The sequence below is a fragment of the Flavobacteriaceae bacterium genome (genome assembly GCA_014075215.1).
Lineage (GTDB): Bacteria > Bacteroidota > Bacteroidia > Flavobacteriales > Flavobacteriaceae > Polaribacter.
In genome coordinates, this window is sequence record CP046177.1 from 57,672 (window position 1) to 173,014 (window position 115,343).

General features: G+C 33.6%; 113 protein-coding genes, 1 tRNA gene, 1 other RNA gene and 6 pseudogenes (2 of these 121 cut by a window edge). 69 read left to right on the top strand and 52 right to left on the bottom strand.

What is annotated here, in order from left to right; translation table 11 throughout:
* From GKR88_00335 to GKR88_00345, 3 genes are all read left to right on the top strand, one after another.
* Positions 1 to 330, top strand: partial view of a sigma-70 family RNA polymerase sigma factor gene (locus GKR88_00335; protein ID QMU62867.1) — the 3' portion only. The gene continues 183 nt to the left of window position 1, outside the view; only the last 330 of its 513 coding nucleotides appear in the window; its start codon lies beyond the left edge, outside the window; its stop codon occupies positions 328 to 330.
* A gap of 129 nt (positions 331 to 459) precedes the next feature.
* The gene (locus GKR88_00340) at positions 460 to 1,368 is read left to right on the top strand and encodes a hypothetical protein (protein ID QMU62868.1); all 909 of its coding nucleotides are present in this window, start codon (positions 460 to 462) and stop codon (positions 1,366 to 1,368) included.
* 14 nt (positions 1,369 to 1,382) lie between these two features.
* A complete protein-coding gene (locus tag GKR88_00345) occupies positions 1,383 to 3,635 on the top strand; it encodes a TonB-dependent receptor (protein ID QMU62869.1) in 2,253 nt (750 codons plus the stop codon).
* Between the two features lie 27 nt (positions 3,636 to 3,662).
* Here the strand turns inward: GKR88_00345 and GKR88_00350 are convergent, their stop codons facing one another.
* Entirely contained in the window at positions 3,663 to 3,809 is a 147-nt protein-coding gene (locus GKR88_00350; GenBank protein QMU62870.1) for a hypothetical protein, read from the bottom strand.
* Between the two features lie 18 nt (positions 3,810 to 3,827).
* The gene (locus tag GKR88_00355; GenBank protein QMU62871.1) at positions 3,828 to 4,385 is read right to left on the bottom strand and encodes a hypothetical protein; all 558 of its coding nucleotides are present in this window, start codon (positions 4,383 to 4,385) and stop codon (positions 3,828 to 3,830) included.
* 106 nt (positions 4,386 to 4,491) lie between these two features.
* Here GKR88_00355 and GKR88_00360 point away from each other — a divergent pair, with 106 nt between their 5' ends.
* Together GKR88_00360 and GKR88_00365 are read left to right on the top strand one after the other, a co-directional pair.
* On the top strand, positions 4,492 to 4,704 hold the full coding sequence (locus GKR88_00360; protein ID QMU62872.1) for a hypothetical protein: 213 nt from the start codon (positions 4,492 to 4,494) through the stop codon (positions 4,702 to 4,704).
* Positions 4,705 to 4,756: 52 nt separating this feature from the next.
* The gene (locus tag GKR88_00365) at positions 4,757 to 5,698 is read left to right on the top strand and encodes a hypothetical protein (GenBank protein ID QMU62873.1); all 942 of its coding nucleotides are present in this window, start codon (positions 4,757 to 4,759) and stop codon (positions 5,696 to 5,698) included.
* On the opposite strand, the gene GKR88_00370 is transcribed toward GKR88_00365, so the two are convergent.
* The 10 genes and pseudogenes from GKR88_00370 to GKR88_00415 all read right to left on the bottom strand — a co-directional run bounded on the left by GKR88_00370 (position 5,661) and on the right by GKR88_00415 (position 17,359).
* Entirely contained in the window at positions 5,661 to 6,113 is a 453-nt protein-coding gene (locus tag GKR88_00370) for a hypothetical protein (GenBank protein QMU62874.1), read from the bottom strand. The genes GKR88_00365 and GKR88_00370 overlap by 38 nt on opposite strands.
* A 244-nt stretch (positions 6,114 to 6,357) precedes the next feature.
* Positions 6,358 to 7,770, bottom strand: a pseudogene (locus GKR88_00375) (IS1182 family transposase).
* 294 nt (positions 7,771 to 8,064) lie between these two features.
* On the bottom strand, positions 8,065 to 11,706 hold the full coding sequence (locus GKR88_00380) for a type II restriction endonuclease (protein QMU62875.1): 3,642 nt from the start codon (positions 11,704 to 11,706) through the stop codon (positions 8,065 to 8,067).
* 257 nt (positions 11,707 to 11,963) lie between these two features.
* A complete protein-coding gene (locus tag GKR88_00385; GenBank protein ID QMU62876.1) occupies positions 11,964 to 12,374 on the bottom strand; it encodes a hypothetical protein in 411 nt (136 codons plus the stop codon).
* A complete protein-coding gene (locus GKR88_00390; protein ID QMU62877.1) occupies positions 12,364 to 13,575 on the bottom strand; it encodes an AAA family ATPase in 1,212 nt (403 codons plus the stop codon). The genes GKR88_00385 and GKR88_00390 overlap by 11 nt, the downstream gene beginning before the upstream one ends.
* Positions 13,576 to 13,928: 353 nt before the next feature.
* Positions 13,929 to 14,288, bottom strand: coding sequence for a hypothetical protein (locus tag GKR88_00395; GenBank protein QMU62878.1), 360 nt, complete (start codon positions 14,286 to 14,288; stop codon positions 13,929 to 13,931).
* Between the two features lie 201 nt (positions 14,289 to 14,489).
* Positions 14,490 to 15,095, bottom strand: a complete 606-nt coding sequence (locus GKR88_00400; GenBank protein QMU62879.1) for a hypothetical protein — start codon at positions 15,093 to 15,095, stop codon at positions 14,490 to 14,492.
* A 106-nt stretch (positions 15,096 to 15,201) separates the two neighbouring features.
* Positions 15,202 to 16,014, bottom strand: a complete 813-nt coding sequence (locus tag GKR88_00405; GenBank protein QMU62880.1) for a site-specific DNA-methyltransferase — start codon at positions 16,012 to 16,014, stop codon at positions 15,202 to 15,204.
* Positions 16,007 to 17,065 (bottom strand): DNA methylase, encoded by a 1,059-nt coding sequence (locus GKR88_00410; protein QMU62881.1) that lies wholly within the window; start codon positions 17,063 to 17,065, stop codon positions 16,007 to 16,009. Before GKR88_00410 ends, GKR88_00405 begins: the two co-directional genes overlap by 8 nt.
* A 3-nt stretch (positions 17,066 to 17,068) precedes the next feature.
* Positions 17,069 to 17,359: a helix-turn-helix domain-containing protein gene (locus GKR88_00415; protein QMU62882.1), complete on the bottom strand. Its 291-nt coding sequence runs from the start codon at positions 17,357 to 17,359 to the stop codon at positions 17,069 to 17,071.
* Positions 17,360 to 17,886: 527 nt separating this feature from the next.
* Here GKR88_00415 and GKR88_00420 point away from each other — a divergent pair.
* Positions 17,887 to 19,230 carry a hypothetical protein gene (locus tag GKR88_00420; GenBank protein QMU62883.1) on the top strand — a complete coding sequence of 448 codons (1,344 nt, stop codon included), beginning with the start codon at positions 17,887 to 17,889 and terminating at the stop codon, positions 19,228 to 19,230.
* On the opposite strand, the gene GKR88_00425 is transcribed toward GKR88_00420, so the two are convergent.
* The gene (locus tag GKR88_00425) at positions 19,227 to 19,655 is read right to left on the bottom strand and encodes a DUF1573 domain-containing protein (GenBank protein QMU62884.1); all 429 of its coding nucleotides are present in this window, start codon (positions 19,653 to 19,655) and stop codon (positions 19,227 to 19,229) included. The two genes, GKR88_00420 and GKR88_00425, sit on opposite strands and share 4 nt — an antisense overlap.
* A 118-nt stretch (positions 19,656 to 19,773) precedes the next feature.
* Here GKR88_00425 and GKR88_00430 point away from each other — a divergent pair, with 118 nt between their 5' ends.
* A complete protein-coding gene (locus tag GKR88_00430) occupies positions 19,774 to 22,410 on the top strand; it encodes a valine--tRNA ligase (protein QMU62885.1) in 2,637 nt (878 codons plus the stop codon).
* A gap of 25 nt (positions 22,411 to 22,435) precedes the next feature.
* Here GKR88_00430 and GKR88_00435 read toward each other — a convergent pair whose 3' ends face one another.
* The gene (locus GKR88_00435; GenBank protein ID QMU62886.1) at positions 22,436 to 23,824 is read right to left on the bottom strand and encodes a dipeptidase; all 1,389 of its coding nucleotides are present in this window, start codon (positions 23,822 to 23,824) and stop codon (positions 22,436 to 22,438) included.
* Between the two features lie 204 nt (positions 23,825 to 24,028).
* Here GKR88_00435 and GKR88_00440 point away from each other — a divergent pair.
* The 6 genes from GKR88_00440 (at position 24,029) to GKR88_00465 (ending at position 27,711) form a co-directional block, all read left to right on the top strand.
* Positions 24,029 to 24,110: transfer RNA gene (locus GKR88_00440), tRNA-Leu, on the top strand.
* Between the two features lie 301 nt (positions 24,111 to 24,411).
* The gene (locus GKR88_00445) at positions 24,412 to 24,711 is read left to right on the top strand and encodes an RNA-directed DNA polymerase (GenBank protein ID QMU62887.1); all 300 of its coding nucleotides are present in this window, start codon (positions 24,412 to 24,414) and stop codon (positions 24,709 to 24,711) included.
* A 539-nt stretch (positions 24,712 to 25,250) separates the two neighbouring features.
* The gene (locus tag GKR88_00450) at positions 25,251 to 25,454 is read left to right on the top strand and encodes a hypothetical protein (GenBank protein ID QMU62888.1); all 204 of its coding nucleotides are present in this window, start codon (positions 25,251 to 25,253) and stop codon (positions 25,452 to 25,454) included.
* A 95-nt stretch (positions 25,455 to 25,549) separates the two neighbouring features.
* Positions 25,550 to 26,248, top strand: a complete 699-nt coding sequence (locus tag GKR88_00455; GenBank protein QMU62889.1) for a response regulator — start codon at positions 25,550 to 25,552, stop codon at positions 26,246 to 26,248.
* 12 nt (positions 26,249 to 26,260) lie between these two features.
* A complete protein-coding gene (locus GKR88_00460; protein QMU62890.1) occupies positions 26,261 to 27,301 on the top strand; it encodes a sensor histidine kinase in 1,041 nt (346 codons plus the stop codon).
* 80 nt (positions 27,302 to 27,381) lie between these two features.
* Complete coding sequence (locus GKR88_00465; protein QMU62891.1) at positions 27,382 to 27,711, top strand: methylated-DNA--[protein]-cysteine S-methyltransferase; 330 nt, start codon at positions 27,382 to 27,384, stop codon at positions 27,709 to 27,711.
* Here GKR88_00465 and GKR88_00470 read toward each other — a convergent pair.
* The gene (locus GKR88_00470; protein ID QMU62892.1) at positions 27,706 to 27,852 is read right to left on the bottom strand and encodes a hypothetical protein; all 147 of its coding nucleotides are present in this window, start codon (positions 27,850 to 27,852) and stop codon (positions 27,706 to 27,708) included. The genes GKR88_00465 and GKR88_00470 overlap by 6 nt on opposite strands.
* Positions 27,853 to 27,992: 140 nt before the next feature.
* Positions 27,993 to 29,158, bottom strand: a protein-coding gene (locus GKR88_00475; GenBank protein ID QMU62893.1) for an IS3 family transposase whose coding sequence is annotated in 2 segments (ribosomal slippage) — positions 27,993 to 28,909 and positions 28,909 to 29,158 — 1,167 coding nt in all. Because the reading frame shifts where the segments join, the coding sequence is not laid out codon by codon here.
* Between the two features lie 70 nt (positions 29,159 to 29,228).
* Between GKR88_00475 and GKR88_00480 the strand changes: the two genes are divergently transcribed.
* Complete coding sequence (locus tag GKR88_00480; GenBank protein ID QMU66600.1) at positions 29,229 to 29,324, top strand: helix-turn-helix domain-containing protein; 96 nt, start codon at positions 29,229 to 29,231, stop codon at positions 29,322 to 29,324.
* 19 nt (positions 29,325 to 29,343) lie between these two features.
* Here the strand turns inward: GKR88_00480 and GKR88_00485 are convergent, their stop codons facing one another.
* Both GKR88_00485 and GKR88_00490 read right to left on the bottom strand, forming a co-directional pair.
* Positions 29,344 to 30,957 carry a DUF2806 domain-containing protein gene (locus GKR88_00485; GenBank protein ID QMU62894.1) on the bottom strand — a complete coding sequence of 538 codons (1,614 nt, stop codon included), beginning with the start codon at positions 30,955 to 30,957 and terminating at the stop codon, positions 29,344 to 29,346.
* Positions 30,958 to 31,155 (bottom strand): annotated as a pseudogene (locus GKR88_00490) (helix-turn-helix domain-containing protein).
* Between the two features lie 540 nt (positions 31,156 to 31,695).
* Here GKR88_00490 and purH point away from each other — a divergent pair.
* The 6 genes from purH (at position 31,696) to GKR88_00520 (ending at position 38,798) form a co-directional block, all read left to right on the top strand.
* Positions 31,696 to 33,222, top strand: coding sequence for a bifunctional phosphoribosylaminoimidazolecarboxamide formyltransferase/IMP cyclohydrolase (purH, locus tag GKR88_00495; GenBank protein ID QMU62895.1), 1,527 nt, complete (start codon positions 31,696 to 31,698; stop codon positions 33,220 to 33,222).
* Positions 33,223 to 33,294: 72 nt separating this feature from the next.
* On the top strand, positions 33,295 to 34,323 hold the full coding sequence (locus tag GKR88_00500) for an MreB/Mrl family cell shape determining protein (GenBank protein ID QMU62896.1): 1,029 nt from the start codon (positions 33,295 to 33,297) through the stop codon (positions 34,321 to 34,323).
* Positions 34,324 to 34,342: 19 nt separating this feature from the next.
* Positions 34,343 to 35,170, top strand: a complete 828-nt coding sequence (gene mreC, locus GKR88_00505; GenBank protein ID QMU62897.1) for a rod shape-determining protein MreC — start codon at positions 34,343 to 34,345, stop codon at positions 35,168 to 35,170.
* Positions 35,163 to 35,666 (top strand): rod shape-determining protein MreD, encoded by a 504-nt coding sequence (gene mreD / locus GKR88_00510; protein QMU62898.1) that lies wholly within the window; start codon positions 35,163 to 35,165, stop codon positions 35,664 to 35,666. Before mreC ends, mreD begins: the two co-directional genes overlap by 8 nt.
* A complete protein-coding gene (gene mrdA, locus GKR88_00515) occupies positions 35,663 to 37,543 on the top strand; it encodes a penicillin-binding protein 2 (GenBank protein ID QMU62899.1) in 1,881 nt (626 codons plus the stop codon). Before mreD ends, mrdA begins: the two co-directional genes overlap by 4 nt.
* Positions 37,524 to 38,798 carry a rod shape-determining protein RodA gene (locus tag GKR88_00520; protein ID QMU62900.1) on the top strand — a complete coding sequence of 425 codons (1,275 nt, stop codon included), beginning with the start codon at positions 37,524 to 37,526 and terminating at the stop codon, positions 38,796 to 38,798. Before mrdA ends, GKR88_00520 begins: the two co-directional genes overlap by 20 nt.
* Positions 38,799 to 38,803: 5 nt before the next feature.
* On the opposite strand, the gene GKR88_00525 is transcribed toward GKR88_00520, so the two are convergent.
* On the bottom strand, positions 38,804 to 39,391 hold the full coding sequence (locus GKR88_00525; GenBank protein QMU62901.1) for a riboflavin synthase: 588 nt from the start codon (positions 39,389 to 39,391) through the stop codon (positions 38,804 to 38,806).
* A 58-nt stretch (positions 39,392 to 39,449) separates the two neighbouring features.
* Here GKR88_00525 and pdxA point away from each other — a divergent pair, with 58 nt between their 5' ends.
* The 13 genes from pdxA (at position 39,450) to GKR88_00590 (ending at position 49,723) form a co-directional block, all read left to right on the top strand.
* The gene (gene pdxA / locus GKR88_00530) at positions 39,450 to 40,484 is read left to right on the top strand and encodes a 4-hydroxythreonine-4-phosphate dehydrogenase PdxA (GenBank protein ID QMU62902.1); all 1,035 of its coding nucleotides are present in this window, start codon (positions 39,450 to 39,452) and stop codon (positions 40,482 to 40,484) included.
* A 72-nt stretch (positions 40,485 to 40,556) separates the two neighbouring features.
* On the top strand, positions 40,557 to 41,093 hold the full coding sequence (locus GKR88_00535; GenBank protein QMU62903.1) for a DUF177 domain-containing protein: 537 nt from the start codon (positions 40,557 to 40,559) through the stop codon (positions 41,091 to 41,093).
* A 1-nt stretch (position 41,094) separates the two neighbouring features.
* On the top strand, positions 41,095 to 41,289 hold the full coding sequence (gene rpmF / locus GKR88_00540) for a 50S ribosomal protein L32 (GenBank protein QMU62904.1): 195 nt from the start codon (positions 41,095 to 41,097) through the stop codon (positions 41,287 to 41,289).
* A 178-nt stretch (positions 41,290 to 41,467) separates the two neighbouring features.
* Positions 41,468 to 42,472, top strand: coding sequence for a beta-ketoacyl-ACP synthase III (gene fabH, locus GKR88_00545; protein ID QMU62905.1), 1,005 nt, complete (start codon positions 41,468 to 41,470; stop codon positions 42,470 to 42,472).
* 16 nt (positions 42,473 to 42,488) lie between these two features.
* Positions 42,489 to 42,974, top strand: coding sequence for an acetyl-CoA carboxylase biotin carboxyl carrier protein (gene accB / locus GKR88_00550; protein QMU62906.1), 486 nt, complete (start codon positions 42,489 to 42,491; stop codon positions 42,972 to 42,974).
* Positions 42,975 to 43,031: 57 nt separating this feature from the next.
* Positions 43,032 to 44,372 (top strand): acetyl-CoA carboxylase biotin carboxylase subunit, encoded by a 1,341-nt coding sequence (gene accC / locus GKR88_00555; GenBank protein QMU62907.1) that lies wholly within the window; start codon positions 43,032 to 43,034, stop codon positions 44,370 to 44,372.
* Positions 44,373 to 44,418: 46 nt separating this feature from the next.
* On the top strand, positions 44,419 to 44,868 hold the full coding sequence (locus tag GKR88_00560) for an AsnC family transcriptional regulator (GenBank protein QMU66601.1): 450 nt from the start codon (positions 44,419 to 44,421) through the stop codon (positions 44,866 to 44,868).
* 312 nt (positions 44,869 to 45,180) lie between these two features.
* Complete coding sequence (rplM, locus tag GKR88_00565; protein QMU62908.1) at positions 45,181 to 45,636, top strand: 50S ribosomal protein L13; 456 nt, start codon at positions 45,181 to 45,183, stop codon at positions 45,634 to 45,636.
* Positions 45,636 to 46,022 carry a 30S ribosomal protein S9 gene (gene rpsI, locus GKR88_00570; protein ID QMU62909.1) on the top strand — a complete coding sequence of 129 codons (387 nt, stop codon included), beginning with the start codon at positions 45,636 to 45,638 and terminating at the stop codon, positions 46,020 to 46,022. The genes rplM and rpsI overlap by 1 nt, the downstream gene beginning before the upstream one ends.
* 130 nt (positions 46,023 to 46,152) lie before the next feature.
* A complete protein-coding gene (rpsB, locus tag GKR88_00575; GenBank protein ID QMU62910.1) occupies positions 46,153 to 46,974 on the top strand; it encodes a 30S ribosomal protein S2 in 822 nt (273 codons plus the stop codon).
* A 92-nt stretch (positions 46,975 to 47,066) separates the two neighbouring features.
* Positions 47,067 to 48,032, top strand: coding sequence for an elongation factor Ts (locus GKR88_00580; protein QMU62911.1), 966 nt, complete (start codon positions 47,067 to 47,069; stop codon positions 48,030 to 48,032).
* Between the two features lie 407 nt (positions 48,033 to 48,439).
* Positions 48,440 to 49,147, top strand: a complete 708-nt coding sequence (locus tag GKR88_00585; GenBank protein QMU62912.1) for a UMP kinase — start codon at positions 48,440 to 48,442, stop codon at positions 49,145 to 49,147.
* Between the two features lie 21 nt (positions 49,148 to 49,168).
* A complete protein-coding gene (locus GKR88_00590) occupies positions 49,169 to 49,723 on the top strand; it encodes a ribosome recycling factor (GenBank protein QMU62913.1) in 555 nt (184 codons plus the stop codon).
* 70 nt (positions 49,724 to 49,793) lie between these two features.
* On the opposite strand, the gene GKR88_00595 is transcribed toward GKR88_00590, so the two are convergent.
* Positions 49,794 to 50,372: an NAAT family transporter gene (locus tag GKR88_00595; GenBank protein QMU62914.1), complete on the bottom strand. Its 579-nt coding sequence runs from the start codon at positions 50,370 to 50,372 to the stop codon at positions 49,794 to 49,796.
* 81 nt (positions 50,373 to 50,453) lie between these two features.
* Between GKR88_00595 and GKR88_00600 the strand changes: the two genes are divergently transcribed.
* From GKR88_00600 to GKR88_00650, 11 genes are all read left to right on the top strand, one after another.
* On the top strand, positions 50,454 to 51,017 hold the full coding sequence (locus GKR88_00600; GenBank protein ID QMU62915.1) for a DUF3109 family protein: 564 nt from the start codon (positions 50,454 to 50,456) through the stop codon (positions 51,015 to 51,017).
* Positions 51,018 to 51,351: 334 nt separating this feature from the next.
* Positions 51,352 to 52,323 (top strand): ribonucleoside-diphosphate reductase, encoded by a 972-nt coding sequence (locus GKR88_00605; GenBank protein QMU62916.1) that lies wholly within the window; start codon positions 51,352 to 51,354, stop codon positions 52,321 to 52,323.
* Between the two features lie 56 nt (positions 52,324 to 52,379).
* Positions 52,380 to 54,773, top strand: a complete 2,394-nt coding sequence (locus tag GKR88_00610) for a ribonucleoside-diphosphate reductase subunit alpha (GenBank protein QMU62917.1) — start codon at positions 52,380 to 52,382, stop codon at positions 54,771 to 54,773.
* 151 nt (positions 54,774 to 54,924) lie between these two features.
* On the top strand, positions 54,925 to 55,443 hold the full coding sequence (gene rplU / locus GKR88_00615; protein ID QMU62918.1) for a 50S ribosomal protein L21: 519 nt from the start codon (positions 54,925 to 54,927) through the stop codon (positions 55,441 to 55,443).
* Between the two features lie 27 nt (positions 55,444 to 55,470).
* Positions 55,471 to 55,731: a 50S ribosomal protein L27 gene (rpmA, locus tag GKR88_00620; GenBank protein ID QMU62919.1), complete on the top strand. Its 261-nt coding sequence runs from the start codon at positions 55,471 to 55,473 to the stop codon at positions 55,729 to 55,731.
* A gap of 301 nt (positions 55,732 to 56,032) precedes the next feature.
* A complete protein-coding gene (locus GKR88_00625) occupies positions 56,033 to 58,117 on the top strand; it encodes a T9SS type A sorting domain-containing protein (protein ID QMU62920.1) in 2,085 nt (694 codons plus the stop codon).
* Positions 58,118 to 58,713: 596 nt separating this feature from the next.
* Entirely contained in the window at positions 58,714 to 60,384 is a 1,671-nt protein-coding gene (locus GKR88_00630) for a dipeptide ABC transporter ATP-binding protein (protein QMU62921.1), read from the top strand.
* 244 nt (positions 60,385 to 60,628) lie between these two features.
* Positions 60,629 to 61,645: a nucleotidyltransferase gene (locus GKR88_00635; protein QMU62922.1), complete on the top strand. Its 1,017-nt coding sequence runs from the start codon at positions 60,629 to 60,631 to the stop codon at positions 61,643 to 61,645.
* 6 nt (positions 61,646 to 61,651) lie between these two features.
* The gene (locus tag GKR88_00640; GenBank protein QMU62923.1) at positions 61,652 to 62,602 is read left to right on the top strand and encodes a hypothetical protein; all 951 of its coding nucleotides are present in this window, start codon (positions 61,652 to 61,654) and stop codon (positions 62,600 to 62,602) included.
* The gene (locus GKR88_00645; GenBank protein ID QMU62924.1) at positions 62,599 to 63,384 is read left to right on the top strand and encodes a DUF4292 domain-containing protein; all 786 of its coding nucleotides are present in this window, start codon (positions 62,599 to 62,601) and stop codon (positions 63,382 to 63,384) included. The genes GKR88_00640 and GKR88_00645 overlap by 4 nt, the downstream gene beginning before the upstream one ends.
* Positions 63,384 to 64,595 (top strand): peptidoglycan DD-metalloendopeptidase family protein, encoded by a 1,212-nt coding sequence (locus tag GKR88_00650; protein QMU62925.1) that lies wholly within the window; start codon positions 63,384 to 63,386, stop codon positions 64,593 to 64,595. The genes GKR88_00645 and GKR88_00650 overlap by 1 nt, the downstream gene beginning before the upstream one ends.
* Before the next feature lie 51 nt (positions 64,596 to 64,646).
* Here GKR88_00650 and GKR88_00655 read toward each other — a convergent pair whose 3' ends face one another.
* Complete coding sequence (locus GKR88_00655) at positions 64,647 to 66,668, bottom strand: M3 family peptidase (GenBank protein QMU62926.1); 2,022 nt, start codon at positions 66,666 to 66,668, stop codon at positions 64,647 to 64,649.
* A 57-nt stretch (positions 66,669 to 66,725) separates the two neighbouring features.
* Entirely contained in the window at positions 66,726 to 67,205 is a 480-nt protein-coding gene (gene purE, locus GKR88_00660; protein ID QMU62927.1) for a 5-(carboxyamino)imidazole ribonucleotide mutase, read from the bottom strand.
* 222 nt (positions 67,206 to 67,427) lie between these two features.
* Between purE and GKR88_00665 the strand changes: the two are divergent.
* Positions 67,428 to 67,757 (top strand): annotated as a pseudogene (locus GKR88_00665) (IS110 family transposase).
* A gap of 24 nt (positions 67,758 to 67,781) precedes the next feature.
* Here GKR88_00665 and GKR88_00670 read toward each other — a convergent pair.
* The 5 genes and pseudogenes from GKR88_00670 to GKR88_00690 all read right to left on the bottom strand — a co-directional run bounded on the left by GKR88_00670 (position 67,782) and on the right by GKR88_00690 (position 72,554).
* Positions 67,782 to 69,461 (bottom strand): annotated as a pseudogene (locus GKR88_00670) (AlwI family type II restriction endonuclease).
* Positions 69,448 to 70,368: a Dam family site-specific DNA-(adenine-N6)-methyltransferase gene (locus GKR88_00675; protein ID QMU62928.1), complete on the bottom strand. Its 921-nt coding sequence runs from the start codon at positions 70,366 to 70,368 to the stop codon at positions 69,448 to 69,450. Before GKR88_00675 ends, GKR88_00670 begins: the two are co-directional and overlap by 14 nt.
* The gene (locus GKR88_00680; protein QMU62929.1) at positions 70,365 to 70,676 is read right to left on the bottom strand and encodes a helix-turn-helix domain-containing protein; all 312 of its coding nucleotides are present in this window, start codon (positions 70,674 to 70,676) and stop codon (positions 70,365 to 70,367) included. Before GKR88_00680 ends, GKR88_00675 begins: the two co-directional genes overlap by 4 nt.
* 247 nt (positions 70,677 to 70,923) lie before the next feature.
* The gene (locus GKR88_00685) at positions 70,924 to 72,081 is read right to left on the bottom strand and encodes a 5-(carboxyamino)imidazole ribonucleotide synthase (protein QMU62930.1); all 1,158 of its coding nucleotides are present in this window, start codon (positions 72,079 to 72,081) and stop codon (positions 70,924 to 70,926) included.
* A gap of 53 nt (positions 72,082 to 72,134) precedes the next feature.
* The gene (locus GKR88_00690) at positions 72,135 to 72,554 is read right to left on the bottom strand and encodes a hypothetical protein (GenBank protein ID QMU62931.1); all 420 of its coding nucleotides are present in this window, start codon (positions 72,552 to 72,554) and stop codon (positions 72,135 to 72,137) included.
* Positions 72,555 to 72,715: 161 nt separating this feature from the next.
* Between GKR88_00690 and greA the strand changes: the two genes are divergently transcribed.
* Positions 72,716 to 73,189, top strand: coding sequence for a transcription elongation factor GreA (gene greA, locus GKR88_00695; GenBank protein QMU62932.1), 474 nt, complete (start codon positions 72,716 to 72,718; stop codon positions 73,187 to 73,189).
* Between the two features lie 44 nt (positions 73,190 to 73,233).
* The gene (locus GKR88_00700) at positions 73,234 to 73,623 is read left to right on the top strand and encodes an HIT domain-containing protein (GenBank protein QMU62933.1); all 390 of its coding nucleotides are present in this window, start codon (positions 73,234 to 73,236) and stop codon (positions 73,621 to 73,623) included.
* Here GKR88_00700 and GKR88_00705 read toward each other — a convergent pair.
* Complete coding sequence (locus GKR88_00705) at positions 73,606 to 74,772, bottom strand: sensor histidine kinase (protein QMU62934.1); 1,167 nt, start codon at positions 74,770 to 74,772, stop codon at positions 73,606 to 73,608. The genes GKR88_00700 and GKR88_00705 overlap by 18 nt on opposite strands.
* A 372-nt stretch (positions 74,773 to 75,144) precedes the next feature.
* Here GKR88_00705 and GKR88_00710 point away from each other — a divergent pair, with 372 nt between their 5' ends.
* Positions 75,145 to 76,005: a flavin reductase family protein gene (locus GKR88_00710; GenBank protein QMU62935.1), complete on the top strand. Its 861-nt coding sequence runs from the start codon at positions 75,145 to 75,147 to the stop codon at positions 76,003 to 76,005.
* 5 nt (positions 76,006 to 76,010) lie between these two features.
* The gene (locus tag GKR88_00715) at positions 76,011 to 76,379 is read left to right on the top strand and encodes a DUF3127 domain-containing protein (protein ID QMU62936.1); all 369 of its coding nucleotides are present in this window, start codon (positions 76,011 to 76,013) and stop codon (positions 76,377 to 76,379) included.
* Positions 76,380 to 76,423: 44 nt separating this feature from the next.
* Here GKR88_00715 and GKR88_00720 read toward each other — a convergent pair whose 3' ends face one another.
* The gene (locus tag GKR88_00720) at positions 76,424 to 76,663 is read right to left on the bottom strand and encodes a DUF1456 family protein (GenBank protein QMU62937.1); all 240 of its coding nucleotides are present in this window, start codon (positions 76,661 to 76,663) and stop codon (positions 76,424 to 76,426) included.
* 4 nt (positions 76,664 to 76,667) lie between these two features.
* Positions 76,668 to 77,282 carry a short-chain dehydrogenase gene (locus GKR88_00725; protein ID QMU62938.1) on the bottom strand — a complete coding sequence of 205 codons (615 nt, stop codon included), beginning with the start codon at positions 77,280 to 77,282 and terminating at the stop codon, positions 76,668 to 76,670.
* Between the two features lie 170 nt (positions 77,283 to 77,452).
* Here GKR88_00725 and GKR88_00730 point away from each other — a divergent pair, with 170 nt between their 5' ends.
* On the top strand, positions 77,453 to 78,034 hold the full coding sequence (locus GKR88_00730) for a hypothetical protein (protein QMU62939.1): 582 nt from the start codon (positions 77,453 to 77,455) through the stop codon (positions 78,032 to 78,034).
* Between the two features lie 109 nt (positions 78,035 to 78,143).
* On the opposite strand, the gene GKR88_00735 is transcribed toward GKR88_00730, so the two are convergent.
* Complete coding sequence (locus GKR88_00735) at positions 78,144 to 79,493, bottom strand: DUF3526 domain-containing protein (GenBank protein QMU62940.1); 1,350 nt, start codon at positions 79,491 to 79,493, stop codon at positions 78,144 to 78,146.
* 156 nt (positions 79,494 to 79,649) lie between these two features.
* Between GKR88_00735 and GKR88_00740 the strand changes: the two genes are divergently transcribed.
* Positions 79,650 to 80,815, top strand: a protein-coding gene (locus GKR88_00740; GenBank protein QMU62941.1) for an IS3 family transposase whose coding sequence is annotated in 2 segments (ribosomal slippage) — positions 79,650 to 79,914 and positions 79,914 to 80,815 — 1,167 coding nt in all. Because the reading frame shifts where the segments join, the coding sequence is not laid out codon by codon here.
* Here GKR88_00740 and GKR88_00745 read toward each other — a convergent pair.
* The 5 genes from GKR88_00745 to GKR88_00765 form a co-directional block, all read right to left on the bottom strand.
* Complete coding sequence (locus tag GKR88_00745) at positions 80,799 to 81,749, bottom strand: ABC transporter permease subunit (GenBank protein QMU62942.1); 951 nt, start codon at positions 81,747 to 81,749, stop codon at positions 80,799 to 80,801. The genes GKR88_00740 and GKR88_00745 overlap by 17 nt on opposite strands.
* 5 nt (positions 81,750 to 81,754) lie before the next feature.
* Complete coding sequence (locus tag GKR88_00750) at positions 81,755 to 84,202, bottom strand: TonB-dependent siderophore receptor (GenBank protein ID QMU62943.1); 2,448 nt, start codon at positions 84,200 to 84,202, stop codon at positions 81,755 to 81,757.
* 25 nt (positions 84,203 to 84,227) lie between these two features.
* Entirely contained in the window at positions 84,228 to 85,322 is a 1,095-nt protein-coding gene (locus GKR88_00755; protein QMU62944.1) for an IS4 family transposase, read from the bottom strand.
* Positions 85,323 to 85,485: 163 nt separating this feature from the next.
* Positions 85,486 to 86,178 (bottom strand): ATP-binding cassette domain-containing protein, encoded by a 693-nt coding sequence (locus GKR88_00760; protein ID QMU62945.1) that lies wholly within the window; start codon positions 86,176 to 86,178, stop codon positions 85,486 to 85,488.
* Positions 86,179 to 86,339: 161 nt separating this feature from the next.
* Positions 86,340 to 86,672: a hypothetical protein gene (locus GKR88_00765; GenBank protein ID QMU62946.1), complete on the bottom strand. Its 333-nt coding sequence runs from the start codon at positions 86,670 to 86,672 to the stop codon at positions 86,340 to 86,342.
* 531 nt (positions 86,673 to 87,203) lie between these two features.
* On the opposite strand from GKR88_00765, the gene GKR88_00770 reads away from it, so the two are divergent.
* Positions 87,204 to 87,641 (top strand): hypothetical protein, encoded by a 438-nt coding sequence (locus GKR88_00770; GenBank protein QMU62947.1) that lies wholly within the window; start codon positions 87,204 to 87,206, stop codon positions 87,639 to 87,641.
* A gap of 452 nt (positions 87,642 to 88,093) precedes the next feature.
* Here GKR88_00770 and ssrA read toward each other — a convergent pair.
* Positions 88,094 to 88,492: a transfer-messenger RNA gene (gene ssrA / locus GKR88_00775) on the bottom strand.
* Between the two features lie 129 nt (positions 88,493 to 88,621).
* Here ssrA and GKR88_00780 point away from each other — a divergent pair.
* Both GKR88_00780 and GKR88_00785 read left to right on the top strand, forming a co-directional pair.
* Positions 88,622 to 88,789, top strand: a complete 168-nt coding sequence (locus GKR88_00780; GenBank protein ID QMU62948.1) for a hypothetical protein — start codon at positions 88,622 to 88,624, stop codon at positions 88,787 to 88,789.
* Positions 88,786 to 89,991, top strand: a complete 1,206-nt coding sequence (locus GKR88_00785) for an alanine dehydrogenase (GenBank protein ID QMU62949.1) — start codon at positions 88,786 to 88,788, stop codon at positions 89,989 to 89,991. Before GKR88_00780 ends, GKR88_00785 begins: the two co-directional genes overlap by 4 nt.
* A 92-nt stretch (positions 89,992 to 90,083) precedes the next feature.
* Here GKR88_00785 and GKR88_00790 read toward each other — a convergent pair whose 3' ends face one another.
* Positions 90,084 to 90,527, bottom strand: coding sequence for a hypothetical protein (locus GKR88_00790; GenBank protein QMU62950.1), 444 nt, complete (start codon positions 90,525 to 90,527; stop codon positions 90,084 to 90,086).
* 145 nt (positions 90,528 to 90,672) lie between these two features.
* Here GKR88_00790 and GKR88_00795 point away from each other — a divergent pair, with 145 nt between their 5' ends.
* Complete coding sequence (locus tag GKR88_00795) at positions 90,673 to 91,329, top strand: hypothetical protein (protein QMU62951.1); 657 nt, start codon at positions 90,673 to 90,675, stop codon at positions 91,327 to 91,329.
* A 346-nt stretch (positions 91,330 to 91,675) separates the two neighbouring features.
* On the opposite strand, the gene GKR88_00800 is transcribed toward GKR88_00795, so the two are convergent.
* The 7 genes from GKR88_00800 to GKR88_00830 all read right to left on the bottom strand — a co-directional run bounded on the left by GKR88_00800 (position 91,676) and on the right by GKR88_00830 (position 96,841).
* Positions 91,676 to 92,341 (bottom strand): hypothetical protein, encoded by a 666-nt coding sequence (locus GKR88_00800; protein ID QMU62952.1) that lies wholly within the window; start codon positions 92,339 to 92,341, stop codon positions 91,676 to 91,678.
* Positions 92,342 to 92,414: 73 nt separating this feature from the next.
* Positions 92,415 to 93,017 carry a hypothetical protein gene (locus GKR88_00805; protein ID QMU62953.1) on the bottom strand — a complete coding sequence of 201 codons (603 nt, stop codon included), beginning with the start codon at positions 93,015 to 93,017 and terminating at the stop codon, positions 92,415 to 92,417.
* A 15-nt stretch (positions 93,018 to 93,032) separates the two neighbouring features.
* Positions 93,033 to 93,434 (bottom strand): hypothetical protein, encoded by a 402-nt coding sequence (locus tag GKR88_00810; GenBank protein ID QMU62954.1) that lies wholly within the window; start codon positions 93,432 to 93,434, stop codon positions 93,033 to 93,035.
* Positions 93,419 to 93,970 (bottom strand): hypothetical protein, encoded by a 552-nt coding sequence (locus GKR88_00815; protein QMU62955.1) that lies wholly within the window; start codon positions 93,968 to 93,970, stop codon positions 93,419 to 93,421. Before GKR88_00815 ends, GKR88_00810 begins: the two co-directional genes overlap by 16 nt.
* A gap of 19 nt (positions 93,971 to 93,989) precedes the next feature.
* Positions 93,990 to 94,658 (bottom strand): hypothetical protein, encoded by a 669-nt coding sequence (locus tag GKR88_00820; protein ID QMU62956.1) that lies wholly within the window; start codon positions 94,656 to 94,658, stop codon positions 93,990 to 93,992.
* On the bottom strand, positions 94,618 to 96,273 hold the full coding sequence (locus GKR88_00825) for a hypothetical protein (protein QMU62957.1): 1,656 nt from the start codon (positions 96,271 to 96,273) through the stop codon (positions 94,618 to 94,620). Before GKR88_00825 ends, GKR88_00820 begins: the two co-directional genes overlap by 41 nt.
* Before the next feature lie 316 nt (positions 96,274 to 96,589).
* A complete protein-coding gene (locus GKR88_00830; protein ID QMU62958.1) occupies positions 96,590 to 96,841 on the bottom strand; it encodes a type B 50S ribosomal protein L31 in 252 nt (83 codons plus the stop codon).
* A gap of 174 nt (positions 96,842 to 97,015) precedes the next feature.
* Here GKR88_00830 and GKR88_00835 point away from each other — a divergent pair, with 174 nt between their 5' ends.
* The 5 genes from GKR88_00835 (at position 97,016) to GKR88_00855 (ending at position 101,602) form a co-directional block, all read left to right on the top strand.
* The gene (locus GKR88_00835; GenBank protein QMU62959.1) at positions 97,016 to 98,056 is read left to right on the top strand and encodes a glutaminyl-peptide cyclotransferase; all 1,041 of its coding nucleotides are present in this window, start codon (positions 97,016 to 97,018) and stop codon (positions 98,054 to 98,056) included.
* 44 nt (positions 98,057 to 98,100) lie between these two features.
* A complete protein-coding gene (locus tag GKR88_00840) occupies positions 98,101 to 99,615 on the top strand; it encodes a hypothetical protein (GenBank protein QMU62960.1) in 1,515 nt (504 codons plus the stop codon).
* Between the two features lie 65 nt (positions 99,616 to 99,680).
* On the top strand, positions 99,681 to 99,914 hold the full coding sequence (locus tag GKR88_00845) for a hypothetical protein (GenBank protein ID QMU66602.1): 234 nt from the start codon (positions 99,681 to 99,683) through the stop codon (positions 99,912 to 99,914).
* A gap of 125 nt (positions 99,915 to 100,039) precedes the next feature.
* Positions 100,040 to 100,171: a hypothetical protein gene (locus tag GKR88_00850; GenBank protein QMU62961.1), complete on the top strand. Its 132-nt coding sequence runs from the start codon at positions 100,040 to 100,042 to the stop codon at positions 100,169 to 100,171.
* Positions 100,172 to 100,330: 159 nt separating this feature from the next.
* Positions 100,331 to 101,602 carry a hypothetical protein gene (locus GKR88_00855; protein ID QMU62962.1) on the top strand — a complete coding sequence of 424 codons (1,272 nt, stop codon included), beginning with the start codon at positions 100,331 to 100,333 and terminating at the stop codon, positions 101,600 to 101,602.
* Between the two features lie 424 nt (positions 101,603 to 102,026).
* On the opposite strand, the gene GKR88_00860 is transcribed toward GKR88_00855, so the two are convergent.
* Complete coding sequence (locus GKR88_00860; GenBank protein ID QMU62963.1) at positions 102,027 to 103,307, bottom strand: amidohydrolase family protein; 1,281 nt, start codon at positions 103,305 to 103,307, stop codon at positions 102,027 to 102,029.
* 70 nt (positions 103,308 to 103,377) lie between these two features.
* Here GKR88_00860 and GKR88_00865 point away from each other — a divergent pair, with 70 nt between their 5' ends.
* The 4 genes from GKR88_00865 (at position 103,378) to GKR88_00880 (ending at position 106,855) form a co-directional block, all read left to right on the top strand.
* Positions 103,378 to 104,058 (top strand): SDR family NAD(P)-dependent oxidoreductase, encoded by a 681-nt coding sequence (locus tag GKR88_00865; protein ID QMU62964.1) that lies wholly within the window; start codon positions 103,378 to 103,380, stop codon positions 104,056 to 104,058.
* Positions 104,059 to 104,067: 9 nt separating this feature from the next.
* Positions 104,068 to 104,658: a sprT domain-containing protein gene (locus GKR88_00870; GenBank protein QMU62965.1), complete on the top strand. Its 591-nt coding sequence runs from the start codon at positions 104,068 to 104,070 to the stop codon at positions 104,656 to 104,658.
* Complete coding sequence (locus GKR88_00875; protein QMU62966.1) at positions 104,651 to 105,721, top strand: mannose-1-phosphate guanylyltransferase; 1,071 nt, start codon at positions 104,651 to 104,653, stop codon at positions 105,719 to 105,721. The genes GKR88_00870 and GKR88_00875 overlap by 8 nt, the downstream gene beginning before the upstream one ends.
* Before the next feature lie 240 nt (positions 105,722 to 105,961).
* Positions 105,962 to 106,855, top strand: a complete 894-nt coding sequence (locus tag GKR88_00880; protein ID QMU62967.1) for a carboxypeptidase-like regulatory domain-containing protein — start codon at positions 105,962 to 105,964, stop codon at positions 106,853 to 106,855.
* A gap of 76 nt (positions 106,856 to 106,931) precedes the next feature.
* Here GKR88_00880 and GKR88_00885 read toward each other — a convergent pair whose 3' ends face one another.
* From GKR88_00885 to GKR88_00905, 5 genes and pseudogenes are all read right to left on the bottom strand, one after another.
* Positions 106,932 to 108,107 carry an NAD(P)-binding protein gene (locus GKR88_00885; protein QMU62968.1) on the bottom strand — a complete coding sequence of 392 codons (1,176 nt, stop codon included), beginning with the start codon at positions 108,105 to 108,107 and terminating at the stop codon, positions 106,932 to 106,934.
* Between the two features lie 22 nt (positions 108,108 to 108,129).
* Positions 108,130 to 108,294, bottom strand: a complete 165-nt coding sequence (locus tag GKR88_00890; GenBank protein QMU66603.1) for a hypothetical protein — start codon at positions 108,292 to 108,294, stop codon at positions 108,130 to 108,132.
* The gene (locus GKR88_00895; GenBank protein ID QMU62969.1) at positions 108,273 to 108,710 is read right to left on the bottom strand and encodes a hypothetical protein; all 438 of its coding nucleotides are present in this window, start codon (positions 108,708 to 108,710) and stop codon (positions 108,273 to 108,275) included. The genes GKR88_00890 and GKR88_00895 overlap by 22 nt, the downstream gene beginning before the upstream one ends.
* Positions 108,695 to 109,012, bottom strand: a complete 318-nt coding sequence (locus GKR88_00900) for a hypothetical protein (protein ID QMU62970.1) — start codon at positions 109,010 to 109,012, stop codon at positions 108,695 to 108,697. Before GKR88_00900 ends, GKR88_00895 begins: the two co-directional genes overlap by 16 nt.
* A 30-nt stretch (positions 109,013 to 109,042) precedes the next feature.
* A pseudogene (locus tag GKR88_00905) lies at positions 109,043 to 109,441 on the bottom strand (IS110 family transposase).
* 143 nt (positions 109,442 to 109,584) lie between these two features.
* Here GKR88_00905 and GKR88_00910 point away from each other — a divergent pair.
* The 5 genes and pseudogenes from GKR88_00910 to GKR88_00930 all read left to right on the top strand — a co-directional run bounded on the left by GKR88_00910 (position 109,585) and on the right by GKR88_00930 (position 114,511).
* A complete protein-coding gene (locus GKR88_00910) occupies positions 109,585 to 109,836 on the top strand; it encodes a hypothetical protein (GenBank protein QMU62971.1) in 252 nt (83 codons plus the stop codon).
* Between the two features lie 129 nt (positions 109,837 to 109,965).
* The gene (locus GKR88_00915; protein ID QMU62972.1) at positions 109,966 to 111,861 is read left to right on the top strand and encodes an ATP-binding cassette domain-containing protein; all 1,896 of its coding nucleotides are present in this window, start codon (positions 109,966 to 109,968) and stop codon (positions 111,859 to 111,861) included.
* Positions 111,862 to 111,878: 17 nt separating this feature from the next.
* A pseudogene (locus GKR88_00920) lies at positions 111,879 to 112,795 on the top strand (pyridoxal-phosphate dependent enzyme).
* Positions 112,792 to 113,643 carry a LysM peptidoglycan-binding domain-containing protein gene (locus GKR88_00925; protein QMU62973.1) on the top strand — a complete coding sequence of 284 codons (852 nt, stop codon included), beginning with the start codon at positions 112,792 to 112,794 and terminating at the stop codon, positions 113,641 to 113,643. The pseudogene GKR88_00920 and the gene GKR88_00925 overlap by 4 nt, the downstream one beginning before the upstream one ends.
* 484 nt (positions 113,644 to 114,127) lie before the next feature.
* Complete coding sequence (locus GKR88_00930) at positions 114,128 to 114,511, top strand: DUF1304 family protein (protein QMU62974.1); 384 nt, start codon at positions 114,128 to 114,130, stop codon at positions 114,509 to 114,511.
* A gap of 488 nt (positions 114,512 to 114,999) precedes the next feature.
* Here the strand turns inward: GKR88_00930 and tsaB are convergent, their stop codons facing one another.
* On the bottom strand, positions 115,000 to 115,343 hold the 3' portion of the coding sequence (tsaB, locus tag GKR88_00935) for a tRNA (adenosine(37)-N6)-threonylcarbamoyltransferase complex dimerization subunit type 1 TsaB (protein ID QMU66604.1). The gene runs 328 nt beyond the window's last position; the window shows 344 of its 672 coding nt (coding positions 329-672); its start codon lies beyond the right edge, outside the window — the gene reads right to left on this strand; it ends in the stop codon at positions 115,000 to 115,002.

Sequence of the window (115,343 nt, forward strand, 5' to 3'; positions counted from 1 at the left end):
GCTTACTTATATACCTCCGTAAGAAATATGATTTTAAACGATATGGCTCATAAAAAAGTGGTGTTAAAATACCAGCAGCAGTCTAAGCACATAGAAACTTCTTCCTATCATCCATCCTATTTTGAAGAAGACAATATGTATGTGAAACAATTGCAAAAAGCACTGGAAAGTTTATCTGAAGAGCAGAGGGTTACATTTCTCTTAAATAGAATAGAAGGTAAAAAATTCAAAGAAATTGCGGAAATTATGGGAATTTCACCTAAAGCGGTTGAAAAAAGAGTGTATACTGCTTTTAAAAAAATAAAAAAACAAATATCAAATGACAAGTAATGCCAAAAAGAATACTAAAATAGCCCAATTTTCCTTACACAATCTTATAGACTATTTTAGTATTCTTTTTGGTATAAGGTAGGAAATATAAAAACAAACTTGTCTTATTATTTATAATGAACATACATCATGGAAAAAGACAATCAGAATATGATATCAAAATGGCTCAATAATGAATTGTCATCGGAAGAGCTAAAATCTTTAACAGATGTTGAAGAATATAAAGAAATAAGTCGGCTTGATGACACTTTAAAAGGTTTTAAAGCCGATGATTACGATGTTGAAAAAAATCATCGTCTGTTGATGGAGTCCATTAAACAACCTGTAAAAACAAAGGTTATTTATCTACGTCGTATGTATAGGGTAGCTGCCATAATTATTGTGACACTGGGAATATTTTTTATTACTGATTCTCTGAATAAAACACAGCATATTGCTACGCAGATTGGCGAGAAAACCGAATTTACATTACCGGACAAATCACAGGTTTCTTTAAATGCCGGTAGCAGCATCCGGTATGCTGAAAAAGAATGGCCAAATACCAGAAATATTGATCTGGACGGGGAAGCGTTTTTTAAAGTAGCCAAAGGAGAAAAATTTAGCGTTCATACCCTATTGGGCGAAGTAGTGGTTCTGGGAACGGCATTTAATGTATTTGCCCGGGAAAACCTGTTTAGAGTAACTTGCTATGAAGGAAAAGTAAAGGTGGTTTTTAATAATGAAACGGTTTATTTGTCCGAAGAAGAACACTTACAATTTATAAAAACCGACAGCAGTTATACAAAAAAGAAAATAACCATTGATGCGCCCACGTGGTTAGATAATTATAGTACTTTTAGCAGTGTTCCTGTAAAATATGTATTTCAGGAGTTTGAAAATCAATACCACGTAACGGTCAAATCGGATACCATTGATGTATCTCAATTATTTTCAGGCACATTGATTCATGACGATATCGTAGTAGCAGCAAAATCTATTGCCATACCTTTAGGCCTAAAGTTTGAAATAAAGAAAGACGTCATTGTATTTTCAAAATAAAGTTTCAATTAAGAATGAAATATGCTTCTTTGTGTATTATGTATTGCTGTGTACAGCTATCTGTTAGTGCACAAAATACACCTCCTGTTTCGCTGTCAGATGCTTTAGAAAAAATAGAAAAAGAATTTTCTGTAAGCTTTTCGTACGCAGATGAAAATATAAAAAATATTCAATTTTCATTCCCGCAAAAAAAAGTATCTCTGGATGAACTACTTGTAATACTCGCATCTCAAACAAAACTTCTGTTTAAAAAACTAAGCCCTAAAATTATAGCAATAAGTGTAGACGGCCCTTTTTCAGGTGTAATTAACCTCGACATGGTCCTCATTAAAAATTACCTGACCAAAGGAATTCATCAAAAAGTGAACGGGTCAATAGAAATCAAACCCATGTCTGCCGGAATTTTACCCGGATTAACAGAGCCTGATATATTTCATACATTACAAGCACTGCCAGGCATATATAGTGTAGAAGAAAGAATATCCAATATCAATATCAGAGGAGGCACACACGGCCAAAATTTAATTCTTTGGAATAGAATTAAAGTGTACCAGGTCGGGCATTTTTTTGGACTAATCTCCGCATTTAACCCCTATGTAACAGATAAAATCTACGTTTATAAAAATGGAACGAATGCATATCACGGAGGAGGTGTTTCGGGAGTAATTGATATGCAATCTGATTTGAGTAAAGTAAAAAAAGCTTCTGTTAATTTGGGTTTGAATGCATTGCATACTGATATCACAACAACGTTTCCCGTAGCTAAAAAAACAAATTTACAACTATCTTTAAGACGTTCGTTTACCGATTTTTTTAAATCCCCTACCTATAAAGAATATTTACAATATATCATCGTAGATTCTGATCTGAAAAACGAAGTCACGATGAACAATGACAAGTTTGTATTTGTCGATAGTAACATAGGAATTCATCATACATTCTCTGAGAACTCCTCGCTAAAATTTAATGCATTTCACCTCTATAACAAACTCGATTATGAAACCATTTTTAATGGTGCTGCCACCCGGGGAAGCCAATTAAAACAGGAAAGTTTAGGAAGTGCTCTCCACTATAAAAAACGTATTGATAATACGACAATAAACGGTCAAATATATCTTTCTCAGTACCATTTAACGGCTAATGATAATCGTTTTATAACAGCAAACAGGTTACATCAAAACAACCAGGTTCTCGATATTGGTTTTCGCACCGGCAGTACTGTTAAATTAAATGAAAAACTGGAACTCACATCCGGTTATCAGTATAAAAAACTGGTGATTTCCGATCTGGAAATTGTAACGAACCCAACATTTGGAAGAAAAGTAACACAAGAATTGATAACACATGCTGTTTTTGGTACGATAGCCTATTACGAACCTAATAATCTTTATTTCAGATTTGGCATAAGGGCAATATATCACCGTAAATTCTCCAAATCCATCGCAGAGCCCAGGATGAGTGTTTCAAAGAAAATAGGCCCTTTCGTAAAACTCAACATGATGGGGGAATTTAAAAGCCAGACCATTTCTCAAATAACAGATTTGCAAAACGCCTTCTTTGGTATAGAAAAGAGAAGGTGGGTATTGAGCAATAATGCCGATATTCCTATTACTAAAAGCAAGCAATTATCATTTGGGGTACATTATAAGAAAAATGATCTTATGATCGGAGTAAATGCCTTTGTGAAAGAGGTTAACGGAATCAGCTCCCGAAGTCAGGGGTTTCAGAATCAATTACAATTTGTAAATGCGACAGGTAGTTATACAATAAACGGAATAGATTTTCTACTACATAAGAAAATAAATCATTTTGTTTCCTGGATAAACTATACTTACAGTAATAACGTAAATCATTTTAATATAAATACGCAGCAACAAAAGTTTCCGAGCAATTTTGACATTCGGCATAATATAAGTATCTCTAATACCTATACCTTCAACAAAATAAAATTGGCTGCCAAACTAAACTGGCATACCGGAAGGCCTTTTACAGGAATAAATGAGAACACTCCCATCCTCAATAATGAAATAAATTATGCAGCTATTAACAGTAACAACCTAAAGAATTATTTTAGAGTTGATTTTTCGGCAACAAAAGAATTTAAGACAAAGAGATTTCGTACTACTATGGGTATCTCTTTATGGAATCTTTTAAATACAAATAATACCATCAACACTTACTTCATAAAAATAAACGATACCACACTACGTTCGGATGTATCTTCTTTAGGCTTTACGGCAAATATCTTTTTTCGGGTAGTGCTCTGATTATACCAAAATGAATACTAAAGTGGTCTAATACCATTTACTATTTGAAAATACTGCAATAATTTTAGTTAAAAACTCAAAAGCTGTAATGCTTATTATTTTGTGTTCATTAGTAGATTTAATGAGTTGAACTATTTTATTTTCAAGCTGTTCTAAAGAATCATAAATTTTCATAGCCAATGTCGTAGCCAGTTATTTTTTCTTCCATAATTTTTCTCCAGTTTCTTTATCGATAGAAAACATAGTTTGCATAAAAACGTAATTCACTCCTGATATCCGTTTTATTTCAGATGCAGAAATTGGATTGTCTAGAATTTTAAATTTATTAAGCTTCATCGAGTATTCCTCATTAGCATATTTCGGGTTATTTCGATAACTACTTTTGTCAATTTTTCCAGTTGCAATTCCTTTTGCTACTATTCCAGTTCCTGAACGATAAAGAAAAACTTTGTCTCCTTTATTAAAGTGTTCAATTTTGAATTTCCAAGGTTCAAAATATGCAGCAACTTTTTTATTGTCTAACATATCAGTTTCATCCTCTGAACCGTGTTTGATATTTGTGTTTAAAATATAATATCCTTCGTCAATATATTCGTATGGATTTGGACTTTGGCGGTATGTCTCAAAATCAAGAAGAAATTGATTACTAACTTCATAAATTTTGTAAACCCAACTGGAAATATTTACTCCTTGTTCGTCCCAATATTCAATCGCTGCTCTTGTTTTAAAGTCTAGCCCATTTGTTATCAAAATAAACTTTTGTTTTTTGTTGATATCGGTTGGTTTTAGATGGGTGCATAACATTTTGTCGCGAAATAGTTATTTTTAAGGATTAACTTTTAAAAGCGACACCATTATGATTAGCGAAGAGGAATTTTTAGCCCAAGCCAAGAAGCGTTATCAAGCGATAGCAAAATTATCAAACATAAAGAGTTACTATGATTACGAAAAGACTTTTGATCAAATATGGACGGACTATGGTCGAGAGGTTTTAGAGAGAAGTATAAGCGAACCATCTAAAGACAGGCGTAAAAAAAAACTTATCACGTTACGGAAAGATAGAGATTAACAACACTCATCCCTTTAGTGAAAAAGTCAATGGATTTAAGATAAGTCCCTATATGCAAGACAAAATGATTTATATTGGTCAAAACGATTGTTATGGAGATGGTCATGAAGTTTTATCGAATCTTCTAGGTGTTTCAGTCAATGCGATGCAGCTTTACAGAGTCACAGACTTTTATGGTGGTTTATTAGAGCAAGAAAAAGTATTGGAGGTTGATGCCGTTGAACCTGATATTCTTAAGGTAGATAACCAAGAGTGCATATATGCTATGGTCGATGGGTCGATGCTTTTCACTCGGGAAGAGGCTTGGAAAGAAGTAAAATTAGGCAGAATTTTTAAACAGAGTAGCTGTATGGACATATCAAATAAACGTGGATGGATACGCCATTCGTTGTATGAAGCATATTTAGGCAAAGCTGATAAGTTTACAGATAGAATGGATAGATACTTAGGCTGTTACAGGAGTATTGATAAGCGACTGATTTTTGTTGGTGATGGTGCTAGATGGATATGGAAATGGGTAGATCAACATTACCCTTTTGCCACACAAATATTGGATTGGTATCATGCTTTAGAACATTTACACGATTTTGCTAAGGTTTGTCTCTCTAATCAAGAGTCATATAACAGTTGGGTTGGTCAACAGGAGCAACTACTAAAAAACAGTCAAGTAAATCAAGTCATTGAGAATATCAAAAACTTAGAATTGACAAAGCAAAATCAACGTAAACAACAAAGCCAACTTATCACATATTATACCGAAAATAGGTCGCGTATGGACTATCAGCAATATCAAAATACAGGAGCAGGTATTATAGGATCTGGAGCCATAGAAGCAGCTAACAGGGAGGTTGTTCAAAAAAGAATGAAACTCTCTGGACAACGTTGGTCTAAAATTGGAGCTCAAAATATGCTCACATTAAGAACAACTAAACTGAGTGATAAATGGAACAAAGTAGTTAACCTAATCTGTACTGAGAAAAATAAAGCTGCTTAAAACGACAAAATGTTATGCACCCTTTTAGATTTGAATTAAAGCGTGAGTTTAAGGCATTAATTAAACTGTTTTCATTTGGAAAGAATTTAAGAAACAATTCGTTTAAGTCGTCATATTGATATTGTCCATAAATCTGACCATATCGCATAACTTGTAACAAATTCACATCTAGTGATTCCCAAGATTTAAGTTCAAAAATATATAATTCTCCATTTTTATCAATTGCCATTAAATCTGGCTCTTCTTGCCACCTACGAGATTGCATTATTAGTAATAATTCATCTTCAGGAAGAAGTACTTCAAGATTTTCGTAAATCATTTTTTGAAAATCTTCTTCTTTCCAACCAATATCAAATAATTTTAGTCCTTTTCTGCGATTTATTTCATATTGTTTTCTGTTAAGATTAAATATCATTGATAGGTCATTTTAATTGGCTACAACGTCAGTTCGTCTCAAAAGTATATTAAATTATAGTTTAATTTTTCTGAAGCGCTAGAAATTTGCAAAAAGCACTTGCGTTATGATTTTTAATCAAATTCTCAAATCGTTTAGAAAATGACGTTATTGACTCAATACGATCTCTTATTTGCTTAAATATGGCTTTATATAAACTAAAACAGCTTGTTTTCAGGAGTTTCATCAATGCTTTTACACCAATAATATTGATGATCCTTTTTAAATTGTAAGCTGTAGCTATCAATCCAAAGTCAGCCGAAGCTCTATTGATTCCTTTTTTAGTGATAATATGGTCAACTCCCCATTGCCGTTTTATGGTGCCATAGGGATGCGCTACAATTGCCTGTCTTTGTTTATAAGCATTACCACTATTTTTAATACGTTTGGCATTGTTTTCAATGTTTTGTGCGTATTGACTACGTTGCACAATTTTACCATTCACTTTAGCGGTGGTGCATTGTTCACGCATAGGGCAAGATTTACAGGCTTTGGTTTTGTATTGTTTAAATGTATAATTTCTGGTTTTATACCAACTGCCATTACTGGTTAAGGTTTGATTTTCAGGACAGGTGTAGCTATCGTTTTCTTTTTTGTAAGTAAAGTGTTCTACGTTGTAATTAGGGTTAGGTGCTTGACTGCTTCTACCAATACCAGGAATAGCTACAAGAGTGTTAATACCTAAATGATCGGCGACATTAAATTCGCTAGCTGTATGATAGCCTTTGTCATATAGTGCAGTGAAGTTGGTGTGCCTAAGACTGGTCTTTGCACGTCTAAGCATAGTACCCATCGTTTTTTTATCATTGCTATTGGTAATTTTATAATCAATCAGTAATTTGTGTTTGTGATCTACTGTGGTTTGTGCGGTATAGCAAACTTCAGTGATGAGCCTGCGAACAATTTGGTGTCTGCTATCAGGATCAGTGGTTGATATTTGAGGGTTTTCACAAGAGTTGTCATTATCGAGTTGTTGCTTAATATGGTGGTACTTTGCTTTATGTGCCCTGTGGTTTTGGGGTTGCTTTTCGATGAGTTGTTTTTGATTGCTATGATCATCGTATGGTGCATCCCCGTCAGCGTTGGCTAAGGTTTGGTTGTGCTGATCTAACTTTTTATCAATATAAGCTAAATGACGTTCTATTTTCTTTTTATTGTAATTGTTTTTTTTAGAATTTTGAGCCCTTAGTTTGGTAGAATCCCCTGCAATAAGCAAGCCTCCAATTAGGTTAAAGTTTTTGGCTATTGCTACACTTTGTCTAAATACTGGCTTGATTGCTTTGGGATTGTTTTTTCTAAATCGGTTAATGGTGTTGTGGTCAGCTTTGAGATTGCCTAAGAGCCACATGAGTTCTACATTGCGATGACATTCTTTTTCTAAAGCACGTGAAGAACCTATACGGTTCATGTAGCCGTAGATGTATAGTTTGAGTAAATCACAGGGATTATAGGGTGGTTTACCAGTATGTGAGAGCATTTGAAAGCCTAATGCCTTTAGTTCTATAGAATCTACAAATACATCAATAAAGCGAACAGTATTTTCTGAGTCAATTAAATCATCTAAAGCAGTAGGAAAAAAACTGAGCTGATTGCGAGGGATTTTCTTAATATATTCCATAGCTTTAAAATACAACTTTTTAAGAAATCTAAAAAGAAAATTAAACAGAGTTTTGAGACAGTCTGACAGTCTTGTATATGAAAAGTAGCGGATTTTACTCACTAATTTTTGGGTTTTACAATGACCTTTATTTTATTATTTATCTTTTGTTTAAGCACTTAAACCGCTATTTTTTATATACGTTGTTGTGTTTTCGTACTTTATTTTCCATTCTGTTTGTAGCGTTGGCAAAGACAAACTCTTTTGCAATTTTTGGTGTAGTGTTGGCTTGAGCGAATTGCAAATGTGTATGGCTTATGCGGTAGCTTCTTCAATATTCTCTATTTCTTTATCTGTTAGTTTATATATTCTGTAAATTATATTATCAATCTCACTTTCAAATGAACCACTTTCAGCATTATTATTAGAATTTATTAACACATTCACTAGTTCTACTAATTCTTTAGATTCTAGTAATTCTTTTATAAGTGGTAATTTTAGTACATGAATTATTTTAGTTTCAACAAACGTGTTTCCTAATGACGGTGCTATTACTTTTCTAATATAATAATTAGCGAACTTGGAATTCAATAACCCAAGGACAGGAATTAAATTATCAAAACTATTAAAGTCATAATCCTTAAATTGAATTGAAAAAAAATTATTCGAAGCATAGTTTGCATTATCAATAAATGCTTTGAACGGATTACCTGTTCTTGTCAAATATATTTTTGGTTGGTTAAAAATACGTTCATCTCTTAATGAAGCATACTCCTTTTTACTTTTGTCAATAATCTCTTTGCGATAATCTACATACCAACCAAATCTTTTTGAAATATAATTTTCAATTTGGTCACCATTTCTTCCTCCAAGAAACATTGGTTTTTCTTCACCTGTGATTTGTTCTTTAATAAAAAGTTTCTCTCTTATATTACCTGAATGTATACCTTCATGACATTGCAGGTAATCATCTAAAATATCAAAACTTCTTAATTTGTTAAGAATTCCAATGTCTATTGAATTTAAAAGAATATTATATGTATTATCATATTCTTTAAGGATGAAATTATCCTTGTTTGCAAACCATCTTTTTTCGATTACTGAAGAATTTTGGTAGAATCTTGTTGAAATTTCTGTCTCTTCGGAAACTTCTAATTGATTTAAGAACAAAGTACAAACATCATGTTCTACATCTGCAAATGGTCTAATGTCGTCTGGAATTGCTGTGTTTTGATACCAAGATAAGTTGTAGAGGTAATTAGAACATAAAGCTCTAGTTTTTGAGAAGTCTTTTACAAGAATACTATCTGGAAGAATTTGGGTTATTAAATAATTACAAATATTTATAGATAGTCCCATGAAATAAGCGAAAGTGTTAGGTGTAGAACTATCAATATTTTGGTATCTAACTTTTAAGAAAGTTTTTTGCTCTTTTGTCAAAGTAGCACCCCAAGGTGGATTCCCAATTATTGTATCAAATCCAACAAAATCTCCATTATCATATAAAACTTCTGGAAACTCAAAACGCCATTCAAAAGCATCTTCATATATTTTGTTGTTCTTAATTTCTTCAATCATGGTTTCCAATTTTTTAGAATCCGCTGTGAGTTTTTTTAGTTTTTTATTCCAAGCAGTTTTTTCTCTTTTGGTTAACTCAAACATTTGAGTTTGATTGGTCATTCCAAAAATTTCTCCTTGTAATTTCTTTAGTTTCTTAACTTTTGGGTCGTTTAGTGATATTTCACTTCTAAAGTCGTTTTTAATATCGTCAATGAGTTTTTCCATTGCTCGCTTTTGCTCTTTGTTTTGAGCATTACGATACGTGTCAACTGCAATTCTATAACTGTCAATAGTCCATTTACTACTTTTTAGTGCTTTTTTAAGGTCAGAATCTAATTCGAAGCGACTAATAAGTGAGTTTCCACATTTTATATTAATATCAATGTTTGGAAGTGTTTCTAATTCGCTTTCATTTTTGTAATAAGCATTTTTAAGTAGTTCTATCCAAAGACGTAAGCGACAGATTTTTACAGAATTTGGGTTAATATCTACACCAAATAAACAGTTTTCAATGATGGTTTGCTTTTCGTGGAATAGAGCTTCTTGTATTCGTTGACTTTCTTTATTCGTTGGATTGTATTCAAATAATTCTCCATCTTCATCAGTCACAATTAATTCATCATTAACAACTTCAAATTGGTATTCTTTTAGCCTTTTTCCATCTCTGTCTTGTAAAATTTTCAAGTCGTTTTTAATGGAAATCATTTCATTAAGTGCAGAAACTAAAAAGTGTCCTGAACCAACTGCTGGGTCACAAATTTTAAGACTGTTTATAATATCGTTTGCTTCTTGTCTGTCTTCAATTTTATCGTAAAGAGAATCTATGTCTTTACAGTTCCAATCTTTGGTTTCGTTGAATTTTTGAATAACCGCTTTTCTAATGGTTTCACGACACATATACATTGTGATAAAACCTGGCGTAAAGAACGAGCCATCTTTGTAACCATTGATTTTCTCGAAAATTAGACCGAGAACAGAAGCGTTAATTAAGGTTTTATTGTCTTCTTGAATTTCCTCTTTTCCTTCACTACTAAAGTCGTAAGCATTTAAAAATTCAAATAGATACTCCAGAGTGCTTAAATTTCCTGTTCGTTTTTTTCCGCTTTCACTTTTTAAAACAGTTGAGAAATAAATTGGAATAGTTTTATCATCTCGCAAATTGCTAATAAATAAAGTTCCGTGTTCAATTCCTGTTGGTTCAAAAAGTGAACTGTTCAAGTAAGGAACTTTTGCAAAAAGCTCTGTTACATCTTCGTTCCTTTCTGATTGTTGTTTAGCTAAAACTTGAAAGAAAAGACTGTTTAAATCATCATAGTTTTGAATTTTATCGATACTTAAAAATTCATAGAATTTGTCTCCTTTATGATAGGTTTTTAGTTGAGCTTCTAAAAGTTTAAGAAACAAAACTCTGTTAATCCAAGTGATACTTAATTCAAGACCAACATTAAATAAACGTTCTTCTTGAGTTGTTCCAAAATGACTTGGATTGTCAAGTCTATTTATTTTGTCTAAACTGTCAAGTTGTATAATTGCGTTTTCGAGAAATGAACCTGTGTTCCTTTCGCCTTTTTTGTTTCGTTCTATTAATTTTTTACTTCCTTCTTTGGTTTCCGAAAGTCCAATAATATGCAGTAATTCTCCGTAGAATCTTTTATCAAGACTATTGCTGTCATTGGCAAACGGTAGTTTTAATAAATGCTCTGGTGAGAGTAATTTAAAAAGTGAAATAAGGTTGTTGTCGTCTTTTAGATTGTCATTACGAAGTGGTTTTTCGTATTCTCGAATATCGAAAAAGGTAAATTCAATATCGTTCTTTAATCCATTGACAAAAGGCTCTGCAATTTCCTTGTAGAAAAAATCAGTTGTTTTTCCTGCTAATCTTCCATTTTCAAAATCGTTGAATTGTTTAACCAATCCTTTGTTTTGAGCAAACTGTTTTTCAAATACGTTGGAATCAAAAATGAACCATTCGTTAATGTTTGTTGCAACTAAATATTTTATTTCAAGATTTTTGTGAGTAATTCGTTCTCTTAAATAATAGAGAACCAATTCTTGAAATGCTTTGACATTGATTTTTTCCTTTGTCAGCATTTCCGATTTGTTGGTCGGCTTTTTTGCCTCAATGATTACTCCAACTGTACTTATTGATTTATTTCCGTTGTGGATTACAAGGTCATTTCTTCCTTTTGTGTTTATGAAATGGTTGTTCTTGTAATAAGTATCTTTTAAAAAGTCAGAAACTAGGTTCTTGTGAAATTCTTCAGATTCAGTATCGTTTGTTCGGTCGAGTAGTTCAATCAAATTCGTCTTGAAATTTTCAATTTCCGTTCTGTTCGGTTTTATTTTTAAAAAGGCTTTATTTATTGCCTTTCGTGGTTTCAAGATTTTTAATTCCATTTAATGTATTCTATTTTTCAGTAGGTCAATTTAATTCTTTATTCTCAATATCATTCGAGTGTTGGCAAAAACAGCTCTTTTGGTTTTTCAGCGTTGGCTTTCGTGTCGGCAAAAACCAAATGTGCTGTTTGTGCGGCTGGTTTTTTTCAGTATGAAACACAACGGTTAATGTATGGTGTCGTAGCATCCTGCAAGGTGCTATGCACTATACATATTGTTGTGTTTTCGTGTTTTTAGGTGTTTTTCAGTTCTGTTGGTCAAAAGTCATGTTCTTTGTCCAAAAATATAATGTAAAAAATATCGTCCTCAATAAAACCTGCAACAACTTCTTTACTCTTGGTCGTAATATGCATTGTTGTCCATGTGTCCACTGTTATATGTTTTGGCTCTTTTAAGTTTGAATTTGGAGGAAATCCGACTTTTGTATATTGTTTTAAACAGCCATTATGGTACGCTTCTGTAACAGAAAATTGTCCAACAAATTTCATACGTGTATTTAATAGACCTAAAAGACCAAGTTCATCCCACTGTTCAATTGTTTGACCTTGAGTAGTAATATGTTTTGTTAAGCTAAAAGATAATTTTCTCTGCTTTTTTTCTTGAGCCTTTCTCTTACCTTGTTCTCTAAGGTATGCAGGATCTTTTCTGTTATTTCTTTTAGGACTCATAAAGCAAGTTTGTTAGGTTGTCAGAAATTTCAAGAGTTTCAGCTGCTCCAAAAATATTTTTTAAATACTTTTTGTCAAATGCAGAATCGTTTCTAACAGTTTTTGCGTCAAAGTCAGATAAAGAATATAATTCTGAAGCTCCAAATTGGTCTTTTTCTACAAACCATATTTGATCTCTTCTATAAATACTTTTATCTAAAAGATTAGTGTCATGCCCTGAAATTATTATTTGTGCATTTCTTTTATTGTGTTTATGAAATAAGTCAATAAGTTTTTTTGATAAGTTGGGATGGAGTTTAGAATCGAATTCATCAACAAATAGGATTCTACCATTTCTTAATGTATGATAAATAGGTCCTAAAATGTGTATTAATTTTTTAGTTCCTTCAGATTCATTAGTAGCTTTAAAAGGAATAGCATCAATCAATAAATTGTTACTATCAAATTTATTGTGATATGTTATTATCTCTCCGTCCTTTTCTCCTGCTTCTATGTTAGATATTTCTAAATATTTTAATACAGAAGCTGCCCATTTTTTAAAGGTTGAATCTTTCTCTAATAGTTTTGCTGTGAATTTATCATAATATCTTTCATGTAAACCACTAATAGTGTTAACATTTGAAAACCATTGAAATATTCTTTTCGATATTTTCTGATTATTTTGAGCTAAGTGACTTAAGAGTAAAACATTTGAATTGACTTCTGATTTGAATTTATTTCCTTCTTCAAAGGATTCACCATTTATATCATATTTGTCAATTTCCCTTTTGAATAAATAAACTTCTCTATCTTTTTTTCGAGATAACCATTCTTTTTTTATCTCATATCCATTGATTTCAAAACCGTATTTGTATATATAATCATCTAAAAGGAACGAAACCTCATACATAGTATTTTCGGTTTCACATTCTGAATTTAATTTGAATTGATAATCCTGTTCAGGCTTTTCATCATCTTTTTTTAGAGAATTACTGTATGAATTAAACAGCACCCTGCTCATAGTATTCATAACACTCATGAAGTTACTTTTACCACTACCGTTTGCTCCGTATATAGCCGCTGATTTTAAAAGGTCAAACTCTCTTTCAGTAGAAATTATGTTTTCTTCAAGGTGTTCTTTGAATGACATTACATTTGTCATTGAGAAAACTGTTTCATCTTTGAATGAAAGAAAGTTCTTAAATTTTAATTCGATTAACATAATTATCTTTTTATGGACTGCAAAGATATGGGGTTAAATTGGTTTATTACTATTTTTTGGTAATAAAATTAAATAACGCATTTTGAAATATGTAGATTTTACATGAAACACAACGGTCTAGTATAAGAATAGTAGCGGATTTTACGCACTAATTTTTCGGATAAGCACAGACCGTTTTTTATGTTACCTACTTTCGTTTTAGCGATTAAACCGCTATTATTTTTATACAATGTTAGCTGCTGGCTTTTTTCGCAAACTTGCTAGCGGTGGCAAAGACATACTCTTTTGCAATTTTTGGCTTGTGTGTTGGCTGAAGCGAATTGCAAATGTGTATGGCTTTAAGCGTTGGCATTTCACACGAAAGATAATGGTTCGAAACCAACATCTTCATTTGAGACAGAATCATATATTTTAAATACCCCTTCCTGTAACCAAACTACCTTAATGTTTTCTGCTGAACAAAATTCGATTAAACTGTCTTGAGGCTTTTGAGAGTAAACTAAAAATTCTTTTATATCCTCATATTCCATTTGTCTATTGACAATAGAGAATTTATAATATTTAAGTTGTCCAACACCTTTAATTGTCTGCTTTTCTTGGTCAGACATTGAGTTCAAAATAGTTTTGATTTCAAAAACTAAAGCAGTTTCTCCTAATGTCGATAAGCAATCAAATTTTCCTTCGTAAAGTTCAAATTCTCTTTCCTCACACAATAATCCAAGCTGTCTTACAATTTGTTGATGTTCAGCTAAACGTTCTTGGCGTATTCTTATTGATTCGGTATAATCAATACTAACAGATGAAATTGTATTAAAAATTGGGTCTACTGCAATTGTACCGGAAGTTACAGGTCTATATTGTGAATAGGGAACTCCTTCTAGATTCGTTCTGTCAGTCGGGATTTCAGTTGAAATTTAATCTTCGGTTACAATTATTTGTCCGATTGGATAAGTGTTATTTCCACGTCTTTCAATATCTCCAAGTTGTTCTGCTAAAGATGGAAGTATTTTAACTGCGTTTCTCGCTTTATGTATAGTTAGATTAAGTTCTTCTCGAATTCCTTCAAAAGTTGAATTAGATAGACTTAGGACTCTTTGGTATTCTTCAATCGAATCATTTTCTGCATCAAGAGCTAACATTAATTTTTTAGTCTCTAATCCTGGATTATCTTGAACTAGTTTCAGTAAAATTCTATACGGATGACTAATTTCTCCATCGTTTCCTTCAACACCCATTCGAAGCAAAGAGTCACGCCATAGGGTAAGTCGAATATTTTCGGAATCAGTTGATAAAAGTAAAATTGCAAAAGGACTTAAATATGCTGACTTGTCGTCAGCTACGGTCAATAATCCTAACAATTCGAAGAATCTCCTAGTTTCTCTACCTGCCGTATAGTAACCTCTATTTGCAGGTGTTTTTTCGCTCTGCTCCCCTAGATATTCTTCAATTGTTTGTTCTGGTGTGTTTGGGAAAATTACCTGATTGCGAAGCAGTCTTTCTCCAAGATTTTCATCTCTCAATGGGATTTCTTCTTCAATAATGGTCTTTGACCGTTACTAAAGCTCGGTAGAACTTATCTATTTGGACGAATTGATGTGGAATGTTCTTCATTAATATTCAAAGAAATTAAACTTCTGCTAAGATACCATTTGCGTTAATTTCTATCTCAATATGATTATCGATGGTTATTTCTTTTAGTCGATTATTGGCGATTTTGATATAATCTCTATTCTTTTCGAAACCAATAAAATTTCTATTATTTTTTTTGGCACTTACACACTCACTACCAGAGCCACCAAAAGGAACAAGTACTAAATCATTTACATTTGAAAAGTGATTTATTATTCTGTCGCAGATGGCTAATGGTTTTTGTGTTGGATGGTCAACTTTTTCGTCTGCAAAGCGTCTGCCTGCTAAAACAGGTATATTCCAAACATCTCCAGCGTGTTTACCATCTGGATGTGGTGTCCAGACCTTGCCGTTTTTTGTTATCTTATTTTTTAGTCTTTCCGTACTTTTATATGGTTCCCTTATTTGGTGATAAGTGTAGTTGTCTGTTTTTGAAAACCAAAGGATTGGTTCATAATTTGCCGAAGGCGAATTTTTGTAACCTGAAAAACTGTTTTCATAATGCCATATTATTTGCCTTCTATACTTCAAATCTTTTTGATAAAGATGAACGTGAAGATGGCATAAGTAGTGATGTATGCCATAAATAAAAATTGAGCCTGTGGGCTTTAATTTTGTAATAGCAATATCTAGCCATTTTTTAGACCATTTAAGCCAACCATCTACATCATTCCAATTGTTAGTTGATTTCCCAAAATCTTTGTTCAAATTGTATGGTGGGTCAGCTATTATTAAATCAATTGACTCATTATCTAACTTCTGCATTTGTTTAATACAGTCTCCATAATATATTTTGTTTATCTCAATCATCTTTCTTGATATTTTGGAAAATTAAAACGTTTTGATGATGCATATTAGGGACGAATGAAAAAGGATAACCATAAGGATAAATGCTTTTGTGTCTTTGGTATAAAATTTTAATTCCTTTTAACACAAAATTTCCTTTTTTCTCTAAAGCATTCGCTAAATCAGCGTGAAAAGTGTAGTATTTTTCTTTTTTTCTAAAGTCGCTTACTATCACACACATATACTTTCCAGACTTTAACGGTCTTGAGCAGTCGTTGAAAAATTTCGCAAGTGTTGAAAGAAATTTGTCATAATCTTCAATATTTGCCAAATCTTCATTATTCTCACTATACTTATAGTCTAAATCATTGTCAATTCTCTCTTTTCCTTTATGGTCAACAGTTTCTAAAATATTCCAATATGGTGGACTTGTTGCAATAAAGTCAATCTCATTTATTTTGAACTTTTTGATTTCTTTTTGACTATTTCCATTTATTAAATTTTGCTTGGTTTTTAATGGAAAATCGTCAGGAACTTCTTGCTCAATTCGTTGTAAACCCAAATCGTGGTATTTAGGATTTAACTCAATACCGAAACCAATTCTATTATTAAACGCACAAGCCTTTACGGTTGATGCAACTCCAGAAAATGGGTCAAGAACTTTGTCATTTTCTTTAGAAAAGAACTGAATCAGTCTACCAACATCTTGAAAAGAAAAAGGTGCAGGATGCTGTTTTTCTATTTGTGTGTCTTTATTTCCAGCTCCTAATCCTTTCTGACTGAATACTGTAATAGTTTCAGGCAACCATTCTTTTGCCGTCAAATCATTTAGTCCATTATTTAGCGTAAAAGCTGATTTTTCGTTTGGAAATAGAATTGCGTTGGCTTTTTCTACATCTCCTTTCGAGTGAAATAATGCAACTTTCTCCCAATCCTCAATAAATCTATTGGGAATCCTCAACTCAACTCTATTTTCAAAAATTTTGTTCAGTTTGCTTTTTGCAAGTTTATTCTGTTTAGTTTCTTCAACTGGAACAACCTCTTTTCTTTCTTTTTTATATAGTTGATATTTCATCAATTATTTCTTCTCGTATTTCATTTGCTCTTCTGCAACTTTTAAAGCATTCATTCCTTCTTTTTCATCTTTAACTATATCGTACACCTTTGAGCCAATCCACAAAGTTTCTAATTCCGTAAACGAATAGTTAAATGTTTTGCTTAGAGTTTTTAGATGCTCACGCTTTAGAGGTTTTTGGTCACTTTCCACTTTACTTAAAAACCCATCTCCAATTTCGAGTATTGAAGCAAGTTGCCTTTGAAACATTCCATTTGACTCTCTTAATTCCTTGATTTTTTGTCCAAGTGTCATTTTACCAAGTTTAAACTTGACTAATTATGGTCAAATGTAATGAAATTTATTTGAACTTCAATTCGAGCGATGGGAAGTTTTAGCTCTTTTGGTTTTTAAAGCGTTGGAATTGAGCGTTGGCAAAAACCGAAAGTGCTAAAATATGTGTTGGGTTTTAAGCTTGCAGCTAACTTGTTTATATACAGAACTTTCTTCCTCTTATTCTGTCATTATGGTGGTATATGCAGAAGTTTTGATTGTTTTTATGTTTTTTAGCTTTCGGCATAAAAACTAAGAAAATTCCAAAAATTTCCTTACAATTTAATGATATTTTACAAACTGTCAAAAGAATGCTTTATTTTTCTAACTCCAATAAAGAAAAAAATCATCATTTTCTTTTACAGTAATTTCAAATAATAACTGAACTCATTTAAACTTTATAACTTTCCAACTTTGAACTGTATAACAGATAAAAAGGTTAAAGTTTTGCTAAAAGCGAAGTTGTATATCTTATAATTATTATATTTAATAAAATTGAGATTCCTAAATTGAAGAAAGTTATAGTAGTCATAATATGTATGTTGGTCAGCTCTTATTTATTTGGGCAAAGCAAATTTAATTTTTTAGGAAAAAACAAGGATAAAGAAGAGATAAGATTCAGGCTAATCAATAATTTAATTATATTCCCTCTGGAGATAAATGGAAAACAACTGTCTTTTATTTTAGACACAGGAGTCAATAAAACCATCCTCTTTAGCTTAACAACTTCAGACAGCTTGGGAATCCACAATGTAGACAAAGCTGTCTTAAAGGGGTTAGGAGGGGGGAGCCCTGTAGAAGCATTGCTCTCAAGAAATAATACATTTAGAATTAAGAGTCTGGTCAGTGATAATGATCAAACATTATATGTGGTTTTAGAGGATAAATTTGATTTATCTTCCAGAATGGGGGTTACCATACACGGAATTACAGGTTACAATATATTTAAAGATTTTATTGTAAAGATCGATTATCGGAATAAGAAGCTGACATTTTACAATCCAAAAACCTATGTGAAAAAAAGATGTAAAAAGTGTGTGTCTTTTCCTTTGATTTTTCATAAAAATAAACCTTACATCCATGCCAAAATTGAGAACCTGGAAAAGGCAGGTACTCTGATTGACGTAAAACTGCTGGTAGACTCCGGAGGAAGTGATGCGTTGTGGCTTTTTGAAAATTCGAAAGAAGAAATAAAACCGCCAACCAAATTTTTTAACGATGTCTTAGGGGAGGGGTTAAGCGGAATCATATATGGAAAGAGAAGCAGAATTTCCAGATTTATTTTTGGCCCGTTTCATATTATTGAACCCACAGTATCTTATCTGGATTCGCTATCCGGTTTTAATACGGAAAGGCATGTAGGAAGAAATGGCAGCCTGGGAGGAAATATTCTGAAGAGATTTAAAGTTTGGATAGACTACCCCAATCAAAAAATAACACTAAAAAAAACAGGCTCTTTTACCACCGGATTTAACTATAATATGAGCGGAATTACCGTAACATATAGTGGAAAGATATTGGTAAGGGAGGCGGAAAATACGGAAATCTCTATTTACAGTACGGGAAATAGAATAGAAACAGCATCTAATAAACTCACTTTTGTTACCAGTTATAAATATTTTTTCAGACCGACATATAAAATTAACCATGTAGTAAAAGGATCTCCTGCCGATATTGCAGGTCTGCGAAAAGATGATCTCTTTTTAGCAATCAATAACAAAGATGCACACGAATATAATCTGGAGGATATTGTGAGCCTGTTCCAAGACAGGGATGGGAGACGCATTTTCCTTAAAATTAAAAGAGAAGGAAAAGAAATGAGATTTAAATTTCGTTTAAAAAAGGAGATTTAATTATCTTCGGAAAGCATACTTTTTGGTTTTTCCGGAGCAGTCATTTTTTCTACATATCCTTTTATTTTTATAACCTTACGGTTATTTTTAGCATTAGAATAAATAGTGATAAGCTTAGAAAAACCACCGAGTCTTTTCGTATCATAGGAAACTTCAATCGTACCTTTTTCGCCCGGCAGAATGGGCTGTTCGGGTTTTTTGGGAACGGTACAACCACAAGAAGCCTGTACTTTAGTAATTACTAAAGGGCTTTTGCCAATATTGGTAAACTCAAATACCCTGACACCATTAGATCCCTGAGTAATTTTCCCATAATTAATAGTTTCGGTTTTGAACTCAAATCCGGCCTTTATAGTAGTAGCATCTTGCCCAAGAGTCGATATGCTTATAAATAAAGCAGTAGCAAAAGTATATAGCGTTCTCATAATGGTTTATTTTCTGTAAAAATACAAATAATTCTTTTTTTAAAAAAATGACGACAAGTTTTCAAATCCTGGAGATAGTTGTACTTTTGTTAACTGCGTTCAAAAAGCATTCCAATTTATGAGTATTCCATCAAAATATGATGCAACTTTAGTAGAAGATAAGTGGTATGATTACTGGATGAAAAATAATTATTTTCATTCGGATCCAGATGAAAGAGAGCCATATACCATTGTGATTCCGCCGCCGAATGTTACAGGTGTTTTACACATGGGCCATATGTTGAATAACACGATTCAGGATGTGCTGATTCGCCGTGCCCGTTTGTTAGGGAAAAATGCATGCTGGGTTCCGGGAATGGATCATGCTTCCATTGCAACCGAAGCAAAAGTAGTTGCCAAACTAAAAGAGCAGGGAATTAACAAAGATGATTTGACTCGCGAAGAATTTCTGGAATACGCGTGGAATTGGAAAAATGAATACGGAGGGATCATTCTGGAACAATTAAAAAAACTGGGAGCCTCTTGTGATTGGGAACGTACCAAATTCACTATGGATCCGGACATGTCTGAAGCCGTTATTAAAGTTTTTGTTGATCTATACAACAAAGGATTGATTTATCGCGGGTACAGAATGGTAAATTGGGACCCCCAGGCAAGAACTACTCTGTCGGATGAAGAAGTAAACTATGAAGAAAAAATAAATAAACTGTATTACGTTAACTATCAAATCGAAGGAGAGGAAGCATTTCTAACCATTGCAACAACGCGTCCTGAAACGATACTGGGAGATACTGCCATATGTATTCGCCCGGATGATGAACGTTATAAACATCTAAAAGGAAAAAAAGCAATTGTGCCTATTTGCAACAGGGTCATTCCGATTATTGAAGACGACTATGTAGATATTGCATTTGGAACGGGGTGCCTGAAGGTAACGCCTGCACATGACTTCAATGATAAAGAAATAGGAGACAGACACCATCTTGAAGTGATTGATGTATTGAATGAAGACGGCTCTATGAATGGTTTTGGATTGCACCACCGGGGAAAAGATAGAGAAGTAGCCAGAAAAGATATTGCCGGAGAATTAGAAGAACAGAAGCTCCTGGTAAAAACAGAAAACATTACCCACAATGTAGGAACTTCCGAAAGAACCAAAGCAGTGGTAGAACCAAGATTATCCGATCAGTGGTTTTTAAAGATGGATGCACTGGCAAAACCGGCTTTAGAAGCTGTTCTGGAAACAGATGATATTAAGCTGTTTCCAAAGAAATTTGAAAATACCTATCGCCATTGGATGGAAAATATTCGCGATTGGAATATCTCACGTCAATTATGGTGGGGGCAACAGATTCCGGCGTATTATTACGGGCAAGGAAAGGAAGATTTTGTAGTTGCGGAAAGCAGAGAAGAAGCGTTAAAACTGGCGCGAGAAAAAACTCAAAACCCGGCATTGAAAGTGCAACAGTTACAACAAGACCCCGATGTGTTGGATACCTGGTTTTCTTCTTGGTTGTGGCCCATGTCTGTTTTTGATGGTATCCGCAACCCGGAGAATAAAGAAATCAACTATTATTACCCAACCAACGATCTGGTAACCGGGCCGGACATTTTATTTTTTTGGGTAGCAAGAATGATTATCGCAGGATATGAGTATAAAGGGAAAAAGCCCTTTCAAAACGTATACCTAACAGGATTAGTGCGTGATAAACAACGGCGTAAGATGTCCAAACAGTTAGGAAACTCGCCCGATGCATTACAGTTAATTAAAGATTACGGAGCTGACGGAGTCCGTGTCGGTTTATTGTTGAGTTCAGCAGCAGGAAACGATTTGATGTTTGATGAAGAACTATGTCAACAGGGAAAAGGATTTGCCAATAAAATCTGGAATGCATTCCGTTTGATAAAAAGTTGGAAAGTAAGCACCTCCGTAGCACAATCCGATGTTTCTAAAATAGGACTGAAATGGTATCAATCAAAGTTTCAAAATACATTGGCAGAAATAGAAGACCATTATCATAAATACAGATTGTCGGATGCACTAATGGGAATTTACAAACTCATTTACAATGATTTCTGCGGATGGCTATTAGAAATTGTAAAACCGGCATATCAACGGCCTGTCGATCAAAAAACATATGAAAGTGTCATTGCTGTTTTTGAAGATAATTTAAAAATCTTACACCCGTTTATGCCATTTCTAACAGAAGAAATCTGGCAGGTAATTAAAAAAAGAACCCCTGAAGAAGCTCTGATAATTGCAAAGTATCCCGGATTAAAGACGAGCAACACACAGTTAATTGCCGATTTCGAGTTTGCTTCCGAAGTAGTATCGGAGTTAAGAACCATTCGTAAAGAAAAAAATGTTCCTTTTAGGGAAGCTATAGAAGTTTTTGTATTAAATAATGAGAACATATCTGCTCATTTAGATGGAATCATTCAAAAATTAACCCATACATCCGTTATCCGGCCGGTATCGGAAAAGATGAAAAGAGCAGCTTCTTTTAGAATACGATCAAATGAATACTTTGTGCCCATTTCTAAAGAAGCGATTGATGTGGAAGCAGAGGTAAAAAAGCTCACAAAAGAGCTGCAAAGAGCAGAAGATTTTTTATCGGGAGTTCGGAAAAAATTGACGAATCAGCACTTTATAAGCAATGCACCGGAACAAGTAGTGGCTATAGAACGTAAAAAAGAAGCAGATGCAATAGCAAAGATTGAGACTATTAAAACCAGTTTGGCAAATTTACAGTAGTATCGGGAAAAATTAAATGAGTTCACTATTTAGACAACTCTGTAAAATAGTTGTAAAAATAAGGAATGGTTTCAATACCCTTTAAGTAGTTAAAAATACCAAAATGTTCATTAGGCGAATGAATCGCATCACTGTCCAAACCAAACCCCATTAAAATGGTTTTACTTTTTAACTCTTTTTCAAATAGCGAAACAATAGGGATACTTCCGCCACCCCTTTCTGGAATAGGAATCTTTCCAAAAGTTTTTTCGTAAGCTTTCTTTGCTGCCTGGTATCCGATAGTATCCATTGGAGTTACATATGCTTGCCCTCCATGATGCGGGGTTACTTTTACTTTTGTCGATTTTGGCGCAATATTTTTAAAATGATTCGTAAACAATTCGGTAATTCTATACCAATCCTGATTTGGCACCAGACGCATTGAGATTTTTGCAAATGCTTTGGAAGGAATCACCGTTTTTGCCCCTTCCCCGGTATAACCACCCCAAATTCCATTTACATCTAAAGTAGGTCGAATGGAGTTTCTTTCATTGGTAGTATAACCTTTTTCTCCGTACACATCTTCAATAGCCAAAGCCTTTTTATATTGTTCCAAAGAAAAAGGAGCTTCTGCCATTGCATCTCTTTCTGCTCTTGATAATTCTTCCACATTACCATAGAAACCGGGAATGGCAATCACATTATTTTCATCATGTAGCGATGCAATCATCTTCGCTAAAATATTGATCGGATTTGCCACTGCTCCACCATATAACCCCGAATGCAAATCTCTATTCGGTCCCGTTACTTCAACTTCAACATAACTCAATCCGCGTAAACCTGTAGTGATAGAGGGTTGTGTATTACTGATCATCCCGGTGTCAGAAATCACAATAATATCATTTGTTAATTTTTCTTGATTTCGTTTGACAAACCAACTCAAACTCTCCGATCCGATTTCTTCTTCACCCTCTATCATAAACTTTACATTACAGGGAAGGTTTTCTGTTGAAATCATATACTCTACTGCTTTTACGTGCATGTACATTTGTCCTTTATCATCACAAGAACCACGTGCAAAAACAGCTCCTTCCGGATGTATGTCCGTTTTCTTTATCACAGGTTCAAATGGAGGAGCATCCCATAGTTCCAAAGGATCAGCAGGCTGCACGTCATAGTGCCCGTATACCAAGACAGTAGGCAGTGAAGCATCAATAATTTTTTCACCGTAGACAATAGGATAGCCGGGTGTTTCACAGGTCTCTACAAAATCACATCCTGCTTTTTCCAAACTTTTTTTAACGATATCAGCTGCATTTAGTATATCTTGCCGGTAAGCTGAATCTGCACTGATAGAAGGAATTTTTAAAAGCGTAATAAGCTCATTGATAAAACGATCTTTATGCGTTTCTATATAGGTTTTTATATCTGACATGATTTGTATTTGCTAGAGACCAAAAGTACATGAATTTTTTCATTTGAAAATTCAAAAAGTCTAAACGAGTTCTTTAATTAAAAAATACAAAATTTAGTTTTTTACAGCAGAAAAGTAGTAAAAATTCCTACAAAAAGTACTTTGCGATTTGAGATGAATACTTATATTTGCAGTCCGAAAGCTGAACATAGATTCAGTTGAGATGCAGGCGTGGTGGAATTGGTAGACACGCTAGACTTAGGATCTAGTGCCGAAAGGTGTGAGAGTTCGAGTCTCTCCGCCTGTACAAAAATAGAAGAAATCCGAAGTCTTAGGACTTCGGGTTTTTATTGTGTGCCGTGCATGGTAATGCACTAGGTGGTGAAAGTCCGGATCAAGCAAAAAAGTTGTGGGGAAGACTTGAATAAAAATTTTATCATTTCAGATTTTTTTTAAATGAATATCCATTAAATAACTGTTTATTAAGTTTTTAAACTCTATTGAATGATGCTTTTGCGATTGACTCAACTTAAATGTTTTCAATAATATCTTTAAAATCCCACAAGTTTTCGGATTGATCCGAACTTACATCACGCAGTAATGGTTGGATGAATTACTTTAGGTTAGCAGATATGCAGAAGCTGTTAAAGAGCATAGACGAGTGGTATAGAAGACGGCTTAGAATGGTTATTTGGAAACAATGGAAACAGATAAAGACCAAACTAAGGCATCTCACCAAATTGGGATTAAACAAATCTAAAGCTTGGCAATGGGCAAACATAAGGAAGAGTTATTGGCATACAGCTAACAGCTTTATACTTGCCACTACCATTACCACAGATCGACTTAGACAAGCAGGCTACATATTTATGCTGGATTATTACCAAAAGGTCAGAGTTAAAACTTAAGGAATCGCCCAGTACGGAATCGTATGCTAGGTGGTGTGAGAGGACAGATAGGGAAATAATCCCTATCTTCCTACTCGATTAAAAAACAAATAAATATAAAGAATGAAGAAAATAGTGTTATGTAATTTAATTATGGAGTTTACAACATTTATACAGATATGGTAACACCTCATGCTTCAGTTATATTAAATTTGATAAAAACAACTAATTGTGTGATTTGATTCCTTGAACTCATTTAAACTTTTTGGATGTAAGCGAACATTAGAAGTTTTTAGTTCTGTTGAAGGCTTTTTTGAGTTGCATAGGCAGCGCTACGGAAGGAAAAAAAGACAAAAACAGAGCGGAAAACAGTAATTTTTTAGCAAATTGAAAAAGTTTAAATGAGCTCCTTTTCAAACCATCAAAACTTTTGATATATTTATTTTAAAATCCTGCTAACTTAATTATTACGGACGGGTTTTTTTGTGCAGAAAAATAATTTAAGTGAAAAATAATAAATGATGTAGCAGTAAGTATTGTTTTAGCAATTTGTAAGTATCGTGTCATTTTCACAAACAAGTATTGGTACCATAACACCTGATCCTTCTGCTATATTGGATATAGCAAGTACAACAAAAGGGTTTACTACCACGGGTGAAGTACAAATAAAAGGGATTGTTTCTTCGGTGGAAGGGTTGGTTATATATTGTACGGACTGTAGCCCGGAAGGATTAGCTTATTTTCGATATAATTATTCTTTTTGATATTAAAGCGTGTCAACCTAACGAACAATAACCAATTTAAGTTATCTCTTCTTTAGTAATTATTCTCTATTTTTGGGAAGCTTTAAAAAGTACGTATGAATAATAACGATATAAAAATTTTATTGGTAGATGATGAACCGGATATTTTAGAGATTGTAAATTATAATCTGAAAAATGAAGGGTATCAGGTACTCACTGCAAAAAATGGTTTGGAAGCTGTAAATACAGCTAAGAAATTAGTTCCGCATTTGATATTATTAGATATTATGATGCCTGAAATGGATGGTATTGAAGCTTGTGAAAAAATAAGAAAGATAAAAAGTTTAGAGGAAGTAATTATTGCTTTTCTAACCGCAAGAGGAGAAGATTACTCCTTGGTAGCCGGATTTGAAGCGGGTGCTGATGATTATATTACAAAACCTGTAAAACCTAAAGTGTTAGTGAGCAAAGTAAAATCTTTACTAAGGCGGTTAAAAACCGATAAATTAGTTGAGATTTCTTCTAATATTGGAGATATTATTATAGATAGAGATGAGTATGTTGTTTTTAAAAGTGATAAAAAAATTGTACTTCCCAGAAAAGAATTTGAACTATTATCGTTGCTAACTTCCAGGCCGGGAAAAGTATTTAAAAGAGAGGTTATTTTAGATACTGTTTGGGGTAATGAAGTCGTCGTTGGCGGAAGAACTATTGATGTCCATATCAGGAAACTGAGAGAAAAAATAGGGGACAATTATTTTAAAACTGTAAAAGGAGTAGGCTATAAGTTTGTACTGGAAAATAAAGATAAATAGTTTTATCTTCTTATGAAGTTTAAAAAAACGTATTCCTTTGCACTCTGGTCATCAGTGTATCTAACACTTATTTCTGTTATTTTAACACTTATATTTTATTTCTTTTTTTTCAAAAAAATAGATTTTTTAGTTATCCTTATTTTTCAAATTGCTTTTTTTTTCCTATCTTTTTTAATTATTCAATATAGGACAGAGCACTCTATATATGAACGTGTAAAAAAAATATACGATGAAGTTTCCATTCTAAATGCAGGAGACATAAGAAAGAAATCCATTACCACAGATATTGAGACACTATCTAAAACAGTACAAGAGTTTGTTGAGGGAAAACGTATTGAAATTCAAAACCTTACTGAGCGGGATTCTTTTAGAAGAGATTTTTTAGGCAATGTTGCACATGAACTTAAAACTCCTCTTTTTACTGTTCAGGGATATATTTTAACACTATTGGAAGGAGCTGCTGAAGATGGGTTAATCAGAGCCAAATATTTAAACAGAACCGGGAGAGGAGTAGAGCGTTTAGTTTCTATTGTAAAAGATATGGATATGATTGCCAAACTGGAAACTGAAGGCATGAAAATGAATTTTGAAATTTTCAATATTTTAGAACTTATTCAAAATGTCTTTGATTTACTGGAAATACGCGCCAAAAAAAGGAATATCACTTTGCAATTCGATAAGTTTTATGAGTTTTCTATTTTTGTAAAAGGAGATGTTAAAAGAATTGAGCAGGTACTCATTAATTTGGTGGTAAATTCTATTAAATATGGTAATACAAACGGCTTAACTACTGTTGGTGTAGAATCATATAATGAGCAAAAGTTTATCATCAAAGTAACAGATAATGGGGAAGGAATTAAGCAAGAGCATTTATCGCGTTTATTTGAACGTTTTTATAGAGTAGATCAAAGTAGATCAAGAGAGCAGGGGGGTTCGGGTTTAGGCTTATCTATTGTAAAGCATATCGTGGAAGCTCATAATGAAACTATTTTGTTAAATAGTATATATGGCAAAGGATCTGAATTTTCATTTACTTTAGAGAAAGCGAAATAAAAAGTAGTAGAGGTACCCTAAAGTAAATTCACGGTATAGCATCATTAACACGCCCTAGTACATTTTATATATTTCACTATATGGAAACATCGGATAACTTTTTTGAAAGAGTATACCAATTAGCCCGTCTTATTCCTTACGGCAGAGTAACCAGTTATGGGGCCATTGCCAACTATTTGGGAGCAGCACGCTCCGCCAGAATGGTGGGTTGGGCTATGAACAGTTCAGGGAAATATGAGGACGTTCCGGCACATAGAGTTGTTAATAAAAAAGGACTATTAACAGGCAAACACCATTTTGGCGGAACTAACTTGATGCAACAATTGTTAGAAAATGAAGGTATTGTTGTAGTTGATAATCAGATTCAAAATTTAGAAAAAGTCTTTTGGGATCCAATGAAAGAGCTATAGAAATGTGTTATCAAACTTATCTCCCTTCCAATAACTTGAACTCTTATGATTAATAGCAATCTTTTTTAAAAACCCTTTCTTTACAAGGGCTTCCATATCTGTTCTGGCTGTCTGATTGGTTACTCTATACACATTTTGAATTTCTTTTACCGTAAAAGTTCTATTTGATTTTTTTCTATTTTAAATAGAATGTCAGCTTGCCTGTCATTGATGTTTTTATATTGTAAAAATTTTGTAAGATTGTTCTCTTCTGGATATGCAACAAAAAATGGTACAAAAAGTTAAGCTACATTTTTGATTTGATATAATTTTTCAAATTCGATGATATTTTTGTAACCAAGAGCAGAATGTCTTCTGTATCTGTTGTACCAAGTTTCTATGTATTCAAAGACTTTAATTTGAAGACTTTTGTTGGATATAAACTTATTGTCTATCATTAGTTCTGTTTTGATTGTTTTAAAAAAAGATTCAGCTACTGCATTATCCCAACAGTTTCCTTTTCTACTCATACTGGGTGTTACATGATAACTTTTAAGGATATTAACAAACGCATGAGATGCGTATTGTACACCTCGATCAGAATGAAAAATCATACCTTCACAAGGCATTCTGTTGTTTACAGCCATTCTCCATGCAGCAATGATAGTTTGTCTTGCTTTGAGTCCATTGCTCAAAGACCAACCAATGACTTTACGATCAAACAGGTCAATAATTACCGTTAAGTACAGCCATCCTTGTGCAGTCTTTAAATAGGTAATATCAGAAACCCATTTCTGTGCAGCAGCGGTAGCTTTAAAATCTCTATCCAATACATTATCAGCTACTGGATATTGATGCTTAGAATCTGTCGTGACAACAAATTTCTTTTTACGAACTGCTTTAATCCCGTGTTTTTTCATCAATCGTGCTACCCTAGACCTAGATACTTTAAACCCTTTAGCTTTGAGTTCCTCTGTAATTCTAGGACTTCCATAAGTAGATTTACTTCGCTCACAGATACGGTGAATCTCAGAGAGTAGCATACGATTTTTTCCATCTCTATCTGATGGAACATAATTCTTACTCCTGTAATAACTGTTTCTACTAATTTTAAAAATTTTACACATCTTCCCAACCGGATATTCTCTACTGTAATCTTTGATAAATTTCAATACTTCCGATCGCTCTTGGAGAAGATGCTCACGGCCTTTTTTAAGATATCCCGCTCCATGGTAACATCCTTGAGCTGTTTACGTAATCGCTCTAACTCTTTCTGATCTTCTGTGAGTTGTTTGACGCCATTACCGCTAAAAGCTAAATCAGGACGCTGTTCTAATTCTCTACGCCATCTGTAAATAAGATCTGCACTGATTCCCAATTCCATGGCAATCTGCTTTGTGTTACCTCGTACATTGCTTAATTCTACTGCTTTAATTTTAAACTCTTTACTGTATTTTCTTCGTTTCATATGGTTAAGTTATTTTAGATAAAATTAGCTTAACTCTTTGTCACTCTAAATGTAGCAAGTCCATCGACGAATTGAAAGTGGCAGAACGAACCCTACAGTTAAAACATTACTTAGAATAGCCGAAGGTTTGGATATTGATTTTTTAGACTTGTTTAAAACTTTTTAATTGAGAAAAGAAGAAGTTTTTAATCTATCATCTTATTGGTTTTAAGATAATTCATAATATGTTCATAATATGTTAGATTCATTTCCTTTTGTACTATTGAGTAAATTTCTTCACCAACCTTAGTTAATCTTAAAATATCTAATTCAGTCCTCTTTTTGGAGCTTTTAACCGAGTGTTTAATGTTAAAAAAATCAAGTTGATATGAGTATTTTGAAGTATTTAATATGTAAATAGATTCTTCGATAAGGCCTAAATCTTCTAAAAGATAGATATCTCTTCTATCAAAGCCCCAATGCAAATCAGAATATTCACTATTCTCATCGGAATCGGTGATGAGCATTTTAGAATTTGATACTCCTTCACCATGTAGGTTCCACAAGCAGTTAGATAATAAAGAAAACAATTCTGCTTCGTCTGACGAGATTGATTTTAAAAGATTTAATGTTCTTTTTGAGAAGCTAGATGGATTCTTTACTTCACCAGCTAAAATTTTAGCCCATAAATATTGCATCTTTTCATGAGAACAATCTTGAGTAATATTGAAAAATTCAACGATCCAGTCTGGGTCAACTGGATTCTCTGATGCTTCTCTCTCTCTGGCAAATTCAATAGCTCTAGCAACAATGCTATCAATGTTTCTTTGTCGTCTTTCTTCTTTTAACAGAATTCTATTGTAGATTTTTTTAGTCGGGTATATGCCAAATTCTCTAGGGCAAAGTAATAAGACTTCCCGACCTTGCAATTGAAAGTATTTAATAACAGCTAAGGCACTCCATGTTTTTCCAAGACCAACGGCATCTGCAAGTATTGATCCGTTGCATTTTTGAAGCATTTTAATCAGGCTTAATACCCCTTTTTTTTGGAATTCGTAAAGCGCATTATAAATTACACTGTTTTCTAACCTACCTATTTGCCTGTTAAACTCAGGATTATTTTCTTCTTCCAGAAGTTGATTGCCAAATAATTCAAATAAGATTTTATAGTATATCTCTCTCGGAGTGTATTTAATAAAAATCTTTTCTATTTCACCTATTAGGTATTTTTTAAAGTCAATTTTTGTGTGTTTTCCATCTTTGTGAATTATTGTCTTATCGGTATGAGCTTGAGGTTTAACCCACAAAGATTCAAACCAATATACCAATTCCTTGTATTGGTTATTGTTGCCGGTTTCTGCAATATTTAGCTCAACATTATTTGTGTGCTTTAATCCGATTCCGGCTTCGGTAAGATTTGAGCTTCCCGAAACAAAATATTTATCTCTGTCGTCGTCTTTGGCCGGATGGAACAGATAATTTTTTGCATGGCAAAAATTTGGTTCTAATGTCTTTGCCAATACTTTATCTTGTTTTAAGAAATTCACTGCTTCTTGTGAAACACTGTTTAATTTCAACGCTGCTTCAATCGAGATATTTTCGTTTAATAAATCAAGTGGTCGATTTTCTTCTAAGTCAACATTAACAATGTCCCCAAGCACCAAACGGAAGTCACTAATTTTATCGTTTACTTGTCTTGACAACCACGCTAAAGCTCCAATTGTAAAGTATCCCGTTACTAAATCAAATTTTCCCTCTTCTGTATATTTGGAAATCCACTGGTGGACTTTTAATTCTTTGTTTTCATTATCGAGGATCATCTATTGCTCTTTTTCTGTTTGGATTAGGTCTTTTGGGTCAACATCAAGGATTTTTGCTATCTCAAATAACACTTCAAATCTTGGCTGTTGTCTGTTTTGCACATAGCTGTTAACCATGTTATAGCTCTTACCTAATTGCTCAGCCAACTATTTTTGTTTAATTCCTTTTTGTTCCGGAGCTTCTTTTATTCTGTTCATTCCGTTTAAATTTTGGTCAACTAAAATAGAAAAGTTTGAATAAATATCTTGTTTTTTGTGATATTATTTACCGAACTCGTTTGGACTTTTTGGGTTTAAGCGAACATTAGAAGTTTTTAGGGCTGTTGAAGGCTTTTTTGAGTTGCATGCACCGCTACGGAAGGAAAAAAAGCTAAAAACAGCCCTAAAAACACCCATTTTTTAGCAAATTGAAAAAGTTTAAATGAGTTCTTTTAGTAAATTTGTATACTCTATATAATAGAGTTAAAAGTTTTGAAAGCCCCGAGTTAAAAGTTTGCTCAACCTTTTTAAAACACTGAAAAAGAGCATCCTTTTTTTGAGAAAAAAGTTAAAAAAGAGATCTTTGCAGAATTGATTTAGCAAAAAGTTCGACGCCCGAAGAACATTTTCAACCGGAATAATCTGGTGGTTTTGAGGATTTAAAATTTTCGAGAAGGGAGAAATTTGAAGTCAAATCAATTCAAACACAGAATATATCACTATTTTGGCAATGGACTCAATAATATAACTAAGTAATAGATGAGTACTCTAAAAACGATTCAATCCGCATTAATTTCTGTTTTTCATAAAGAGGGTTTAGCGCCTGTTGTAAAAAAATTAAATGACTTCGGTGTAACTATTTATTCAACCGGAGGAACGGAGAGGTTTATCGCTGAGCTTGGCATATCGGTTATTCCTATAGAAGATGTAACTTCATATCCTTCCATTCTTGGAGGTAGAGTAAAAACATTGCATCCAAAAGTATTTGGAGGTATTTTAAACAGACAGGATCACAAAGGAGATATCGCCCAAATGAATGAATTTCAAATTCCCCAGTTAGATTTGGTCATTGTAGATTTATATCCTTTTGAAAAAACAATTGCTTCGGGTGCCGATGAGCAAGGCATCATAGAAAAAATTGATATCGGTGGAATTTCTTTAATAAGAGCTGCTGCAAAGAATTTTAAAGACACATTTATCATTTCATCGATGGATCAATATGAAGCATTTTTAGAACTAATCTCCGGTAATGATGGTAAAACATCCCTAGCATCAAGAAAGGAGTTTGCTGCTAAGGCATTTGATATTTCTTCTCATTACGATACCGCCATATTTAATTATTTTAATGAAAAAGAAGTCGTTTTTAAAGCAAGCGAGCGGACTTCCAAAACATTGCGATATGGTGAAAATCCACATCAAAGGGGAACTTTTTTTGGAGATTTAGAAGGTATGTTTGATCAACTTCACGGAAAAGAATTAAGTTATAACAACTTGTTAGATATTGATGCTGCGGTTCATTTAATGAGTGAATTTACCGAAGAGCCTCCTACTTTTGCTATTTTAAAACACAATAATGCATGTGGTTGTGCTCAAAGAGCCACCGTATATCAGGCTTATATTGATGCTTTGTCCGGAGATCCTGTTTCTGCTTTTGGCGGAATATTAATCACGAATACAAAAATTGACAAGGTGACCGCAACAGAAATACATTCCCTTTTTTGTGAAGTGATTATTGCACCGTCGTATGACGAGGATGCTTTAACCATTTTAAAAGGGAAAAAGAATCGAATTATTCTAATTCAAAAAGAAACTAAGTTGCCAAACCAAACGGTAAGAACCTGCTTAAGTGGGCTACTTGTCCAAGACAAAGACAACAAAACAGATCGTGTAGAGGACCTGTCGTATCCTACAAAAAATAAGCCGACTAAAAGAGCGTTAGAAGATCTCATTTTTGCTTCCAAAATATGTAAACACACAAAGTCTAATACCATTGTATTAGCCAAAAACAAGCAGCTTTTTGCCAGTGGTACCGGCCAAACCAGTAGAGTTGATGCATTAAAACAAGCCATTGAAAAAGCGACAAATTTTGGGTTTAATTTGCAAGAAGCTGTTATGGCCAGTGATGCTTTTTTTCCTTTTCCCGACTGTGTGGAAATTGCAGATACCGCCGGAATAAAAAGCATTATTCAACCGGGAGGTTCAATTAAAGATCAATTAAGTATAGATTACTGTGACTCAAATAGTTTGTCTATGGTATTTACGGGAACAAGACATTTTAAACATTAAATACATAATTGTATTCCGAACAAGTAATTTTTATTAGATTTGTAAGACTACTCAAAATCAAAAAAATATTTTATGGGGTTTTTCGATTTTATGACAGAAGATATTGCAATCGATTTAGGTACTGCAAACACTTTAATTATACATGATGACAAGGTGGTCATAGACAGTCCTTCCATAGTAGCGAGAAATCAACTAACGGGTAAGATTATCGCCACGGGAAAAGACGCCAGTTTAATGCAGGGGAAAACGCATGAAAATATCAAAACCATACGCCCGTTAAAAGATGGGGTAATAGCTGATTTTCAGGCTTCCGAAGAAATGATTAAGAATTTTATTAAAAAAATTCCTGCTATCAGAAGAAGGTTTTTTTCACCTTCATTGCGAATGCTTATTTGTATTCCTTCCGGTATTACCGAGGTGGAAAAACGCGCTGTAAAAGACTCCGCCACACATATGAATGCAAAAGAAGTCTATTTGATTTACGAACCTATGGCTGCCGCAATTGGTGTTGGTATAGATATTATGGAGGCCAAAGGGAATATGGTTATTGATATCGGCGGAGGAACTACGGAAATTGCTGTAATTGCACTATCCGGTATTGTTTACGATCAATCTGTAAAAGTTGCAGGAGATCTATTTACAAATGATATCATGTACTACATGCGAACCCAACATAATTTGTACATAGGGGTGGCAACTGCAGAAAATGTTAAAATAACCGTTGGTGCTGCCACCGAAGATTTGGATGATCCCCCGGAAGATATGTTGGTTAGGGGAAGAGATTTATTAAGCGGAAAACCTAAACAAGTTCAGACCTCTTATAGAGAAATGGCAAAAGCATTAGATAAATCTATTTTAAGGATTGAAGATGCTATTATGGAAACCTTGTCTAAAACGCCACCCGAATTATCTGCCGATATTTACAACACAGGTATCTATTTAGCAGGAGGAGGTTCTATGCTTAAGGGTCTGGATAAGCGATTATCCCGTAAAACCGATCTTCCTGTTTATGTTGTAGAAGATCCGCTGAGGGCTGTTGTAAGAGGTACCGGATTGGCTCTAAAAGAACTGGATAAATACAAAAGTGTTGTGATGAAATAATTTCAAATATTTTCATTGTATGCAGCAAATTATTTATTTTATCCGGAAATATAAATACTTTCTATTTTTTCTTCTTTTAGAATCCGTTGCTCTGTTTTTTATCCTCAATAATCACCGCTTTCACAAAAGTAAGTTTATTAGTTCTGCAAACTTTATCAGTGGGAACTTATATGAAAAAACTACACAATTTTCCGGATATTTTAATCTAAAAAAAGCCAACAAAATATTAATAGAAGAAAATACACTGCTTAAAAACAAACTGGAAAAATTAAAAAATGTGTTGGACACATCTTTAGTTATCAAGGTAAATAATTCGTTATATCATCAGAAATACACATATACTGCAGCTAAAATTATTAATAATAAGTTCAACTCTGACTTTAATTTCCTGACACTTAATAAGGGGAAAAAAGACGGAGTTACTACCGAAATGGCTGTTGTAAATAATAAGGGAATCATAGGGATTACCGATCAAACTTCCTATAGATATGCGAGAGCTCAATCTATTTTAAATAAAACTATTGGAATCAATGCACGTCTGAAGAACAGCCCTTATTTTGGCTCGTTGACCTGGAATGGAAAAGATATACGAATAGTACAATTAAATGATATCCCCAGACAAGCTGTTTTTAAAGTTGGAGATACGATCATCACAGGAGGAATGTCTTCTATCTTTCCTAAAGGTATTTTAATTGGAACCATACAGAAAATAACCCCTGGTAATTCTATAAAAAATACCATAGATGTGGCACTATTTAATGATTTAAGACATATTGAAAATGTATATATTATTTCAAATTTTGATAAAAGAGAAATTCGAACTATAGAAGATACTGCAAATGAATAGATTTTCATTAACTATAAGATTGGTTCTTATTATGCTTTTTCAAGTACTTATATTAAATAATATCCATTTTTTAGGATATATAAATCCATATTTGTACGTGCTTTTTGTATTTGTTTATCCGGTTCGTACGAATCGTTTTCCTTTTTTATTTTTTGCTTTTCTTTATGGCTTGGTTGCCGACCTGTTCTCAGATTCCGGAGGAATACATGCTTTTTCATTACTGTTTGTTGCTTATATAAGAATCTTTTTAATAAAAGCTATTTTCCAAAAATCCAATACTGATTTATTAACATTCAACTTTAAATCAGAGTCTTTAAAAAAAATGATCAACTATGTAATCATTTTAACAGTTATACATCATTTTATTTTATTCTCTCTGGCTCATTTTAGTTTTCAAAATTTTTATGATATTATGTTAAATACTTTTTTATCTGCTTTTTTTACGCTGATTTTGTATTTTTCAGGAACCTTTATTTTTAATAAAAAATATCCATGAAACGAAGTTTTCTACTATACTTTTTAACTACTTCCATTGGTTTGCTTTATATCGGCAGGCTTTTTCAATTGCAAATAGTAGACAGTGCACCTAATGTTATTGCTCAAAGTACTTCCGTAAAAGTAATTTTCGATTATCCGGAAAGAGGTTACATATATGACAGAAATGGTAAACTTTTAGTAGCCAATCAATTATCCTATGATGTAATGGTAATTCCAAATGAAGTAAAACCTCTGGATACTTTAGAGTTTTGTTCACTTCTTAAAATAGATACCGCATACTTTAAAAAGAGATACAGAAGAGCAAAAAGATACTCACCGTGGTTGCCTTCGGTTTTTCTCAGGCAATTGGCTAAAGAAGATTTCGCTTTTTTACAGGAAAAACTGCACAAATTTAAAGGTTTTTATGTCCAAAAAAGAATTATACGAGATTATCCCGTTAAATCTGCAGCCAATATTCTGGGTTATATCAGTGAAGTAAATGAGGAGATTACCAAAAAAAGTAATTATTATCAGCAAGGAGAGTTGATAGGGAAAACCGGAATTGAAAAGCAGTACGAATTGGTATTGAGAGGAAAAAAGGGAAGAAAATACCTCCAAAGAAATAGTCTTAATAAAATTATAGGGCCCTATAAAGACGGAATATATGATTCACTTTCCGTTGACGGACAGGATGTAACTTTGTCTATTGATAGTGAGCTACAACAATATGCAGAGTCTTTAATGAAAGGAAAACGGGGAGCTATTGTTGCTATTGAGCCTGCTACAGGAGAAATTCTATCATTAACCACTGCTCCCAGTTATGACCCAAATATGATGGTTGGCAGAAAACGTTCTAAAAATTCTGTTATACTTTTTAATGACATCATTAATAATCCCACTTACGATAGAGGTTTACAAGCAATTTATGCACCCGGATCTCCTTTTAAACTGGTAAATGCCTTGATAGGGCTACAAGAAGGTATTATTACAGAAAAAACTCATTTTTATTGTTATCACGGGTATCGATACGGCAATAGAAAAAATGAATTTATGGGATGTCATTGTAATATATACAATAAACCTATTCAATTGCATACCGCCATTTCCAAATCATGCAACAGCTATTTTGCAAATACGTACAAACGTATTATAGAGAAAAATAATGATCCGGAAAGCGGGCTTACAAACTGGAGTAGGCACTTGAAAAGTTTTGGATTGGGAAATTACTTAGGATACGACTTACCTACCGGCCAAAAAGGGTTAATTCCTGATGGTGAATATTATAACAGGCAATATAAATACAAGTGGAATGCATCTACTAATATTTCCAATGCTATTGGCCAGGGTGAAGTATTAACTACTCCCATTCAACTCGCAAATGTTACTGCTGCAATTGCCAACAGAGGTTATTTTTATATCCCGCATATATTAAAAAATATCAATGTGATTCCTATTAAGGATTCCACATATATCATCCCTAAAAAAACAACGATACAGGCAAAACATTTTGAACCTGTAATACATGCAATGGAAGAGGTTTTTAAAACAGGAACAGCCAGTTGGGTTAAGATTAAAGGAATTGATATTTGTGGCAAAACAGGAACTGCTGAAAATTTTACAAAAGTAAATGGGAAAAAAGAACAACTACCCGATCATTCTATTTTAATTGCATTTGCTCCAAAAGAGGACCCAAAAATTGCTCTTGCCGTTTTTATTGAAAACGGAGGGTTCGGTTCGGAAATAGCAGCTCCCATTGCAAGTCTTATGATTGAAAAATACATATTCAAAAAAGTAAAAAGAAAATGGATTGAAGATATCGTTATCAATAAAGACTTATACCCTGTTTATAATAGACATCTTGATAAAAAAATAACCGTTGAGAGCAGCACGCAATAATATTTTTTACAGTATAGATTGGACACTGGTTTTAATTTATATACTTCTGGTAGGTTTTGGTTGGGTAAACATTTATGCTGTGTCTCCGGAAAATACGGGCAGTATTTTTAATTTTTCAACCATACATGGCAAACAACTCCTTTGGATTATTTTAAGTATACCACTTATCATTGTTATACTCTTCTTTAACTTTAAATTTTATGAAAAATTTGCAGGTTTTTTTTATCTCGCTTCGGTAATCCTTTTAATTGGTTTATTTCTATTTGGCAAGAATGTAAACGGTGCCGTATCATGGTATGATGTTGGAATAGCAAGTATACAACCTTCTGAATTTTCCAAAGCCTTTACAGCATTGGCTTTGGCAAAACTGATGCATGACAGGAATTACAATCTTGGAATTATTGAAAATCAAATCAAAGCCTTCTTTATTATTTTTCTCCCTGCTTTTTTAATTTTCTTACAACCCGACGCGGGTTCTGCCCTTATTTACTTATCTTTCTTTTTTGTCCTGAATAGAGAGGGTTTGACATTAGCTTATTTGATTATAGGCATTTCTGCTATTGTTCTTTTTATATTCACTTTAATTATAACCCCATTTATATTAGCATCGGTTCTCTTCTCTTTAATTACACTTTTCATCCTATACGCAGTTTATAAAAATAAACGTTTCTTAAAATTTCATTGGATTAAAATTATGGGGTTCTATTCCATTATTGGGCTATTTATCTTTAGCTCGGATTTTATTTATAATAATGTTTTTGAACAGCATCACAGAGATCGATTTGATATCTTATTAGGCAAAAAATCAGATACACAAAAAATAGGATACAATTCAAATCAATCTATCCGGACCATAAGCTCCGGAGGGTTTTCAGGCAAAGGTTTTTTGAAGGGTGATAAAACCCAGGGAGGATTTGTACCTGAGCAACACACCGATTATATCTTTAGTGTAATTGGAGAAGAATGGGGATTTATAGGCAGTAGTATGGTAATCATTCTTTTTCTGATTTTGTTATATCGAATCCTCTTTTTAGCTGAAACCCACAATAACAAATTCGGACGAATCTATGGATATGGCGTAGCCTCTATCTTATTTTTTCATATCCTGATAAATATAGGAATGGTTATCGGTTTATTGCCAACCATTGGAATCCCGCTACCTTTTTTTAGCTACGGCGGATCTTCTCTTTGGGGGTTTACACTGTTGCTCTTTATATTTATAAAGTTAGACGCTCATAAAAATTACGATTGGTGACTTAGTTAGTACCCATTTCTATATAATCTCGTAACGTACTTCCCTATCACATCAAACTCCAAATTGACAATACTGCCAACAACTAAATCTTTAAATGTAGTATGTGCTAAGGTATAAGGTATAATTGCCACACTAAACTCATTCTCTTTAGTATTTACCACTGTTAAACTAACTCCATTAACCGTAATGGAGCCTTTCTCTATCGTTATATTTTCCGTAGAAGTATATTGAAAAGTAAATAAAGTACTTCCTTCTTCATTTGTTTTGGCGATACAAACAGCTGTCGAATCTACATGCCCCTGTACTATATGACCATCTAATCTATCGCCCAATTTCATTGCTCTTTCCAAATTGATCTTATCATTTACTTTTAATAATCCCAGGTTTGTTTTGTCCAGCGTTTCTTTTATGGCAGTAACAACATAGGTGTCATTTTCAATAGAAACAACGGTCAGGCAAACTCCATTATGCGCAACACTTTGATCAATCTTTAACTCATTGGTTGTATCACTTTGAATGGTAACATGAATATTTTCCTGTTCACTGTCAATCCGTTTAACAACTCCCAGAGTTTCAATAATTCCGGTAAACATCTCTTATAATTTAGTTACTTTTGCACCATACAAAAATAGAAATAATACAACATGCACGATGAATAAAACCAATAACATAATTGTAGGAATTTCTTTGGGTGATATAAACGGAATAGGCGTAGAAGTTATTTTAAAAACATTTGCCGATAAAAGAATGCTGGAATTTTGTACTCCTGTTATATTTGGCTCAAACAAAGTAGTTTCCTTTCATAAAAAAGCGTTGAACATTCAAACGCATATTAACGGTATACATCATATTAACAAAATAGTTTACGGAAAAATCAACCTGTTAAATATATGGAATGAAGACATTAAAATCGAATTAGGAACCCCTTCAAAAAATGCTGGAAAATATGCTTTTCAATCTCTGAAAAAAGCTGTAGACGAATTAAAAAAAGAAACCATAGATGTCTTAATTACCGCACCGATCAATAAAGATACTATCCAATCAGAAGATTTTAAATTTGCAGGACATACGGAATATTTGCAAAGTAATTTAGAAGGACAAAGCCTGATGATTTTAATGAATGACTTATTTAAAGTAGGGCTGTTAACCGGACATATTCCTGTTTCAAAAGTGGCAGATACGATTACACCCGAATTAATCAAAGAGAAAACAGCAATTATGTATGCCTCATTAGTACAGGATTTTGGTGTTATTAAACCAAAAATTGCTGTTCTTGGATTGAACCCGCACTCGGGAGACAACGGGTTAACGGGCAAAGAAGAAAAAGAAATCATTATTCCTACCATCAAAGAAATACGAGATTCGGGAAAATTAGTGTTTGGCCCTTATGCCGCAGACGGATTCTTTGGTTCAAAAACCTATCAACAATTTGACGGAATATTGGCCATGTATCACGATCAAGGCTTAGCTCCTTTTAAAGCATTATCATTTGGAAACGGTGTAAACTTTACAGCAGGTTTAAATAAAATAAGGACATCACCCGATCATGGAACCGGTTTTGATATCGCCGGAAAAGGAATAGCAAACGAAGATTCATTTAAAGAAGCTTTATTTACTGCTCTTAAGATTTATAAAAACAGAAACGAATATAAAGAGATCACTGAGAATGTTTTAAAATCCAATTGACTTTTTACCTATAAAATTCAATTAAATCCAAAACATTTTTTATATTCGCATGCTCAATTTGATTCATTGATAATGAAAGGCATGAAAGATTTTAACATTCCTTTTGTAGGTTTAAAATTAGGAAGCCATTTATTCAAATATCAAATCGATAACACGTTCTTTGAAGCATTTAATTTTAATGAATACTTTAATACCCGGGTTACAGCTAACGCCACCCTTGTAAAAAAGACAACTTTTATAGAAATCTCTGTTCAGATAAGCGGAACTGTAAACCTTTCTTGTGATATTACAAATATTCCTTATGATCAGGAAATTACAGGGAATCTAGACTTGGTTGTTAAGTTTGGGTCGGAGTATAATGACAATGATATAGATATCTTGATACTCTCACATGGGGCATACCAGCTAAATATAGCCCAATACATATATGAGTTGATTATTTTGTCTGTCCCTGCAAAAAGAGTTCATCCAAAAGTCACAGACGGTACTATGCAATCTAAAACTTTGGACATATTAAATAGCTCACAAAAAACAGTTCCGGCGGAAAATGCGGAAACAGATCCCAGGTGGGATATGTTAAAGAATTTAATAACAGAAAAAAATACATAAAATGGCACATCCAAAGAGAAAAATATCCAAAACCAGAAGAGATAAAAGAAGAACTCACTATAAGGCTTCAACTCAGCAAATAGCGGTAGACCCAACAACCGGAGAAGCTCATTTATACCACAGAGCTCATTGGCATGAAAGTAAACTCTATTACAGAGGCCAGGTTGTAATGGAATCTTCCGAAGCAGAAGTATAATTGTGTTTTTTTTTAGAAAAACCAAAAACCCTCGTTTTTTGATGTCTTTTTATAATTTCATACTAAAAATTGGGTTTTCTCAAGCTTTTTTGTACGGAAAAAGTTTATTTTCCTTATTTTAGCCTTCCCTTTTTATGGTAAACCAAACAACAATAGAACCTTTATAAAAGGCAACCCTATGATAAAGTTAACTGCAGCAATTACAGCAGTGGGGAAGTATGTCCCCGAATACGTGCTGACAAATAAGGAGCTGGAAACTTTAGTCGATACCAATGACGAGTGGATTACGTCCAGAACCGGAATTAAAGAACGTAGAATCCTTAAAACTCCGAATAAGGGTACTTCTTTTATGGCTATTGAAGCTGCAAAAGATTTAATCCGGAAAACAAATCTGAACCCCTTAGAGATAGACCTGGTTATTGTTGCCACTGCCACACCCGATGTACTTGTAGCTTCTACCGCAGTTTTTACGGCAACAGAAATAGGAGCTGCTAACGCATTTGCCTATGACATACAAGCTGCCTGCTCCAGCTTTCTCTACGGAATGTCTACAGCAGCAGCCTACGTAACATCCGGTAGATATAAAAAGGTATTACTCATAGGGGCCGATAAAATGTCTTCTATCATAGATTATTCGGACAGGACTACTTGCATTATTTTTGGAGACGGGGCCGCTGCCACTCTTTTTGAAGTCAACGAAGAAGGCCTGGGTTTACAAGACGAATACTTAAGAAGCGATGGTATTGGAAGAGAGTTCTTAAAAATTGAAGCCGGAGGCTCAATTTTGCCTCCTAGTGAAAGTACTGTAAAAAATAAACAACATTTTGTGTATCAGGAAGGGAAAACAGTTTTTAAGTTTGCAGTATCCAATATGGCTGATGCATCAGAAAAAATGTTGACTAGAAATAAGCTAACCCAACAAGACATAGATTGGCTGGTTCCACATCAAGCAAATAAGAGAATTATTGAAGCTACCGCAAATAGAATAAATCTGAATTCCTCAAAAGTAATGATAAATATTCATAAGTATGGAAATACAACCTCTGCTACTCTACCTTTGTTATTAGCAGATTATGAGCAGCAGCTAAAAAAAGGAGATAATTTAATTTTTGTGGCTTTTGGCGGCGGATTTACGTGGGGATCTATCTATTTAAAATGGGCATATAATTCACAAACTAATTAGTACTAAAATCAAAAATATGGATATTAAAGAAATTCAAAGCTTGATAAAGTTTGTAGCAAAATCCGGTGTCAGCGAAGTAAAACTGGAAATGGAAGGTATAAAAATTACTATCAAAACCGGTACTGCTAATGAAAGCACTATAGTACACCAAACTCCTGCGGTAGCAATACCTCAACAATCCATACAAATGGCTCCGGTAGCTCCTCCGCCTGCTCCTGAAGCTTCTGCTCCCGTTGCTGCTCCCACAGAAGACGATTCTAAATATATTACTATAAAGTCTCCTATTATTGGTACTTTATATAGAAAGCCTTCACCGGACAAACCCGTGTTTGTAGAGGTAGGCAGTGAGATTAAAGTCGGTGATACGCTGTGTATTATTGAAGCCATGAAATTATTTAATGAAATCGAATCCGACGTTTCCGGCAAAGTGGTAAAAATACTTGCAGATGATTCTTCTCCCGTAGAGTTTGATCAACCACTGTTTTTGATAGATCCTTCATAATTTTCTTTTATTTTTTTAAGTGCCTCCTCAAAATTTTAAAAAATAAAACTTATAATTATGTTTAAAAAAATATTAATAGCCAATAGAGGTGAAATCGCTTTACGAATACTTAGAACTTGTAAAGAGATGGGAATTAAAACAGTAGCAGTATATTCCACTGTTGATGCAGAGAGTTTACATGTTAAATTTGCTGATGAAGCCGTATGCATTGGCCCTGCTCCCGGTAGCGAATCGTATTTGAAAATGTCAAATATTATTGCAGCAGCCGAAATTACAAATGCCGATGCCATACATCCGGGATATGGTTTCCTATCGGAAAACGCTAAATTCTCGAAGCTATGTGAAGAACATGATATTAAGTTTATAGGGGCAACCGGAGATATGATAGACAGAATGGGTGACAAAGCCTCTGCAAAATCAACCATGATTGCTGCCGGTGTTCCCTGTATTCCGGGGTCTGAAGGAATTATAAAAGATTTTTCAGAATGTGAAAAATTGGCTGTTGAAGCAGGATATCCGGTGATGTTAAAAGCAACAGCCGGCGGTGGCGGAAAAGGAATGCGAGCCGTATGGAAAGCAGAAGATTTACAAGATGCCTGGGACTCTGCTCGCCAGGAAGCAAAAGCTGCTTTTGGAAATGACGGAATGTATTTGGAAAAATTAATTGAAGAACCCAGACATATTGAAATTCAAATTGTGGGCGACGCTTTTGGCAAAGCCTGCCATTTATCAGAAAGAGATTGTTCTGTCCAAAGGCGACATCAAAAACTCACCGAAGAAACCCCATCTCCTTTTATGACAAAAAAGTTGAGAAGCGATATGGGAAAAGCCGCAGTAAAAGCCGCAGAATATATTAAATACGAAGGTGCAGGAACGGTAGAATTCTTGGTAGATAAACATAGAAACTTCTACTTTATGGAAATGAATACCAGAATTCAGGTAGAACACCCTATTACTGAAGAAGTGATTGATTTTGACTTAATTAGAGAACAGATTTTAGTTGCTTCCGGTATTCCTATTTCCGGTAAAAATTATATCCCAAAAATGCATTCTATTGAATGTAGAATCAACGCAGAAGATCCTTTTAACGGGTTTAGGCCATCTCCGGGAAAAATATCTACCCTACACCTACCCGGAGGCCATGGAGTCAGAGTAGATACGCATGTTTATTCAGGATATATGATCCCTCCTAATTATGACTCCATGATTGCCAAACTGATCGTGACTGCTCAAACAAGAGTAGAGGCTATTAACAAAATGAAAAGAGCTTTAGATGAATTTATCATTGAAGGAGTTAAAACAACGATTCCTTTTCATAGCCAGTTAATGGATCACCCCAATTATATATCAGGAAATTACACTACAAAATTTATGGAAGATTTTGAAATGAAGCCCTAAATTCTTTCAAAGTTATTAAGGTACAAAACATTTTTTAGCTATGGGTATAAAAATAGATGGTATAGATAAAATCATCATCAATAGATTAATTGAAGATGCCAGAATACCTATATTAAGTATTGCCAGAGAGGTCGGAGTATCAGGGGCAGCCATACATCAAAGATTGCGAAAATTAGAAGTTTCCAAGCTTATTGCAGGTTCTCAGTTGATACTGAACCCTAAAGTATTAGGGTATACAACAACAGCTTTCGTAGGAATTTTTTTAGAATCTGCAAGCATGTACTCCACTGCTATTAAAAAACTAAAAAATATTCCCGAAGTTGTAGAAAGTCACTATACTACAGGAAATTATGCTATATTTATAAAGGTTCTTTGTAAGAATAATAATGACCTCATGTACCTGTTAAACAGTGATATTCAAAGAATAAAAGGGGTTGTAAGAACAGAAACATTTATCTCTCTGGATCAACAAATAAAACGGCAAATCAAAATATAAATAACTGATAATTGACGAAAGGTCTTCTAAAAATTACTTTTTCTTAGCCTTATCTATTTTCTATTGTATTTTATTATACAGAGACCTTCTAAAAATTACTTTTTTAACCATTTGAGGGCTATGCAACATTGATTTGGCAAAAAAAGCTTAATACCAAAGAGAATGTTCCGGAGGGAAGAAATTTGAATCCGAATCAATAAATACAGAAGATATACCTATTTTGCAAATCTCTATTTGCTAATCAAATAATTAGTATTACATTTGCACTCCTTTTTTAAGGATAAATCCATAACAAAAACTAAAAGTGTAATTATGAACACATTAAGTTACAAAACAGTGTCAGCAAACAAAGCCACGATTACAAAAGAGTGGGTTATTGTTGATGCGGACGGGCAAACATTGGGTCGTCTAGCTTCTAAAGTGGCAAAGCTAATTAGAGGTAAATACAAACCTAACTTTACTCCTCATGTAGATTGTGGAGATAATGTGGTTATTATCAATGCAGAAAAAATAAACCTAACGGGTAAAAAGTGGACAGATAAGTTATACATTCGTCACACAGGTTATCCGGGCGGGCAAAGATCATTAAGTGCTGCGGAAATGTTCAATAAAAATCCCAAAAAACTTGTTGAAAAAGCAGTAAAAGGGATGTTACCAAAAAATAAATTAGGTAACGCTTTATTTAGAAACTTATATGTATATGAAGGTACAGAGTATAATCAAAATACTCAAGATCCAAAAGCTATTAACCTTAACGATCTCAAGTAATGGAAACAGTTCACAAAATAGGCAGAAGAAAAACAGCAGTAGCGCGCGTTTACCTTTCCAAAGGTAAAGGAAACATCATCGTTAACAAAAGAGAATTAGCAAACTACTTTACAACTTCAACGCTGCAATACAAAATAAAACAACCTTTGCTATTAACAGAGAATTTAACCTCTTATGATATTAAAGTAAATGTTTATGGCGGCGGGCTCACCGGACAAGCCGAAGCAGTTCGCCTGGCAATTACCAGAGCCTTGGTAACAATTAATGAAGAACACAAAGCTATCTTAAAACCAGAAGGCCTTTTAACTCGTGATCCAAGAATGGTAGAACGTAAGAAATTTGGCCAAAAGAAAGCACGTAAAAAATTCCAGTTCTCAAAACGTTAATTCTATACTTTATATCTGAGAAATACGTTTTTGGAACAATATCAATTAATAATAAGTTTAGCATCTAAATAGACAAGATTCGAAAGACTACTTGTCTATTGCTACAAAACAGAAAGTAAACATATTTAAAATGGCAAACGTAGACATTAAAGAATTGCTTGAAAATGGAGTGCACTTTGGTCACTTAACAAGAAAGTGGGATCCAAATATGGCTCCTTATATTTATACGGAACGCAATGGTGTTCATATTATTGATCTGTATAAAACGGTTGCTAAAATAGAAGAAGCTGTTACGGCACTGCAAAAAATTGCAAATTCAGGAAGAAAAATTTTATTTGTGGCAACTAAAAAGCAAGCAAAAGACATTGTTTCGGAAAAAGCAAACGCTGTAAACATGCCATATATTACTGAAAGGTGGCCCGGAGGCATGTTAACAAACTTTGTTACCATTAGAAAAGCCGTAAAAAAAATGGCTTCCATTGAAAGAATGAAACAAGACGGGTCTTTTGATGCTTTATCTAAAAGAGAAAAACTACAAATCAATCGTCAGAGAGAAAAATTAGAAAAAAATTTAGGCTCTATTTCCGACATGACCCGTTTACCCGGAGCCATATTTATAGTAGATATTAAAAAAGAACATATTGCAGTTACAGAAGCTCAAAAATTAAATATTCCCATTTTTGCAATGGTAGATACCAATTCCGATCCAAGAATGGTAGATTTTGTAATCCCTGCAAATGATGACGCTTCCAAATCTATTGAGAAAGTACTAAGTTTTGTTACCGATGCCATTGCTGAAGGTTTAGCTAATAGAAAAGCCGAGAAAAACAAAGCAACAGTAAAAAAAACTGAAAAAACCGAAGTAACGGAAACCGTTGAAACTACTGCTAATCCGGTAGAAATAAAAGCAGAAGAAACTCCTGTGGAAGAAACAAAAGAAGGAGAAAAATAAAAAGAGAAAGAATTTGTGGGTATTTGTTCGTATAATTTATGAGAATTATTCGAATAAAACATCAGTGTACCAATAAATAAAAAAGTTAAATAATGACAAAAATAAGTGCTGCCGACGTTAAAAATCTAAGAGAAGCAACCGGAGCAGGAATGATGGATTGTAAGAAAGCCTTGGTAGAAGCAGAAGGAGATTTTGACAAAGCAATAGATATTTTAAGAAAAAAAGGACAAAAAATTGCTGCAAAAAGAGCAGATAGAGTTTCAATCGAAGGTGTTGCCGTTACCAAAATAAGCGCGGATAATACTGTTGGAGTAGCCATTGTTTTAGCCTGTGAAACTGATTTCGTAGGTAAAAATGATTCTTTTAAAGAACTGGCGGGTAAATTTGCAGATATTGCTTTAAACTGTCCAGATAAAGAATCTTTCTTGGCTGCTGATTTTGACGGAATGACAGTTGCTGATAAATTGATAGAACAAACAGGTGTCATTGGAGAAAAATTAGACATCACCTCTTTTGAAAAAATGGAAGCACCCTATGTGGGCTCTTATACACATATTGGCAAAATCGCTGCACTGGTAGGAATATCCAAAGCCATTGACGAAGCGGCTGTTTTAACTAAAGATCTTGCCATGCAGGTAGCATCTATGGGAGCAACAACATTATCTTATAAAGATTTTGATCCTGCTTATATTGCAGCAGAAACCGAAGCCAGAATTGCAGCTATCGAAAAAGACAATATAGAGTTAGGCAGATTGGGAAAAGCCCTCAAAAATGTACCTCAATATATATCCATGGCTCAATTGACCGAAGAAGTTTTAGCGAAAGCTGAAGAAAAAGCAAAATCCGAATTAAAAGCCGAGGGAAAACCGGAACAAATCTGGGATAGAATTCTTCCGGGGAAAATGGAAAGATTTATTTCTGACAATACAACTCTGGATCAAGAACAATGTTTATTAAACCAAAATTTCATCAAAGATGAAAAGAAAACCGTTGCGACATATGTTAAAACATACGGAGATGTTTCAGTAGTTGGGTTTAAACGGGTTACCTTGGGTTAACATTTCATGTTATAATAGTAAAACTTTGAAAACCGTCCTTATAAGGACGGTTTTTTATGTGTACCGCATCTTTCTTTAGCAGAGATCTTTACAAAATAATGGTATATTCCGTATTTGAATTAATTTGACTTCAAATTTCTCCCTTCTCGAAAATTTTAAATCCTCAAAACCAACAGGTTATTCAGGTTGAAAATGTTCTTCGGGCATCGAACTTTTTTGTTAAATCAATTTTGCAAAGGTCCCTAGTAGCTAAAATCTAATTAGTATATTTGTAACACCTTTTAGATAAGAAAAAAAATGTAGTACATAGCTCTGCCAACACAGTGTTTCTCTTTTAAAGGATGAAGTGAAACAGTTGGTTTTTAAGAATAGTACTCGGAAATGGTATCAAACTTTCTAAACTATATATGCAGTATAAAAGAATACTTCTAAAATTAAGCGGTGAAGCTTTAATGGGAGACAGACAATACGGAATAGATCCTGACAGACTAAAAAAATATGCCAAAGAAATTAAAGAAATTGTACATAAAGGTATCGAAGTTGCTATTGTAATAGGTGGCGGAAATATTTTTAGAGGCGTTGCGGGCGCGAGTAATGGCACGGACAGGGTTCAAGGAGATCATATGGGAATGTTGGCTACTTGTATTAATGGGTTGGCTCTGCAAAGCGCCCTCGAAGAAGCCCAAATATATACTCGGCTACAAACTGCCATTGAAATTAAAGAAATGGCAGAACCATATATTAGAAGAAAAGCCATCAGACATTTGGAAAAAGGGAGAGTAGTTATTTTTGGAGCAGGAACAGGAAGTCCTTATTTTACAACCGATACCGCAGCAGTTTTAAGAGCTGTAGAAATTAATGCCGATGCTATTTTGAAAGGAACCAGAGTAGATGGTATTTATAACTCAGATCCGGAAAAGAATGCAAATGCTGTAAAATTTGAAAATATTACATTTAAAGATGTTATTGAAAAAGGGTTAAAAGTCATGGATATGACTGCTTTTACATTAAGTGAAGAAAACAAACTTCCCATCATTGTATTTGATATGAATAAAAACGGTAACCTTTTAAAATTAATATCCGGAGAAAAAATAGGAACTAAAGTAAATATATAGAACATAAAATGATACTGACTTATGAATGAAGAAGTAAAATTTATTATAGAAGGCGCAAAAGAACAAATGCAAAATGCCATTGAGCATTTAATTAAGGAATTGCGTTCTATTAGAGCGGGGAAAGCATCACCTGCTATGTTATCTAATATTATGGTTGATTATTATGGCTCTCAGACTCCACTAAATCAGGTAGCTAACATCAATACACCGGATGCCAGAACCATCAGTATCCAACCTTGGGAAAAGCAACTACTACAAGAAATTGAAAAAGCAATTATGACTGCTAACATTGGTTTTAATCCGATGAATAACGGTGAAAATATTGTCATCAATGTTCCTCCGTTAACCGAAGAGCGAAGAAAAGATTTGGTAAAACAAGTTAAAGCAGAGGCAGAACACGCCAAAATAGGTATTAGAAATGTGAGAAAAGATGCTAATAACGATATAAAAAAAATAGATATCTCTGACGATATGAAGAAAAATACCGAAGCGGATATTCAGACATTGACAGATGATTTTGTGAAAAAAACCAATGAGCTATCAGCGACTAAAGAAACTGAAATAATGACTGTGTAATTTTTTTAGGCTAAGAAAAAGCTACTAAAATAATTTTCCATATCATTCAGGGAAGCACCAAAAAATCGGTTTATAGTAATCCTTTCATGTTTGTCGTAAATAATTTTACTGCAATCGCTAATAGTACAACACCAAAAATTTTCCTAATAATTTTAATCCCGTTAGGGCCAATAAGGCGTTCGATTTTTGAAGACGTCTTAAGTACAATATAAATGAAAAGTATATTTAATATAATTGCTATGATGATATTCCTAATTTCAAACTCAGCTCTTAAAGAGAGTAACGTTGTCAAGCTCCCCGGACCCGCAATTAAAGGAAATGCCAAAGGAAAAACGGAAGCAGTAATCGCATTTGAATCCTCTTGTTTATAGAGTGTAATTCCCAAAATCATTTCCAAAGAAATAAAAAATAAAATAAACGATCCGGCTACTGCAAAAGAGTTTACATCTATCCCTATAAGAGTTAATAAACTTTGCCCTAAAAAAAGAAAAAGAATCATAATACTCCCTGCAATAATGGAAGCTTTTCCTGACTGAATATGCCCTACCTTTTTCCGTAAATCTATGATAATCGGAATATTGCCAATAATATCAATGACTGCAAACAAGACCATAAATACCGTAAAAATCTGCTTAATACTTTCTATCATTACATATAATTTTTTGCAAAAGTAGTCAACTTACATCTGGAATCTTCTAAAATAATAGAAAAAAATGCTTTATTTTTGCACATGTTTCAATTAGAAAAAACAATTATCTCAGAAGCTATTATTGAGAAAGATTTTGTATGCAATTTATCAGCGTGCAAAGGCGCATGTTGTGTAGAGGGAGAAGCAGGAGCTCCTTTAGAAAAGCAAGAAACCAAAATCTTCGAAAAAATTTATCCGAAAATTAAACCCTTCCTCCGAAAAGAAAGTATTGACATTATAGAAAAAAAAGGAACATGGATAAAAAGCGTTTTTTCGGAATTAGAAACCCCTTTACTAAATGATGCGGAATGTGTATATGTTATTTTTGATGATAAAAATAGAGCCCTTTGTGCCATTGAAGAAGCATATAACAGAGGCATTATTAATTGGAAAAAACCCATCTCATGTCATTTATATCCTGTAAGAATCAAAGAATATACAGAATTTTCGGCTGTAAATTATAACAAATGGCATATATGTGATGATGCATGTACGCTGGGGAAAGAGCTTCAGGTACCTGTATATAAGTTTGTTAAAGACGCATTGATTAGGAAGTTCGGGGAATCCTGGTATAAAAAACTTGAAAAAGTAGCAAAAGATATATAACATTAATTTTTAGTATCCTTAAAACGCTAAAAGCTTTCATAAAATGAAAAAATACTAGTGTTGTTTTTGCATAAAAAAGCCTAAAAAAAGAAGCTCTTTAAGAATGTCAATAACAACAATGCCTAACAAAGAAATATTAAATTAAACATTTGATTGTCAATTATTTATAAATTAACTGTTTTTTGCATTTTTATATAACATAAATTGATTTTGTTAAAAACTTGCTGGTTTTTGTGAATAAGTATAGCTTTTAATTTGTAGCATTTTTTTTAACCTTTGTAGGTGTCTCTTTGTTAAGAGAAAATTTCCCCAAGATCAAAATAATTTACGCAAAATGGCTGCAATAGAACCTATTTTAGAATCCAACGATAACAGATTTGTAATTTTCCCTATACAACACGACGATTTATGGGATTGGTATAAAAAACAGCAAGCCTGTTTTTGGACTGCCGAAGAAATAGATTTACATTCGGATTTAGCAGATTGGAACAACAAACTAACTGATGACGAACGTTACTTTATCAAACATATCCTTGCGTTTTTTGCTGCTTCAGACGGTATTGTCAATGAAAATCTAGCTGAAAATTTTGTGAATGAGGTCCAATATTCAGAGGCAAAATTCTTTTATGGCTTTCAAATAATGATGGAGAATATCCACTCGGAAACCTACTCTCTTTTAATAGATACTTATGTAAAAGATGAAGTAGAAAAAGATCGATTATTTAGAGCAATTGAGGTATTTCCTGCCATCAAGAAAAAAGCAAAATGGGCTCTAAAATGGATTGAATCCGATTCTTTTTCGGAAAGGTTAATTGCTTTTGCAGCGGTAGAAGGAATTTTCTTCTCCGGGGCATTTTGTTCTATTTTCTGGTTAAAGAAAAGAGGCCTATTACCAGGATTAACATTCTCAAACGAACTAATTTCCAGAGACGAAGGAATGCATTGTGATTTTGCCGTTCATTTGCATAATAACCATATCGTATATAAAGTTCCCAAAGAACGCATCAAAGAAATCATAGTGGAAGCTCTAGATATCGAAAGAGAGTTCATAATAGAATCACTACCCGTTAGCTTAATTGGTATGAATGCCAAATTAATGATAGAATATTTGGAGTTTGTTACCGATAGATTATTAGTAGAGTTTGGCTGTGAAAAAGTATACAATGCAACAAATCCTTTTGATTTTATGGAAATGATCTCACTGGAAGGAAAAACCAATTTCTTTGAAAAAAGAGTATCTGAATATCAAAAAGCAGGTGTCAAATCAGGAGGTACGGGCTCCATAAGTTTCGACGCAGACTTTTAAATTAAAGAAAAACTGCTCTTGCAGTTTATATATCACATTACAAAAATAAATAATACATGTACGTAGTAAAAAGAGATGGTAAAAAAGAACCTGTGATGTTTGATAAAATCACAGCAAGAGTAAAAAAGTTGTGTTATGGATTAAACACTATAGTTGATCCTACAAAAGTAGCCATGCGGGTAATAAAAGGGTTATATGACGGCGTAATGACTTCCGAACTTGATAATTTAGCAGCTGAAATTGCAGCTACCATGACCACTGCACATCCGGATTATGCAAAATTAGCTGCACGGATTGCCGTATCTAATTTACATAAAAATACTAAGAAGTCGTTCTCAGACACTATGAATGACTTATACCATTACGTAAATCCTCGTACCGAAAAGAAAGCTCCCCTACTAGCAGATGACGTATATGAAATTATCAAAAAAAATGCAGAAAAATTAGATTCTACCATTATTTATAATAGAGATTTTAACTATGATTATTTTGGTTTTAAAACATTAGAACGTTCTTATTTATTAAAGTTAAACGGCCAAATAGTGGAACGCCCTCAACATATGCTTATGAGGGTTGCCGTAGGAATTCATAAACATGATATTGATGAAGCCTTAGCCACGTATGAGTTAATGAGTAAAAAATATTTTACCCATGCAACCCCTACGCTTTTTAATGCCGGAACCCCAAAACCTCAAATGTCATCGTGTTTTTTACTACAAATGCAGGATGATAGTATTGAAGGTATTTACGATACACTAAAACAAACAGCTCAGATATCTCAATCTGCAGGGGGAATAGGGTTATCTATCCATAATGTAAGGGCTACAGGATCTTATATCAGAGGAACCAACGGAACATCAAATGGCATCGTTCCCATGCTAAAAGTATTTAATGATACCGCTCGTTATGTAGATCAGGGTGGTGGAAAACGCAAAGGTTCTTTTGCCATGTATTTAGAACCCTGGCATTCGGATATTTTTGATTTTTTAGACCTAAAGAAAAACCATGGAAAAGAAGAAATGCGTGCCAGAGATTTATTCTATGCTATGTGGGTACCGGATTTGTTTATGAAAAGAGTACAGGAAGATGGAAACTGGACTTTAATGTGTCCGAATGAATGCCCACATCTGTATGATACTTACGGAGATGAATTTGAGAAGCTATACCAGGGGTACGAAGAAGTAGGAAAAGGAAGGAAAACCATAAAGGCGCGTGAACTTTGGGAAAAGATTTTAGAAGCCCAGATTGAAACAGGAACGCCCTATATGTTATATAAAGATGCCGTAAATCGAAAAACAAATCATAAAAATTTAGGAACCATTCGATCTTCTAATCTATGTACGGAGATTATGGAATATACGGCCAAAGACGAAGTCGCCGTATGTAACCTGGCATCCATAGCATTACCGATGTTTGTCACAGAGAAAGAAAACGGAGAAACCTTTTTCAATCACAAAAAGCTATTTGATGTTACTAAAAAAGTAACCCGCAATCTGGGTGCAGTGATTGATATGAATTATTACCCTGTCAAAGAAGCAGAAAATTCAAATTTTCGTCATAGGCCTATTGGATTAGGAATACAAGGACTGGCAGATACATTCATTAACCTACGCTTGCCTTTTACATCGGAAAAAGCAAAACAATTAAATCAGGATATTTTTGAAACCATATATTTTGCTGCAGTTACTTCTTCTATGGAAATAGCTAAAGCTAAAAAAGAACCCTATTCAACATTTAAAGGTTCTCCGATGTCAGAAGGTGAATTTCAGTTTAATATGTGGGGCATTAAAGACGAAGAATTAAGTGGAAATTGGGATTGGGGAAAATTACGCAAGAATGTTATGAAATACGGTGTAAGGAATTCACTTTTGGTAGCACCTATGCCAACAGCATCTACTTCCCAAATTCTGGGAAATAACGAAGCCTTTGAACCCTATACTTCCAATATTTATACAAGAAGAGTATTGTCCGGAGAGTTTATAGTAGTAAATAAGCATTTACTGGAAGATTTAGTAGAATTAGATTTGTGGGATAATGACATGAAAGAAGATATCATGCGTGCAAATGGCTCCATCCAGCACATAGAAAAAATTCCCGCGACATTAAAAGAACTATACAAAACCGTTTGGGAAATGAGTATGAAAGATATTATAGATATGGCTCGTCACAGAGGGTATTTTATCGATCAATCTCAATCCCTAAATTTATTCATGAAAGATCCGGATTTTGCAAAGTTAACATCCATGCATTTTTACGGATGGAAATCCGGCTTAAAAACAGGTATGTACTATCTAAGAACTAAGTCTGCAGTAAATGCGATTCAGTTTACACTTTCTAAAGAAAAGAAAGTAAATGAAGTAGAAAAACCGATAAGCCCGGAAGAATTTAAAACCATGATAGATGCATCTAAAAATGCGGACCCTGATGATTGTTTAATGTGCGGTTCCTAAGCATTAATAAGAATTAAATAAAAAATAAAAGTATAAGTTTACCCTGATTATTTATATGGTCAGTTGTTGTATTCTTTTAAAAAAAGAGTATATTTGCACCCGCATTTTCAATAATGAAGTGTAAAAAGAAGCTAATATAAACGAAATAAGTATGTATGCAATTGTAGAGATAGCAGGGCAGCAGTTTAAAGTAGCAAAAGACCAAAAAGTATATGTTCACCGTTTACAAGAAACAGAAGGTACTAAAGTAACTTTTGATAAAGTAATGCTAGTAGAAGATAAAGGGAACGTAACTATTGGCGCCCCGGCTATAGAAGGAGCTGCAGTGACAGCTAAAATTTTGAATCACCTCAAAGGTGATAAAGTAATTGTTTTTAAAAAGAAAAGAAGAAAAGGCTACAAAAAGAAAAATGGACATCGTCAATATTTGAGCGAAATTCAAATTGAGGGTATTACTACCTCGGGAACAAAGAAAGCTCCGGCCAAAAAAGCAGCTGCTCCTAAAAAAGAAAAAACAGCAACGGCTCCGAAAGTAGAGGTAAAAAAAACAACGTCTGATGATCTAAGTTCAATGACTGTTGCACAATTAAAAGCTTTGGCCAAAGAAAAAGACATCAAAGGATATACTTCTCTAAAGAAGGCCGAGCTGATTGAAATATTAAGTAAATAAGAATCAATTTTAAAACCATATAGAGCCATGGCACATAAAAAAGGAGTTGGTAGTTCGAAGAATGGTAGAGAATCCGAATCAAAACGATTAGGTATTAAAATTTTTGGAGGGCAGGCTGCAATCGCAGGTAATATAATCGTTCGCCAAAGAGGAACCGGTCACAATCCGGGAGAAAATGTATATATGGGAAAAGACCATACATTACATGCCAAAATAGATGGAATTGTCCAATTCAGAAAGAAAAAAAATAATAAATCTTATGTTTCTGTAGTTCCTTTTGAGGCTTAAGAAATATAAACAGAAATAAGGAAATCGCCCGGAAAGTATTCCAGAGCGGTTTTTTTGTTATTTTAAATACCTTTTGATTTTTTCTACTTCAAAAATAATCTTCCACTGATGTTATACAAGACACGATGCGCTTTCAAACTTTTAAATATAAAACTAAATTTACATAAAACAGCTTCTCAAATTTAATTTTTCTTAACTTTTGAATAACAGAAATTTATTCGAAAAATTAATGTGCAACATTGAATGAAAATAGATATATTTTAATACCTTGTGCATATTATTTATAACCTAAATTCATGGTATGAAAAAAATTTACTTTACACTTTTATCGACTCTTTGTTTTAGCACTTTTTCCTTTGGGCAAATCATTATTACGGAGTTGGCAGACCCAAATAACAATTCAAGCGCCAGATATGTTGAAATTTACAATGTGAGTACAGGAGCAGTTGATTTAACAAATTGGTCATTGAAAAGATGGACAAATGGAGGAACTACAGTATCTACCGTAGTTGATTTATCATCCATTGGTAATTTAGCATCAGGAGCTTTTGCTATTATTGCTTCCAATGGAACTACATTTCAATCCGTATATGGAATGACAGCAGATATTTCTGCAGGAACCGGAGGCCCGGCAGATAGTAATGGAGATGATCAAATTGCTATTTTTAATGCCTCGGATGTTATGATTGACATTTTCGGCGTGCCCGGAGAAGACGGATCCGGAACATGCCATGAATTTGAAGACGGAAGAGCAGAGCGCAAAGCTTCTGTAACTGCTCCAAACACAACATGGGATGAATCCGAATGGAATGTCTGGGCAGATAGTACGGTATCAGGATGTACAAGCCATACAAATTCACCGAGGACTGCACCGGGAGATTATAATCCGAAATCATGGATTGGTGCCGCTTCAGGGCCTGCTATATCTGCGGGTGCTGCGGTTACCGAACTGGATTATTTTGAAGGTAACGGGCCGTCAACAGAACAAATATTCTCTGTAGAAGGAATTAACTTAACTGGAAATATCACTGTTACTGCTCCTGCAAACTTTGAAATTTCTACTACTTCCGGAAGCGGTTTTGGAAATACTGCGATGCTTACACAATCCGGAGGTACGGTAAGTTCAACCAATATTTATGTACGTTTGGCAGCAGGATTAAGTTCAAACTCATATTCCGGAAATGTTACCTTATCTTCTGCAGGAGCTGCTGATCAAACGGTTGCATTGTCAGGAACCGTAAGTCCGGCAGATCCGCAGATTTCAATTACTGCTTTTTTAGATAATTTGAATTATATTATTAGTGTTGGAGGGCCTTCTCCGGAAGATACGTTTTCTGTTTCCGGATTGTTTTTAACAAATGATATTGTTATTACAGCACCGGCAAATTTTGAAATTTCTCTAACTTCCGGAAGCGGCTTTGGAAGTTCCGTAAACATCACACCCAGTTCAGGAACAGTAGTAAGTACAGACATATATGTTCGTTTGGCAGCGGGTTTAAGTGCGGGTAATTATAACGGCAATATTACAGTATCTTCCACAGGGGTCACTACTCAAACCATAGCCGTAAATGGGAATGCATATGGGCCTCCCACCAATAGCATGGTTATAACAGGTATATTTGACGGGCCTTTGTCAGGTGGTACTCCTAAAGGAATTGAATTGTATGTATTAAATAATATAGCTGATTTAAGCTTATATGGAGTAAGTTCTGTGACAAATGGCGTCGGTTCCTCAGCAGGTAATGTAGAATATAATTTTCCTTCCGGAGCTGTAACTGCGGGAAGTTTTATTTATTTGGCAACTGAATCCCCAAATTTTACTACTTTTTTTGGAATGGCACCCACTTATGTCGACGATGTTGTATCTATTAATGGAGATGACTCCATTGAATTATATGAGAGCGGGCAGAGCATAGATGTATTCGGAGATGTTAATACAGATGGTTCCGGTCAGGTATGGGATCATTTAGACGGATGGGCATACAGAAATTCCAATACCGGGCCGGAAGGAACTACTTTTACTCCAACAAATTGGTCTTATAGCGGAATAAATGCTTTAGATGGAGAAGCATCAAATTCTTCTGCCGAAACTCCATTCCCCATAGGAACTTATATGGCAACTGCCTCCACAGAGGATAGTTCGATAGGTGGCTTTTCCGTATATCCGAATCCGGTAAACCATAAGAGATTTACAATTACTACCAATACCAATACTATTTCAGAGAAGAGTATAGAAATATTTAATGTATTAGGCAGGCAGGTATTTACTGCAAAGTTTACTTCAAATCATAATACAGTAGATATACCTTCCCTAAGCTCCGGAGTTTATATTCTTAAAGTGTTAGAAGGAAGAAAATCTGTAACAAAAAAATTAGTTGTTAGATAAGTTTAGGTAATCATAGTATAATTTTTAACAAAAGCCTCCTATAAAAGTACTTTATAGAGGGCTTTCTGTTTTTTATTTGAGTGAGAATCTTTGTAGCATTGATTTGGCAAAAAAAACTCAACGTTGAAAAAATTTTCAAAAAGTAAGAAATTTGAAACTAAATCAATCCAAATACGGAATATATCCTATTTTTGACAAAGGTCTCTAAGTATTTTTAAATTGGAAAAAGTATTATATAAAAAAACTCAAACCGAAGGGATTTGAGTTTCTAGAGATATTAATTATGAAGTTATGGGGATTCATGAATTAATATACTTATAATTAAAACAAAGAATAATAATATAAGAAATTTAATACCGATGTAAAGGTAATCCAATCTTGAATACTTGTCAATAACAGAAAATAATAAAATTTTCATCTAACGGAAAACAGTGATATAGTGATATGATTTTAGCATTTAAGGACTGGCCATATATGGTAGTAGACATAGCTTATTTCATGCTCTCTTATTAGTTCTTCGTTAAAAAACAATTCTTAATTAGGTGGTAAGCATTCATGTGAAGTGCATGTTATTTAGTATCTTTAAAAAAAAATAAATGCTTCAAATCAACAACCTGACTATCTCTTTTTTTTCTAATAAGGTAGAAAATACAATTGTAAAAAATATTTCTTTTGAACTGGGCAAAAACAAAATTTCAGGAATGGTAGGTGAATCCGGAAGCGGAAAATCTATTACTTCTTTAGCTATTTTGAGACTATTGCCAAAAAATACACAGGTTAAAGGTGAAATTATTTTTGAAGGAGTTGATATTCTAAAATGCCACCCGAAACAAATTTTAAATATACGGGGAGGGAAAATCGGAATGGTTTTTCAAGAACCTATGAGTTCACTAAATCCTACACTTACATGCGGGTACCAAGTTGCGGAGATATTAAAACAACATACAAATGTGTCATCCGAAAGAATTAAAAAAGAAGTGATACAGTTATTTGCAAAGGTAAAGCTACCTCAACCCGGGAGAATATATACATCTTACCCACATCAAATAAGCGGAGGGCAAAAACAGAGAGTAATGATTGCTGTGGCAATTGCTTGTAAACCGAAATTGCTAATTGCAGATGAACCCACCACAGCTCTTGATGTAACAGTTCAGAAAGAAATTTTACGATTACTAAAAGAATTGCAAGCAGAAACAAAGATGAGTATCTTATTTATTTCTCATGATTTAGAGTTAGTTTCGGAAATAGCTGACACAGTTATTGTAATGCATAATGGAACTATTGTAGAGCAAGGAAATACAAAAACTATTTTTAAAAAACCAAAAGAAAATTACACGAAAGCTTTAATTGCATCAAAGCTTACATTAGATAAAAGGTTTAAAATATTGCCAACTATTCGGGATTTTATGGAAAAATCCGTAAAAAACAGACTGTATACAAATGTCGAGAGAGCAAAATTTCATAAAAAAATATATGCAACTCCCCCTGTACTTGAAATCATTAATTTAGAAAAACAATTTATTTCCAAAGCGAGTTGGTTTAGGAAAAAAAGCATTACGAAAGCAGTTGATGCTGTTAGTTTTAAACTCTATGAAGGAGAAACTTTAGGTTTGGTAGGAGAATCGGGTTGTGGAAAAACAACTTTAGGAAAAACAATATTGCATCTGGAAAAAGCAACATCTGGACACATTTTTTACAAAGGGAAAGGCATTACTAAAATGAAAAAGAATGCATTAAAAAGTTTTCGAAAAGAAATTCAAATCATTTTTCAGGATCCATTTTCTTCTTTAAATCCCAGGATGACCGTCGGTAGCGCAATTATGGAGCCGATGAAGGTTCACAAAATTTTCTCAAATACTAAAGACAGAAAAGCATATGTTTTAGAGCTATTACAAAAAGTAGAGTTAACATCATCGTACTTCAAAAGATACCCTCATGAACTTTCAGGAGGGCAAAGACAGAGAATAAGCATTGCCAGGGCCATTGCTTTACAACCTAAAATAATCATTTGTGATGAGTCGGTCTCTGCACTGGATGTTTCCGTGCAAGCTCAGGTTTTAAATGTATTAAACAACCTCAAAAGAGAATTTAATTTTACATATATCTTCATTTCACACGACTTATCCGTAGTGAAATATATGTCAGATCAATTAATTGTTATGAATAAAGGAAAAATTGAAGAAGCAGGTGATGCGGATATTATTTATAAAAACCCTAAAACGGCTTATACCAAATCTTTAATTGAGGCAATTCCCAGAGGGATTTAAACCCCAATGATGCATTAGAAAATCTATTACAGCTTGAAATCGTTTCAAAATATATTCGCTTCACTGCATTTTTGAAATGAGTCGTAGCGCTGCCTACGCTACATTCCGGAAAACGCTATATTTTATCACGATTTCAACCTTCATTACGAAGTTCTAATGCATCATCCGGGTTAAATAACTCCTCATCTTTTCGGATCGAGTTATATATAGTATATTGCAGCGTTAAATCATTGAAGATAAATAGATGAGGATTATTGTTCCAATGGCTGGGATTGGGTCAAGGTTAAGACCACATACGCTAACAGTACCTAAGCCGTTAACTGTAATAGCGGGGAAGCCCATTGTTCAGAGGTTGGTAGAAGATATTGCAGCCATTGTAAAACAAGATATAAAAGAAATAGCCTTTATCATTGGGCCTGCAGCAAAAGGTTTTTCTGAAAACACGCGGAAAGTATTATTAAAAATTGCAAATACATTAGGAGCAAAAGGATCTGTATATATACAAGAAGACACTTTAGGCACAGCACATGCTATTTATTGTGCTAAAGACTCGTTAGACGGGCCATGTGTTATTGCTTTTGCAGATACACTTTTTAAAGCTGATTTTACTTTAGATGCAAATGCAGATGGTGCAATTTGGGTAAAGAAAGTAGCTGACCCAAGTGCATTTGGAGTCGTGAAATTAAGCGATGGTTATATTACTGATTTTGTTGAGAAGCCAAAAAAATTCGTCTCTGATTTAGCCATTATCGGAATCTATTATTTTAAAGATGGCAACAGAATAAAACAAGAAATTAAACATTTGATAGCTAATGATATCAGGCCTTCGGGAGAATTTCAGTTGACCGAAGTGCTGGAATCTTTAAAACAACAAGGTGCTAAATTTATCCCCGGGAAAGTAGATATTTGGATGGATTGTGGCAAAAAAGACCCTACGGTAGCTACCAATAAAACCATACTAAAAATTGAAAAAGATAAAGGAACAAATCTGGTCTCCAAAACAGTCGTATTAGATCATTCGGAAATCATCCCACCTTGTTTTGTAGGAAAAAATGTAGTACTTAAAAACACGGTCATCGGGCCTTATGTTTCTATTGGATCCAATAGTTTGGTTAAAGATTCTGCTGTTAAAAATTCCTTAATACAATCGAATGTTACTATTACAAATGCTACCTTAGATAACGCAATGATTGGAAATCATGTAAAGTATAATGGAAATTATACTTCGGTAAGTATTGGAGACTATACCGAGCTAACATAAAACAGTATGAATAAAAGGATTACAATACTAATTTTTTTAGGGTTTTTGTACTATCCTTTTTTTTCTTTAGCACAAGACAGTATTCCTACTGCTAAAGATATTTCCGAAGAAAAAGAGTTAAAATTTCAGCAATATTTCTTTAAAGCACTTTCGGAAAAATCCATTATGAACTATGAAAACGCCATAAGAAATCTTGAGAACTGCCATGAGCTTCTACCGAATACGGTTTCTGTACTTTTTGAACTTTCTAAAAATTACTTATTCCTAAATAGAACAACAGAAGCCAAAATATACATAAAAAAAGCATTGGCAAAAAAACCGGATGATATCTGGATGCTTTCTCATCTGGTTGCGATATATAAAAAAGAGTACGATTATAAAAATGCGATCATCACTCAGAAACAAATCATCAAAACGGACCCTTCCAAAAGAGAGGGTATGGTGTTCCTTTATGTACAAAATAAAGAGTATAAAAAAGCTATCGAGTTAATGGATATACTTGAATATGAAGAAGGGCTTTCCGAGAATTTAAAAAAATTAAAAACCAATCTTCACAGAGGAAAATCGAAGCCGGTTGAAAAAAAAGAACCTGCGGATTTAAAAGCTTTGATAAAAAATTTCGAAAACAATCCGTCCTCTTTTAAGGTACTGAAAATGATTTTACAAAAAGCAGCTTTAGAAGATCAAACCATCCTTAATATATATAGCAAAGAAGCTGTTGAATTGTTTCCGGCTCAACCATTTGTCTATTTAATGCGCGGGAGATTTCTAAATTATCAGAAATCATATAAAAAAGCGTTAGTCATACTACAAAGTGGTATTGATTTTGTAATTGACAATAAAAGCATGGAAGCAGGTTTTTATGATGAAATTTCCAAAGCTTATCTTGGGTTAAACAACATCGCTAAGGCTGATGAGTATAGAAATAAAGCAAAGAGATTAAGAGCCGTTAAATGAAAAAATTGATATCTGTTAATGTCCTTTCCCTACTACTGGTAGCGGTTTCCTGTAAAACCACAAAGAATGTTGTTGATACCAAAGACATAAAAAAAATGTCTGCAAAGAAAATTATCAAAAAACATGTAAGCAATACATCTGGTGCAAATACACTTGAAGCCAAAATCAAGGCAAAATACCGTAGTACGAATGGAGAAAAAAGTGAGAAGCATAGTTTTACCGTTCGACTTAGAATACAAAAAAATGAGGTGATTTGGCTGAAAATCTCTAAAACAATTACGATATTTAAAGTCAAAATCACACCCAATTCTCTTCGTTTTTATTCTCCTCATGAAAAAATATATTTTGAAGGTAACTTTAAAATATTAGAACGCATATTGGGAATGGAGATCGATTTTTTTCAGCTCCAAAAAATGCTAGTAGGCGAAAGTATCTTTGACCTAAGAGAAAAAAAGTATATAGCCTCAATAGAAAATAAATCATACAAACTGGTGCCTAAAGTAGAAGAACAACTATTTGAGATATTTTTTAATATAAATCCGTATCATTTTAAACTAAGCAAATTCTATATAAAAAATAATCAAAAAGATCAGAGTTTAAAGGTACATTATACAAAGTATAAAGATTTTCATACGGAACAGGTTCCTGTCGGTATGGGGATCCAAGCAAAAGACGGAATAAAGAATACTCGTATGGATTTGGATTACAGAAGTATTGAACTAAACAAACCTCTTAACATTCGTTATAGAGTTCCAAAAGGTTATAAGCGTATTACATTATAGTGCTAAAAAAATATACAGCCATATTATTTTTTCTCTTTCTAGGAGTTTCAACACTTGCTCAAAAAAAGACCCGCAAGCAGCTGGAAATTGAACGGAAAAAACTCAAGATTGAAATTAGAAAAGTAAATAAACTGCTTTTTGATACGCAAAAGAAAGAGAAAAATGCACTAAACGATTTAAAAGATATCAATCAGAAAATAACAGTTAGAAACAAATTAATTGAAACCATCCGTTTAGAGACTACTATTTTATCCGAGGAAATCAAAGCAAATGAAAAAAAAGCGAAGAAACTGACAAAAGAGTTGGCAGTTTTAAAAGCAGATTATGCAGATATGATTTTTAAATCGTATAAAAGTAAATCACAACAGAGCAAAATGATGTTCATATTGTCTTCTAAAAATTTCTATCAGGCTTATAAACGATTGCAATATATGAAACAATACACTGCATATAGGAAAAAACAGGGAATAGCTATTGATGTACAAAAAACAACCATAAAGCAATTAAATGATTCACTGACTTATCAGAAAGCATTAAAAGATACATTAGCAATTTCAGAAGAAAATGAAAAAGAGAAAATAGAAATCGATAAAAAAAACCAGGAAAAGTTAATTGCCCGGATTAAGAAAAAAGAAAATAAATACAAGAGGGAACTGCAAAAAAAACAAAAAGAAGAAAAAATAATTGCAGCAAATATTGATAAATTAATAAAAGCTGCAATTGCCAGATCGAATGCAAAAAAGGGGGCAAAAAAATCAAAGGGTTTTGCATTGACTCCCGAAGCTAAAGCCCTGGCAAGCCGCTTTGAAAAAAACAAAGGCAGGTTGCAATGGCCATTGAAAAGCGGATTGGTTGTAAGGCGTTTTGGAAGGCAGGCACACCCCACTTTAAAAGGAATCACGATCAACAGTACCGGGCTACATATTCTTACTGATGAGGGAAAAAGCGCAGAATGTATTTTTAACGGGACTGTTTTAGCTGTTCAGATATTGGCAGAGGGAAAGAAAAATATTTTAGTACAACACGGTAATTATATTTCCGCGTATAATAATTTGGAGACTGCGTTTGTAAAATCCGGAGATGAAGTAAAAACAGGCCAGCAATTAGGTACTATTTTTACCGATAAACTAACAGGGAAAACAAAACTCATCTTTGTACTCTTTAAAAATACCACACGGTTAAATCCATCTTTTTGGATTGCAAAAAGGTAAAAAATCATATATATTGAGTTCGTGATTGTATTCCTTAATAGGAATTTAACTTTATTTAGAAAGTAGTCCTGCTCTTTTTAACAAAGCATCCGGTTTTGGCTCTTTTCCTCTGAAACATTTATATAAATCCATTGGTTTTTCAGTCCCTCCCTTAGATAAAACATGTTCTTTAAATAGGGTGGCAACCTCTTTATTAAAAATTCCCTTCTCTAAAAAATATTCGAAAGCATCTGCATCCAGAACTTCCGCCCATTTATACGAATAGTAACCAGCGGAGTATCCTCCCTGAAAAATATGAGAAAAAGAAGTACTCATACAATTTTCCGGGACATCAGGGTATAATTGGGTTTCTGAAAAAACAACTGTTTCAAATGTTTTTACATCTTCAATTTCCGAAGCATCTTGCCCGTGCCAACTCATATCCAGTAATCCGAAACTCAATTGGCGTACTGTTTGCATTCCTTCCTGAAAATTGGCAGATGCTTTAATTTTATCTATATACTCCATTGGAATCATTTCCCCTGTTTTATAATGTTTGGCAAATAATGCTAATGCTTCTTTTTCGTAACACCAATTTTCTAAAATCTGGCTCGGCAATTCCACAAAATCCCAGGAAACAGCAGTTCCGGATAGACTGCTATATGTAGTATTTGCAAGCATGCCATGCAATGCATGTCCAAATTCGTGGAATAAAGTAGTTACTTCATTAAAAGTCAATAAAGAAGGTTTGGTTTGAGTAGGTTTTGTAAAGTTGCAAACAATGGAAATATGAGGCCTGTCATTGATGCCGTTTTTAATTTGCTGCGGTTTATAAGATGTCATCCAGGCACCGTTTCTTTTTCCTGCTCTTGGATGAAAATCAGCATATAAATAAGCAATAAAGAAATCATTGGCATCATGCACTTTATAGGTTTTTACCTCTTTGTGGTAGGTATCCATATCAAAAACTTCGACAAACTTCAAACCATATAATTTATTTGCAACTGTAAAAACTCCGTTGATTACACGGTCTAATTGAAAATAAGGTTTTAACAGTTCTTGATCTAAGTTGAATATTTCTTTTTTTAATTTTTCAGCATAATACGCTCCGTCCCATTTTTGCAATTGATCGATACCATCTGATTTTTTAGCGTATTTCTCAAGTTTTTTAAATTCTCTTTCTGCTGCCGGTTTTGCTTTTGCCAATAAATCGTTTAAAAATTGAATGACCTTTTCGGGTGTTTCGGCCATTCTTTCTTCTAATACAAAATCAGCATGTGTTTTATAGCCTAATAAATGAGCTCTTTTATGACGAAGATTTGCAATTTGTAAAACAATGTCTTCGTTATTATTTTTAGTATTTTGAAACCCTCTTTTACCAAATGCAATTGCCAGCTGTTTCCGCAGATCTCTATCATCCGCATAGGTCATAAAAGGAATATAACTTGGATAGTCCAACGTAAAAACCCATCCCTTTTTTCCTTTTTCTTCAGCAGTCATTTTAGCAGCTTCTTTTACATCTTCAGGCAAACCCGATAATTGTTTTTCATCGATGATAAGCAGTTGATATGCGTTCGTTTCGGCAAGCACATGTTCCCCAAATTGTAAAGATAATTTGGAGAGGGTAGCATCTACTTCACGAAGTACCTTTTTATCCGTATCATTTAAATTCGCGCCATTTCTTGAAAATCCCTTAAATTGTTTTTCTAACAACATTTCCTGCTCAGCAGATAATCTCAAATCCACTTTTCTATCATATACGGATTTTACTCTGGTAAACAGTGGTTTATTTAAGACAATATCGTTCTTAAAGGTACTGAGCCAGGGAGCAATTTCTTGTGCTGTTTTTTGTATTTCCTCATTGGTCTCGGCACTGTTTAAGTTGAAAAAAATGCCGGTAATTCTGTTTAATTTCTCTCCTGTAAACTCTAATGCTGCAATGGTATTCTCAAAATCGGGTTTTTCTCTGTTAGACGTGATGGCTGAAATTTCTTCCGCAGTAATTTCAATTGCTTTTTTTATGGCAGGCTTATAATCCGAGTTCTTGATTTGAGAAAAAGGAGTCGTATCAAATTCTTGTAAAAGCGGATTCATAATGTAATAACGAAATGATTTAAGGTAATTTCTTTACTATATCTGGCTAAATTACAATTACTTTCTAACACGTTTGGAAGCTTCTTCTGCTTTTATTTTTAATCCCTCCTTATAGGCCTGTATTTTATCCAATACACATCTATCTGATATTCCGATCATCTGAGCAGCTAAAATACCTGCATTTTTAGCACCGTCCAAAGCAACGGTAGCTACGGGAACACCTCCCGGCATCTGTAAAATGGATAAAACGGAATCCCAACCGTCTATGGAATTACTACTTTTTACGGGAACTCCTATGACAGGCAAAGGGCTTAAGGAAGCTACCATTCCCGGCAGATGGGCTGCACCGCCCGCACCTGCTATGATTACTTTCATCCCGCGGGTATGTGCATTTTTAGCATAGTCAACTAATTTTTCGGGAGTTCTGTGTGCAGAAACAATATCTACTTCTATTGAAATATCAAAATGCTCTAAGATATCGATTGCTTGTTGCATGACAGGGAGGTCTGAATCGCTTCCCATGATAATTCCTATCATAAATTATTTATTTAGATGATTTTAAATTCAAGATATGTTTTGTTGTACAACGGTCTCAGCTATGATTTCGTTGTGGAAAATGTTGGGGATTTTTCCGCAATTGAAACTAGCCGATTGGTTAGTTAAAATTATATTTTTTTCTCCTAATATCACAATGAATTATAGCATTTATAAAAAAACAGTAAGTCGAGCATCTTTAAGTAAATCTAAAAATATAAAGATATGAACACTCAAATTACTACCATACCAAAGTTATACATAGGCATTGACATTCACAAATGCAGTTGGAAAATTCGTTGCAGTACAGATTTATTTTCTGGTAAATTATTTTCCATGGTACCTAAACCCGAAGAATTGAAACATTATACTATAAAGCATTATTCTGACTATGAAGTCTCAGTGGCTTATGAATCAGGTTTTTGTGGTAGCTACTATGCGCATCGTTGTTTTGTTTCTTATGGTTGGGAATCCTTGGTGGTCAATCCTACAGATATTCATCGTAAAGGTAAAGAGATATATATCAAGACAGACAAGATTGATGCACAATTGATACATTATACTTTCGTCTTTTATTTTTTATTCAGTCAACCAATTCAATGCTTTTTGTGCTATTCCATTATACCAATCTTTTCCGTTGTCCGTAGAATCTGCTAATCAATTAGAACATTCAAAAAACTGCTGTACGTGTCGTGGTTCGGGAATGTAACTTGCTCTATGCGAGTCTTCAATCATCTTGAGAAAAACACTCAATGGAAGCGGAACTATAGTGGATTTCCCGCCATAATAGCTGATATTCATTTTGTGCAATGCGTAAAAGTGGGCAATACAAGCTTCATTTATACTCGGTGCAATGAATAAACAGTAAGCAGGTTTGTTAGTTTCTCGTTTTACTTTGGCAAGATGTCGGGTTACAGGTTCTCCCTCAGTTTCATATTGTCGTTGTCCACCTTGCATAGTTACTTCTACAGTCAATCCAAAGTCCCCATAATCACAAACTATATCAGGCATATTTCCCTGTGCCGTGGACATTGGATTTCCAAAATCGTCAAACTTTAAATTGGCTTTTATGCTGCCTCCGTTCAACATTGTCATTGCCCTCCAAGTGTTCCATTCAAGCATCAAAGGAGTATCGTAAAGTGAATTGTCAAGTATCTGGTCAAATGTTGAGTTTATTTCATCAAACAATCGATAATCTTTGATTGCTGTTACTTGCTCGGTAAGAATTTGCTCCTTACGTTTTTCTAATTCGTCTGCAAAAATCTCTTTGAGTTGGTGTAAACTCATTTCATTGCTGATATGAATATTAGGGAACTCGGAAGCAATTTTTTGTTCAAGTAATTCACGATTGTCAAAAAGCAAAGTGGGAGTTTCCGCATTGCCTAAATAGTTTATATATTGCTTCTCGTTATCAATAAAAATGGGTTCTCGGTTTGCGTGTTCCAAAAAGAAATCTACTTCCTGAATTTTTTCAGGTGCTATTGAAACGGATTTTCCAATATGTGAAATGTTTACTAATCCCGTTGCTCGTATGTAACGAATACAGGCATCAGCATAATCTCGCATATTACTCGCTTTAGTTTTCAGGAATTTTGAGATAGACGTATCATTCGTTTCCCTTGTTTTTATATTTCCTGCAATGATGTCCTCCTGATATATTTCCCGTAGTTCTTTATCTAAATATTCTTTGCGGAATTTTTTATAATTGCCTTCATTTTGGGCTTTAGCTGTCCTAAATTCATTAACTTTTTGGACAATTCTATCAAACTTTCTGTAATCAACTAATTGCAAACCGAAAAACATCAATTCGTCAAATTTTAGTGAACCAAAATGACGAACTAAACGAAATAATTCAAGGTAAGGTTTGCCCCAGAAATCTGTGGATTTTTCAGATGGTTTGTGATATGGGGAAGGAACTTGGAATTTGAGAAGTTGCCTTAAAAAGATTTCGTTCTTACGTTTTGAATTTATTAATTCCGTTCCTGCTGGTGTTAAGCTAATTTTCGGCGAAAGAATTACAAAACCAAGAGCCTTTGGTGCTCGGTTTATTCTGTCTCTTGCACTGAATGCAGGATCTTTTGCTCCTTGCCCGTTGAAAAAGTTTTCCTCTTTCAACAATTCCATAAAAACTCGTTGTGTTTCGGTATTCCATTTTTGCCCTGCAAAATGAGTGTTCAATAACTCAATTTCCGGTATCATTTTAGCCGGAGTTCTCGGAGATGTAGTAACGAAAATCACTTTGCTGTCAATTCTGGCCATAAGAAGCTGATTCTTCTTCTAATATTAGTTTGGGTTCTCGTTTTAATGCTTCATTGCCATAGTTGGAAATAAGTATATGACTTGCTTCTGCTTTAAATATATTCTTAATGTTTACAGCATATGATTTTCCATATTCGTCCACAATCATATCTCCGTATAATTTTTCGGTTAGCGGTGTTCGTCCAATAACCATTAATGCTTTGCAGTTTAATTCTTTGTAAGCATTGGCTAATTCGGTGTGGTTTTTTTCGTTGAAACCATCTTTGTATTCTATATTTCCATAGTCCGAAAATACACAGTCATAAGGCGGGTCTAAAAACATAAAATCATCTTCTCTTGCCATTTCAAAAATGGCTTTATAGTCAAAGTTATATATTTCCGTATTGGCGAGTAATTGATTGTGGTTTTTTGTTACTAATGATGTATTCAAATTTTTATAACGTCCATAAGGTACATTGAACTCACCTTTGGAATTGTAGCGTACCATTCCCGAATACGCAGTTTTGTTAATAAAGAAATATAATAGAGCATCAGAGTATTTTTTTTCAACCAAATCATTAAACATATCTCTAATTTGGTAGTAAAGTGTTTCGTTTTCGTCAGGAACTCTTTCAGTTGGTGTTTTGGCTTTTAGTTCTTCAAATTTTTTACGGTTGGTTTTGTAAGTTTTTTCAATTTCAAAAAGTTCTTTTTTTAATGTTTTAAAGTCTGATTTCACGTCTTTATAAAAATCCATCAGTTTGGAATTGATATCATTGATGATTGCCTTCTTGGGTCCTAAGTGAAAAAATAAGGCTCCACCACCAAAAAATGGCGCAATATATCTGCCATTGAAATCAGGAATATGTTTTTCTATGTATGGGATTTCTTTTGATTTTCCGCCTCTGTATTTGACTAGTGGCTTCATGCTTTTGTTTTTTGGCGTTTGTAATATGTAATATTTTCGGCAACTACATTTAAGATTTGTGTTGCTTCATCTTCGTCAGCAATTAGGTCATAAACTTTGTCTGCCGACCACAATCGTAAAAGTTCTTTGGTGTCTGTCTGCAATAACTCCGCAAGAGTTGCTACTTGTTTACGTTTTGCTCGTCTGTCGCCTTTCTCGATTTTGCAATAGGTCGCTGTGTCGATTTCCAATACGGAAGCCAACTGTCTTTGAGGGATTTTTTGTTTCTCCCGAAGGGTTTTGAGTCTGTTACCAAATATTGTTGACATAACTCTGTCTTGACGTTATTTGGCAAATTTAGGAATTAATTTTGATTTTGGAAATATTTCGTCTGTACGTTTTTAGGTCTTGTACAACATTCATATATAGGAAAAGAAGTGGAATTTTATGTACTAACTTTTCGATTTATTACTAACTATAAATGTACAAAACGTATTCTGATTTAAGGATTTAAATCGTTATTTTTATAGCATCCATGTAAAAATAGTGCCTTAAGTTTGAGGTAAAGAAATAACATTATTTACTTATTACCCGTACGGTTTCTTTAACTTGTTGAGCAATTTTTCTGGCTTCGTTTACATCTTCATTTACAGTAGTAACATGTCCCATTTTACGAAAAGGTTTTGTGATTTTTTTTCCGTAAATATGCGGAGTAACTCCTTCCATAGCTAAAATGGTTTCTATATTTTCATAAATGACTTCTCCCGTATATCCTTCTTCACCTACCAAATTTACCATAACTCCGGCTACTTTACTGGCAGTATTCCCCAAAGGCAAATTCAAAATACTGCGTAAGTGCTGTTCAAATTGGCTGGTATAACCGGCTTCTATACTATAATGTCCGGAATTATGTGTCCTTGGAGCAACTTCGTTGACAACTATTTTATTTTCGTGAGTTTGGAACATCTCTACGGCCAATAAACCAACAAAATCAAAAGCATCTGCAACTTTCAATGCTATTTTCTGGGCTTCTTTTGCAATGGTAGCATCAATCCTTGCCGGACAAATAACATATTCTACCTGGTTTGCTTCCGGATGAAATTCCATTTCCACCACAGGATATGTTTTTGTTTCACCATTCAAATTTCTTGCTATGATAACAGCCAATTCATTTTTAAACGGAACCAATTCTTCTGCAATACATGCCACATTTGGCAAACGTTCCAAATCAGCATGATTGCGAATCACTTTTACTCCGTTTCCATCGTATCCAAAACGTGCTGCCTTCCATACGAAAGGCAATGTAAGAGAACTGTTTAGGTATGCGTGTTTTACTTCTTCTCGGGAAACAAAACGATAAAATGCAGTTGTAGGGATTTGATGATCCGTGTAAAATAATTTTTGTTTTATTTTATCTTGGATAATTCTGATATTTTTTGGTTTTGGATAAATAGTCAACCCTTCTGATTCCAATTTGTCAAGTGCATCAATATGGACATTCTCAATTTCAATGGTCAACAGATCTACTTGTTTTCCAAAACGATAAACAGTGTCGAAATCCAACAAATCGCCTTGATGAAATTCATTACAAATTTCTGCACAGGGAGCCTCATTTGAAGCATCTAAAACAACAGTATAGATATCCCATTTTTGAGTTTCCCGCAATAACATTTTACCTAACTGCCCTCCTCCTAAAACGCCTAATTTAAAATGGGAAGAAAAATAATCTTTCAAAATAATTATCGATATTTTTGTGCAAAAATAATAATCTAGCCCGTAAAGAACGATTAAAAATTAGTAATTCTGATAACCGTAGGGGTGATGATTTGAACAGCGTATTCTTTTGCAAAACAAGTTGCATCCTGTGTAAGCGGAGAACCATTTAAAATATTATATTCATTAGCATCGCAAGTACATTTTAAAATGATACTGTTTTCGACAATCATAGGGCTACATGTTGCCTGATCCTGCTCCGGACAACGCCTGTCATATGCTTTAAATTGAGAACCGTTTAAGTTAAAAATAACAATGCCGTTATGCCCTCCGGTTGTATAACTCCATCCGCCCGGAACTCTCGCATTAATGAATTGCGGTAACTCTAAATTTATGATTTCTTCAACAATAATATTTGTAAAACAACTATCTGCAACCCCGTCGTTACTACAACTACAAGTCGCTATCAAGAGAAAATAAAAAAATCTTTTCACTAGTAAAAAAATTAATACTATACTTTAAACGAAGCCTATTTACAAATATTTTGTACATTTGTTATCTGGTCTCATACTGATAAAAGTAATGAGATTTTCTGTTTTTAACAACAGCATTAAAAGCTGTTACAGGCGGATTAATTTTTAATTTACAGTAGATTATGAGTGAAATTTCGTATTACACAGAAGAAGGGCTAAAAAAGTTAAAAGACGAGCTTTTACAATTAGAACAAGAAGAAAGGCCAAGAGTGACACAAGAAATTGCCGAGGCAAGAGATAAAGGTGATTTAAGCGAAAATGCCGAATACCACGCAGCAAAAGAAGAGCAGTCTTTATTGGAAACGAAGATTGCCAAACTAAAAAATGTAGTGGCAAATGCCAGAATCATAGACGAATCTCAATTAGACGCTTCAAAAGCCTTAATTCATTCCCATGTGAAAATAAAAAATACTGCTAACGGAACAGAATTTACCTATACGCTGGTTGCAGATTCCGAATCGGATATCAGAAATCATAAACTTTCGGTAAACTCTCCCATAGGAAAAGGGTTGTTGGGAAAACAGGAAGGAGATATTGCAGAAATTCAGGTCCCCAAGGGCATTATGAAATTTGAAATTATAGAAGTTTTCAGGTAAAATAAGTAATATTTTGGTTGCAAATTAGTACACATTACGAACATATGAGCATTTTTACTCGGATCATACAAGGAAAAATTCCCGGTTATAAAGTAGCTGAAAATGAGGAGTACTTTGCTTTTTTGGATATTCGTCCAAATGCAAAAGGGCATACCCTGGTAGTACCCAAAAAAGAAGCGGATAAGATTTTTGATCTGGATATGAACACATACACCGGATTGATGCAGTTTTCATATCGTGTGGCAAAAGCCATAGAAAAAACCGTCTCCTGTAAGAGAGTTGGGATGAGTGTTGTAGGTCTGGAAGTGCCACATACGCATGTACATCTGATTCCCATTAATCAAATGGCAGATATGCAATTTGTAAAAAAAGAGACCTTCAGTCATGAAGAGTTTACTGCACTGGCAAATGCCATTTCAGAAAACTTTGTATAGTTGAATTTGAATACTCGTTCCTTTACTTGTTTCGGATTTTAGTACAAAGATTTTTCCTTTATGGTAATCTTCTATAATTCGTTTGGACAGTGATAATCCCAGACCCCAACCCCGTTTTTTGGTAGTAAACCCGGGTTTAAAAATTTTCTTATATAACGATCTGGGTATTCCTTTCCCTGTGTCTGAAACCGTAATTTTTACTTTTTTGTCAGATGATTCCGTTTGTAATGTTAATACTCCTTTTCCTTTCATAGCGTCTACTGAATTCTTTATCAGGTTTTCTATTACCCAACTAAATAATTCGGTGTTTACATGCATATAAGTATTACCATTAATTTTATTTATAAAATGAAATGCAATTTGTTTAGAGCTCCGTCTTTCCAGATAATCAAAAGATGTTTTGGTAACAGCAACGATATCTACCTGTTTTAACTCCGGTACAGACCCAATCTTAGAAAATCGATTTGCAATGGTATTTAGCCTTTCAACATCTTTTTCTATTTCTTCTATATACTCATCATGTGTATGTTTTTGTTTTAAGATAGCAATCCACCCCAGCAAAGAAGATAAAGGTGTACCTATCTGATGTGCTGTTTCCTTTGCCATTCCCGTCCATAACTTATTCTGTTCGGAAACTTTACTGGTGTTGAAGAACATATAAATAACCGTCAGGAATAACACAATAATCAAAATGAGTGCCAGCGGATAATAGCTTAACCTGTTTAATAAATCCGAATTTCGATAATAAATATATTGCTTGCTTTTTCCTTTATAACTGATTTCTATAGGGGTATTTTCTCTTTTCATAATCTCTAATTGCCGCTTTAAATAATTGGGCTTTTTTGCTTTTATGGAATCTAAATTCCGATACCCCTCTTCACCCTTTAAAATATTTCCGTCTTGATCAACTAAAATCATGGGAATATTATTATTACTTGAAATAATGGCAAAAGACAATTCGGCATCCGCTTCCAAATCCAAATTATTTAACTGCTTCTGAGCAATGGCTATAATTTCCATCTTAAGACGTTCTTCCGTCTTAAATTTTTGGAAAAATATAAATGTATTCCAGAGAATTAAAGAAACGATGACAACCGAAATTGCAATGGCAATTCGTTTTAAAACAATAGTATTTTCAAATACAGACATAGGTCAAAAGTACATGAATTTTTTCATTTGAAAATTCACAAAAAACAAATGAAAAAAATTTATGGACTAACGAAGTGGTTGCTGAAGTGAAACTAAATTTTGTATTTTTTTTAATCAAAATTTAGTTTTTTACAGAAGAAATATAACTATTATGGCATATAACTACTTTGCAAATTTGATAGTGAACTCGTTTAGACTTTTTGGGTTTAAGCGAAAATTAGAAGTTTTTAGCTCTGTTGAAGGCTTTTTTTGAGTTGCATAGCGCTACGGAAGGAAAAAAAGACAAAAACAGAGCGGAAAACAGCAATTTTTTAGCAAATTCAAAAAGTCTAAACGAGTTCATTATATTTACATTCAATAAAAATGTAGTGCATGCTCTCTATAGATTCAAAAGAAATTGCAACCGGTAAGTTACACAGCTATTTATTAGATGCCGTAGCACCACGACCCATTGCGCTTGCCAGTACAATTAGCGAAAACGAATCGCCTAATTTGTCTCCGTTTAGCTTCTTTAATGTTTTTAGTTCCAATCCTCCGTTGTTGGTATTTTCTCCGGCCAGGAGAGTGCGGGATAATACCACGAAACACACTCTGGAAAATGCGGAGAAAACAAAAGAAGTGGTGGTGAATGTTGTTACTTATGATATGGTACAGCAAGTATCTTTAAGTAGTACCGAGTATGCCAAAGGTGTAAATGAGTTTATAAAAGCAGGGTTCACAATGTTACCCTCAGATCTTATCAAACCTTTTAGAGTAGCGGAATCTCCCGTACAATTTGAATGTAAGGTTAACGATATTATATACACGGGAACAGAAGGTGGTGCGGGAAATTTAATAGTTTGTGAAATTTTAAAAATTCATATCTCTGAAACCGTATTAGACGAAAATAACACTATAGATCAATATAAAATTGATTTGGTTGGAAGAGCAGGCGGAAATTTTTATACCAGAGCAAAAGATGGGTTTTTTGAAATCCCAAAACCTGTTGCCACACTTGGGGTAGGAGTGGATATGATCCCGGAAACGATACGAAATAGCAGTGTGTTAACAGGAAATAATTTAGGAGTATTGGGGAATGTGCCATCGATCCCAACACAGGTAGATGTTGATAACTTTACTAAAGAACATCCGGAGTTTATAGGGCTGGAAGAATTAAAAAAACATACATTTGCACAAGCGTATTTAAATAAAAATGATGTAGAAAGTGCCTGGAAAGTACTTTTAATAAAATAAAAAATATGGAAGTTATAGGTAAAATTAAGCTAATTGGCGAAACCCAGACTTTTGGAAATAACGGTTTTAGAAAAAGAGAATTGGTAGTTACTACTGACGAGCAGTATCCTCAAATGATCCTTATTGAGTTCATTCAGGATAAAGTAGAACTTTTAAATAATTATACTGCAGGGCAGGATGTAAAAGTTTCTATCAATCTAAGAGGTAGAGAGTGGATTAATCCGGAAGGAGAAGCAAAATATTTTAATTCTGTTCAGGGCTGGCGAATTGAAAGTTTAACCCAACCGACACCTGCCCAGCAATTGCCTCCTACAGAGCAATTTGAACCGGCTCCTGATTTAACAAGCGAAGAACCGGATGATTTGCCATTTTAAATCTGCCCCGAAAAGTTCAAAAATTGAAATAAATTGAGGTTGCGTCAGGAATCTTTTTTAGGCATTGGCCCACGTAAGTGGACAATGAGCCCATTTAAAAAGTTCCGTAGTATTTGATCTCCGCATTCCATGTATTTAGGGTGGTTTTTATTTCTAAAGAAAGCCCCTAGTTCTGATTTCGAAACCTTAAAATCTACCAAAGCGCAAATGCTTACAATATCTTCATCACGTAATTTATGCGCAACTCTTAGTTTTTTTAAAATATCGTTATTTGTTAATCCCATAAAGCTAACTTACCACTTTGAAAATTGCCCAGGCATAGACAGCAAAACGTAAAAATCTGAACAATCCAAAAAACACAACCCCTTTAAAAGGGTATTTAATCATACCCGCAGCCATACAGGTAATGGAAAACGGAACCGGTAGCATTGCTCCTACAACAATTAAAAAACCGCCCCATTTACGGGTATTTTTAATTTGTTTTTCCATTTTTATCTCCAGATAATTTTTAAAACGGTTTATTTTTAATACCACTTTGCCGATAAAATAAGAAATCATACCTCCACTATAAGATAGCATCGCTAAAATGGATAAATTTATTGTTGGACTAGCTGTTTTTTTAGACCATCCAATAAATATTTCCGGTGGTATTAACCCTAAAATGGTTTCGGAAATAAAAAAAGTGGTAAAAACTCCCGCTTTGGAGAAAGATTCATTTAAAAGTTTTAGCCCGTCATCAATGGTAAATACATATCTGTTAAATAAGAATAAAACAATTATGATAATAAGAACAGGTAAGGCAACTTTTTTTAGGCTTCCTAAAATGAATTTGTAAAATCCCGTATAAGAATAATACTGATGTAGTAATTTGGCTCTGGATTTTTTCTTGTTTTTCGTTTCCATATATTTTCTAACCGGCAGCAAAAGTAAGGATAAAAATGGGTTTTTTATATACCCCTGCTAAGAATTAACATTTCTTATGAAAAAATAGTTGTTTACAAACATGCTTAGAATCCGGGTTAAAGTCTGTGTTGCAGTGAATGCATCTATTTCAGTTGTATTTTAGGTATACTATGGATCAAATTCAGATGGAAATTGGAGTTCCTGTTTTTGGTTTTAGACTTTTACAGTTAGAAGTAGGGGTTAACCTTAATCTAACTAATAATAATTTTACTTCTAAAGATGTTATAGGTGGTTTATTGCTTCACATAAGAAAACCTTTCCAGAGTCAGTATACAAAATCGGAAGGTTCGTATAAAGTTTGTAAACATAATAGGTACTTGTTTAAAATTTATGATAAAGGGATGCATCGTAGAAATAAAGATTCTGGTTTTGATAAGGATATTTTAAGAATCGAAATAGCATTTAAAAAAATGAGAGATTTGAATAACCTAGGAATTTTTAATGTAAACGATCTTGTGAATTTTGATTTCAATTCATTTAAGAGCCTGTTGTTGAATAAATGGAGTAGATTGCTATTGTTTGATAAAAAGGCACTCAAAGGGTGTAAAAACGAGTATTTGTACAGTAATTTAAGGTGGTGGCAAGAAAGATCAGTGGGTGGGTTCAAGTATCATAAAGGAATATTAAATAATCTATCATTAAAAAAAGAATTAACTCAAATTTTGGAAACTAAAATTGATGAATTAATTTAAGAGAAAATATCCATTTTTAATCCTTAGTTTATTGTTTTACTTTTTTGTTTTATTCAAAAAAGCCCCATAAGAACTAATTCTTAAGGGGCTTTTTTACAAATTTAGTTATTCATTTATGTAAATGTTTTAAATTTTTTAAAAGCCCAAAACCTATTAAAAACATGGTAATCAAAGCTGTATAAAATATATTTTCTATCAAATTAAATTCACTTTCAGGTTTAAAAAATTCTGGCTTAAAAGTATTCCAGTTTACTGAATTTGCAGGTAATTTGTCGAAAATTTTAGGATAAAATTGTAAACGTAAATCTTCATGAAAATTAGTAGTTGCATTTAAAAAATTTACGTGATCTGTTAAACTTGTATTTGCAATTGCATTCATAGACAATTGCATTTGTAATGGCGGAAAAAACTGACTAATTTTTTTACTCAATGCTTCTCTTTTTTCAATTTTAAGATACATCGCATCTCGCTCTTCTTTAGATTCATCATCTCCCATTTGCTGAATTGCATAATACCACAACCAAGAAAAACCTTCTTCTTGCAATTTGTATCCAGAAAATTGTGGATAGTGTGCATAAAATTTATCCATAGTTGCTTTTTTATCTGTATCCCATCTTTTATGATATTCATCTCTTTGCTTAATAGTCATGGTAAAAGCCTCGTCAACAGGATACGAATTTGCAATATAGTTGTTTACCAAAACTGGTAAGAAAACAACTAAAATTAACCAAGTACTCAACAATACAATTGCATTTGTACTTGATGATTTTCTTAGTAGAATTGTATAAAAACAGAGCGCAAACCAAAATAGTAAATACAAATAACTAATAATTATCATCTGTAAAAAACCATTAGTAAAAGGAATTTGCAAAATAATTTTAGCAAGTAAAAACAAAAAACCTAACACCGTAAAAATAAAAAGAATTCTTATTGAGAATTTTTTTAATAGATATTGAAATGACGATTTTCCTTGAATAGTAACTAATTTCCAAGTTCCTTTTTCTATTTCTTCGGATAAAATATTAAAACTTAACGCAATTATAATTAACGGAAAAAGAAAAATAATTAAAAAACTGAGATCTAAATTTCCCACATGCAATCGCATTGGGTTTATCAAATCTGTATCATATTTTTGACCTTCAATGTTTAATATTTTTATATTTTGAATATGAGAATTTAAATCACTTTGCCCAATAGAAATTCCAGCTAAAGAATTAACAGGATTTATATAAGAGAACTTTAAATAATACAATAAAAGACCCAAATCATCTTTATGAAACTTTACTTGTTTTGCAATATGTTTTTCTTGTTCTACTTTAGCCTTTTCAACTACTTCTTTTTTTTGATTCAAAAACTGTTTTCCTGTTCCAATACTTAAAAAACCTAAAACCATTAAAATTCCGAAGGCTAACAAAACTGTTTTAGATCTAAAAAATTGTTTAATTAATAGTATATACATATCTAAATAATTTTAAAGCGGTTAGAAAATCTGGTCATAACTAATAATGCTAACACAAACCAACTAAAAAGTGTTACAATTGCAGGCAATTGTTGGACTTGCTACATTTAGAGTGACAAAGAGTTAAGCTAATTTTATCTAAAATAACTTAACCATATGAAACGAAGAAAATACAGTAAAGAGTTTAAAATTAAAGCAGTAGAATTAAGCAATGTACGAGGTAACACAAAGCAGATTGCCATGGAATTGGGAATCAGTGCAGATCTTATTTACAGATGGCGTAGAGAATTAGAACAGCGTCCTGATTTAGCTTTTAGCGGTAATGGCGTCAAACAACTCACAGAAGATCAGAAAGAGTTAGAGCGATTACGTAAACAGCTCAAGGATGTTACCATGGAGCGGGATATCTTAAAAAATGCCGTGAGCATCTTCTCCAAGAGCGATCGGAAGTATTGAAATTTATCAAAGATTACAGTAGAGAATATCCGGTTGGGAAGATGTGTAAAATTTTTAAAATTAGTAGAAACAGTTATTACAGGAGTAAGAATTATGTTCCATCAGATAGAGATGGAAAAAATCGTATGCTACTCTCTGAGATTCACCGTATCTGTGAGCGAAGTAAATCTACTTATGGAAGTCCTAGAATTACAGAGGAACTCAAAGCTAAAGGGTTTAAAGTATCTAGGTCTAGGGTAGCACGATTGATGAAAAAACACGGGATTAAAGCAGTTCGTAAAAAGAAATTTGTTGTCACGACAGATTCTAAGCATCAATATCCAGTAGCTGATAATGTATTGGATAGAGATTTTAAAGCTACCGCTGCTGCACAGAAATGGGTTTCTGATATTACCTATTTAAAGACTGCACAAGGATGGCTGTACTTAACGGTAATTATTGACCTGTTTGATCGTAAAGTCATTGGTTGGTCTTTGAGCAATGGACTCAAAGCAAGACAAACTATCATTGCTGCATGGAGAATGGCTGTAAACAACAGAATGCCTTGTGAAGGTATGATTTTTCATTCTGATCGAGGTGTACAATACGCATCTCATGCGTTTGTTAATATCCTTAAAAGTTATCATGTAACACCCAGTATGAGTAGAAAAGGAAACTGTTGGGATAATGCAGTAGCTGAATCTTTTTTTAAAACAATCAAAACAGAACTAATGATAGACAATAAGTTTATATCCAACAAAAGTCTTCAAATTAAAGTCTTTGAATACATAGAAACTTGGTACAACAGATACAGAAGACATTCTGCTCTTGGTTACAAAAATATCATCGAATTTGAAAAATTATATCAAATCAAAAATGTAGCTTAACTTTTTGTACCATTTTTTGTTGCATATCCAGATCATCTGGATTGTGACTATCTCCTTGTTTAGAAATTTCTTCTTCAATAGCCGCTTTAAAAGCTATTTTAGAAAGATTTGGATGTAAAGAATTTCCAACAACTTGTGCCATTTTAGGCACAATTATAAAAAACAACAACCAAACGCCTAATACACTTAATAAAGATTTGTTAGAACTACTACTTTTTCCTGAAATTAAAATCGTTACGCAACATAAAATCATATAAAAAAGCAGATAACTTACCGTTATTAATAAGCATCTTAAAACAATAGCACTATTAATAGCATCACTTTCTATAAAAGAAATGCACCACAAACACAAAAATGCAGGCAAAAAGAAAATTGCTGAAATAAAGAACAAACCCAAAGATTTACCTAAAAGAATCTCTTTTATAGTTGCACCTTGCATGTGCATTATTTTTAAAGTTCCATTTTCTTTTTCTGATGTAATCGCAGCATAACCTAAGAAAAACAATATCAGTGGTAAAATTAATTGTAAAAGCATGGTAATATTTAAATCACCAAAACGAACTAAACCTGTTGATAAACTTGCTTCAGAAAAATTGGCAGTATGTTGTTTATGTGCTTCTAAAAAAATGGCATTACCAGTATAAGTTTCTATACCAGAATCAAAAATACTTAAAGGATGTTGTTGTCTAAATACAAAAGATCCAAAATGTGCCATTCTATGCGGATGCTTATCTGGATTGTTATCCCAACTTTTTCTTGATTCTTTTTGATGATGTTCTACCACATGATGCTGTTTCTCAAAAGTAAGCCAACTATTAGTGGTTACATAAGCCAAAACTGCTAAGAAAATAAACAATAGTATTAAAAGACCTTTATTACTAAAGGTCTTTTTAAAAAATTGTTTTGCTATTAAAATAACAACTGCTTTTTTCATAAAATTTAAAAATTATAAGTGGCGTTTAACAAGAAATTTCTTGGTGCTCCTGGCCCTAATCTTGAAGGATTTAAACCACCTAACCAATAAGTTTCATTAAATAAATTATTTACTTTTAAAGTTAACTGCATATTTGTATTATTTGGTTTGTAATAAATAGCAGCATCAAAAACGGTATAATCTGGTAATAATACTCTGTTTGTATCGTAAGTTGGGTTATACCAAGTAAAACGTTCGTCTACATATTGTGCACCAAAACCAATTCCAATTCCTTTTAAGGTCTTGTCCATAAAATCGTAACGTCCCCAAAAATTTGCATTGTGTTTTGGAGCGCCACCAATTCTTTCTCCAATAAATTCTGCAATTGCGTCTTCTTCAATAGTAGCATTTGTATATGCATAAGAAGCTGTTAATTGTAAGTTTGGTAATACATAACCAGAAATATCTGTTTCAAAACCTCTACTTCTTTGCTCACCTCTTGTTGTTAAGTTATCTAAATCGTACGTATCTCCCAATAAGATATTCTTTTGAGTGATATTAAAAACTGCAAAGTTTGCAAAGATTTTTCCGTTTAAAAATTCACCTTTTGCACCAATTTCTTGTAAAGAACTTTCTAAAGGATCAAACCTTGCTGGTGAAGCTGCCCAAAAGAAGCCTTCTGCAGTTGGCGATAAAGATACTGTGTTTGTATGTGGCTGAAAACCTTCTAAATACGTTGCATACGCACTAATATCTTTAGTTACCTCGTACGTTAAACCTATTCTTGGTACAAAAGCACTTGTTTTAAATTCTTGATCGTCTCCTTTGTAATCAAAAATATCTGTAAAAGTTTCATATCTTAAATTTAATAAGACTGAAAATTTACCAACTTTAAACTGGTTTTGAATATAAAATCCGTTTGATGTATTTAAGTTTGCTGGTATTGATAGTTGAGCTAAATTATAGGCATTTGTATTTCTGGTACCGTTAAAAGGATTTGCCAAATTAAAATGTGGAACTGCAGGGACTGGCATAGTTACACCATCTACAACCATTTGCTGAAAGTTAGCTGCATTAGCTGGATTAAAATTAGCTTGACCACCGCTTACTGTTAAATATCTTCTGGCACGTAAAAACCCTGCTCCAATTTTTCTTTCCCATCGTGTGGCATCATAACCAACCAATAATTTGTTGGTGATGTTATCCGTTTTAATATCATATGTAAAATAGGCGCTAAAGTTATCTGTTTCCCAGAATTGTTGTCTTTCATCATAACGTAATCTTGCCAATGTAGGTATTACATTTCCATCAATATCAACTGCTGTTCCGTCAAAACGATGTTCTGCTAAATCTTCATCCCAAGTTTGCTTCATAAACTGCGCATTAAAACCAAAGTTATCTGTAAATTTTTGACTAAAATTTGCCATAAATATCAATTCGTTGGTTTTGTAATGATCGCTTGAAGCACCAACATTTCTTGTAATTGGAGTACTATTCAAATCAAATTCGCCATTAATTGCTCCGAAAATTGGCTGACCTCTATCTAAATTACCTTCAGAATTGTTATAAATCATTTCAACATTTAATGATGTTTTATCATTTGGCACATAACTTAAAGACGGATTTATTAAAATAGCATTGTTATTTACAACATCTCTAAAAGAATCTGCATCTTGAAAAGCCGCATTAAAACGATATAATAATGTTTTATCTTCATTTAAAGGGCCTGTAAAATCTGCAGTAGCCCTTAAAGTTCCAAAACTTCCTGTAGTAAAGCCAATTGAGCTTCTTTTTTCTGCCAATGGTTTTTTAGTAACCATATTTACAGTTCCTCCAGGATCTGCACTCGAAAAAGTTACAGAAGAAGGTCCTTTTATAACTTCTACACGCTCTAAATGCGAAGTAATTGGTTGTAAAAAGTAGTATTGACGCGTACGCATTCCGTTTAACATTTGCCCATCGTCTGCTTGTGTAATACCTCTAATATTATAGTGATTGTAAATACCAGTTGCAGAAACAGCACTCACTGTTTTGACTGCATCTACTAATTGAAATGCTTGACGATCTGCCAATAATTCTTTGGTAACTGAAGCTACAGCTTGTGGCAATTCTTTATTTTTTATAGCCGTTTTGGTTGCCGAGAAAGAATAATCACTATTATAATCTTTTCTTACCCTACCAATAACCTCAACAGATTGTAAAGATTCTTGAAGAATAATTGTACCTAAATTTAAATTCTGATTTTTTACAATATTAATTGTTTTGTTATAAGTCTGAAATCCAACATAGCTTATACTTACATTATAACTACCAGCTTCGGTTATAGTTATTGTAAAATCTCCGTCAATATCTGAAGTTACTCCTTTTAATTTCTGTGTATCATTTTCTAAAACGATATTAGCTCCTTCAATTGAGAGATTCTCTGAGTCTAAAATTTTACCTGTTATTTTAGATTGAGAAAAAGTAACTTGTATAGCTAATAGAAATAATAGAAATACGCTAAGTACATGACAAAAATTTAGTCAAGTTCATATTGTTTTGATTTACAGGGTTTAATAGCACAGAAGCGATATAATCTAATCCATATTTGAATATGCTTTTAGCCATTCTTCCATGCTTTTTTATTTTGATAGGCTTAATCTGATGTAAATATATACCAACTTTGTAACACCATACGAAAGCCATCATTACAAGCAGTACTAATTTTTCAATACGCTTAATATCTTGCAGGTGTGTGTTTTCAATATCAAAGCCACTGGCTTTCATTGCTTTAAAACACATCTCTATCTGCCATCGTTCTTTGTATTGTTCAAAGGCCTTATCAGGAGCGTTGAACGATACAATGATTAAGAAATCAGGCTTTCCATTTTTTGGGTACAACTTGCATCCGGAAAGGAAACAAAGCTGACCATTAACACGTACAATTTTAGGATAATACACAAACTCATTGATCTTATGTGGATTAAACAAGTGAAATACTTTGATGGTTTTGTTCTTATCAGGAAGCTCTACCTTAAAGTTGTTTCGAATGCGGATATAATATTTGATTCCATTTGTATTCAAGAAATCCAACCAATGATTACCTACAAACTCTCTATCGGCTACAATGGATTTAATAACATCTTTGCCAAAAAGTCTTATGAAACGATTCACAAGATCAATACGCTCCTGACTGTTAGAGTTCCCTGGCTTATCTAACATAGTAAATAACAATGGGAAGGCAACACCTTTATAGACAACTCCCAACATAAAAATGTTGATGTTGGTCTGACCAAACTTCCAATTGGTCCTATCAATACTCAAGATCAATCCCTCTTGCTTAGGAAGGAGACTAAATATAAGACGAGCGATCAAATCTCCATCCAACGAATAATCAGCAATAAATCTTTGAATACGTCTGAGTGATGACTTCGAATCTACTGAGGTCTCAAAAGCGTTGGCTACCTTTTCAAAGGTAACTGTCTGTACCTTACAGAGGGCGATAATGAAATGTGATATGAGTTTGATTCTTGCCAAATTGATCTTACCTTGGAAATGAGAACTTAAAACTGAATTTAATTCACTACTTTTAGTGGAAGCATTGGTTTTTTTCATTAGAAAAATGAGTGATGTTATTCTTCTAATATACTGAAAATCAATGCTTTATTTTAATTATTTAACATTTAATTTACTGATAATCAATTAATTATATTTTTTGTCATGTACTAAAAAAAAATACGTTTTTTTTAATGTTCATTTTATTTGTTTATTGAGTTAATTAGATTGTTTTGATGTATAAATCTTGTAATTCTTGTGCGGTTATGTTTTTAGTTTCTGTAGTATGAATTAAAGTTCCTTCTTTCATAATTCCTATTCTTGAACCAATGTTTACTGCATTAAAAATATCGTGTGTAGCCATAAAAATACCAACACCTTTTACAGCTAATTCTTTACATGTTTTTGCAAATTCTACAGATGCTTTCGGGTCAAGTCCAGAAGTTGGCTCGTCCATTAAAATATAAGATGCATTTTTAGCCACAGCCACAGCAATACCAACTTTCTGACGCATTCCTTTAGAGTAGGTTGATAGTTTTTTGTGATACGATTCTTCTTGTAAATTTGCTTGTTTTAAAAACTGAATTAAATCTTCTTTTTTATAAGTAAAACCTGCTAATTTGCTAAAAAAGTCTAAGTTTTCTAATCCAGACAAATTACTATAAAGTTGCACTGTTTCTGGTATATAAGCTAATGAACTTCTGTTAGATTTGTTATCCATTACAGAAACATCATCTATAAATGCTTCTCCAGAAGTTGGTTTAATTAGACCTAAAAACAGGTTGATTGTTGTTGTTTTACCTGCACCATTTTGTCCAAGTAGACAAAAAATTTCACCAGGATTTACTGTAAGACTTAAATCTTTGAGCACTAACTTATCGTCATAGCGTTTACAAAGCTTTTTAGCTTGTAGCATAATTGAATTTTTAAAATGTTAGGTTGGGATTTTAGATTGTTACTAATTATTGCTTAACCAAATAATTAAGAAACCTAAAAAATGGAAAATACAGTTTAAACATACTATAAGTTTTGTACCTTTTGAGTACAAGAAACTATTAATAATAGTTGTTTAATATGTTAAGCAATAAAAATAGGTGGTGCTCTTGATTTCTTTAAATTAAAAATAACAGTAGAAAAGCTATTATCTTTATTAAAGATATCTTTTATTATTAACTTGGGTGTTAATAAAGTGTAAGTAAAAGTTGGGTTTTTAGATAGTTCTACATCTAAATAAATATCACAGATAGAACAGTCTTGTGATAAATCATTTACTTTTTGGAGTTCTGAAGAAATTGAATAATCTTCTTTGTTATTAGAATTATGTTCTAAAGAATGGTCAAGAGCAATAATGTGTGTCATAAAAATGACCACAGAAAGCGATAAACTTACTATTCTTTTAAAAGAATTCACAAAGCAAATATAATTTTTTTTTAATACACAAACAAAAACTTCTATGCTTTTTAATATCATAGTAATTTTAAAAACATAATGAAATTAAAAATGGAGTTTTAATCTAAAATGAAAACTATACTTATTCTCCTTTAAGTTTTTTGAAGTTAACTTCCATTTTTGAAAGAGTTTATCTTAATAAATCATATTTTTGGAACATCCATTTTTAACCCTTAATATATTCGGTTAATTCCGTTTTTTTTACTCAAAATCGGACACATTAAAAAAGAGAAGATTACAAAATTCGTACACATAAAAAAAGAGTTTAAATTAGCAACCTAAAATATTGAGTAGCGTAATCGTATTCTGTTCTTAAGAAATCGCCAGTTTCATCAAAACAGTCATGAATACAGATTAATAGCTGTGTCCAAATGGGCGTGGGCTGTTTCTGTTTGACTGTGGGCTTCTGGCGATGCCTTTAAGAAAGACGATTCAGTTCCGCGCTTCTTTTTTTATTATCCTGTTTGGAGCTGACAGATAAAAACTTACAAAATGAAAAGACAAAGTAAATTTAAATTAAGAATCTGTATTCTATTTTTATCAACTCAACTTATAGCCCAGCAAAGAATAAAATTAAAAGGTGTAATAATGGAAAATGATTATCACGAAAAAATTTCTTGGGTAAAATCGAAGCCAGTAGCATTAGTATCTAAAGATTTTATAGTAAGTGCCATGAATGTTAAGTTTATTCAAATCTACTTTGGAGCTCAACAAGTTGAAGGGGAGCAAGTTATTATGCCTATTAGATTAGTAAATCAATACCAAGATAGTGATTGGATATTTTTTGATGAAATTAGTTACCTCTTAGGTAGTAGAAAAGATATAAGAAGAGGTAAAGGAGTTCGCTTTAAAATAAAAGATGATGATATTAAAAGAAGAGTGGATAGAGGTGTTAAGGAGCGTTCAGATATTAAAGAAAGAGTTTGTTAAGTATGTTGTAAATAACGATGTAACTGATTTATGGGTTAGATACGTTGATAAAAAAGATAATACTTATAAAGAAATTAAAGTTCCTAAAGGAACTAAAAAATTAAAAAAAACATTTCAAGGCACTTATTGAAAGTTATAATAAGTTAAATGAATTTTATGGCTTTAATGAAAGGTTTTAATTTAAGGCTAATTTATAATTACTGGACAACTACGCGCGCACGAGAAAATAATTCTGAACTCAGATTTTTATCCGAGATTAATTTTTAAATAAAATCTCTTTGTTTTATAAAAATATAAATTATTTGACCATTACGTAAAGGAATTTAAATATGTTTTATATTATGGGATTATTATGAAAAATATTCACCTTTTTAAGATTGTTGTCTAAATACTGGCTAAAAGATAAAAAAATAACCTCAACTAATTAATTACTAATTAGTTGAGATTTTTAATTGTGGAGACGCCGAGAATCGAACTCGGGTCCAAACAAGCAGCCAAAATGCTTTCTACATACTTAGTTTTTAATTGATTTTCGACTTGCAGCTGACTAAAAACAACCTACTTGCAAGCTTATCTTCTTGTATTTCAAAACCCGATTGAAGCGTTCGAGTTTCCATATTTACTTTTACGATGCTTCTTAGCTGAACGCGGTAAATCAACGCTTTCAAGAAACATTTAGCTTACACATCTTATGTGTCTAGGCCGAAATCTTACTGTAATTCAGATTGTTAGGCAGCTAAAGCGTAGTTATTTTCGCCGTTTAATTGTCGAAATAAGTTTTACGAGTATTCATTTCACTCCTCGGTATGCTTACATGTTCACTAACCTTGCTGTCAAAACCAGTCGTCCCCTATAACGTTTTTACTTTTTAGGTTTTGATAAAAAAATCAGGGCAACAAATATACAAAATTCATTTGAATTTATCATTTGTAAATCCTATATAAATCAACTAATTTCGAATAAAAATAAACTGTTTTTGTATGAACTTGTTTAAACTTTTTGGGTTTAGGCGAAAATTAGAAGTTTTTAGTTCTGTTGAAAGCTTTTTTGAGTTGCAAGGCAGCGCTACAGAAGGAAAAAAAGACAAAAACAGAGTGGAAAACGGCAATTTTTTAGCAAATTCAAAAAATTTAAACGAGTTCATATGAAATTTGGCATTATTAAAGAACGAAAAAATCCACCGGACAGGAGAGTTGTTTTTTCTCCCCAAAAGTTACTGGAATTTCAATCGCTTTTCCCCAATGCACGTTTAAAGGTTGAGCGTTCCGATATTAGAGTTTTTAGTGATAAAAGCTACCTGGAAGCAGGTATAGAAGTTAGCGAAGATCTTTCTGATTGTGATGTGCTAATTGGTGTAAAAGAAGTTCCCATAGCGGCATTAATACCAAATAAAAAATATTTTTTCTTTAGTCATACCATAAAAAAACAGCCCTATAACCGAAAATTGTTGCAAGTCATTTTAGATAAACATATAACATTATATGATCATGAGGCGATCATGAAAGAAAATGGCGATCGCCTAATCGGTTTTGGAAGGTATGCCGGAATTGTCGGTGCTTATAATGGGTTTAGAGCCTATGGACTGAAAAATAACTGTTTTTATTTACCAAAAGCAGAAAGTCTGTCTGACCAAAAAGCGTTGATCCATGAATTAAAAGCGATTAAACTTCCGCCTGTTAAGATACTATTAACAGGAAGCGGTAAAGTTGCCAATGGAGCAAAAGAAATGTTAGATGCCATGCATATTCAGACAGTTTCGGTAGATGATTATTTGCAAAAAACGTTTAAAGAGCCGGTGTACTGTATGATAGGTGTACTGGACTATAACAAACGAAAAGACGGCCGAATAGTACACAATAAAGATTTTTATGACTATCCGGAGAATTATGCATCTGATTTTATGCGTTTTGCCAAGGTAACCGACTACTTTATTGCGGGCCATTTTTACGGTGCCGGATCACCGTACTTGTTTACCAGAGAAGATGCACAATCAAAAGCATTTCGTATCACTGTAGTGGCTGATATCTCCTGCGATATTGATGGCCCGATAGCCTCTACCTTCAGGGCGTCTACTATTGCCGATCCTATTTACGGATATGACCCGAAAACGGGAACCGAAGTCGATTTTAGAAACTCAAATGCTATGGCAGTCATGGCAGTTGATAATTTACCTTGCGAATTGCCAAAAGATGCAAGCGAAGGTTTTGGATCCTTATTTTTAGAACATGTAATTCCCGCTTTTTTTAATAATGATAAAGAGGGTATTTTACATCGGGCCAAGATAACAGAAGGTGGAAAGCTGACAGAAAGATACAGGTATTTACAAGGTTATGTGAATGGTAAGGAGTAATTTCTAAAGATCTTTGATCCGGATTAATCAATTAATGAACTCATCTTGGCTTTTTCTATCTCCTAAAAAAGTCAAGGTGAGTTCAATTCATATTATCCTTGATCCCAATCTATTTTTCTTGAAGCATACATTACTGAAGCCAAGATAATGAATAACCCTATACTACCTACCAGTAAAGCATAATTTTCTAATTGAATAATTATAAAAATGAATGTATATAATGCTGTTAAAGATGCTCCAATAAATAATGGAAATTTTATAGTTTTTAATATGGATTTTGAATATAATGTAATCATTAAAACAACAGAAGACTCCGCAACTAAATAGGCTTTTAAATAACTACTGTGTTCGGAAATTGAAATCAATAGGGTATAAAACATTGTTAAAGCAATTCCTATCATTAGATATTGAAAAGGATGTATAGAAATTTTACTCATTGTTTGTATTAAGAAGAAAATTAAAAACGTTAAAGTAATCACTAAAAACCCATATTTAACAGAACGCTCGCTCTTTTGATATTCATCTACAGGAATCATAAAGTTCACACCAAAAGCATATTCGCTTAATGAAAGAATTCCATATTTAGATGGTACTACCGTTCAACGTTGTGGCCAACCTTTCGCTGCCAGTGATCTAGTTCACTTTCGTCAGCGCATTGGGCAAGAAGGTGTCGAGAAAATATTGAAGCATTCGATAGATAAGCAAGGTAAAAATGGTAAAGACAAGCATGTGAGTATCGACAGTACGCCACAAGAGAAAAACATTACCTATCCTACGGGTTCTAAATTAGCAAAGAAGATCATTGATCGCTGTGTTAAAAAAGCGAAGAAATCAAGGATTACCTTGCGCCGAAGTTATAAACGTACCAGCAAACAATTACTCAGAGACACTTACAATGCCACACATCCCAAACGCAGAAAAAAAGCAAGTGCTGCCAAACGAAAGTTAAAGACCATAGCAGGGCGATTAGTGAGAGAATTAGAACGCAAGCTTCCTGAAGGGGATTACGCTAAAGAACTTGAACTTTACAAAAAAGTACTGGCGCAAGAACAGAATAGCAAGAACAAAATTTATAGTCTTCACGAGCCAGAGGTTTATTGTATGAGCAAGGGCAAGGCCCATAAGAAATACGAATATGGTTGCAAAGCCTCAGTAGTACTTACTCAAAACACAGAGGTCATTGTAGTGGCAATGACATTTAAGACCAACGTGTACGACGGGCATACCTTGCCCAAGGTATTGGAACAAGTAGGGCGCTTGACCAACAAAGCCACAAAAACGGCAACTGTGGATAGGGGTATAAAGGCAAGCAAATTATTAGTGATACACAAATACTAATTCCAAAGCCTCCGTTAAAGAAAGATAAAGACTATCAAAAACATAAAAAACGAAAGCATCATAGAAGAAGAGCTGCTATAGAACCTACAATATCCCATCTTAAACAAGACCATAGGATAGCAAACAACTTCCTAAAAGGTCAGATTGGGAGTTAGAAACTCCAGTAGATAATAACTTATTGTAAGTACATTTCGCTTTTCCAGTAAGTTTATTTATAATCTGTTTTTCGAAATCTACCCCCATAACCATTTATTAATGCATCAATAGCATTGTTGTTTCATCAAAATTATTTTGGTTTTGTGAACTATCTTTTTAATAGTTCTTATATTTTTTGCAGATTCTACTATCAGGAAATAGTTAAACCTTTATCACATTTTATAACCCAAGTAGAACCATCTTTATCCAAAAAATATACTGCCGAAAACCCATTAAGTTTCCCGAAACCCGCACTCATAATTACTATTGCTTTTGTATAATCTTTATTAAAAGCTATTCGCGAAAATTTTAATAAAACATTAAACTTCTCACACCCTTTTCTCGTCAAGCTTTTGTAATGATCCCTATAAGGAATGATAAAAGAATAATTATCCATTTGTATTTTAGAAACATCAATATCTACTGTATCTTTTATACTTTTAAAGTTACTGTAAACTTCATTAAAATCTTGTTTCAAACATTTTTGCAGATAATATTTCTTTGCATCTAATAAGTAGGGAGGGTTAAGTTTAGGATCAACAGCAACAATTAATCTGCCATTTTTCTTTACTAAAGAATTAATTAACTTAGTAGTATCTTTATTTCTATATAACTCTATAATAGAGTCTAAACTAACTTTCTCAATTGGAGGTGGAGCAGGCAATGCATAAAAAACCATTTTTTTATTTGTAATATAACTGCTTAAGGTACCTAATACATTATATATTTCCTCTAATTCATAATTAGAGTTATTATGAGAGTTACACCCCAAAAAACTTAAAAATACAATTGTAAATAAAATAAATATTTTCTTCATATATACCGTTTTTAATTACAGTTAGATGCAAAAGCGATGATGATTACGATTAGCTGTTTCAGAGTTTTTTGTTTTATTGCTTTACAAACTCATAATTACCATCCGGTATGTCAATTCTATCATTTTCATTGTCTGCCAGTATGGAATAATCATAGATGCAAACCTCCAGTTTTTCAGTACCATTTTCATTGACATAGCGTAAAATAACTCGCCCTTCTATTTGGTGATTACCGGGACTTTCGATCGTCAGTTCGATTTTTATTTCAGAACTATGACTATTATCAATACAACTTTTCGGTAGAAAATGAACAAAAACTCCTCCGCTTATTCTATGGTCATAACCTGAAATGCTTGGATTGTCAAAATCAGCTAAAGTGTTTACTTTTTCAACTCCATTCTCAATATATTGATATTCTCCTACTAGTAAATCTTCATAATTCGCCTCATTAGATATTCTATAATGTTCCTCTTTTTTTAGTTTAAATATAATTGAAGTATTCCCATTTTGATACTTCCATACTCCTTCAAATTTGCCAAATTCATTATTAACATCTTTTTCGTAACAATTAGAATCATAAGGCGAACATGGACCATCACCGTCTAATGATTTAATGATAGATTGTGCTTTACAGGAAAATAAGCTTATTAGCGCTATTATTGTTATTATATGTTTCATTTTGTTATGGTTTTTTTAATTACAGGGTTCTTGTTCCAGTGTTTCTTTATTTATTTTTTGCCAATGATCTACAAGACCCAAATCGTTGAAATTGGCTTCATACAACGAAATATTCAAATTATATTTTTCCAAATGCTTGAATAAATGTCGTTGCTGCTTAAAAATATCGGTTTCATCCGTATAGGTCTGATAGCTATAATCACTTTCATAAGCATTTTTTAATTTTTTATTAAATCGTTGTTGTTTTTTCTTATTGCTGATAATATCCTGCAAAATTTGTATACTTTGCATATCGTCAAAACGTATGGCATAAGTTTTATCAGTATCATTATTATCAACCACCAAAATATGAGTTATTTCCAGAGGCAATACGGTACTATTAGCATTACTCTGCACCCTGTTTACAATTTGCGCCATTTAAGGATATCAGGTGCAGAAAACATTTTATAGGCAACATCGTTTGAGTGGGTGTGTGCAATGGCGGCAGTATAAGGATGTACCACTATGTTAATATGATTAGTACCATTGTTGTCTCCCGGAATTAAACTTGGCACATAAGCCCCTGTGTTTGGGTTTTTATTAATTCTCAACCCTTTTTCAAAATTACCGCTAACCATTCTTAACTGATTGAGTCTGGTTTTTATCAAGGGTGTGTTCGATAAGGCGTTTAGTTGTGCACAGTCTGTGTTACATGCTTCTATAGTTCCACCTTCTTGTACACAGTTACAAACTTCATCACTATACCCGTTTAGCAGGCAAGTTTCATAATAGTCAATTTGGCAATCCCCATTCAAATCTCCTTCCGGCCTGGGATCACATGGCGTTTCACTGTGCATGATACCCACAGGAGCCGTAAGCGTTGTATCTCCATTACCACCGGAGCTTCCTCCTCCGCCACCTCCAATAAGCTGATCTCCTCCTGAGCCATCATCTCCTCCCACCGGGTCTCCCACAGGGCTGTCCGGAACACTGTCAAGATATTAATAACCTTTTATTACATTTTATCTCCCAACCCCCCCCTTTTTTCTCTAAATAGAAAAGTATAGAAAAGCTATCTAACCTCTCATAACTAACATTAACAATTAAAATAGCCTCAGTAAAATTATCATTAAATATAATCCTCGAAAAACCTATTAAAAAATAAATATCATATAACCTTTTTCGTAAATTTTCTTTTTTGAAAAAATACACTAAAGAATCTTTTTTAGAAAAAGAAATCTTATCAATATCAATTCTCTTTTCTTTATTTATAGATAGTCTTTTTTTTGTCAATATTTTATTTATTTTACAATTATTAATGAAAAGAGAGTTATTTTTAGGGATAACAAACATATTTTCCTCAAATGCTATTATCTTTTTTTTGGTGTATTGTTCATAAAAATATTTGTATTTATTTAAACTATCTCTTGTAGTATATGTATAACTACTTTTATCAGGTGATGGTGGAAAAACAGGATGCAAAAGAGACTGTTTTTTTATTTCCTTTGTAATATAGTTAATTATCTGATAGGTATTTTTATCTTCTTTTTTATCAACCTTCTTAATATTACAAGAAACAAATAAATAAAGGCTTAAGAATACCCAAATCGTTTTTAAAAAATTAATTTTCACAATCATTACTTTGTACATTAGTGTTATCATTTACTGTTTTTTGATTTTGATAATATTCCGTGCTCGTACTTTTATCTAAATCTACCCAATTACCATTGTCCCAATATCCGTCATAACCATATTTTCTTAGACCGTCCCAACCATAGCCCATATAATACTCCAAAGGATAACTATTATTATCTAAACGTCTTATTGCTTCTGCGATTGGCCTAGCATAGTTGTCTGCCATATGCTGATGTTGTGCTAAAGCATCAACATACCGTGGGTCTACACTCTTTTTTGCTTCAAAATAATAGAATAATAGATTTTCTCTCTCGTTAGGATCTAAGCCTTGAGTATATTCATCTATATATTTAAATAACTCTGCATGTATCCCTTCATGCAATATAATTGAGGCAAATTCTAAAGGTAAGCTATTAACTGTAGTCTCAAAAATTATAGAAATATTACCATTAGATATATCACCTGCACCTGTACAAGCAATATCTGTATTACTACAATTTCCATATTTCAAAATTAAATTGTATGTATCACTATCTTCAAATTTTTTAATAGTTCTTTTAAATAAATCTAAGTTTTTTAATTTATTGTATATGCATTTTTCTTCACCGGTTAATTCATTGATGATTTTCTCCTCAAAATCCACTTCTCCATCATCAATTCCATCACCATCTAAAGCATCAATAGCCAATTCTATAAAATTTTGCGTTTGTTCATTACAACCATTTGTATTTATAAAATCTTTTATTTGGTTTAATATATTAATACTTAAACCTCTTACGCCTATATCTATCAAACAAACTTCATAAAACTCCAACATACAATCCCCATTCAAATCTCCTTCCGGTCTGGGATCACATGGCATTTCACTGTGCATGATACCCACAGGAGCCGTAAGCGTCGTATCTCCATCACCACCGGAGTTTCCTCCGCCACCTCCAATAAGCTGATCTCCATTGGAACCGTCACCTCCTCCCAATGGGTCTCCCACAGGAGGGTCCGGAACACCGTAGTTCTCACAATGTGAAAAATCTATATACAACAGCGGACTACCGCTACAGTAGGTAACTCCGTCGTTTTGCAAAACCGGCCAGTGTCCGTCTGCATTACCTCCCCTATCACACTGTTCATATACCAAAATACCGTCACAAGGACCGCTACCCGTACCACCACCGTCATTCGGAAAAACCCAATCAAAAGCATCTCTGGAAGACAGGTTGAGGCCTTCCAGGCTTAGGTATTCTTCGGAAATCACATACGAAGTAGCTTTTTCATACAATGTTTCGGAATCGGTAAGGTCAGTGAACTCATAGGAAACCAAAAAATAGGTAAACACACCGTTGTGTTTTTTTACCAAAAAGTTTTCAAAGTCAGAAGTTTCCAAAAAATGGCTCTGTGTCCGGAATGTCCAGGTGATGACATCGTCTATGACAATTCTGTTAATCTCATCAGTAAAGATGGTAAGACCTTCTACCACCTCAGTAGCACTTCTGCTGTAGATGCTTTGTAGCGAGTGCTTAGAAAATCGTCTTTCAATCAGAGGTAAAGAGGATTTTATTTCCTTGTCTGCAAGTAGTTCCTGATAGGATATTTTGGTTAAGGAATACTTGAGTTGGTTAGAAGTAACGGTGTTTTGAGGGTTCATAAAGTCTTCTCATATACAGTTCCATAAGAGCAAAGATAGGCCAAAGACCAAGACCCCAATTTTGATGAATGAAGTTTTTTTCATTTTCATGATTTGATGTTTAACATTGAAAATTTGTTTTTGTATTCAAGCTAATTGCAATTTTTATGAGGGGTAGTAAAGAATGCTCATAACAACTGAATTTTGAATAGAACAAACCTATGATATAGAAAAACACGTGTCAATCCCTGAAAACAGTGATTTCAAAATTTCACTGTTTTCAGCGATAGGGTATTTTTGGAAAAAGGATGAAAGTAATGTCGGAGAAAAAAGAAGGCTACTTCTTAAACTTCGAGTATTTCGTTTTAAATTTATCAATACGCCCTGCCGTATCAACTAATTTGGATTTACCCGTATAGAACGGATGCGACGTTCTGGAAATTTCTAATTTTACCAAAGGATACTCAACACCTTCAACATCTAACGTCTCTTTTGTATTGGCAGTAGAACGCGTTAAAAAAACATCTCCGTTAGACATATCTTTGAACGCTACCATTCTGTAATTTTCCGGATGAATTCCTTTTTTCATTTTGTGTATCTTTTTAAATACGTTAATTAAAATTCACAGTAAGAGTAAAGTTGGTAAGATTTTACTCCGATAAAACGCTCAACATCAATTTTTAACTATTGAGGCTGCAAATTTAACCCTTTTTTTCTATTTACAAACAAATAAATTATTTTATTTGTATAAAATAAACTCATCATGAATGTAAAGAAATACAGTATCTTTCTTTTACTGACTATCGCATTATTTTCTTCTTGTGAAAAGCCGTATCAATTCCGTATGAATGCTCCAAAATCTATCAAATTAAATGATTCTTTTACGGTAATGTTAAATGAAAAAACCAACCGGCCTGTAGATTCGGTACAATTTTTTGTTAATGGTTTCCGGTATCCCAATAGTACAAAAAATAGCTGTACACTTAATTCCGTAAAAACCGGACTGGGAAAGCATGCTATTAAAGCATTGGTTTTTTACCCGGGAAAAGTAAAGAAAATAAATAGTTCCATAGAAGTACTTTCGGATATTGTGCCCGTAGTATATACATACAAGGTCATAAATACATATCCTCATGACAGCACCGCTTATACTCAGGGATTAGAATATCACAAAGGTTTTTTATATGAAAGTACCGGTCAAAAAGGACAGTCATCCATTAGAAAAGTTGATCTAAAAACCGGAAAAGTACTCCAAAAAGCAGCTATTGACGACGATTATTTTGGTGAGGGAATTACCATTTTTAACAATAAAATTCACTTTTTAACCTGGAAAGCAAAAAAAGGATTTGTATACAATTTGGATACGTTTCAACCGGAAAAAGAGTTTAGCTATAACAAAAGTCCTGAAGGATGGGGTTTTACTCATAACAATACGGAACTTATCAAATCAGACGGGACACATAAAATCTGGTTTCTAGACCCGGAAACACATCAGGAGAAAAGAGCTATCCGGGTGTATCATCATAAAGCAAAAGTAAAAGACCTGAATGAATTGGAGTTTATTAATGGAGTTATTTATGCCAACTACTGGAAAAAACCAACCATTGCCATTATAGATCCTGAAACCGGAGCCGTAAAAGGGTTGGCAAATTTGGCAGGTTTACAAAAAGAGGTTCAAAAAACTCAAAAGCTGCAAACAGATGACGTGTTAAACGGCATTGCTTTTGACGCTAAAAATAACAGACTCTTCGTAACCGGAAAAAACTGGGCAAAATTATTTGAAATTGAACTGATAAAAAAGTAATAATCGGGTGAATTAAAAGTTATATTTTTAGCTATATTTAATATATGAGAATCCTGTTAGCTGCACTTATTGTCTTAGGTATTATTTCTATAGGTTCCTGTAGAAAAGATTTTAGCACTGTTCCCAGTTCGGGAAATCTTACTTTTTCCAAGGATACGGTGTATCTGGATACTATTTTTACAAATATCGGCTCTGCAACTTATAATTTAAAAGTATATAACAGAAGTGGTAATGATATTACCATTCCCGGCATTCGACTGGAAAACGGAACAAATTCCAAATACCGATTAAATGTAGATGGCATTCCGGGAAAATCTTTTCAGGATATCGCTGTTCTTGCCAGAGACAGCATTTATATTTTTGTAGAAACTACCATTGATATTACGACTATTTCCAACCCGTTATATACCGATAGGATTTTGTTTGATATTGGGTCGAATGAGCAAGATGTAGATCTGGTAACGTTAGTACAGGATGCTACTTTTATTTACCCGGGAAGAGATCCTGTTTCCATGGAAATCGATGTACTGACTTTAGACGGGCAGCCGACAACCATTCAAGGCCGGTTTTTAGCAGATAATGAACTTAACTTTACAAATACCAAGCCCTATGTACTATACGGATATGCAGCTGTAGCCGAAGATAAAACACTAACCATTGATGCCGGGGCAAAGATTCACTTCCACGATAACTCCGGTTTGATTATAGATCGTAAAGCAAGCTTAAAAGTGAACGGAACCTTATCGGACAAAGTTATTTTTGAAGGGGATCGCCTGGAGCACTCGTTCAGTAATATACCTGGCCAATGGGGGGTAATATGGATGCGTGCCGGCAGTATGGAAAATGAAGTCAATCATGCAGAAGTTAAAAATGGAAGTATCGGATTCTTAGTGGATTCTATCGGTACCCCTACATCTCCGACATTGACATTGACAAATACGCAAATTTATAATCACTCCAACTATGGACTCCTGGCCAGGCAAAGTAATATTTCAGGTGAAAATATAGTGATAGGGAATGCAGGGCAAGCTTCATTAGCTGCTACCATTGGCGGTACCTATAATTTTACGCATGCTACCTTTGCAAATTACTGGAGTAATAGTGTTCGGCAATTACCAACAGTACTGGTTAATAATTTTTTTACTTTTACAGATAATAACGGTCAGGAAATTACGGAAACAAGAGATTTGCTAGTAGCAAATTTTAATAATTGTATTATTGACGGAAATTCGAATATTGAATTTATTCTTGACAGAGTAGACGGAAGCCAATTTAATTTCGGAACATCAAATTGTATGATTAAATTTAATGATACGAACAATACTTTTTCCGACATCTCCGAATTAGATTTTTCCAGTATTACGAACTATCCGGGAGTTATTTTAAATGGAAACCCCAATTTCAGAAATACATCCATTAATGATTTTATGATAGGTCAATTGAGTGACGGTATTAATAAGGCTAACGGAGCTTTTTCATCTTTAATACCGTTAGACATTCTGGGTGTGGACAGAACTTCTGCTCCGGACATCGGAGCTTACCAGCATATTGATTTTTAAGCAACGGGGATATCTTCTTTTTTGACTGTTCTCTTTACAATTACGGTTGTCATCATCCGCTATAAATTTCTTCCTTCTCGAAAATTTTAAATCCTCAAAACCAACAGGTTATTCCGGTTGAAAATTTTCTTCGGGCATTGAACTTTTTTGCCAAATCAATTCTGAAAAGGTCTCTAGTTATTATAGACAATGCAGGGTTCCATGCTTGCCAAAACATTACAATCCCAAAAAATATAAAACTCATAAGAATACCACCATATCCACCAGAGTTAAACCCTGCTGAGAAAGTATGGCAATAGATGAAAGGTAAAGTAGCAATGAAATTATTCAAAGACGTGAAAACATTACAAGATAAAATTACAGAGATGATAAACCAATTAAGCCCAGAACTCATTAAAACTAAGCTGGTCAAGAAAAGAGGTTGATGAAAGATATTCATGATGCTTGTGTAGCACATGGAAAAAATGAAGACGGTTCCATAGATTACATAAAAGGTGCTAATATTGCCGGTTTTGTAAAAGTTGCAGATGCTATGTTAGCACAGGGGATTGTGTAACCCACTTATGGGAGAAATGCCTTTAAATTTAATATTAATTTGGTTTCTAAGAAAAAAAAACTACCTTTGCCCGCTAGTATATTAAATTGATCTGTATACCGGAATTAATATAAATATACTTAAAGAGTATTTTTGTAATATAATAATTAATTAAAAGGGATGAAAAAAATAATTATTTGTTTTTTATGTATTGTTGTGAATGCTGTAAGTTATGGGCAAATTGCCATTGGTACAACGACTCCTAGTGCTTCTGCCCTTTTGGAATTAAGCAGTACCACCAAAGGGCTCCTGCCACCAAGAATGATAAAAGCTCAAATAGATGCCATCGCATCTCCTGCCGAAGGGCTTATTGTATATTGTACGGATTGCAGTGCAAAAGGACTTTATGTTAACAATGGAAATGAGTTTATAAACCTAGTAAATGGCACGAGTCTTTCTGCTTCAGCCGTAGCTGCTATTGTAGCTGCATCTGATAATTCTGCAGATGGCAATCCGAGTATAGCTGATCTGACCAGTGTGGGTTTAACAGGCCTGGTAGCAGGAAATCTGGGAGCTTATGAAATCGCTATTGATGCAGCTACTCCTGCTCTTACAACAGTTGCCGAGTTGCAAACCATCATTAATAATGCAAACGTAACTGTTACTATTTTAGCTCAAATCGGTAGTGATGCGGATAGCTCTACACAGAATTCAATGCTAACCATAGCAGAACTAAACCTGATTGTACCTGCTTTGACAGGAATAAATGCTGCCAATGAAACAGCATATAGAAATTATATAGATGCCAATCCCAACAGCTTCTCCAGTCCTGCAACACAGACAGAAGTACAAGCAATGATATCTTTCTTGAACATTCCAACAGTTGTCGGAGCCGGAGGTGCCATTTTTATGGACCGCAATTTGGGAGCTACCCGGGTTGCTACAAGTTCTGATGACAGCGATGCTTACGGAGGCCTGTATCAATGGGGTAGAAATACCGATGGACATCAGTTCAGAACGAGTAGTATAACTGCCGGACCTGTAACCAGCGGTAATGAAGGTTCTGATTTTATATCACGTGCTGGTAACAATGATTGGTTAAGTCCATCCGATAATACTCGCTGGAACGGGGCTACCAAAGGAGCACATGATCCGTGCCCTGACGGTTTTAGAGTTCCTACCGACGCAGAGTGGACCACGGAACGTAGTGCGTGGGCTACCAATAATGCCGCAGGTGCTTTTAACAGCCCTTTAAAATTACCCGCCGGAGGGCGTCGTGATCCAAGTGGTACCCTTGAATGCCTTAATACTAGTGGTATGTGTTGGTCGTCGGTAGCTAGCAGTACTTCACATGCATTTGGATTATTATTCAATTCAAGTACTGCATTCGTTGATACTAATCATTCAAAAGTCTATGCTCTAGCTATACGTTGTATCCGTGATTCAAATTAAGAAGAAAAGTCTTTGTCATCATTTACCTACCCTTGTGCAACTCAAAAGGAGTTAAACATAAAAAAGAGAGGGGATTTTTTTAAACCCGAATGATGCACCTTGAGACTTTTCCAAATTCCCCTCAAAAAGCAAACATATCCAATTTGCACCGGAAAAAGTTTCTAATGCGTGAGGAGTTGTAACATCCGGTTTGGAAATGAGTCAGAATTCATTACAGGAGACGAGACCTTTGCAGAATTGATTTGACAAAAAAGTTCGACGCCCGAAGAACATTTTCAACCGGAATAACCTGTTGTGTTGGTTTTGAGGATTTAAAATTTTCGAGAAGGAAGAAATTTGAAGTCAAATCAATTCAAATACGGAATATATCACTATTTTGCAAAGGTCTCTACAGTTAAGCAGCTAATCGAGTGAGTTCTATTACTTACTTCTTATATACTATTCCGTCTTTCATTACAAAAGAGACATTTTCCATGATCTCAATATTTTTTGTCGGGTCTTTATCTACTGCAATGATATCTGCAAAGAACCCTTTCTTAAGTTCACCTATCTCATTTTCCATTCCCAGAATCATAGCATTGGTAATTGTTGCAGACTGAATCGCTTCCATTGCAGGCATTCCGGCTTCCACCATAAACCTAAACTCTTTTCCGTTATTTCCGTGTTTAAAAACGCCTGCATCTGTTCCAAAAGCAATTCCTACACCTTTTTTATATGCCCTGGCAAAAGTTCCCTGTATCTGCGGGCCTACAGCTAATGCTTTAGGAACCACAATTTCAGGGTAAAACCCTTTGACTTTTGCTTTCTCCTCTACCTCTTTTCCTGCTGTAATGGTGGGCACTAAAAACACATCGTATTGTTTCATTAACTCCATGGTTACATCGCTCATATACGTCCCGTGTTCTACTGTTTTTACACCTCCTTTAATTGCTCTTTGCATCCCCTCGTCTCCATGTGCATGTGCTGCTACATGCATCCCATAATCTTTGGCCGTTTTACAGATAGCTTTTATTTCTTCTATGGTAAATTGAGGGTTATCTCCGCTTTTTGCAACACTTAGCACCCCTCCGGTTGCCGTAATTTTAATACAATCCGCTCCGTTTTTATAGCACTGGCGAACTGCTTTTTTAGCATCTTCCACACTATTGACAACCCCTTCTTTGGGTCCCGGATTTCCAATGAGTTTTCTACTGCTCCCATTAGTGGGGTCAGCATGGCCTCCTGTTGTTGCCAAAGATTTACCGGCAGTAAAAATTCTGGGACCGATTACTTTTCCTTCCCCAATCGCTTTCTTTAACGATATGTTTACGCCGGTACCTCCTAAATCTCGCACTGTCGTAAACCCGGATAAAAGCGTACTCTCAGCATATCCTGTTGAGTTAAAAGCAATATCCGAAGGGTTTAAAATATATTTTTCCAAACGTGTTTTAGGACTAAATTCATGCTCAATATGTACGTGCATATCTATCAACCCCGGTAATACGACTTTGTTTTTTAGGTCTATAGTAATGTCTTTTTTACTTTTTGTTTTTACATACCCGTTTAAAACATCAACAATCTTATTCTTTGCTACAATAATTGTCTTTTTAGTTACTATGCTACCTGTTTTGGTATCTATCAACTTTCCGCAATATATATACGTTTGTTGAGCCGATATGTCGGTTATTAAAAACAAAATCGCTATGTATAAAAGTATTTTTTTCATTGTTATATGTTTATTGCCTAAATGTATAAAAAAATCCCTAGATTGCTTTTTGAAATCAATTCATGAGTACATGAAAAATATCATTATTACGGGTACCAGTAGAGGTATTGGTTTTGAACTGGCTAAAAAATTCGCCGAAAATAATTATCAGGTATTAGCAGTATCAAGAAATGTAAAACCTTTGGATGATTACCATCATCAAAACATTACCACCCTTTCCGTAGATATATCGATTGTTGAAGAAATTAAAAAAATAACAGCATTCGTAACATCAAATTGGAGCGACGTAGCTATTGTAATTCACAATGCCGGGTTATTAATAAATAAGCCTTTTGACAAATTAACGAATGAGGATTTTATAAATGTCTATAATGTAAATGTTTTTGGGGTTGCCGAAATTACCAGGCAACTCATTCCTTTTATGAGCACCGGTAGTCATGTACTCACTATTAGTAGTATGGGTGGGATTCAGGGGAGTTTAAAATTTCCCGGTTTGGCAGCTTATAGTTCTGCCAAAGGAGCAGTTATTACACTATCTGAGGTCTTGGCCGAAGAATACAAAGAGTCTGGCATAGCATTTAATGTGCTCGCTATTGGAGCGGTTCAAACGGAAATGCTGACAGAAGTTTTTCCCGGATATAAAGCCCCCTTATCTGCTTCGGAAATGGCAGATTATATATATCATTTTTCTTTAACCGGAAACCGGTATCATAATGGAAAAGTATTACAAGTTTCAAATTCTATCCCTTAAAAATTACAATTGAATTTTTCAAAATACATTCCCGAAAAAGCAGTTCCTTTGATTCTTCTTTTAATTGATACCTATACGATCAACCTGAAAATTGTCAATGAGCGTCAAACCAAACACGGTGATTTTAAAAGGCTTCCTAACGGGGAACTTCAAATCACGGTCAACAATAATTTGAATCCGTATCAATTTTTATTAACATTGATTCATGAAATTGCACATCAAGTAGCGTATCTGACATATGGTAAAATAAAACCTCATGGGAAGGAATGGAAACAGACTTTTCAGCATTTAATATTGCCTTTTTTAACTCCGGAAATTTACCCGGATGCTATTCTCAAACCCTTAGCTAATTACCTAAAGAACCCTAAGGCAAGCACCGGTTCCGATGTAAATTTGACTTTAGCTTTAAAAGGGAATAGTGCTGTTAAAGGTAAGAGTTTTATCTTTGACCTCCCGTTAGGAGATATTTTTATTTTTAAAGGCATGCTTTACAAGAAAGGCATTAAAAGAAGAACCCGGTATGAGTGCCTTCAAATAAAAACGAATAAAACCTATTTATTTAACCAAAATGCGGAGGTAAAAATGATGACACATGAATAATTATTATGCATTAGTGATGGCCGGTGGGGTCGGATCCAGGTTTTGGCCTGTAAGCACGGAAAAATTTCCCAAACAGTTCCACGATATGCTGGGAACCGGAAATTCTTTAATTCGGCAAACTTTTGAGAGGATTAATGGATTGGTTCCGCCAAAAAATATTTTCGTTGCAACGAACGAACGGTACCAAGATTTAGTATTGGAGCAATTACCCGAATTGGGAAAAGATCAACTACTGTTGGAACCTTCTATGAGAAATACCGCTCCCTGTATTTTATATACGGCTTTAAAAATATACCAGATAAATAAGAACGGAGTGATGCTAGTTGCTCCTTCCGACCATTGGATTGATGATGAGTCCGGGTTTATCAGATCTGTGGAAACTGCATATAAAGCAGCTTCCGAAAATGATATTTTAATGACTTTGGGAATTCAACCCAATACACCCAGCACAGGTTATGGTTATATTCAATATGAAAAAAGCAATACTGAAATAAAAAAGGTAAAAAGTTTTTCGGAAAAACCCGATCTGGAAACTGCCGAGAAATTTTTAAAGAATGGTGATTATCTTTGGAATGCCGGTATTTTTGTATGGTCTGTTAAGAGTATTATCAATGCTTTTGAGATGTATTTACCTGAGATGAAAGCATTATTTGATGTGGCCAATATTTACAATACGAGCAATGAGAAATTATTTATGAAAGAACATTACAAACATGCAGAAAATATTTCTATAGATTTTGGTATCATGGAGCGTGCAAAAAATGTACATGTGCTTCCCGTAGATTTTGGTTGGAATGATCTGGGTACCTGGGGTTCTCTTTATCATAAATTGGAAAAGGATACCCATCACAATGCAGTTGTGGGCCCAGATGTGTTGTTCAGAGATGCCGGTGGCAATATGATAAAAACACAAAACGGTAAAAAGGTAGTCGTTCAGGGGTTACAAGACTTTATTGTTGTAGAAAAAGAAGATGCTTTGCTGATATGCCCCAAAAATGCAGAGCAAGATATTAAGCAAATTGTATCTGAGGTAAAAAATACTTTTGGAGATGCTTATATCTGAACATTAGGAGGCTTGAACAAATAAGCTAGCAAGGCAGCGATACTATTGTAATAGTAAAGGTTGCATACATTCGTTCAACTAGTAGATTGTGATTATGACATTATAAACATAATTTTATAAGTAATTGCTTGTTTTCGTTTCGCTTTGAGAGAAGATACTGAAGTTTTCAGAGTTTGTATATCACGAAGAAAGTTTGTAGCTTGTTCACCAACTACTCACAGCCTAGATCGTTACCACAATATGGGAAAGCTCTTTGCAACAGTATTTTTGTTAATTTCAAACCTTTGCTTCTGTCAATTAAAATCTGTTATAATTGACGGCGAAACGAAAGAAAAAATCCCCTATGTAAATATTTGGATAGAAAATGAAAACGTTGGAACTACTTCAAATGAAAATGGCAAATTTGAATTAACAGTTGGTGCTTCAAAAATTATTATTTTTTCTGCGATCGGGTTTGAGACAAAGAGAATTATATCAGATTCTGTCCAAAGCATTGTTAAATTAAATCCTGTAATAACACAATTAAATGAAGTTGTAATTAAATCCAATAAACCAAACCAGATACTAACAATTGGAGGTTTTAAAAAATCAAAAATCAACCATTATTTTGCTTGTGGCACAACACTTTGGATTTCTGCAAGATATTTTGAATTCAAAGAAAATTACAAGGAAACATCATTTTTAGAAACAATAAAAATTTTAACAAAGAGCAAAACTAAAGATTCTAAATTTAATATAAGACTTTATGGAGCTAACGAAAATGGTGAGCCTGAAAATTATATTTATGATAAAAATATTATCGTAATTGCTAAAAAAGGTAAAAATCTAACTGAGATAAATATCTCTGAATTAAATATAGAATTTCCAAAAAATGGATTTTTCATTGCTTTTGAATGGTTACTAGTTGAAAACAACAAATATGAATTCAATTACACAGTAAAAGGTTCTAAGAAAAAACATATCGGAATTCAATACGCACCAAAAATTGGGCTTGTGTCAAGTAAAACGAATAAGAATAGTTGGATTTTCAGTCAAGGTAAATGGATGAAAACTTGGAAAAATAATAATGATAATTCAAAAAAATATAGAAATAAATACAATCTTATAGCTATGGAGTTAACTTTAACGAATTAAAACACTTTGGGTAATATTGCACAAGCCCATGATTTTGTAAAAGTTGACCGATTTTTAAAAAATTTAAGCAGTTTTTTTATTGTAATATTTCATTCACAGATTTTATTGCTGAACGTGCTGCTGTATGCACGCTGCCCCAATCATCTCCAATTGTATATGCTGTCCCAGCAAAAAAGAGCTTGTTGTTTACCGATTCTCCAAGTATCCTCACTCTTCTCCAATCTTCGTGGTCGTATACATATGCTCCATTGGCAAAAGGTTCATTATTCCAATTTTGCGAAATATGATTTACATAATTTGATGATGCCTGACCGTTAAACATCCCATCGAGTTCGCCTAACATATAATTAATTAATTCACTATCAGATAACTGTCTGTAAGGAAGTGTGCCTGAACCAACCGTAAATAAACCTAAAATGTGGCGATTAGAGTTTTGTCCGTATGCTGCATCATAGTATAGTTTTTGACCTGCTGTCTCTGGTGTAATATCAAAGCCGATAGCTGTAGGGTAAAATTTTTCTGAAAACTCGATAAAAGCTTTAAAACCATCCCATACAGTTACATTATTTATGGCATCTAACTTGCCATCAGGTAGTTCTGGTGTAAATGAAATAGAACCATTCTGAAGCATTTTCACCGGTACAGTAATAATAATTTTGTCCGCTTCAAATTCGTCATTTGATGTATTGACTATAACCTTCTCACCGGAGTAATCAATCGACTGTATAATTTTATTAAATGTTATTTTATTCTGGATTGACGGGACAACATATTGCTCGAAAAAATCAAACCAAGAAGAACTTATAAATTTTTGATCAATAGTAAACCCCAAATCAGCCATTGAAACTTGCTGACCTTCATACAATGCATAATCAACATTTTGGTCATAAGATGTGGTTTGAGTATCCACCTGTACAGATGAATTGTTTATGATCTCGTCAAAAATACCTCGTTCAACATGTAACCATTCTGCACCCAATGGTACGGGGAAATCTACAAAATCCATTGTTCTTTTCATTCTACCACCGTAAACTGAAGAGGCTTCTAAAATTTGAAAGTCAATACCTCGTTGGCTTAACAAATGTCCTGCGGTCAATCCTGCAGCACCTGCACCTATGATGAGTATAGTTCCGTCAAAGTCAGTTCGAGAAGTGTCATTATCAGATTTACAAGACACTAAAACTGATTGAAAGGGAGAGGGAATGCTAATGCTAAATAAACTGCAAATCTTAATAAACTCTTTTCTTGTCATATGAATGTTGCCAATAGTTTTTTTATTGTTTTGGTCTTAGTTTTTCTATAATCTCTGTACTCACCCAATAAAAGTTTGATAATTCCCGCTTTTCATTATATCTGCCAAAAAATAAATATTTACCATCCGGAGTGATGCTTGGACATGTTTCAGCAAAATTAGAATTTACTTCACTTCCAAGGTTAATGGCCTTTGACCATCCACCTTTTTTTTCTTAAAATAGACATATATATCGCTTTTTCTTTGATTATCTTCTTTGTTTCTGGCATTTACAACTAAATAATCTTGAGATGGAGAAATAAAACCGTGAAAACCTCCGGTTCCAAGTTCATGTACTTCAGGATATTTATCATTTATTTTAGGCGCATAATACATTTTTCGTTTTGACAAATTTGTATAATAAAGATATCCGTTTTTCGCTTCATTCGAATAAAAAACAAAATCATCATTTATAGGTGAATCTAGTTGTTTTGCTTTGCTCCAAGAATCCCCTGAGCGTTTTACATACCAAGTTTTAACTGATTCTTTATAGTGAGGTAATGTAAAAGTGTCATGAGCTGCAAAATGAATCATTGTCCCATTAGAGTTCACAAATGGATGCATTTCACCACTTTTTTGCCTTCGGGTTTTGAGAAATAGATACTTGGATATTGATCTTCATAATTAGCTCCGAAATATAATTCTTCTAAATCAGGAGAAAACGAAATACCATGTTCATATCTTCCATTTATTGAAACTATTCCTGGGGCAAAAATTTCAGGAATTAAACCTGGTGGTTTTTGTCCAAGATAAAAATTTTCTTCGGCTGAAGAATCACTTTCTTTTGTATTCGATTTTTCGGTCTTGCAAGCATTTAGAAATATTACAAATACCAGTACTGAGAATTTAATTATGTGGTTTTTCAATGTTCAATTTGTTTTAAATTCTGACTAACGTTAAAAAATATTATTGTCATTCAGTGCGTTACTAAATCCAATGTCGTCAGGTTTTAGGTCAAATTTAGCCATTTGTTTCTTAATTCTTTTAACTATTCCCGGTTTTCTTTTTTGATCTAGGAACAAATATTGAGTTGGAGGATGATAAAGCACTTGTTTTACAATCATGGTTCAAATTATGGTAGCAAGTTTTCTAGCTGTAGCACTTACAGCGGCTTGTCTGCCTTTTCTGTAGGCGATACGGTTAAAAAAGTCTGATAAATGAGTATCTTTTAAATTGCCTATTGCATTAGCAGAGTATCTAAGTGCAATTTTTAATCTACTACTGCCTTTAGGTATTCTATTACTTAGCACCTTACCGCCAGATATTTTGTTATTAGGAGCAAGTCTGAGCCATGAACAAAATTGGGGTTCGGTTTACTATTCATGTCTTTTTTCCAGATAAACCATTTATACCATTAATTTACCTAATCATAGGGATATTTTCTTAAAAGGGAATCATTGATTTTTGTGGTATTGTTTAACTAAAAATTATATAGATCATGAAAAAATTATTTATCCCCTTAGTACTGGTTTGTCTTATAGCGATTAGTTATGCTTTTACAAATTTTAGTAACAATAAGCCTAAAGAAGTTAAAACCTGGTATGGCTGTTGTACGAATCATTATAAGCATAAAAACTTAAACTATAATTGTATCCGAACTACAAGAAGTTTTAAAACCTACAAAAAATGTAGAGCAGCAAAGAAAAGACATGAAAAGAGTTATAAAAAACACAGGTACGCATGTCGTTAAAAACCGATCAAGTTAAAAGTTTCGGGTTTAGAATGCTCAGACTTTAAACCTGAAACTTTATAACTTTTACACTTTCCAACTTTAAACCGTATTACTTAGATTTGCAGATAAGAAAATGATAGCACACCCATGGTTAATGTCCATAATTTAACGGTTTCATTCGGTGGAACCGATTTATTTTCCGGGATCACTTTTAAATTAAATAAAGGAGACAGTGTTGGGCTGATTGGGAAAAATGGTGCGGGAAAATCCACGCTTTTAAAAATCTTGTCTAAAGATATGGAAAGCAACGGAGGAACCATTGCTTTTGATAAAGAGATTCGCATAGGGTTTTTAAGGCAGGATATAGATTTTGTAAAAGGAAGAACCATCTTGGAAGAAGCTTATCAAGCTTTTGAAGAGATTATTGAAATTGAGATGAATCTGAAAAGCATTAATTATCGACTGGAAACCCGAACGGATTATGAAACCGAATCGTATAATCAATTAATCGTTGAGTTAACAGAATTGACCGAACGATACGAATTATTAGGAGGGTATAATTATCAGGGAGATACGGAAAAAATATTACAAGGACTTGGTTTTCAGCGTAAAGATTTTCATAAACTGACAGACACTTTTTCCGGAGGTTGGCGTATGCGGATTGAATTGGCAAAATTATTGTTGCAAAATAATGATATACTGCTGTTAGACGAGCCTACCAACCACCTAGATATAGCATCTATTATTTGGCTGGAAAATTTTTTAAAATCATATCCGGGAGCTATCGTATTGGTATCTCATGATAAAATGTTTCTGAATAATGTGACAAACCGTACCATTGAAATTTCTCTGGGTCGGATTTACGATTATAAAAAACCCTATACCGAGTTTTTAAAACTACGGGCGGAAATTAAAGAAAAGCAGCTTCAGGCCCAAAAGAATCAAGACAAGGAAATCAAACAGGCACAGCAACTCATAGACAAGTTTAGAGCCAAGGCAAATAAAGCCTCTATGGCACAGTCTTTAATTAAAAAATTAGATAAAGTACAGCGAATTGAGGTAGACGCGGAAGATCACACTGTGATGAATGTACGCTTTGCCATTTCTAAAAACCCGGGAAAAATTATACTTGAAACAGAGCAACTTTCTAAAAGTTATGGCGCTAATCATGTGCTGGAAAATGTAAACCTGATAATTGAGCGTAACAGTAAAATTGCATTTGTGGGTCAAAACGGCCAGGGGAAATCTACCTTGGCTAAAATATTGGTCGGAGAAACTTCTTTTGAAGGAAAATTAAAGTTGGGTCACCATGTGGAAATAGGATACTTTGCACAAAATCAATCGGAACACCTACCTCCCGAAAAAACGGTTTTGGAGATTATGGAAGACGCCGCAAATGATACTAACCGTATGCGTGTGAGAGACCTGTTGGGTGCATTTTTATTTGGAGAAGAGGCTGTAGATAAGAAAGCAAAAGTATTGTCCGGGGGAGAGCGAAACAGGCTGGCTTTATGTAAGCTATTACTAACGTCTTTCAATGTACTGATTATGGATGAGCCCACGAATCATCTGGATATTGCCTCCAAAAGCGTATTAAAAAAAGCGTTGCAAAATTTTAATGGAACGCTCATTGTGGTTTCTCACGACAGAGACTTTTTGCAGGGGCTCGTATCTACCGTATACGGATTTAGAGATAAAGTGATTAAAGAGTACCTGGGCGATATTGATTATTTCCTGGAACACCATAAAATGGAGAACTTACGGGAAGTAGAAAAAACGACTTCTAAAAAAGAATCACAAGTGCTTTCCGGAGCATCAAATAAAGAACTTAAAAAATGGCAGAATAAATTGTCTAAAATTGAAACTCAAATATCGGATTTGGAATCTGAGATTGCCGATATAGATATTCGTTTAACTCAAAATTACGAAGAGGTAGCCTCTCAACCCGGATTTTTTGAGAAGTATCAATCTAAAAAAGAAAAAATCGATAAGCTTATGGAAGAATGGGCACAGATAGAGCAACAGGTAGCCTCTTATTCATAAGTTTTTTAGATTTGAAAATGAAAAATCAGCAACTAATGCTGCCGGAACTGGCACACACACAAATTCAATTATTTATAAAAAGAGAAGATCAGATACACCCCTATATTTCGGGTAATAAATTTAGAAAGCTCATCTATAATTTATTAGAAGCAAAAGCTAATAAATACAAAACACTTGTAACTTTTGGAGGCGCTTTTTCCAATCATATAGAAGCAACGGCAGTAGCAGGAAAACAGAGCGGGTTTAAAACAATAGGAGTTATCAGGGGAGACGAATTAGGAGCGGATATGGAAAAAACACTAACTACCAATGCAACATTACAACTGGCACATAAAAACGGAATGCAATTTGTGTTTGTGTCCAGAGAAGAGTATGGAAAAAAACATAAACGAGCGTTTATAGAAAAGTTGGAAAATAGTTTTGGAGCTTTTTATTTAATCCGGAAGGAGGTACAAATAAACTGGCAGTAAAAGGTTGCCAGAAGATTTTAACGGCAGAAGACACAAGGTTTGATTATATTTGTTGTTGTGTCGGAACCGGAGGTACCATTTCGGGATTGATAACATCAGCAAACGAAAAGCAGAAAATAATAGGTTTTCCTGTGTTAAAAGGACATTTTTTAGAAGATGTCATAAAGCAATTTGTCGGCAACCGTAAAAACTGGCGATTGGAAACGAATTATCATTTTGGAGGGTATGCCAAATACAATGCGGCATTGATACATTTTATAAACCGATTTAAAAAAGAAACCACTATTCAGTTAGACCCCTTATATACCGGAAAAATGGCATTTGGAATATTGGATATGATTAAAAAAAATACATTCCCTGACAAAAGTAATATCTTAATGATTCACACGGGAGGATTGCAAGGAATAAAAGGGTTTAACCATATGCTAAATAAGAAGAACAAAAAATTACAAATTATTGTATGAGGTTAAAAATAGTTCTATTCATAAGTGCTCTTGCTCTGTTATCGAGCTGTGGTTCTAATAAGAATGCAGCTTATAAAAAAAGAAACCCCGGAGTGGTTCTCAATGAACCCAAACCTAAAAAATTACCATCTGTAAAACAAATTCAGCATGTTAAAAAACTTCAGAAAAGCCGGAAAGATCTAAATAAATATACCTTAAAATACATTAGTAAGTACGCTTCTATTGCCGTACTGGAAATGATTGACTATAAAATTCCTGCCAGTATAACACTGGCACAGGGGATATTAGAATCCGGCAATGGCAGGAGCCGATTAGCATTAAAATCAAAAAATCATTTTGGAATCAAATGTCATAACAATTGGAAAGGAGAAAGAGTATATCATGATGATGACAGAAAAGGAGAATGTTTTAGAAAATATCAATATGTACAAACTTCTTATAGAGACCACTCTAAATTTTTATCACTAAGAAGGAGGTATGCTAATTTATTTAAACTAAGAAAAACAGATTATAAAGGTTGGGCAAGAGGTCTGAAAAAAGCAGGATATGCCACTGACAGAAAATATGCCAGAAAACTCATTAAAATTATAGAAGATTATAAGTTATATGAATTTGATAAATTAAGGAAAAAAGACCTTGCGAGATTTGCCAGGCAGGAAACTAAGGAACTTAAACCCATAATAAAAGAAGAATTAAAAAAAACAATTCCGTATTATTACCAGGTAAAAAAAGGAGATACTTTATATTCGATCTCCAAGAGGTTTCATATTTCCGTAGAAAAGATAAAAGAAATAAACGGCTTGGAAAGTGATACATTATCTATTGGGCAACGGCTATTGGTTAAATAGAAAAATTACATTTATGAAAAAATATTTCTGATTATTCATTGCAATTTTTAATGTTTGTTTCCCGCAGACAGAAACTAAAAAACGTACATTATCTGATTGTGCGTTGGAATTTTTAGCACTTCTAAGACATTTTTTTCCAAACTTAACTATAACCTTAAAAATTTAAGCTTCGAACTTATTTAAACTTTTTGGATGTAAGCGAAAATTAGAAGTTTTTAGCTTTGTTGAAGGCTTTTTTGAGTTACATAGCGCTACGGAAGGAGAAAAAGACAAAAACAGAGCGGGAAACAGCGATTTTTTAGCAAATTGAAAAAGTCTAAACGAGTTCTATATCTATTTAGATACCTAAAAGGAATTGTTAGCTGATTTCTTAAATCTTTGAATTTTTTAATTCATTGAATATCAAATTAAAATTGATTACTATTTGTCAAAAAAATACAATTGGGTGTAGTAACGGATAATTAAAAAATGATTATATTTAGGTATGAAATATTTAGAAATTTTCCTTATCGTCTTTGTAGCAGTAGCGCATCTTTATTTTTTAATTTTAGAAATGTTTTTGTGGACTAAACCTAAAACCATGAAAGTTTTTGGAATAAGAGATAAACAATTAGCAGAAGACACAAAGGTCATGGCAGCCAATCAAGGCTTGTATAATGGTTTTTTAAGTCTTGGTTTACTAATTTCTGTTATTACAAATGATCTGTATTTGAGTGTATTATTTTTATCTTTTGTAACCATTGCAGGGGTATATGGGGCTTGGTCAACTAAAAAAATCAAGCTTTTTTATGTACAAGCTGTACCTGCTATTTTAACAATTATACTGATTTTATTAACACATTCGGAAGCTTTTTTGGCTTACCTTTGAAAACTCGTAAATCATACTACTATGAAAATCAAATTTAGTATCCTGCTATGGTTGTTATCTGTTCCTTTTTCTTTTTCTCAGGTTAATTTTAATCCTTTGGCAGGGGAGATTGGTTATGATGGTGACGTATTTATGGGCCAGTGATTTATAAGAAGATAGAAAGCAAAAATCTGGAAGGGAGCCCTTATATTTTTGATGATAAAATGGGTTTTAAAACAAATACCAAACTTAAGCTAATAGGAAGATATAATGCTTTTACTGATCAGATAGAAGTTACAAAAAATGACTGAAATTCACCTATATTTCGTTACTTTTCTTACCTGTAGCATTGCTATAGCTTTCAAAAAGTGCCTTATCTAGTTAAATTTCAGTTCATTTTCGGTTAAAAACAAAAAGTCAATGAGTTCATAAAATCGTATATAAAAGCTAACAAATTAAATATTAAAAAAGCTGCTCATTTAAAAAAGATATTGAGGTATTACGAAGCGCTATAATTTACTTTTAGTAACTATAAAATCTTTTAAATAAAAAGGTTCGAAATAAGCGATATTTTCAGTATGGTTTTCTTTGTACTTGCGATATGAAAGCGATGCCATCTCCCTAGCCGAAGGAAGTTTATCATCTATAAAAACAGCATTTGGATGTGTAATTATTTCTTTACATTTTTGGGAGCCGTCTCCCAGAAAATAAACAGTATCTTTTTCCAGGTAATCCTGAAATGAGTTGTTGTCAATTATTTCAGCTTTTGTTTCTCTGATTTTTTGCACATTGCTATCAAAAACAGTAGCATATACCTCCATCCTTCTGGCATCTAACATAGGCACAATGAATC

Excerpts from the sequence above, each read along its gene's own strand:
- GKR88_00855 (QMU62962.1), top strand. The coding sequence starts at position 100,331 with ATGAAAAAAATAATTATTTGTTTTTTATGTATTGTTGTGAATGCTGTA.
- GKR88_00820 (QMU62956.1), bottom strand. The coding sequence starts at position 94,658 with ATGATAACACTAATGTACAAAGTAATGATTGTGAAAATTAATTTTTTA.
- GKR88_00465 (QMU62891.1), top strand. The coding sequence starts at position 27,382 with ATGGAAACATCGGATAACTTTTTTGAAAGAGTATACCAATTAGCCCGT.
- GKR88_00380 (QMU62875.1), bottom strand. The coding sequence starts at position 11,706 with ATGGAATTAAAAATCTTGAAACCACGAAAGGCAATAAATAAAGCCTTT.
- GKR88_00745 (QMU62942.1), bottom strand. The coding sequence starts at position 81,749 with ATGAAAAAAGCAGTTGTTATTTTAATAGCAAAACAATTTTTTAAAAAG.
- GKR88_00605 (QMU62916.1), top strand. The coding sequence starts at position 51,352 with ATGGCTGCAATAGAACCTATTTTAGAATCCAACGATAACAGATTTGTA.
- GKR88_00630 (QMU62921.1), top strand. The coding sequence starts at position 58,714 with ATGCTTCAAATCAACAACCTGACTATCTCTTTTTTTTCTAATAAGGTA.
- GKR88_00825 (QMU62957.1), bottom strand. The coding sequence starts at position 96,273 with ATGAACCCTCAAAACACCGTTACTTCTAACCAACTCAAGTATTCCTTA.
- GKR88_00770 (QMU62947.1), top strand. The coding sequence starts at position 87,204 with ATGAAAAGACAAAGTAAATTTAAATTAAGAATCTGTATTCTATTTTTA.
- GKR88_00700 (QMU62933.1), top strand. The coding sequence starts at position 73,234 with ATGAGCATTTTTACTCGGATCATACAAGGAAAAATTCCCGGTTATAAA.
- GKR88_00875 (QMU62966.1), top strand. The coding sequence starts at position 104,651 with ATGAATAATTATTATGCATTAGTGATGGCCGGTGGGGTCGGATCCAGG.
- GKR88_00885 (QMU62968.1), bottom strand. The coding sequence starts at position 108,107 with ATGACAAGAAAAGAGTTTATTAAGATTTGCAGTTTATTTAGCATTAGC.
- GKR88_00715 (QMU62936.1), top strand. The coding sequence starts at position 76,011 with ATGGAAGTTATAGGTAAAATTAAGCTAATTGGCGAAACCCAGACTTTT.
- GKR88_00435 (QMU62886.1), bottom strand. The coding sequence starts at position 23,824 with ATGTCAGATATAAAAACCTATATAGAAACGCATAAAGATCGTTTTATC.
- GKR88_00580 (QMU62911.1), top strand. The coding sequence starts at position 47,067 with ATGACAAAAATAAGTGCTGCCGACGTTAAAAATCTAAGAGAAGCAACC.
- accB (QMU62906.1), top strand. The coding sequence starts at position 42,489 with ATGGATATTAAAGAAATTCAAAGCTTGATAAAGTTTGTAGCAAAATCC.
- GKR88_00340 (QMU62868.1), top strand. The coding sequence starts at position 460 with ATGGAAAAAGACAATCAGAATATGATATCAAAATGGCTCAATAATGAA.
- GKR88_00410 (QMU62881.1), bottom strand. The coding sequence starts at position 17,065 with ATGAAATATCAACTATATAAAAAAGAAAGAAAAGAGGTTGTTCCAGTT.
- mreC (QMU62897.1), top strand. The coding sequence starts at position 34,343 with ATGCAGCAAATTATTTATTTTATCCGGAAATATAAATACTTTCTATTT.
- GKR88_00790 (QMU62950.1), bottom strand. The coding sequence starts at position 90,527 with ATGATTCCTGTAGATGAATATCAAAAGAGCGAGCGTTCTGTTAAATAT.
- GKR88_00345 (QMU62869.1), top strand. The coding sequence starts at position 1,383 with ATGAAATATGCTTCTTTGTGTATTATGTATTGCTGTGTACAGCTATCT.
- GKR88_00720 (QMU62937.1), bottom strand. The coding sequence starts at position 76,663 with ATGGGATTAACAAATAACGATATTTTAAAAAAACTAAGAGTTGCGCAT.
- purH (QMU62895.1), top strand. The coding sequence starts at position 31,696 with ATGAGTACTCTAAAAACGATTCAATCCGCATTAATTTCTGTTTTTCAT.
- GKR88_00365 (QMU62873.1), top strand. The coding sequence starts at position 4,757 with ATGCAAGACAAAATGATTTATATTGGTCAAAACGATTGTTATGGAGAT.
- GKR88_00610 (QMU62917.1), top strand. The coding sequence starts at position 52,380 with ATGTACGTAGTAAAAAGAGATGGTAAAAAAGAACCTGTGATGTTTGAT.
- GKR88_00680 (QMU62929.1), bottom strand. The coding sequence starts at position 70,676 with ATGTCAACAATATTTGGTAACAGACTCAAAACCCTTCGGGAGAAACAA.
- GKR88_00830 (QMU62958.1), bottom strand. The coding sequence starts at position 96,841 with ATGAAAAAAGGAATTCATCCGGAAAATTACAGAATGGTAGCGTTCAAA.
- GKR88_00810 (QMU62954.1), bottom strand. The coding sequence starts at position 93,434 with ATGGCGCAAATTGTAAACAGGGTGCAGAGTAATGCTAATAGTACCGTA.
- rpsB (QMU62910.1), top strand. The coding sequence starts at position 46,153 with ATGGCAAACGTAGACATTAAAGAATTGCTTGAAAATGGAGTGCACTTT.
- pdxA (QMU62902.1), top strand. The coding sequence starts at position 39,450 with ATGAATAAAACCAATAACATAATTGTAGGAATTTCTTTGGGTGATATA.
- GKR88_00370 (QMU62874.1), bottom strand. The coding sequence starts at position 6,113 with ATGATATTTAATCTTAACAGAAAACAATATGAAATAAATCGCAGAAAA.
- mrdA (QMU62899.1), top strand. The coding sequence starts at position 35,663 with ATGAAACGAAGTTTTCTACTATACTTTTTAACTACTTCCATTGGTTTG.
- fabH (QMU62905.1), top strand. The coding sequence starts at position 41,468 with ATGATAAAGTTAACTGCAGCAATTACAGCAGTGGGGAAGTATGTCCCC.
- GKR88_00850 (QMU62961.1), top strand. The coding sequence starts at position 100,040 with ATGAAAGATATTCATGATGCTTGTGTAGCACATGGAAAAAATGAAGAC.
- GKR88_00865 (QMU62964.1), top strand. The coding sequence starts at position 103,378 with ATGAAAAATATCATTATTACGGGTACCAGTAGAGGTATTGGTTTTGAA.
- GKR88_00675 (QMU62928.1), bottom strand. The coding sequence starts at position 70,368 with ATGAAGCCACTAGTCAAATACAGAGGCGGAAAATCAAAAGAAATCCCA.
- GKR88_00425 (QMU62884.1), bottom strand. The coding sequence starts at position 19,655 with ATGAGAACGCTATATACTTTTGCTACTGCTTTATTTATAAGCATATCG.
- GKR88_00710 (QMU62935.1), top strand. The coding sequence starts at position 75,145 with ATGCTCTCTATAGATTCAAAAGAAATTGCAACCGGTAAGTTACACAGC.
- GKR88_00405 (QMU62880.1), bottom strand. The coding sequence starts at position 16,014 with ATGATTGAGATAAACAAAATATATTATGGAGACTGTATTAAACAAATG.
- GKR88_00915 (QMU62972.1), top strand. The coding sequence starts at position 109,966 with ATGGTTAATGTCCATAATTTAACGGTTTCATTCGGTGGAACCGATTTA.
- rpmF (QMU62904.1), top strand. The coding sequence starts at position 41,095 with ATGGCACATCCAAAGAGAAAAATATCCAAAACCAGAAGAGATAAAAGA.
- GKR88_00455 (QMU62889.1), top strand. The coding sequence starts at position 25,550 with ATGAATAATAACGATATAAAAATTTTATTGGTAGATGATGAACCGGAT.
- GKR88_00525 (QMU62901.1), bottom strand. The coding sequence starts at position 39,391 with ATGTTTACCGGAATTATTGAAACTCTGGGAGTTGTTAAACGGATTGAC.
- GKR88_00640 (QMU62923.1), top strand. The coding sequence starts at position 61,652 with ATGAATAAAAGGATTACAATACTAATTTTTTTAGGGTTTTTGTACTAT.
- GKR88_00600 (QMU62915.1), top strand. The coding sequence starts at position 50,454 with ATGTTTCAATTAGAAAAAACAATTATCTCAGAAGCTATTATTGAGAAA.
- rplU (QMU62918.1), top strand. The coding sequence starts at position 54,925 with ATGTATGCAATTGTAGAGATAGCAGGGCAGCAGTTTAAAGTAGCAAAA.
- GKR88_00735 (QMU62940.1), bottom strand. The coding sequence starts at position 79,493 with ATGTATATACTATTAATTAAACAATTTTTTAGATCTAAAACAGTTTTG.
- GKR88_00760 (QMU62945.1), bottom strand. The coding sequence starts at position 86,178 with ATGCTACAAGCTAAAAAGCTTTGTAAACGCTATGACGATAAGTTAGTG.
- GKR88_00645 (QMU62924.1), top strand. The coding sequence starts at position 62,599 with ATGAAAAAATTGATATCTGTTAATGTCCTTTCCCTACTACTGGTAGCG.
- mreD (QMU62898.1), top strand. The coding sequence starts at position 35,163 with ATGAATAGATTTTCATTAACTATAAGATTGGTTCTTATTATGCTTTTT.
- GKR88_00625 (QMU62920.1), top strand. The coding sequence starts at position 56,033 with ATGAAAAAAATTTACTTTACACTTTTATCGACTCTTTGTTTTAGCACT.
- GKR88_00860 (QMU62963.1), bottom strand. The coding sequence starts at position 103,307 with ATGAAAAAAATACTTTTATACATAGCGATTTTGTTTTTAATAACCGAC.
- GKR88_00360 (QMU62872.1), top strand. The coding sequence starts at position 4,492 with ATGATTAGCGAAGAGGAATTTTTAGCCCAAGCCAAGAAGCGTTATCAA.
- GKR88_00895 (QMU62969.1), bottom strand. The coding sequence starts at position 108,710 with ATGCATCCATTTGTGAACTCTAATGGGACAATGATTCATTTTGCAGCT.
- GKR88_00415 (QMU62882.1), bottom strand. The coding sequence starts at position 17,359 with ATGACACTTGGACAAAAAATCAAGGAATTAAGAGAGTCAAATGGAATG.
- GKR88_00390 (QMU62877.1), bottom strand. The coding sequence starts at position 13,575 with ATGTTAATCGAATTAAAATTTAAGAACTTTCTTTCATTCAAAGATGAA.
- GKR88_00585 (QMU62912.1), top strand. The coding sequence starts at position 48,440 with ATGCAGTATAAAAGAATACTTCTAAAATTAAGCGGTGAAGCTTTAATG.
- rpmA (QMU62919.1), top strand. The coding sequence starts at position 55,471 with ATGGCACATAAAAAAGGAGTTGGTAGTTCGAAGAATGGTAGAGAATCC.
- GKR88_00430 (QMU62885.1), top strand. The coding sequence starts at position 19,774 with ATGAGTATTCCATCAAAATATGATGCAACTTTAGTAGAAGATAAGTGG.
- GKR88_00925 (QMU62973.1), top strand. The coding sequence starts at position 112,792 with ATGAGGTTAAAAATAGTTCTATTCATAAGTGCTCTTGCTCTGTTATCG.
- GKR88_00730 (QMU62939.1), top strand. The coding sequence starts at position 77,453 with ATGGATCAAATTCAGATGGAAATTGGAGTTCCTGTTTTTGGTTTTAGA.
- GKR88_00385 (QMU62876.1), bottom strand. The coding sequence starts at position 12,374 with ATGAGTCCTAAAAGAAATAACAGAAAAGATCCTGCATACCTTAGAGAA.
- GKR88_00780 (QMU62948.1), top strand. The coding sequence starts at position 88,622 with ATGAACTTGTTTAAACTTTTTGGGTTTAGGCGAAAATTAGAAGTTTTT.
- accC (QMU62907.1), top strand. The coding sequence starts at position 43,032 with ATGTTTAAAAAAATATTAATAGCCAATAGAGGTGAAATCGCTTTACGA.
- GKR88_00590 (QMU62913.1), top strand. The coding sequence starts at position 49,169 with ATGAATGAAGAAGTAAAATTTATTATAGAAGGCGCAAAAGAACAAATG.
- rplM (QMU62908.1), top strand. The coding sequence starts at position 45,181 with ATGAACACATTAAGTTACAAAACAGTGTCAGCAAACAAAGCCACGATT.
- GKR88_00635 (QMU62922.1), top strand. The coding sequence starts at position 60,629 with ATGAGGATTATTGTTCCAATGGCTGGGATTGGGTCAAGGTTAAGACCA.
- GKR88_00725 (QMU62938.1), bottom strand. The coding sequence starts at position 77,282 with ATGGAAACGAAAAACAAGAAAAAATCCAGAGCCAAATTACTACATCAG.
- GKR88_00910 (QMU62971.1), top strand. The coding sequence starts at position 109,585 with ATGAAAAAATTATTTATCCCCTTAGTACTGGTTTGTCTTATAGCGATT.
- GKR88_00500 (QMU62896.1), top strand. The coding sequence starts at position 33,295 with ATGGGGTTTTTCGATTTTATGACAGAAGATATTGCAATCGATTTAGGT.
- GKR88_00805 (QMU62953.1), bottom strand. The coding sequence starts at position 93,017 with ATGAAACATATAATAACAATAATAGCGCTAATAAGCTTATTTTCCTGT.
- GKR88_00535 (QMU62903.1), top strand. The coding sequence starts at position 40,557 with ATGAAAGGCATGAAAGATTTTAACATTCCTTTTGTAGGTTTAAAATTA.
- GKR88_00460 (QMU62890.1), top strand. The coding sequence starts at position 26,261 with ATGAAGTTTAAAAAAACGTATTCCTTTGCACTCTGGTCATCAGTGTAT.
- GKR88_00655 (QMU62926.1), bottom strand. The coding sequence starts at position 66,668 with ATGAATCCGCTTTTACAAGAATTTGATACGACTCCTTTTTCTCAAATC.
- GKR88_00880 (QMU62967.1), top strand. The coding sequence starts at position 105,962 with ATGGGAAAGCTCTTTGCAACAGTATTTTTGTTAATTTCAAACCTTTGC.
- GKR88_00835 (QMU62959.1), top strand. The coding sequence starts at position 97,016 with ATGAATGTAAAGAAATACAGTATCTTTCTTTTACTGACTATCGCATTA.
- rpsI (QMU62909.1), top strand. The coding sequence starts at position 45,636 with ATGGAAACAGTTCACAAAATAGGCAGAAGAAAAACAGCAGTAGCGCGC.
- GKR88_00705 (QMU62934.1), bottom strand. The coding sequence starts at position 74,772 with ATGTCTGTATTTGAAAATACTATTGTTTTAAAACGAATTGCCATTGCA.
- GKR88_00755 (QMU62944.1), bottom strand. The coding sequence starts at position 85,322 with ATGAAAAAAACCAATGCTTCCACTAAAAGTAGTGAATTAAATTCAGTT.
- GKR88_00445 (QMU62887.1), top strand. The coding sequence starts at position 24,412 with ATGAATTACTTTAGGTTAGCAGATATGCAGAAGCTGTTAAAGAGCATA.
- GKR88_00840 (QMU62960.1), top strand. The coding sequence starts at position 98,101 with ATGAGAATCCTGTTAGCTGCACTTATTGTCTTAGGTATTATTTCTATA.
- purE (QMU62927.1), bottom strand. The coding sequence starts at position 67,205 with ATGATAGGAATTATCATGGGAAGCGATTCAGACCTCCCTGTCATGCAA.
- GKR88_00785 (QMU62949.1), top strand. The coding sequence starts at position 88,786 with ATGAAATTTGGCATTATTAAAGAACGAAAAAATCCACCGGACAGGAGA.
- GKR88_00800 (QMU62952.1), bottom strand. The coding sequence starts at position 92,341 with ATGAAGAAAATATTTATTTTATTTACAATTGTATTTTTAAGTTTTTTG.
- greA (QMU62932.1), top strand. The coding sequence starts at position 72,716 with ATGAGTGAAATTTCGTATTACACAGAAGAAGGGCTAAAAAAGTTAAAA.
- GKR88_00350 (QMU62870.1), bottom strand. The coding sequence starts at position 3,809 with ATGAAAATTTATGATTCTTTAGAACAGCTTGAAAATAAAATAGTTCAA.
- GKR88_00930 (QMU62974.1), top strand. The coding sequence starts at position 114,128 with ATGAAATATTTAGAAATTTTCCTTATCGTCTTTGTAGCAGTAGCGCAT.
- GKR88_00485 (QMU62894.1), bottom strand. The coding sequence starts at position 30,957 with ATGATCCTCGATAATGAAAACAAAGAATTAAAAGTCCACCAGTGGATT.
- GKR88_00595 (QMU62914.1), bottom strand. The coding sequence starts at position 50,372 with ATGATAGAAAGTATTAAGCAGATTTTTACGGTATTTATGGTCTTGTTT.